This is a genomic window from Streptomyces caelestis (genome assembly GCF_001279005.1).
Taxonomy (GTDB): Bacteria; Actinomycetota; Actinomycetes; order Streptomycetales; family Streptomycetaceae; genus Streptomyces; species Streptomyces heliomycini.
On record NZ_LGCN01000198.1, the window covers coordinates 1 to 96,585 of the forward strand.

Consider the following 96,585-nt stretch of genomic DNA (forward strand, 5'->3'; position numbering starts at 1 on the left):
GACGCGGACTCCTTGAGGCGGTCCCACAGGGCCATGAGCACTCCGTACCTGGTCGGGAGGGCGCCCGGACCGGCGTGCTCCGGGCGCCCAGTTTCTTCTACAGTAGTGTAGAAGTCGCTCCTCCTCTTCCTCGCCCTCGAAGAAGTCCCCGACCTCGTCCACGGCCTCCGCCGCGACCATGCCCCCGACCACGCCGCCCGCCAGTCCGTCGGCGACAGTGGGGCCGCCCACCCCGAGGGATCCGAGCAGTCGTTTGGACACCATGACGGCGTCCGCTCCTTGAACGTGCGTGTGATCCATGGGAGGCGGGTGCCGCGCACACGGCGGTACGCGATATAACTTCTACAATCGCGTAGAAGCATAGGGGATCGATCGAGAGGGACTTTGCGTCTCCTTTACAGTTGGTGCGGAGTCAGGACATCCTGCTTCCACACATGTCGTCCCACGTGTCCGAGAAGGAGCGACGGTCCCCCGATGGGTGATCCCCCCAGTAGCAGCCGTGCCACCTCCCGCCGCCCGGGCCTCACGACCCCTGAGGGAGCGGGGGTGGCGCGGTGACCGAGATCCTGCTGCTCCTGCTCGCCCTGCTGCTGACCCTGGCGTGCGCGGTGTTCGTCGCGGCCGAGTTCTCCCTGACCACCGTCGAACGCGGTGACCTGGAGCGTGCCGCCGAGGCCGGTGAGCGCGGCGCCGAGGGCGCGCTGAACGCCGTACGGCAGCTGACGCTGCAACTGTCCGGCGCCCAGCTCGGCATCACCGTCACCTCGCTGGTGATCGGCATGCTCGCCGAGCCGTCCCTCGCGGCGCTGCTGCGCGGACCGCTGCGGGCGGCCGGCCTGGGCGGCGCGGCCCCGACGGCGGCCACCCTGCTCGGCGTCCTGGCCTCCACGGTGGTGCTGATGGTCGTCGGCGAGCTGGTGCCGAAGAACTGGGCGATCTCCCGGCCGGCCGCGGTCGCGAAGGTGGTCGCCGGCCCGCAGCGCGCCTTCACCGCCGCGTTCGGCCCGTTCATCGGCCATCTGAACGGCACCGCGAACCGTTTCGTCCGGCGTTTCGGGCTGGAGCCCGCCGAGGAGCTGGCCTCCGCCCGCACCGCCGAGGAACTGGGCGCGCTGGCCCGGCACTCGGCCGCCGAGGGCGCCCTGGAGGCGGACTCCGCCGAACTCTTCGTCCGCACCCTGCACCTGGGCGAGCTGACCGCCGAGAACGTGATGACGCCGAGGGTCGACGTCAAGGCCCTGGAGGCGCACGCCACCGCGGCCGACGCCGCCGCCCTCAGCCACGCCACCGGCCTGTCCCGCTTCCCGGTCTACCGTGACAGCCTCGACGAGGTGGTCGGCACCGTCCACATCCGCGACGTGCTCGCCCTGGACCCGGAGAAGCGCGCCGGCACGCCCGTCACCGACCTGAAGACCCCGCCCCTGCTGGTGCCCGACAGCCTCACCGCCGACCGGCTGCTGGAGCGGATGCGCGCGCACCGCACCATGGCCGTGGTCATCGACGAGTACGGCGGCACGGCGGGCGTGGCCACCGTGGAGGACATCGTCGAGGAGGTCGTCGGCGAGGTCCGTGACGAGCACGATCCCCTGGAGGCGCCCGACCTGGCGTCCGCCCCGGCGACGGCCGACGGGCGCGCGGTGTGGCAGGCCGACGGCAGCGTCCGTCTCGACCGGCTCACGGACGTGGGACTCACCGCGCCCGAGGGACCCTACGAGACCGTGGCCGGACTGATCGCCACCCGCCTGGCCCGCATCCCCGTCCCGGGGGACGTGCTGGACCTCGACGGCTGGCGGCTCGACGTGCTGGAGGTCGAGCACCACCGCGCCGACCGCATACGCCTCACCGCACCGGCCGCACCGCGGCCGGCCCGCATCGTGGAGGGAGCCCGATGACCGCCCTGCAGCTCACCGTCGGCGCTCTGACCCTGCTGACCAACGCCTTCTTCGTGGGCGCGGAGTTCGCCCTGATCTCGGTGCGCCGCAGCCAGATCGAACCGCGCGCCCGGGCCGGCGACAAGCGGGCCCGGATGACGCTGTGGGCGCTGGAGCACCTGTCCGCCATGATGGCCACCGCCCAGCTCGGCATCACCGCCTCCTCCCTGGTGCTCGGCGCGGTCGCCGAACCCGCCATCGCCCACCTGCTGGAGCCCGCCTTCGAGGCGGTGCACATGCCGCACGCCCTGGTGCACCCCGTCGCGTTCGTCATCGCCCTGGCCCTCGCCACCTATCTGCACATGCTGATCGGCGAGATGGTGCCCAAGAACATCGCGCTCGCCGCGCCCGTGCCGAGCGCCCTGCTGCTGGGCCCGCCGTTGGTGGCGCTCACCCGGGCGCTGCGGCCGTTCGTGTTCGGGATCAACGCCTTCGCCAACGTCCTGCTGAGACTGCTGCGCGTCGAGCCGAAGGACGAGGTCGGATCCGTCTTCACCGACGACCAGCTCGCCCGGATGGTCGTCGACTCCAGCGAGGCCGGGCTGCTCGGCCCCGCCGACGGGGAGCGGCTGCGCGACGCGCTGGAGCTGGGCACCCGCCCGGTCGGCGAGATCCTCGTCCCCGCGCCGCGGATGCGCACCGTCGATCACACGATCACCCCCGCCGGGCTGGAACGCCTCGCCGCCGGGGCGGGCTTCTCCCGCTTCCCGGTCACCGGTCCCGACGGCGAGGTCCTGGGCTACCTGCACATCAAGGACACCCTCGGCGCCGCCGACCGCGACCGGCCCTTCCCGCGCGACGCGCTGCACAAGGTCACCCGGGTGCGCATCGACACCCCGCTGGACGACACCCTCACCGCGCTGCGCGCCGAGGGCAGCCACCTCGCCGCCGTCGTGGGGGAGAGCGGCACGGTCCTCGGCTTCGTGACCATGGAGGACGTACTGTCCGAACTGGTCGGACCGGCGGCCCCCGTCACCTCCTGACCCGACCCGGCCGGGAACAACCCGCCGGCCGGAATCGTTGACACACCGCACACCCACAGAAGGAGCACGTCCTTGTCCGCCAGACCGACGGACCCCCCGGGGCAGCGTCCCCGACCATCCCGCCCGGCAGCACCTGAGCACGGCACACGGCGGGACGCCCCGTCGCAGTCGGCACGCCGATGAGCGCCGCGAACGCCCTCCTCGGTCTGCTGGCCGTCTTCGTCCTGACCGCCGGCACCGGATACTTCGTCGCCCAGGAGTTCGCCTACGTCTCCGCCGACCGCCTCGCCCTGGCCCGCGAGGCCGGGAGCGGCGACCGCAGGGCCGCCCGCGCCCTGAAGGTGCTGGAGCGGCTGTCCTTCATGCTGTCGGGCGCCCAGCTCGGCATCACCGTGACCGGACTGGTCGTCGGCTTCATCGCCGAGCCGTCGGTCTCCGCGCTGCTGCGGCCCGCACTGTCCGGCATCGGCCTCCCCGACGCCGCCGTGAGCGGCATCGCGGTCGTGCTGGCCTTCGTGCTGGCCACGGTCGTGCAGATGGTGCTCGGCGAGCTGGCCCCGAAGAACCTCGCCATCGCCGTGCCGGAACGGCTGGCGAAGGCGCTGGCCGGCTCCACGCTCGCCTACCTGAAGGTCGTCGGTCCCCTCGTGCACGTCTTCGACACGGCGGCGAACCGGCTGCTGCGCCGGGTCGGCATCGAACCGGTGGAGGAACTGCACCACGGCGCCACCCTGGAGGAGCTGGGCCATCTGATCGGCGAGTCCCACGAGCGGGGCGCGCTGCCCGGGGACACCGCCGCGCTGCTCGACCACGCCCTGGAGTTCTCCGACCGGACGCTGGACGAGGTGATGGTGCCCCGGGTGGACGCCGTCTTCGTCCGCGAGGACGCCACCGCCGCCGAAGCGGTCGACCTGATCGCCACGTACGGGCACTCCAACTACCCGGTGCTCGGCGACCACCCCGACGACGTCGGCGGCGTCCTCGGCGTGGCCGAGCTGATGCGCCTGCCCGCCGACCGCCTCACCGCCACCACGGCCGGCGCTCTCGCCAGGCGCCCCCTGCTGCTGCCGGACACCCTCCCGCTGCCCGACGCGGTGATCCAGATGCGGGAGCGGGACGACGAGTTCGCGGTCGTCCTGGACGAGCACGGCGGCGTGGCCGGCATCGTCACCTACGAGGACATCGCCGAGGAACTCGTCGGCGACATCGCCGACGAGACCGACACCGTCACCGCGGTCGCGGTCGCGGACGGCGACGGCTGGCTGGTGGACGCGGGCCGCCGGCTGGACGAGGTGGCGGAGGCCACCGGCGTCGCGCTGCCCGAGGAGGAGGACTACGACACCGTGGCCGGCCTGATCGTCGACCGGCTCGGCCGCTTCCCCGCCGTCGGGGACCGGCTCACGCTCGAGCTGCCCGACGGCGCCGCCGCCGTGATCGACGTACGCACCCTCGACCGGCACGTACCCGACCGCGTGCGCGTCGAGCGGACGGCCCGTGGGACGGAGGAGCAGGCATGAGTTTCCCGATGGCGCTCTTCGTCACCGTGCTGCTGCTGATCGGCAGCGGATTCTTCGTGGCCGCCGAGTTCGCGCTGGTCGCCGCCAAGCGGCACCGCATGGAGAAGGCCGCGGCCGAGGGCCGGCGCGGCGCCGGAGCGGCTCTGGCGGGCATGCGTGAGCTGTCCCTGATGCTGGCCGGGGCCCAGCTGGGCATCACCGTGTGCACCCTGGGGCTGGGCTCGGTGTCCAAGCCCGCGATCTCCCACGAACTCGACCCGCTGCTGCACGAGCTGGGTCTGCCGAGCGCGGTCAGCTACGGCGTCGCCTTCGCCGTCGCCATGATCGTGGTCGTGTTCCTGCACATGGTGGTCGGCGAGATGGCCCCCAAGTCGTGGGCCATCGCCCATCCCGAGCGGTCCGCGATGCTGCTGTCACCGCCCTTCCGGGCCGTGGTGAAGGCCGTACGGCCGCTGATCCGGCTGCTCAACGCGGTGAGCAACGCACTTGTACGGCTGTGCCGGGTCGCCCCGCGCGACGAGCTGGCCTCGGTCCACGACCGGGAGCAGCTCACCCATCTGGTGGCGGAGTCCGAGCGGCTCGGCCTGATCAGCGAGACGGACTCGGAGCTGCTGACGCGTTCGCTGACCGAGCCGCAGACCCCGGTGCGGGAGCTGCAGGTGCCGGCGGCCGAGATCGTCTCGGTGGACGGCGCCGCCGGCGTCGACGAGATCCTGCGCGTCGCCGCGGAGCGCGACCGCACCCGGCTCCTGGTCCGCGAGCACGGCGTGGTGCTCGGCTCGGTGCACGCCCGTGACGCCGTGGTGGCGCGCGCCCGGGGGCGGGCGGCCGGCGCCCGCGCCCTGGCCCGCCCGGTGCCCGAGCTGACGGACGACGCCACGGTCGCCGACGCGATCGACCTGCTGCGCCGCCGCCGGGCCTCGCTGGCCGTGGTCCGCGACGGCTCCGGACGGCTCACCGGCATGGTGAGCCTGGACGACCTGCTGGCCCGCTTCCTGCAGCCGCAGCCGCAGCCGCAGTCGGCGTGACGACGGCGGACCCCGGCGGGCCGTCGCCCGGCCCGCCGGACGTCCGGTCCGCGCGGTCCGGTCCGGCGGGCGAGCCCTCCACGCCGGGGGCCGACGGACCCGGACGCCGGCACGCGGGAGACCCCGGGCCTTTGGACGTGGTCGTCGGCACGGCCGTGTCGCCGCTGCCCCGGTCGGCCGGCGGGCGACGCCGCCGGGGCGCCTTTGCGCACCGGCCCCGGCCGGGCACGGGCGCCCCCGGCGGGCGCGGCCGGGACGGTCACCGGGGGACGAGGACGAGCGCGCCGTCGGCGCCGAGGACGATGTCCGCGTCGCTGATCCGGTCGAGCGTCTCCCGCAGCCAGGCCCGCTCGTCCTCCGCGGCGGGTTCCAGCCGCATCCGCCGCGCCCGCAGCGGCACCATGCGCAGCCCGGACGGCCGCCCGCCGTCCGGGGCGACCGACAGCAGACAGGCGAGCCGCAGGTCGTCGCGGTACTCCTCGTATCCGGTGATCCCCTCGTAGTCGTCGACGAAGTCGCCGCAGCCGTACAGGATCAGCCGGCCGCGGTACGCCTCGACCCGGCGGGGATGGTGCGAGGAGTGGCCGTGGACGACGTCGACGCCCCCGTCGACCAGCGCGTGGGCGAAGCCGACATGGCTTTGCGGGACGTGGTGCCCCCAGTTCGAGCCCCAGTGCACGGACACCACCGCGACGTCACCGGGGCGCTTCACCCGCCGCACCCGCCGGACGACCGCCTCCGCCGCGGCGGCCGAGGGCTCCGCGAGGTACGCCACCCCGGAGCGCTCCGCCGTCGCCGCCCAGCTCGGCGGGATGCCGCTCGACATCGCCCCCAGGGCGAACACCAGCACCCGGCCGCCGTCGACGGGGACCACCGCCGGCGCGTACGCCTCGTCGGCGTCCCGTCCCGCGCCCGCCGTCCTCAGGCCCGCGCCGTGGAGCACGTCCAGCGTCTCCCGGAGCCCCGGGCGTCCGAAGTCGAGCACGTGGTTGTTGGCCAGGACGCACACGTCGGGCCGCGCCACCGTCACGGCGGGCACATTGGCCGGGCTCATCCGGTAGTGGACGGCCTTCCCCGGCGCGAACGCGTCGCTCCGTGTGACGGAGGTCTCCAGATTGACGACCCGCACGTCCGGGGCGGCCTCCGCCAGCACCTGCAGCGCCCGGCCCCACGGCCACGAGAACGGGACCGGCCGGGGGACCGGGCCGCTCACGGCCTGAGCCAGCTCCACGTAGCCGCGGGCGTCCCGGACGAAGTCCTCCCGCAGCGCGGGATCGCCCGGGTGCGGGAGGATCTGGTCGACCCCGCGCCCGAGCATCACGTCCCCGCAGAGGAACAGCGTCACCGTCCCCGCGTCCATGTCTCCACCGTAGGCCTACGGCACGCCCAGTTCGAACAGGACGTACCCCGCGTACGAGCCGGAGGCCAGGGCGGCCGTGCCCAGCACCGCGGCCAGCGAGGGCCGGCTCAGCCGGCGCATCGCCACGGCGAGCGGGACGAACAGCGGGAACAGGGGGAGCAGATAGCGGGAGACGTTGCCGAAGTACTGCTGGGTGGCCATCACCATCAGGTACGACAGCACCGTGTACACGACGAGGACGGCGGGCGGGCGCAGCCGTACCAGCAGCACCGTCAGCACCGGCACCAGCAGCACCACCCCGACCCCGATCAGGTCCTCCACGGGCATCGCGAACCGGTAGTCGAAGTGCCCGACGGGCACCGAGGTCAGCACGTCGAGGCTGTGCCGGCCCCAGTCGAACTTGTGGGCCCAGGCGCCGTCCTGGAGCTTGTTGTAACCGCCCCAGTCGCCCATCCGGTACCCGACCCAGCCCAGATAGCCGGCCACGCCCAGCGGGGCGATCGCCACCGCGACCAGCGGGCGGCGGACGCCCTCCTCGCGGCGCCGCACCGCGAGCAGTCCGGCGACGGCGAGGGCGGCGACCAGGGTGACGGCGGTGGGCCGGGCGAGCCCGGCGGCGAAGGTCAGCACCCCGGCGGTGAGCCAGCGGCGGGTCATCACGGCGTAGCAGGCCCAGGCGGCCAGCGCCGTGTACACGGACTCGGAGTACACCGCCCACTCGGCGCCGGAACCGGGCCACACGGCCCACAGCCCCACGGCGACCAGGCCGGCCCGGTACCCGCCCAGCCGGGCCGTGACGGCGTGGATGCCGAGCGCCGCGACGAAGGAGGACACGACCGACACGGTCATGCCGGCGCCGTACGGGCCGAGCCCGGTGACCTCCGAGACCATCCGCATCAGCGCCGGGTACAACGGGAAGAACGCGGCCGAGTTGCCCTCGAGGGTGATCAGCCCGGTGGCGCCGGGTATGGGCTCCAGCGCCGGGTCGTAGCCGTGCAGGGCGATCTGCTGATACCACCAGCCGTCCCAGCTGCCCAGGACGTCCCAGGGGCGGGCGCCGCCGCCGAAGCGCGGATGCTTCTCGCGGAAGTCGCCGGCCGAGTCCAGCAGGAACATGAAGACGGCGAAGCCCACCAGCTTCAGCACGCCGTACAGCGCGAGGACGGGCCCGTGGTGCGCGACGGCGCGGCGCAGCCGCTCGCGCGGGTCCGGGGCGGCCGGCGGGGCGGCCTCGGACCGGGGCACGGGGGACAGGGCCGGGCCGGCCGGGGCGGTGGTCATGAGGTCGGGGATCCTGTCGTACGGCGGGAGCGACGGCCGGGGAACACCCAGGCCCGCAGGAGGAGGAAGCGCAGCAGGGTCGCGGCGAGGTTGGCGGCGACCAGCGTCACCAGCTCCACCCGGGGCCCGGCCCCGGGCGCCGTGCGGTGCAGCACGGCCAGCGAACCGCTGGTGAGGGCGAGGCCGACCAGGAACGCCGCCAGCCCCTTGAGCTGGTGGCGCAGCACCCCGGTCCGGCCCCGCACCCCGAAGGTGAGCCGCCGGTTCGCGGCGGTGTTGGCGACGGCGCTGGCCAGCAGGGCGAGCGCGTTGGCCGCCTGGGCGCCCGTGACGGGCCGGAGCAGGCTGTACAGCAGCAGGTAGAACAGGGTGCTGGCCACCCCGACGGCGGCGAAGCGGACCAACTGCGGGAACAGCGCGGGCGGCAGCCCGGCCGCCTCGTCGAGCTCCCCGGGGCGGCGCAGCGCGGCCAGCGGCAGCCGGCCGCCGGCCAGCGCGCGCCCCAGCCGGGCCATGCCGCGCAGGTCCGCCAGCGCCGTGGACAGGATGTCGACCCGGCTGTCGGGGTCGTCCACCCAGTCCACCGGCACCTCGTGGATGCGCAGCCCGGCGCGTTCGGCGATCACCAGCAACTCGGTGTCGAAGAACCACCCCCGGTCCTCGACCAGCGGCAGCAGCCGCTCGGCGACGTCCCGCCGTACCGCCTTGAAACCGCACTGGGCGTCGGAGAACCGCACGGCGAGGGTGCCGCGCAGCAGCCCGTTGTAGCAGCGGGAGATGATCTCCCGCTTCGGTCCGCGCACCACCCGGGAACCGCGGGCCAGGCGGGTGCCGATCGCGACGTCCGAGTGCCCGGAGATCAGCGGGGCCACCAGCGGCAGCAGGGCCGCGAGATCGGTGGACAGGTCCACGTCCAGGTAGGCGAGCACCGGCGCGGACGACCGGGACCAGGCGGTGTGCAGGGCCCGGCCGCGGCCCTTCTCGGCCAGTCGTATCCACTCCGTCCCCGGCAGTTCCCGGGCCAGCCGCGCGGCGATCGCCGGGGTGCGGTCCGTGCTCGCGTTGTCGGCGACGGTGATCCGGAAGGCGTAGGGGAAGGTCTCCGCGAGGTGCGCGTGGAGCCGCCGCACACAGGGCTCCAGGTCGTTCTCCTCGTTGTGCACGGGCACGACCACGTCCAGGACGGGTTCCGGATGGTGTGCCGGCAGCGGCGCCCGGCGCGGCAGCGCCACCTGCGCCGCGGACGCGGCGGATGAGCGGCGGTCGGCCGGTGCCGACCGCCTCGCGGTTCTCATGACGGGTTCACGGTCTCTCTCCGGCGCACGGCATGACATGAGGCCCTGGTGCGGGCATGCCGACGCGCCCGGGTGATGGTCGGGGACACGGCCCGGGGCGGCTCTCGCCCACGGGCGGGGACGGCGGTGCGGTCTAACCGCTGCCGGGCGGCTCCTCGTCGGCCGTGGCGGAGGGCGACCGCGCCGGCGGAGTGGACGACGAGGCGGTGGCCGGCGCGGTGGTGGCCGGCGGCGCCGCCGGCCGGTCCCGCCCGGTCGCGCCCGGTGTGGCGGACGGCGGGGGAGAGGTCGGCGTGCCGCCGTACCCGGGCGACGTGGCGTCGGCGCCCGTGGTCCCGGAGGTGCTCGTCGGCGGCCGCGACACGCTCGGGTCCGCGCTCGGTTCCGCGCTCGGGGCGGGCGTCGCCGGCGTCGTGGGCCCCGGGGGCGGCGTCGGACCGGTCGCCGGCAGCGACCGGGAGTCGGCGCCGGGCAGCAGGGCCAGCCCGACGCTCAGTCCGGCCACCGCGAGGGCCGAACCGCCGGCCCGCCACAGCATCCGGGACCGGCGACGGACCCGGATGCCCTCGTACAGCCGCTCCTGGTGCTCGGGCCGGAAGGGAGCCGGCTGCCGACTGTCACGCATCATGTGCGACAGCTCACGCTCGAAGTCGTCCATCGCTTCTCCCCTCACCCCACGGGCCTGACGGAGTCGGACAGGATCTGCCGCAGCCGCGCCACACCGCGCGACGCGTGGGAGCGCGCGGTGCCCACCGGGCAGCCGAGGGCCTGCGCCACCTGCCCCTCGGGCAGGTCCTCGCAGTAGCGCAGCACCACCGCGGCCCGCTGCCGGGGCGGCAGCAGCGCCAGCGCGGCCTCCAGCCGCGAGCGCTCCGCGACGGCCGACGACATGTCGCCCGGTCCGGCCCGGTCGGGCAGCTCGCCCACCGGACGCTCCCCCCACCAGCGCCGGCGGGCCGAACGGGCCGCCATCCGCACCAGCACCTGGCGCACATAGGCCTCCGGGGCCTGCTCGGCGACCCTCGGCCAGACGAACCACAGTTTCACCAGGGCCTCCTGGACGAGATCCTCGGCACGCTGCCGGTCGCCGCCGGTGAGCAGTCGCGCGACATGGAGCAACGCCGACCAGCGGGCAGCCACGAACTCGTCGAAGCCGTCCACCCGAAACCGCTCCATCCCCACCGCCCCGTGTCCGAACAACCCCTTACACCTGAGACAAAGACTCGGGACCCGGCGAAACGATGCACCTGAACGCTGTGATCCACCTCACTTCGAACGCGCCCGCCCCGGACATGCGAAAGGGCGGGCCGTACGCCCACGACCGCGTCACGGCGATCGACGGACGTACGACCCGCCCCGGGGCGGTGGCCGGTCCTGCCTACGTACGGTCACCCTTCGGCTTGCCCCGCTGGTCCGGGGTGCCGTGCGGCGGCGGGCTGGACGGCTGCGGCGAGGTGACGGGCGAGACGGGGGACCCGGCCCGCCCGGCGCCCTGCTCGGGGCGCAGCGCGCCGGGGTCGCCCGAGGTCGGCTCGGCACCCGCGTTCAGCTGCTCCAGCCGGGCCGCCGGCAGCCGGGCCGCCGGGATCCGGTCGGCGTGCGACCGCTCGTAGGCCGGCAGCTCCTCGACCTCGCCGGCGGACAGCGAGCGGATCCGGCTCTCCAGCCCGCCGATGGGCAGATGGTCGTCATCGGGCAGCGGCAGGGTGACGCGGGCGGGATCCGCCATGGCTCTCACTTCCCTGTGCACGACGTCGCCGGCCCTCCGTCGGCGGGCCGGCGGGGCGCGGGACGGTCAGCGGCCGCCGGGTCCGCCGCTGCCGAACGCCCCGCTGCTGTTCTCGTCCCAGCGGGGCCGCTCCTGCGAGGCGCTCGTGCGGCTCCCGGTGGTGCCGTGGCCGTTCAGCTCGTGCGGCAGCAGCCGCTCGTCGCTCCTGGGCACCTCGTCCGGCTCCCGCCGCTCCCGTGTCTCCCGGACCGGGCCGCCCTCGGGCATCCGGGGCTGCTCCTCCGGGCCGGGCCGGTGCACCTCGCTCTTCCTGACCCGGCGGCTGCCGAGGACGAACATGCCGATCAGCAGCGCCACGACCACCACACCCGCCACCACGAGCCCCGCACCGAGGGCGCCGCGGCCCGCGGCGAGGTCGGCCGTTTCCATCCACGCGGTGTTCATCATGGCTCGCGAGTACCCCCGGTCCCGTCCGCCAACCCGTTCACCTCACCGCGCCGCACGGGCGTCCGGCGCGCACCCCCAAAAACCGCGCGGAACCCTTGCGGGCGCCGGGTTTGACCGCTCCGGCGGCGGCTACCCGCGCGGTGTGACGACGACATCCCAGGAAGAGCTGTTCCGGTTCCTGGAGGACCGGTTCGCGTGCGCCCAGGCATGCACCGAGTGCGCGCGGTCCTGCGCGACGCGGGCGAGCCTCGTGGACCCGGACGGCACCGAGAACCAGGAACTCGTACGACGCAAGGGCATCATGTGCGCGGAGGTCTGCGACGCGACCTGCCGGGTGCTGTCCGAGCAGAACCAGGTGGACGAGGCGACCATCCGCGTCCAGGTGGAGTGGTGCCGCCAGGTGTGCCTGGAGAGCGCGCAGGTGTTCGACGGTCACTCCGGTGCGGAGGAGACGGCACAGGCGTGCCGCGCCTGCGCACGGGCCTGCACGGAGTTCCTCGCCACCCTGAACTGACCCGCCGGTGAGCGACGCGGGCCGGGCGTCGTGGCACCGTACGAACGAGGGTGAGTCGTCGCCGTACGGGACGAGTCGGGCGAGGGCGGGGCGGACCGCGACGGGGGCGGGCCCAGGGGATGGGGGACAGCGGGCTGATCCACGGCCGCTCCCGGTCGATCGACCGGATCGGACGCGGCGGCATGGGGGAGGTGCGGCGGGCGCGGGACGAGTCACCGGGGCGGCAGGCCGCAGTGAAGTGCCTCGAACCGGGCGGCCCGCAGCAGGACCGGTCGTCCGGACGGGTGCTGCGTGAGCGGTTCCGCCGGGAGGCCCGGGTGGCCGCCGCACCGCAGCACCGGGGAACCACCGTCGTGCACGACTTCGGGGAGTCCGAGGGCGTGCCCCACCTGGTGAGGGAGCCGCTCCGGGGCCGCGACCTCAGCCGGCCCCCGGAGGACGACGCACAGCACCCGCTGCCGGTCGAGGAGGTGGTGGAGATCGCCGAGCGGGTCGCCGAGGCCCGCATCCGCACGCTCGGCGCCGACCACGCCGGCACCCTCGCCGCCCGCGACGACGAGGCCCACCGCCCGGAGCGGCTGGGCCGCGGCGCGGAGGCGGCCGAGCCGTACCGCCGGGCGGCGGCGCCGCGGCAACGGCCGGCGGGGCCTGAGACCCCCGCCCGTGTCCGGCCGGTGCGGACCGGGGTGTGCTACGAAGAACCATGACCGTATCCGAGGGAACCCGGACGTACGACGCCGTCATCGTCGGCGGAGGCCACAACGGCCTCGTCGCCGCCGCCTACCTCGCCCGGGCCGGACGCTCCGTGCTGGTGCTGGAGCGGCTGGACCACACCGGCGGGGCGGCGGTGTCCACCCGCCCGTTCACCGGCGTCGACGCACGGCTGTCCCGGTACTCGTACCTGGTCAGCCTGCTGCCCCGGAAGATCGTCCGGGAGCTGGGGCTCGACTTCCGGCTGCGCACCCGCACCATCTCCTCGTACACCCCCGCCGAACGCGACGGACGGCCCACCGGGCTGCTCGTCGGCGGCGGCGAGCGGCGCACCCGCGAGGCGTTCGCCCGGCTCACCGGCTCCGAGAGCGAGTACCGGGCCTGGCAGCGCTTCTACGACATGACCGGCCGGGTCGCCCGCAACGTCTTCCCGACCCTCACCGAACCGCTGCCCACCCGCGAGGAGCTGCGCCGCGCGGTCGGCGACGAGGAGGCCTGGCGGACCCTCTTCGAGGAACCCGTCGGCGTCGCCGTCGAGGAGCGCTTCGCCGACGACCTGGTGCGCGGCGTGGTCCTCACCGACGCCCTCATCGGCACCTTCGCCGACGCCCACGACCCCTCGCTGAAACAGAACCGCTGCTTCCTCTACCACGTCATCGGCGGCGGCACCGGCGCCTGGGACGTACCCGTCGGCGGCATGGGCGCCCTCACCGACGCCCTGGCCGACGCCGCCCGCGCCGCAGGCGCGGTCCTCGCCACCGGCCACGAGGCGGTGCGCGTCGACACGGACGGCCGTACCGCCGAGGTCACCCACCGCACGGCCGACGGCGAGGGCGTCGCCGCCGCGCGGCACGTCCTGGTGAACGCCTCCCCGCAGGAACTCGCGAGGCTCACCGGGGACACGCCCCCGCCGCCCGCCGAGGGCGCCCAGCTCAAGGTGAACATGCTCCTCACGCGGCTGCCCAGGCTGCGCGACACCTCCGTCGACCCGCGCGAGGCGTTCGCCGGCACCTTCCACATCGCCGAGGGGTACGGGCAGCTGGCCGCCGCCTACGACCGGGCCGCCGCCGGTGAGCCGCCCGCCGTACCGCCCTCCGAGATCTACTGCCACTCGCTCACCGACCCCACGATCCTCGGCCCGGACCTGGCCGCCCGGGGCTACCAGACCCTCACCCTGTTCGGACTGCACACCCCCGCGCGGCTGTTCGAGCGGGACAACGACGCCGTACGCGAGGAACTCCTGGAGTCGACGCTCGCGCAGCTCGACGCCCATCTGGCCGAACCCCTCGCGGACTGCCTGGCCACCGACGCCGACGGCCGCCCGTGTCTGGAGGCCCGGTCCCCGCTGGACCTGGAACGCGACCTCGGACTGCCCGGCGGCAACATCTTCCACCGCGAACTGTCCTGGCCCTACGCCCAGGAGGGCACCGGCCGCTGGGGCGTGGAGACCCGGTACGCAGGCGTACTGCTGTGCGGCGCGGGCGCGGTGCGCGGCGGCGGGGTGAGCGGCGTACCGGGACACAACGCGGCGATGGCGGTGCTGGAGTCCGAGAAGGCGTGACGCGCCGGCGGAGAACTCCGGGCGCGGTACTCCGGCTGAAGTGGTGTCAGGTGGTGCCGCGGACGGAGCGGTGCCGGTGGTCGGACGGAACGAGCGGCGGCGGGCCTCCCCGGCGGCGCCACGGCCGTCGAACCGCCGGACCCGACGCCGAACCGGCTGATCGTCGAACAGCTCACCCTGCCGGATGTCTTCGGCCCGAAGGGGCGCGAGCGGCCGGTGACGGCCGCGGTCGGGCGGATCGTGGCCGCCGAGCAGCCGGAACGGGCCGTCAGCCCCGCCCCTCGCGCAGGTCCACGATCCGCCGGATCTTGCCCACCGAGCGCTCCAGCGTCTCCGGGTCGACGATCTCCGCGTCCACCGAGACGCCGATGCCGTCCTTCACGGCCGCCACGATCGACCGGGCGGCCGCGTCCCGCGTCGCGGAGTCCGCGCCGGGACGGGCCTCCGCGCGGACGGTGAGGGAGTCCATCCGGCCCTCGGTGGTGAGGCGGAGCTGGAAGTGGGGCGCCACGCCCGGCGTGCGCAGCACGATCTCCTCGATCTGCGTGGGGAAGAGGTTCACCCCGCGCAGGATCACCATGTCGTCGCTGCGGCCGGTCACCTTCTCCATCCGCCGGAACACCCGGGCGGTCCCGGGCAGCAGACGGGTCAGGTCCCGCGTCCGGTAGCGGACGACCGGCATCGCCTCCTTGGTGAGCGAGGTGAAGACCAGCTCGCCCCGCTCGCCCTCCGGCAGGACCTCACCGGTGAACGGGTCGACGACCTCCGGATAGAAGTGGTCCTCCCAGATGTGGAGGCCGTCCTTGGTCTCCACGCACTCCTGCGCGACCCCCGGGCCGATCACCTCCGACAGCCCGTATATGTCGACCGCGTCGATCGCGCACCGCTCCTCGATCTCCTGCCGCATCCGCTCCGTCCACGGTTCCGCGCCGAAGATCCCCACACGCAGCGAGGTGGAGCGCGGGTCGACGCCCTGCCGCTCGAACTCGTCGAGCAGGGTGAGCATGTAGGACGGGGTCACCATGATGATCCCGGGCTCCAGATCCCGGATCAGCGTCACCTGGCGCGACGTCATCCCGCCGGACGCGGGGATCACCGTGCAGCCGAGCCGTTCGGCGCCGTAGTGGGCGCCCAGGCCACCGGTGAACAGGCCATAGCCGTAGGCCACATGTGCCGTGTCCCCGGGGCGGCCGCCCGCCGCGCGGATGGACCGGGCCACCATGTCGGCCCACAGGGACAGGTCGCCCTCCGTGTAGCCCACGACCGTGGGACGCCCGGTGGTGCCGCTGGAGGCGTGCAGGCGGCGGATCCGGTCGCGGCCCACCGCGAACATGCCGTACGGGTAGTTCGCCCGCAGGTCCGCCTTGGTGGTGAACGGGAAGCGGGCCAGATCGGACAGCGAGCGGCAGTCGTCCGGATGGACGCCCTCCCGGTCGAAGGACTCCCGGTAGAACGGCACGTGGTCGTACGCGTGCCGCAACGAGCTCCGCAACCGCTCCAGCTGGAGCGCCCGCAGGTCCTCGAGGCCGAGCCGTTCCGCCGGGTCCAGCAGGTCCGCCGCCTCCGTCATCAAGGCCTTCTCCTCACCGGTCGAGCGACCGCGCCGATCCGGGCGACCGATCATTCGGTCGATCCGCCGGGATCAGTAAGTCAGGCCACGCCCCGCGGGGCAAGAGCGCGGCCCGCGCTTCCTCCCGTGCCGGCGTTCCTCACGGGGCCGGCGTTCCTCACGGGGCCGGCGCGACGGAGCCCGCGTTCCGGGGGCCGTACGCCGTCATGAAGCGGTCACGGAACTCGTCCATGCCCCAGCGCGGCGCGTCGGGCGCGGGCTTGAGGCCGTCGGTCCAGTTCCAGCCGGCCACCCGGTCCAGCACCTTCGGATCCTTGGCGACGATCGTGACGGGCACGTCCCTGCTGGTGCTCCCGGCGGTGACGGTGGGCACCGGCTGGTGGTCGCCGAGGAAGACCAGGACCGTGTCCTCGTCCCCGTACCGCTCGACCCACTCGGTGAGGCTGCTCAGCGAGTACTCGATGGCCCGCCGGTACTCGGTGCGCACCTTCTCCGGGTCCTTCCAGACCTCCTTCGGGTCCGTTCCCTCCTTCTTGACCTCGTGGAACACCGAGCCGTCGCCGAGGTCGTCCCAGTCGATCATGTGCGCGACGGGGGACCAGGGGTTGTGGCTGGAGGCGAGGATGATCTCCGCCATGATCGGCTCGCGGTCCTTCCTGCCGTGCTCCAGCCGCTCGAAGGCCTCCAGGCTGAACTGGTCGGGCACGGGGGTCCAGCTGAAGTACGGTCCGTGATAGCCGAGGTGCTCGGAGTCGTAGATGTGGTCCAGGCCGAAGAACTCGCCCTCCGGCCAGGCCCGCCGCACCCCGGGCACGATGCCGACGGTCCGCCAGTCGCCGGTCTCGCGGAAGTACTTGGTCAGGGTCATGCGGTCACTGGTGGTCAGACTGCGGTAGCGCTGCTGGTTCTTGATCCACAGGCCGGACAGGAAGGTGGAGTGCGCGAGCCAGCTGCCGGCGCCGGTCACCGGGGACTTCAGCCAGCCGCTGCGGGAGGCGAAACCGGCCTCCTCCAGCCTCCGGGCGCCGTCCTTCAGCGCCGCGTCGAACGGTCCCGCCATCGCCGGGTCGTCGATCGCGACCCGGCCGTAGCTCTCGATGAAGGCGAACAGGACGTCCTTGCCGCGCAGTCCGGTGAGCAGCCGGTCGGGCGGCGTCTTCGCGAAGGCGTCGAGGGCCGCCTCCTTCTCGAAGACCCGGGCGTCGCGCAGGCCCGCCCGCACCTGCTCCACCCGGTTGCCCAGCATCTCCGCGGTGCCCCTGGTGGCGACCGGCACGCCGGCGACCCGCACGCCCACCGTGACACAGGTGATCCACACGACGCCCAGGACCAGCACGGTGCGGACGGCGGCGGGGCGGTGGCGGGCCATCAGACCGGTCAGCCGCACCGTCGCCAGGGTCATCAGCACCAGCAGGGCCGCGAACAGCACGATCACCCCGGCCACGGCCAGCACCTGCCCGCCCCGGCCGAACGACTCCCGGACGAAGTCCGTCGCGTCGTCCAGCAGGATCCAGTCGAGCACCAGGTCGAAGGGCCGGGCCAGCACCTGGTAGAACCCCATGTCCACGAGCTTCAGGACGGTGAGCAGACCGAGCAGGACGCCCGAGACCGCCGCCGCGATCCGCCGCCGCCCCGACGGCAGCGCGAGCAGCAGCGCGGCGAGCAGGATGCCCTCCGCGGGCAGCCGCACGAACGCGCCGACGTCGAGGCGTTCCACCCGGTTCGGCACCAGGAGCGCGAAGAGCACCAGCGCCCCGGCGAGCACGGTCGTCCCGGCGGTGACGCCGCGCGCCGCACGCGGCCACCGGTGCCGCAGGCCGGGCCGGCCCGGCGGCGCGGCCGCCGGCGGTGCGCCCCCGACGGTCTCCTCGGGCGCGGCCGGATCCCCGTCCCGGTCCGCTCCGCCCTCGGTGGTGTCCGGCAGCCGGCGGGGGCGAATGAAGAGCGACACCCGGAGGGTCCTTCCGTGCGGTCCTGCGATGGCATGGCGAACGGGGCCCGCCGAACGGGCCCGCCCCCACCAGTACGTCGGCGCGTCGCCGCGGGTTCAAGGCGCGCCGGCCCGGTTCGGCCCACCCGCCCCCGGGTCCTCGCGGAAAGGCACTCGTCGCGGCCTGTCGGGGGAGGGGACCGATCGCTAGGCTGGCCCGCGGACGACGGTAATCGGGAGGAGCACGGACGTGGTCGAGAGCACCACCCAGCAGCGCCCGCTCACGGGCTGGGACAAGCCGGACCTGGACCTCAGCAACGCGCAGTGGCAGTCCAGCAGCCGTGGCCTGGGCGATGTCCAGATCGCCTTCGTGGAGGGCTTCATCGCCATGCGCAACAGCGGCAGTCCGCAGAGCCCTTCCCTGATCTTCACCCCCGCCGAGTGGGGCGCGTTCGTGTCGGGTGCCCGGGAGGGGGAGTTCGACCTGACGTGAGCGGCGTCGCCGCAGCGGGTGTTCCGCGCGGTTTTCCGGACACGCGGTCCGAAGCGCCTCCCCCGGCCCGCACCTGAGCCGGGCCGACCGGGGAAGGTGAAGGGCGAAGGTCGTATCCCGGAGGCGAGGAACCATGAACACCCAGCCGGTCATCGCGGCGGTCGACGGCTCGGACGACAGTCTGCGCGCCCTGGAGTGGGCCCTCGACGCCGCACGCCGGCGCGAGGCCCCGCTGCGGATCGTGCACGTGCGGCAGTACGCGCCCTGGACGCAGCCCGAGGTGCTGGCGGCCGGGCCGCCCGAGCCCGACGAGGACCCGGTCCTCGACCAGGCCCGCGACCACCTGGCACGGCGCGGCGGCGGCCCGCCCGCCGTCGAGTACGTCGCGCTGGAGGGGGCGCCGGGAGCGCTGCTGCCCGAGGCGGGCGCCACGGCCCGGCTGCTGGTGCTCGGCTCCCGGGGCCGTGGGGGCTTCGCCAGCCTGCTGCTCGGCTCCAACTCCCTGGCCGCGGCCCGTGACGCCGAGTGCCCGGTCGTCGTCGTGCCCCGGCCCGGACGCGAGGGCGGGCAGGAGGCGCCGGCCGGGCCCGACCGGCCCGTGGTGGTCGGACTGAACGCCGACGGCCCCGACGAGGCGACGCTCGCGTTCGCCTTCGCGGAGGCGGCGTCGCGCGGTGCCCGGCTGCGGGTCCTCACCGCCTATCCGTGGCCGCTGCAGACCTGGATGCTGCCCGGGGAGATGCCTTCGCCGCAGGTCGACCAGGACGCCGTCGAGCACGAGAGCCGTCTTCTCGCCGACGGCTTCCTCGCTCCGCACCGGGAGCGGCATCCCGAGGTCGACGCCGGGGTCGACGTGCTGCCCGGGGACGCGGCCGGCCATCTGGTCGACGCGTCGCGGGACGCCGAGCTGGTCGTCGTGGGCCGTCACCGCCGCCGGCTGCTGGCGCCGGCCCGCATGATGGGGTCGGTGACGCAGGCGGTGCTGCTCCATGCGGTGAGTCCGGTCGCGGTGATCCCTCCGGCGGTGCCGGAGGAGTAGCCGAGCCGAGGAGGAGAGGCCGCGCCGCTCGGCGCTCGCGAGGCCCCTCCCCCAACGGGGCGTGCCCCCAGGGCCCACCCTCCCCCACTCCCGGCTCCGCTCGAGCGGGGGAGGCACGGCTGCCCGCGGCTGAGGCGGCTGATGGACGCAGGCGGACCCGTCATGAGCGGCATGCGGGATTCGACCACAAGGGACACCTGCCTCGTCCTGGACCTCGCCCTCATCATCCGTCACGACGGCAGCGGCGAAGTCGTCGACGACCTGGCCGAGCCCGGCGGGCTCACCGGCCGGGTGCGGGCACACCCGGAGGCGCCGGCCGGTGCGGAACGCCACGTCGCCGACGCCGATGGCCTCGTCGTCGTCCGCGAGCCGCGAGCCGCGCACCGCCGTCCGCCCGGCCGAGCCCAGCCCCGCGGACGCGACCCGTCTGCTGCCCCTCCCCGAGGCGCCGCGGCGCCTGAACGACGCCGCCGCCCGCACCCCCACCGTCCCCGTCCTGGAGTGGGCCGAGGGGCACGGCCCCGTCGTACGGCGACGCCCCGTCCCGGACGGCGGGCACGACCTGGCCGCCGTGCTCGCCCGGGCCGCGATCGCCTTCCTCACCGGCCCCGACCGCGAGCGCCTGTACGCCTGCCACGCCCCCCGCTGCGTGCGCTACTTCCTGAAGGAACACCCGCGCCGGGAATGGTGCGAGCCCTGCTGCGGCGACCGCGCCCGGGTGGCCCGCCACCACGAGCGGCGCCGGCGGTCCGGGTGGCCGGGGCGGGTTCCGCCCGACCGTCCGAACCCGGGGCCGGGCACGTACCATGGCGGCATGTCGTTCCTCCGCCGCCGCAGTGCCACACCCGCCGGGCCCGACTTCGACGTACTGGCCATGGACCCGGGCGACTGGCCCGGCAACCTGGGCGCCGGGCTGCTGCCCGCCCCCGACGGAAGCTGCCAGGGCGTCTTCCTGCGCTACGACCTGTTCGGCGGCCGTGGCCCCGCGATGGTCATCGGCAATCTGCCCGAGGGCTCCCCGGCCCGGGACCTCCCGGAGGGGGAGGTCCCCTTCGAGGTCGGGCAGCTGCTGCTGGCGCTGGAGAACGACGAGGAGATCACCGTCGTCGGCACCGAGGACGTGCCGGTGATGCAGGGCGACAACCTGCTGATCGTGCGCCGCGTCAAGTTCTCCGAGGGCCGGATCTCCTGCGTGCAGTTCGACCGCAGCGACAACGTCCTGGTGACCATCGCCGCCTGGGACCGCCCGATCACCGACGACCTGTACGCCCTCCTCAAGCCGCTGCCCGCGGAGCTGTTCCAGCAGGACTGACGCGAGGGGCCGGGTTCCAGGGGAACCCGGCCCTCCCGCTGGGCCCTTTGCTCCCTCACGACGACGTCACCGTCACGTCCGCCGCCCGGACGAAGCCGACCCGGTGGCCGAACTGGATCTCGTAGTACAGGTCCTCGCCCCGCACCACCCGGTGGGACGCCTCGTCGAAGGTCACCGCGTAGTAGTACTCGCCGGGCACCTTGCCCCCGGTCACGTACTTCTGGCCCTCGAGCACCGTGTACGGCAGCGGCGACACCGCCTGGGCCGGCACGCCCTCCGGATAGGCGGCCTTCTCCGGATACGCCCTGCCGTACACCGGCACCGGTCCGAGGCCCTTCCTCGGGGTGACGACCGTGCCCTTCGCGGGCACCGCGGTGGGATGCTTCCTCGGATTCGCGAACCAGGCCTTCTGGCCGAGGTACCAGATGGCGGTCCAGTCGCCCCAGCGGTCGGCGACCGCGTACTGCTGGCCCGTGGAGACCCGCGAGGACAGGTCGTTCACCCCGGTGGTCGGGGCGGAACCGAGGCCGATGTCCCTGATCAGCGGGGAGCCCTCGTCGTGGTCGGAGTACAGGCGCACCGCGCTCGACCCGTGGGCGGCGCACGGCTCGCCCGCCCGTTCGCAGCCCGTGAAGACCGGCTGGTTGGCGGCGTGGTCCGGCCGGATCGTGACCACGCCGGAATCCCTGCCGGCCGTGGCCCTCAGGGGCTCGCCCAGCAGTTCGAAGTAGTGCCGCCAGTCCCAGTAGGGGCCGGGATCGGTGTGCATGCCGGGGATGGTGGCGGTGGTGGTCCCCGGCACCGTGTCGTGGCCGAGGATGTGCTGCCGGTCCAGCGGGATGTCGTACTTCTCGGCGAGGTACCTCACCAGCCGGGCCGAGGACCGGTACATCGCCTCCGTGTACCAGGCGTCGGGATCCGCCAGGAAACCCTCGTGCTCCAGACCGATCGACCCCGCGTTGACGTACCAGTTGCCCGCGTGCCAGGCGACGTCCTTCGCCTTCACATGCTGGGCGATGTGGCCGTCCGTGGAGCGCAGACTGTATTGCCAGGACACATAGGTGGGGTCCTGCACCATGTCGAGGACACCCTCCCAGGCGCCCTCCGTGTCATGGACGACGATGTACCGGATGCGCTGCGAGGCGGGCCGGCCCCCCAGGTCGTGGTTGCCGTAGTCGCCGTCGCCGAACTCCTCGTACGGCGCCGGGATCCACTCGCACGACACCGTCCTCGGGCACTCCGTCCCGGCGGCGGAGGCGGTGCGCAGTCCGGCGCGCTCCAGCGCCGCGGTGTCGGGTGCGAGGTCCGGGCGGGCGTCCAGCGCCACCCGCTGTCCGGCGTCCGTGACCCGTGCCGCGCCGGCGCGGATCACCTCGTACACGTCATGGGCGTACGCCGCCGCCGACGCGGTGTCGTCCGCGCCGGAGAAGAGGGCGACCGCCGCGTACCAGTCCGCGGGGTCGTCGCTCCTCGGCCCGCCCAGCCGGTGCTGGGCCTCGGCCAGCAGGGCGGCGCCGCCCGCCACGTTCGCGGCCGGGTCCTCGCGCAGGCGTTCGGGGCTGAGACCGGTCAGGCGGGCGGCTTCCGGCAGCGTGGTGAGCCGGTCCGGCAGCTTCTCGGCCCGTGCCGCTCGTGCCTCGGGGCGTTTCGGCGGGCGGGCCTCGTCGCCGCGCGGATCCTCCGTGCCGGAGGCGTGGTGGTCGGAGGCGGCGAGCGCGGCGCGGGCGTCCGTGAGGTGCATCGGTCCGTAGCCGCCGGTCACGCTCGGGGCGCCGCCGTGGGCGTCCCAGCGGGACTGGAGGTAGGAGACGCCGAGCAGCACGCTCTGCGGTACGTCGTACCGGGCGGCGGCGGTGGCGAACGCGTGGTGCAGCCGGGTGCTGTCCGGAGGGGCCGGGGTGGGCGCCGCGCCCAGCAGCGGCAGCGTCAGCGCGACCGCGGCGAGGGTGCGGAGGGCACCGCGAGCGGCGCGTCTCGGCGGCCCGGCCGCGGGGCGGGGCTCGATGGCGGGTTCTCGCAATGCAGCCTCCTGGGACGATCGGGCGCAGTGCGCCGGATGGGGCCGAGCGGTGCGTCAGTCGTACCGGTCAGCCGATAATCCGTCAATCATGCCCAGGGGGGTGTGAATTACCTTGTCAATCGGGGTGTGCGGGAATTTCGTGGCGACGGGGCCGGGGTCTGCGATGCGTCAGTGGTGTATGCCAATGACTGCTGTCGGCAGGAGGGGCAGCCTGTGTCGGCGGGTTCCCGGTATGGGTGGGGCCCGGGGTGTTCGCGCAGCCCGGCGCTTGCGAGGTGCCTCCCCCACTCTCGACTTCTCTCGAGCGGGGGACCCCCATGAGCGGGAGGCGCCCCTGCCGCCCCCGATGGGGGGGGCGGCGTGGCGGGGTCAACGGGTGCCCACTGCTGCGCGTACTGCTCGGCGGGCGAGTTGGCAGTCGTCGTGGAGGCGGCGGAGGAGCAGACGGTGTTCCTCGCCGGACGGGGCCGCGGGGGACGTGTCCTGCATCGAACGCTGCACGGCCGTCTCGTAGGTGCGGATCTCCCGGGTCAGCACCAGCATCAGGTTCACCAGGAAGGCGTCCCGCGAGGCGGGACCCGCCGACTGGGCGATCTGGCTGATCTGACGCCGTGCCACCGGCGCGTCCGCCAGCACCGACCACAGCGTCGCCAGGTCGTAGCCCGGCAGGTACCAGCCCGCGTGCTCCCAGTCCACCAGCACCGGACCGGCCGGTGAGATCAGGATGTTCGACAACAGGGCGTCGCCGTGGCAGAACTGGCCCATGCCCTGCCGCCCGGTCGCCAGCGCGATGCCGTGCAGCAGCTTCTGCAGGTCGCCCAGGTCCCGGTCGGTGAGCAGACCCAGTTCGTGGTACCGGGAGATACGCGCCGCGTAGTCCAGCGGCGCGTCGAACGTCCCGGCCGGCGGCCGCCAGGAGTTCAGCCGGCAGATCGCGCCGAGTGCCGCCCTGATGTCCGCCCGCGGCGGCGCCTCCACGGGGTGCCGCTGGAGCGCCGCCACCCGGCCGGGCAGCCGCTCGATCACCAGCGTGCCGTTGTCCGGATCCGCCGCGATCAGCCGGGGCGCCCGCACGGGCGGGCGGTGCCGGACGAACGAGCGGTATGCCGCTATTTCGTGGCGGATCCGCTCACTCCACGCGGGGGAGTGGTCCAGTAAGCACTTCGCGACCGCGGTGCTCCGGCCGGTGGTGCCGACCAGCAGGACGGACCGGCCGGTGCGGCGCAGCACCTGGACCGGCGCGAACTCCGGGCAGATGCGGTGCACCGACGCGATCGCCGTGCGCAGCTGGGCGCCCTGCGGGCCGGACAGGTCGAGCCTCCCGCTGAGCGGCTGGGTGCCCGGTCCCGCGGTACGCCGTACGTTGCCCGCGCCGAGCACGGGGTTCGCCGGGCGCGCGGGGGCGAGGTAGGGGCCGCTGTCCGACGGACGGGGGCGCAGCGGCCGGAGCGGGGCGGACACGGAGGACGATGCTGCGTACATGGGTGATACGGATCCCTTCGTGTGCCTGCGACGTCAGTGCACCACCCGGCCCGGCCGCCCGGGCGCACCCTGGGGGAATGCCCCTGTGGCGACGGGGTCGTGGTGGCGCGTTCCTACTCGACACCCGATGGCCCCTGGCACACCATCTGGCGCACCCTGGCGAACCCTGGCGAATAGTCGCCCGGCAACCCGCACCGGGCTACTGTCAACTCAGCCGAGAACCTGGGGGCTTGATGTGAGCGGACAACCCAACACCCGGCTCTCGGACCTGTTCGGCCTGGCCGGCTGGTCCAAGGGCGAACTCGCGAGGCTGGTCAACCGGCAGGCGGCGGCCATGGGCCACCCCCAGCTGGCGACCGACACCTCCCGGGTGCGGCGGTGGATCGACATGGGAGAGATCCCGCGCGATCCCGTACCGCGGGTGTTGGCGGCCCTGTTCACCGAGCGTCTCGGCCGTGTCGTGACCATCGAGGATCTCGGTCTGGTCCGGCACGGGCGCACGGGGAAACGGCCACGTCCCGGGAGTGCGGAACATCCCGACGGAGTGCCGTGGGCGCCCGAGCGGACAGCCGAGGTCCTCACCGAATTCACGGGAATGGACCTCATGCTCAACCGACGCGGCCTGGTGGGCGCGGGCGCCGCGCTCACCGCGGGCTCCGCACTCAGCAGCGCCATGCACGACTGGCTGCACACCGATCCGGCCCTGACCGCCGACGCTCCCCGACTCGACGACCCCCTGCGCGCGGAACCCGCCGGGTTCGACCGCTACGAGGCCGCCCCGATCGGCTCGCAGGAGATCGAGGAACTGGAGCGCTCCGTGGAGGTGTTCCGGGCCTGGGACGCCGCCCGGGGCGGCGGTCTCCAGCGCAAGGCGGTGGTCGGCCAGCTCAACGAGGTGGGCGGCATCCTCGCCTACCGGCACCCGCCCCATCTCCAGCGGCGTCTGTGGGGCGTCGCCGCCAACCTCGCCGTCCTCGCCGGCTGGATGTCGCACGACGTCGGCATGGAACCCACGGCCCAGAAGTACTTCGTGATCGCCGCCCACGCGGCCCGGGAGGGCGGCGACCGGCCGCGCGCCGGCGAGGCGCTCTCCCGGGCGGCCCGGCAGATGGTGCACCTGGGCCGGCCCGACGAGGCGATGGACCTGATGAAACTCGCCCAGTCAGGCTCGGGCGAGGAGGTCCTGCCGCGCACCCGCGCCATGTTCCACACCGTCGAGGCGTGGGCGCAGGCGTCCATGGGCAAGGGCCAGGCGATGCGCCGCACCCTGGGCCGGGCGGAGGACCTCTTCGTCTCCGACAAGGGGGACGTGCCCCCGCCGAACTGGATGCAGCTGTTCAACGAGGCGGACCTGTACGGCATGCAGGCCCTGGCGTACCGGACGCTCGCGGAGTTCGAGCCGGACGCGGCCGCGCACGCCCAGCACTACGCGGACAAGGCTCTGGCGCTGCGGGTCGAGGCGCAGCAGCGGTCGAAGATCTTCGACTTCCTGTCCATGGCCTCCGCGTGCTTCATCGCCGACGATCCCGAACAGGCGGACCGGTTCGCGCGCCTCGCCCTGGTGTCGATGGGGCAGAACTCCTCGCGCCGCACCTGGGACCGGCTGCGCCAGATGTACCGGCTCACCGCCGAGTACGCCTCGTACCCGAGGATCCAGGAACTCAGGGAGGAGATCGAACTGGTGCTGCCCAGGCCCCGGGGCAAGGGCGGCAGCGCCCAGGCGTGAGGGCGGTCCGGCCCGCGGGGCCCACTACGGTGCGACCCGGGCGACGAGCACACAGGCGGCGTCGGCGCGCTCCCGCTCGCCGAACTCCTCCGTGACCGCACGGACGCAGTCCTGCGCGGTGCGGGCGGCGGCGAAGCGCGGGGCCAGTTCGAGGAGACGGCGGACGGCCGTGGTTCCGGCGTGCCCGGGCACCAGCCCGTCGGTGTGCAGCAGCAGCACGTCGCCGGCCACCAGGGTCTCCTCGGCCTGTCCGTAGGAGGCGCCCGGGACGGCGCCGAGCAGTATCCCGTCCGGCGCGTCCAGCGCCCGCCCCGTCCCGCCGCGGAACAGCAGCGGGGCGGGGTGTCCGGCCTGCGCCCACAGCAGTGAGCGGGTCCCGGGCCGGTAGCGCAGGCAGACGGCACTGCCCAGGGCCGGCTGCGCGATGGTGTCCAGTAATCGGTTGAGGCAGGCCAGCAGGGGCCCCGGCGCGGTGCCGGCCATCGCCATGCCGCGCACGGCGCCGAGCAGCATCGCCCTGCCCGAGGCCGCGCCGACGCCGTGCCCGGGCAGGGCGCCGGCGCCGAGCAGGGTCGTCCCGTCGGGCAGTTCCAGGGCGTCGTACCAGTCGCCGCCGATCCGAGCGTGCGTCGACGGCAGGTGGGCGGCGGCGAGATCGAGGATTCCCGGACCGGCCTGCGGGGGCCGCAGGGGGCCGTGCCACGCCGGCAGCACGGCCTCCTCCGGCTCGGCCGCGAGCCGGTGCCCGGTCCGCGCGGCGGCGTGCCGTCGGCGGTGCGGCGAGTCACGGATCTCGCTCACCGCCCGTCGGCGGCGGCGCAGTTCGCTGACGTCGCGCAGCACCGCCCACATCGAGGCCGTGCTGCCGTCGGCGCCGAGTACCGGTTCGCCCCTCATGTGCACGGTCCGTACGCCGTCGTCCGGGCGCACGACGCGGAACTCCCCGTCGACGGGCCGGGCGTCGACGAGACAGTCCGTGACCATCGTGGTCAGCCTGGGCCGGTCCTCCTCGAACACCAGCGAGGGCAGTTCGTCGAGGGTGAGCGGCGCGGCGGCCGGGTCGCGGCCCAGGATCCGGTACAGCTCCCCGGACCAGCGCACCTCGTCCGTGAGCAGGTCCCACTCCGCGCTGCCGACCGGGCCGGCCGGTGCGTCGTGCCGCGGCGCGGACGGCGGGGCGTCCCGCAGCTGCGTCAAGTTGCTTTCCAGATCCTCCAGTTGACGCAGAGCCAGGTCGTACAGCGCGCGCCGCCGGCGTTCCCGTGGGTCCGCCGCGTCGGCCGGGACGTCACGGCGTACGGCGTCCACCTCGACCTTGAGCCGCCGGGTCTGCGAGATGAGCGCGTCGACCGGGCCGCGTCCTGGCGGCGGGACGGCCGGACGGTCCGCGGAGAGGTGGGACGGCATGACGCGCTCCGATGCGGGGACGGTACGCCTTCAGGCGGAGGGAGGGACCGTCACGACTGTGGCACAGCCCGCGACGGTCTGTGAGGGATTCGACGACACACGACAAGACGGTGCCGAAGGCATATGCCACCGTCTTCGCCGGGTTATCCGCGGGAATACGCCGGAGATGCCATCGACGTCTCAACTCCCATGGTGAGCAAGCGACATGACGCCTCGTCGGTCAGCCGCCGCCATCCACTCGCACGTTCGGCGGACACGTGTTCGCACGCGGGTGACCGGTGGGTCGCCCCGTCCTCAGTAGCGCAGCACCGCAGCCATCCCGTCCGCGTCCCCGAGCGCGCCGTCCGGGACGAAGCGGACCTCGGCACCGGTCTCCAGGCACTGCTCGACGATCTCGTCCACGATGTCCGCGCGGGCGTCCGGGTCGTCGTCCTCGGCGACGACCAGATGCTCGCCGGCGTCACGCACCGTGATCCGGTAGTTCTCCTCCACGGCCAGCAGCCGGACCCGGCCCTCCCGGGCGCTCTGCCACAGTTCGTCGACGCCGGCCGCGAACTCCTTGCGCCCCCGGGCCGACTCCAGCGACCGGGCCACGTCCTCGGCGCCCCTGCGGGTCTCGGCGTCGAGCGCCGGCTTCACGGCCTGCCACACCGCCTCGGGCGTGCTGTGCGCCAGCCCGCCGTGCGGGACGTGCACGGCGTCCTTGGTCGCACCGCCGGCCTCGCCCAGCAGGGTCAGGGCGGCGGGCTCGCCGGTGACGTACAGCGGCCGCGGGTGGTCGCGCAGCAGTCCGGCCATCGCGGTGTCCGTGTCGCGCAGGAACCGGCGGGTGTCCTCGTCCCGGAAGTTGCTCGGCTGGTCGCCGACCCGCTCCTGCCGCTCGGGGTCGAAGTTCGGCTCCTCCCGGATCAGCGGGAAGCCGCCGGTGCGCTCCTCGACGACCCGGTCCACACCGCCGCTCCACAGGGTGGCCCGGTCGGCGGAGACGGACAGCACCCAGAACGGCCGCTCCGCCGTGTGGGCGGAGACGAGGTTGCGAGTCAGGAAGGTGTCGGAGAGGACGATGCGCTCGGGCACGGTGCGGGCGAGCGACCACACCTGGTGCTCGCCCGGGGCGGCGAAGATGACCAGGCCGTCCTCGGAGTGCGTCAGATCGACCTCGGTCAGGGCCCGGTCGAGCTGCAGGGCCACGTCGGCGCGCCGGTCCCGGGTGACCGCGGGGTCGTCCTCCAGCTTCTTCTTGGCCTCGGCCACCGCGTTGCGCAGCCGGACGGCGTCCTGGGCGTTGAGGGGATCGCGCCGGTGCGTCGGCGTCAGCAGGGACACCGCGGGGTAGGGGCGCGGTCGGCGAAGCTCGGCAAGGGTCGCGGGACTCAGATCGTGCTCCATGACAGCACCATAGGGCGGATCCGCCGACAGGGCATTCGGGGCACGTTCACCTGTGCGTCCCCCGGGGTCCGGCCGGCCGCTCAGAAGCGGCCGTCGTCCTCGGACCCGCAGGAGCTGCCGCTGCGCGGCAGGGAGCCGTAGAGGAGGAAGTCGTCGACCTTGCGGTGGACGCACTCGGACGTCCCGTAGCCGGTGTGCCCCTCGGCCCGGTTGTCCAGCACCACCGCCGAAGGGCCGAGCCGCTCGGCCGTCTCCACCGTCCAGCGGTACGGCGTGGCCGGGTCGCCCCGGGTGCCGACCAGTAGCATCTTCGGCGTGTCGAGGTCCTTGACCCGCTCGCGGATGTAGTCGGTCCCCTTGGGGCGGCCGTAGCACAGCACCACCTGGGCGAGCCGGTACGGCCCGAAGACCGGCGAGGCCTCCGCGTAGGCGCCGCGCAGCCGGGCCAGGTCCCGGGTCAGCCGTTCGGCGTCCGGACGGTCGGGGTCGTCCGCGCAGTTGACCGCCATCAGCGCCGCCGGCAGGTTGTCCAGGGGCACGTCCTCCTCGTCGACGAGGGGGTGGTCGGCCCGCTGCGGCACGGGCGGCGCCATCCCTCCGGTCGCGAGGGCCTCCACCCCGCGGGTGTCCCCGTCCTCCACCAGCTGGGCGAGCGCCCGCTGCAGCAGCGGCCACCGCTCTTTGGTGTAGAGGCCCTGCCCGAGGGCCACGGCCAGGTCCTGGCCGGTGAACTCGTCGCCGAAGTCGGTCGGCACCGGGTTCTCGTCGAGCGAGTCGACCAGCTCCACGACCTGCGTGCGGGCGTCGCGCGCGTCCTGCCCGAACGGACAGGCGAGCTCCTCGGTGCACCACGTGAGGAAGTTGTCCAGCGCGGTCTGCTGTCCCCTGGCGCCGGTCAGCCCCTGCTCGGCCAGCGGTTCGGTCAGCGTGTCCACGCCGTCCAGCGCCATGCGGCCGACCTTCCCGGGGAACTCGGCGGCGTACACTGCGCCGAGCCGGGTCCCGTACGAGAATCCCAGGTAGTTGAGCTTCTCGTCGCCGAGCACCTGACGCATCACGTCCAGGTCGCGTGCGACGTCCACGGTGCCGATGTGCTCGAGTACCGGGCCCGAGTGCTCGACGCACTCGGCGACCACCTCGCGCAGCTTGCGCAGCGTGTCGCGCGGATCCGCCGTCTCCTCGCCGCCGGTGGCCTCCAGCGCCCGGCCGGTGGCGTCGGCGCCGCAGCTGACCGGCGCGGAACGGCCGACGCCCCGCGGGTCGAAGGAGACCACGTCGTAGTCCTCGGTCAGCCCCAGGAAGTCCTCGCGGCTCTGGGCGAGTCCCATCACCCCCGAACCGCCCGGGCCGCCGAAGTTCAGCAGCAGCGAGCCCCGCGGGTCGCCGGAGCCGCGGTAGCGGGCGAGGGCCAGCTCGAGGGTGCCCTCCTCGGGCTTCGCGTAGTCGAGCGGCACGGTGACCGCCCCGCACTGCATGTCCTTCGGCAGGTCCGTGCCCTCGCAGGCCGTCCACGTGATCTTCTGGTCGTAGAACCGGTCGAGGTCGGAATCCGCCCGGTCGGCGGCCGTCAGCCCCGTACCCAGCAGGGCCAGCCCGACCGCCCCGGTGGCCGCGCAGCGCCGGACCGAGGGCCGCACCGCACAGCGCCGGACCGAGGGTCGCTTGGACAGCTTGGCCAGCATCGATGCCTCCAGGGACGCCCCGACCGGCGCCCTCGCCCACCATAAGCGGGCCCCGGTGCTCCCGCCCGTCGGTCCCGCGGCGGCGCCCCGGGCGCCCCGGCCCGGTGTCCGGCCGCCACGCGTTCGACGGCCTTCGCCCGGGGTTCGAGCGGCGGGACGCCCGATGGGGTGAACCGGATGCGGCATACGGATGAGCCATGACCCGGATGCCGTGGCCGCGTTCCCTCCGGTGCGGGCGATCCGCCCGCGACCGTCTCCGGAAGGCAGGGAACCGATGAGAAGGGTCACCCGAAACGGTGTGATCGCCGTCGCCGCGGCGTCGGGCGCGATGGCCGTGGCGGTGCCGGCGTACGCCGACGCCGGGGCGGAGGGCGTCGCGGCCGGTTCGCCCGGCGTGGGCGCGGGGAACACCGTCCGGCTCCCGGTGCACGTGCCGGTGAACGTGTGCGGGAACACGGTGAACGTGGTGGGTCTGCTCAACCCCGCCGCGGGCAACGCCTGCGTCGACGAGGACACGGGCGGGCGGGACGGCGGAGCGACCAGGTCCTCCGCCGCGACCGGGACGCAGGACTCGCCGGGCGTGGTGTCCGGCAACGGGGCGCGGGCGCCGGTGCACGCGCCGGTGAACGTCAGCGGGAACAGCGTGAACGTGCTCGGCGCCGGCAACGCGTCGGCCGGCGGCACCTCCGCGAGCACCTCCGGCGAGCGGCCCGGGCGCCCGGCCGGACCCGCGCCCGCCGCGCACCCTCCCCGACCCGGCGCCGCACACGGCCCCGCCGCGCCCCGCCGCCCTCGCCGACACGGGCGCCGACCGGACGCTCCCGGTCCTCGGCGCCGGCGCCGCGCTCTTCCTGGGCGGAGTCGCCCTGTACCGTCGCGCCCGCCTGCGGACGTACGGCTGAACCACCGGGAGAAACGATCGGCCCCGCGGGTCAGCCGCGTCCGCGGTGGAACCGCAGGTGCAACTCCTTGACCTCTTCCGCCAGTCGGGGGACGGGACCGGCCACGGCCACGCCCGGGGCGATCTCGGCGACGGGCAGCGTCCGCACCGGCGGGGCGGGCACCCCCGGCTCGGTGAGCCAGGACGCCAACTGCTCGGAGGAGGCGACGTACACGATGCGTCCGAGGCCCACCCAGGCGTGGGCGGCGGCGCACATCGGGCAGTGCTCGCCGGAGGTGTACACGGTGGCCGCGGCCCGTTCGGCGGGGGTCATCCGGGCGGCCGACCAGCGGGCCGGCTCGAACTCGGGGTGCCGGGTGCGGTCCCCGGAGGCCACGCGGTTGTGGTCCTCGGCGAGCACGGTGCCGTCCCCGGCCACGAGCACCGAACCGAACGGCTCGTCACCGGACTCCAGCGCCTCGGCCGCCAGCTCCACGCAGCGCCGCAAGTACGGCAGTTCCCCGTCCCGCACGACCATGACCCGGTCTCCTCACGATGTCCGACCGACGGCAACCCTAATCCCGTTGTCCCGGGTGTCGCCCCGTGGTGGGGTCCGGCGTATGGATCACACCGCTGTACTCACCCTGTACGGCCGCGAGATGCGCCGGGGGGCGCGGCCCGACGGCCCCGGCGCGTACGTGGAGCGCGTCGGCGCCGTGGTGCGCCACACCGGCCCCGCGCACGGCTGGAACGGCGTCGTCCGGTCCGCCCTGGAGGCGGCGGACGCGGACGCGGCGATCGCGGAGCAGATCGCGCACTTCACCGGGCTCGGCCGCGAGTTCGAGTGGAAGCTGTACGGACACGACCTGCCGGTGGACCTCGGGCAGCGGCTCGTGGCGGCCGGGTTCACCCCGGGGCCGGTCGAGACGCTCATGGTCGGCGAGGTGGCCGGCCTCGCCCTGGACGCGGAGCCGCCCGCGGGTGTCCGCGTCGTGCCGGTCACCGACCGGGCGGGGATCGACCTGGTGGCCGACGTGCACGAGAGGGCGTTCGGCGCCGACGCGTCCGGTCTCCGCCGGCACCTGTGCGACCGGCTCGCCGCCGCCCCCGACACCGTCGGCGCCGTCGTGGCCCTGGCCGGTGACGAACCGGTGAGCGCGGCCCGCATGGAGCTGGCGCCGGGCGCCCCGTTCGCCGGGCTGTGGGGCGGGGGCACCGTACGGCACTGGCGCGGGCGGGGCGTCTACCGCGCGCTGGTGGCCCACCGGGCCCGGGTCGCCGCGGACCGGGGCCACCTCTACCTCCAGGTCGACGCCTCCAGCCAGAGCCGGCCCATCCTCGAACGCCTCGGCTTCACCCCGCTGACCACGACCACGCCGTACGTCCACGCGACGGCCCGCGGTGACCGCCACCCCTCGCTTGCGACTGCCGAGGGAGTCGCAGTCTCCGGCAGTTGCGAGGATCAATGAGCGATCTCTCGCGCCGCCTGTCATGGCCTCCGCCGCACTGCTCGTGCGCCCGGTCGCCGGGGCCGTCCCGCCTGGACGTGAAAAGGCCGGTCCGCGGTCGACGCGGACCGGCGCTCGGCTCCTTTCGTGGCCTTCCTACGAACGGCGGGCGCTCCTGGTGGCCGTGACCAGGCAGGCCGTGCCCAGGATCAGGGTGAGGGCGCCGATGACGACGTTGTTCCAGATGACCCCGGCGTCGGGGCCGCTGCCGACGATCCACGGCGAGACGATCATCCACAGACCCAGGGCGCACATGGCCCCGCTGAGGCCGTACATGCGCGCCGGGGCCGCGGTGAAGCCCAGGGCGAGCAGGGCGATCGCGATGCCCACGATCAGGTTGTGGGTCACGAGCGCGGGCTGGCTCGTCGTGTAGTGGAGTATCCACGGGGACACCGCGCAGTAGAGACCGAGCAGGAACACCGGTCCGTCCACGAGGGCCACATCGCGACCGCCGAGCATGCGGTCGTACCGTGCCCGCATCTCGGGGGCGTCGGGGTGGCTCGTGATGTCACCGCGCGGGTGCGAGACGTTGGCCATGAGTCGTCTCCTTTGACTAGCAGGCCTGACCGCGTCTGGTGCGGTATGCGCCATGAGTCGCGTAAGTTCATTCTGCTCTTATTTCACCTTTATGTGTAGAGGTGGCGGGGGAGTCGGGCCCGGTCGCGGTCCTCGCCGTGGTCCGCGCGACGGTGCGGGCCATGCCGCCGAACGCGACGGTGTGGAAGGAGGGGGCGGCCCACCGGTGCGGGCGCCGGGGCGGCCCGTGCGGAGGGGGCGGGGCCCGCCGGCGGCGCCGGGGGCGGCCGGCGTCGCCCGTCCCGGCGTGCGTCTTCGGCCTGGCCGGCCCCGGCGGCCGCATCCCGGCCCGCGGCGGGAGCGGGTGGTTCGGCTCGATCCCCGCCACCGGCCGGAAGTCCGGCGGGTCGCCGGCCCGCAGCCGTGCCGGATCCCGGCGCCCCCGCGGCGACGGTTCCGCACGGGGCCGCTCCCTCGCGGAGCGAGCGGGGGCGCGCGTCCGCGTCCCGGCACGGGTTCCCCGCGCCCCGGACCCCGCCCCGGTGCGGGCCGGCGCGTCCGCGCCACGACGACTGGTCTCCACCCTTGACTGGTACAGACCAAAGCGATTGAGTGTGCTCCCACACCCCCCACCACGGCCGCCCCCACCGCCGTGACCGGCCCCGCCGGCATGTGCGGGCGAGGCCCCGCTCAGGCATGTCCTCGTCCGGGAGCGGCCGCGTTCCGCGAAGGAGTCGTCCCCTTGTCGAGAAGACACATCGCCGCCGTGACCGCCGCCCTCGTCCTCGCCGGCGGCGCGCCGGTGCTGCTCCCCGCCGCCACCGCCTCCGCCGCCTCGTGCTCCGGCTACCCGAACTGGGTGGCCGGAAGGTCGTACAACGCCGGTGACATCGTGCGCTACACCGACGGCCGGGCGTACATCGCCGAGCACGCCAATCCGGGGTACGACCCGGTCATCAGCACCTGGTACTGGGAGCCGTACGCCTGCGACAACGGCCCCGGAACGCCCGTCGGCACCTTCGTCGTGACCGAGGCGCAGTTCAACCGGATGTTCCCGAACCGGAATCCCTTCTACACCTACAGCGGACTCACCGCGGCGCTGAGCGCCTACCCCGGGTTCGCCCACACCGGCAGCGACACGGTGAAGAAGCAGGAGGCCGCCGCCTTCCTCGCCAACGTCAGCCACGAGACCGGCGGTCTGGTGCACGTGGTGGAGCAGAACACCGCCAACTACCCGCACTACTGCGACTGGGGACAGCCGTACGGCTGTCCGGCCGGGCAGGCCGCGTACTACGGGCGCGGACCGATCCAGCTGAGCTGGAACTTCAACTACAAGGCCGCGGGCGACGCGCTCGGCATCGATCTCCTGGGCAACCCCTGGCTGGTGCAGAACGACGCGGCCGTGGCCTGGAAGACGGCCCTGTGGTACTGGAACACCCAGTCCGGCCCGGGCAGCATGACCCCGCACCGCGCCATGGTCGACCAGGCCGGTTTCGGCCAGACGATCCGCAGCATCAACGGCTCCCTCGAGTGCGACGGCCGCAACCCGGCGCAGGTGCAGAGCAGGGTGAGCACGTACCAGCAGTTCGTCCAGATCCTCGGAACGTCGCCCGGCGGCAACCTGTACTGCTGACGCCCGACCGCTTGCCGTGGTGTCATGCACCTGACCTACGACCCCCCCCGGGTCACGGCCCGCGCACCGCACGTGCGCGGGCCGTCCCTCGGACGAAGGGCAGCCACCATGCGCACCCCCCACGCCCTGCTCGCCACGACCGTCACGGCCGCCGCGCTGGCCGCGACGGTCGTGGCGCCCGCACCCGCCGCGGCGGCCCCGTCGCCCGGCGCCTACTACGTCCAGAGCGCGACGACCGGACTGAACGCCGCCGACGCCTCCGGGGCGGTCGAGCAGCACAGACCGCGCGGCGACGAGGACCGTCAGCGGTGGAACCTGGGCGCCGACGGCACCCTGGAGAACACCGACAGCCCCGGCGCCTGCCTCGGCCGCGCCGGTGACCAGGCCCGGACCGTGGCCTGCGCGAGCCCGGAGGCGCGCTGGGAGATCACCTCCGCGGGCCCGGACCGGTTCGCGCTCACCGTCCCCGGCACCGACCGCCGCCTCACCGTCGCCCCGGGATCCTCCGGCGCGGGCCGTCCCGCCCCGCTCGCCGTCGGCAGCGGCACGGGCGATCTCGCCGCCTGGTACCTGACCCCGGTCGACCCGGTGACCCGCCCCGTGCCGCCGCAGGACCGGCGCACCCTGGACCAGGTCACCTTCCTCACCGCCCACAACGCCTACGCCAACGGCGTCGACGGCGGATTCGCCCCGCCCTTCGTCGACCTCTTCCCCAACCAGAGGCGGGGCATCGAGCGCCAACTCGCCGACGGAGTCCGCGGGTTCATGCTGGACATCCACCAGACCCCGGACGGCGCGATCCTCTGCCACAACAGCTGCACCCTGGTCAGCAGGCCCGTCGCCCTGTGGGTGGACCTCCAGCGCATCGTCGACTTCCTGCGCGCCCACCCCGACCAGTTCGTCACCGTCTTCCTGGAGGACTACGTCGACCCGGGCGTCCTACGCGCCGAACTCGCCCGCGTCCAGGGGCTGTCGGACGTGCTCTACCGGCCCGACCGCACCGGCGTCCGGGAGAACGGCTGGCCGACCATGGGGCAGCTGACCGCCGCCGGCCACCGGCTGCTGATCTTCACCGACCACGGTCGCGCCGCCGACCAGGCCGCCGGAACGACCCGGGACGCCTTCGGCGTGATGTACCAGCGCGAATGGACCGTGGAGAACCACTGGTCCATGGGCCCGGGCGTCGGCGCCTCCGACTGGTCCTGCTACAGCCGGTGGTACGACGCGGGCGCCGGCATCCCGCTGACCCGCACCGAACCCGGTTTCCGTCCCCTGTTCGTCATGAACCACTTCCGGGACACCACGATCACCTCCACGGCCGGCACGGACAACTCCAAGCTCGCCGACCGCGCCCGCCGGTTCTGTCAGCCGGCCGCCCGCAAGAAGCCCAACTACCTCGCCGTGGACCGCTACGACCTCGGCGACCCGGCGGCCGCCGTCACCGCCCTCAACACCTACGCGTACCCGTAGCCGCCCGGCCGGTCCCGCTCCGGGGCCTCCTCGGAGCGGGACTGGCGCGCCCGGCGGTTTTACGTATAACCTCTCCGGTCGACCCCCCTTCGAGAGGCCGCGATGAGACGCATCCCCCTGGTCGCCCTCGTCGTCGACGACTACGACGAGGCGATCCGCTTCTACACCGAGGCGCTCGGTTTCCGGCTCGCCGAGGACTCGCCCCGGCCGAACGGCGGCCGCTGGGTCGTCGTCGAGCCGGACGCCGGGCACACCGGCACGGCGCTGCTGCTCGCCCGCGCCGAGGGGGAGGCCCAGCGGGCCAGGGTCGGTGACCAGACCGGCGGACGCGTGGGCTTCTTCCTGTACACCGACGACTTCGCCCGCGACCACGCGCGTATGACCGCCGCCGGCGTGACCTTCCTGGAGGAGCCGCGCCACGAGCCGTACGGCTCGGTCGCCGTCTTCCGGGACCTGTACGGAAACCGCTGGGACCTGCTCCGGCCCGCCACCCCCTGATCCGCTCCGCCTTTTTTTGCCGAACGACCCGCTGAGGAACGACCGCACATGTCATCTACGCGCATAGACGCCGAGACCCTCCGCCGCCTCCCCAAGGCGGTGCTGCACGACCACCTCGACGGCGCTCTGCGCCCCGCGACCGTCGTGGAACTGGCGGAGGCCGTCGGCCACACCCTGCCCACCACCGACCCCGACGAGCTCGCCGCCTGGTACGTCGAGGCCGCGAACTCCGGTGACCTGGTCCGCTACATAGCCACCTTCGAGCACACCCTCGCCGTCATGCAGACCCGCGAGGGCCTGCTGCGCACCGCCGAGGAGTACGTCCTCGACCTGGCCGCAGACGGCGTCGTCTACGGCGAGGTGCGCTACGCCCCCGAGCTGAACACCGGGGGCGGGCTGACGATGGGCGAGGTCGTGGAGACCGTCCAGGAGGGCCTCGCCGCCGGCATGGCCAAGGCCGCCGCCGCCGGGACGCCCGTCCGGGTCGGCACCCTGCTCTGCGGCATGCGGATGTTCGACCGCGTCCGCGAGGCCGCCGACCTGGCCGTCGCCTTCCGGGACGCCGGCGTCGTCGGCTTCGACATCGCCGGCGCCGAGGACGGCTTCCCGCCCGCCGACCACCTCGACGCCTTCGCGCACCTGCGCCGCGAGAACGTGCCCTTCACCATCCACGCCGGTGAGGCCCACGGCCTGCCCAGCATCCACCAGGCGCTCCAGGTGTGCGGCGCCCAGCGCATCGGGCACGGGGTGCGGATCACCGACGACATCGTGGACGGCAAGCTCGGCCGTCTCGCCGGCTGGGTCCGCGACCGCCGGATCGCGCTGGAGATGTGCCCCACCTCCAACCTCCAGACCGGCGCCGCGACCTCGATCGCCGAGCACCCGATCACCGCGCTGAAGGGCCTCGGCTTCCGGGTCACCCTCAACACCGACAACCGCCTGGTGTCGGGCACCACCATGACCCGCGAAATGTCCCTGCTGGTCGAGCAGGCCGGCTGGACGGCCGAGGACCTGCGCACGGTCACGGTGAACGCCGTGAAGAGCGCGTTTCTGCCCTTCGGCGAGCGCAACGCGCTCATCCGGGACGTCGTGCTGCCCGGCTACGACGCGGCGCTCTAAAGCAGCCCGCGCGCGTACGCGGCCTGTCCGACGTGCTGGAGATCGTCGGACAGGACGCTGACCAGCCGTACGCCCAGGGTGACCGGCGGATCCCAGCGCTCGTCCACGACGCGCTCCAGGTCCGCCGCGGTCAGCCCGCGCAGTGCCTCGAGCGTCTGCCCGTGCACCGCGTCGTGGTAGCCGGTCAGCAGGTCACCGGAGCCGACCCGCACCTCGGCGACCTGCGCCGAGGTGTGGCCGTACCCCGTGTCGCGGTGGGACAGGCCGAGGCCCAGGCGTTTCTCCCAGCCCTGGGAGAGCCACGCCTGGTCGAGTCCGAAGGCGTCGGCGACGTGGTCGTCCTGGACCCGGGTGAGGTGCCAGACCAGCCAGGCGACGGAGTTCGCGTCGGGGCCGGGCCGGGCGTTCAGCTCGTCGGGGCCGAGCCCCTCCACGACGGCGTGGACTTCTTCCCGGATGCGGCCGAAGCCGTCGATGAGGATGTCCTTGGCATGCATGCCCCCACCCTCGCGCATCCGCGCGTCTCACGCGCCCCCGTCGTCCAGCAGGGCCATCAGCGCCCGCGCCGCCGGGCTCGTCGCCCGCGGTGACGGCACCAGGGCGACCGTCTCGTACACGGCCTCACCCGTGCCCTTCAGGGGAAGCGCGGTGAGGGCCTCCCGCTTGTGCCGGAAGTGCCGCGGCACGACGGCGACGCCCAGGTTCTCGTCGACCAGGTCGAGCAGGCTGTGCACGTCGTTCACCTCCAGCGCCACCGTGCGCCGTGCGCCGGCGGCGGCGAAGGCGGCGTCGGTGGCGCGGCGCGGGCCCCAGTCCGGGTGGAAGTCGACGAAGACCTCGTCGGTCAGGTCGTGCGGGGTGAGCGGCGTCCCGCCCCGCGCGAGCCGGTGGTCCGGATGGCACAGCACGGTCATCGGCTCGCTGGTCAGCGGCACCGACCGCAACTGCTCCGGGTCCGCCTCCGTCCGGTAGGCGAAGGCCAGGTCCAGCCGCCCCGCCGCGACCTCCTCCGCCAGCGCGGCCGAACCCCACTGGCGCAGCCGGATCTCCACGTCCGGGTGGAGCCGCCGGAACGAGGCGAGCAGCTCCGGCACGTTCACCCCGGCGATGCACTGCTCGGCGCCCAGCGCGAGGGTGCCGCGCAGCACGCCCTGCACCGCGGCCACCGCCTCGTGCGCGGCCCGCACCTGGGCGAGGATCCGCTCGGCCTCCGCCAGCAGCGCCCGGCCGGCCTCGGTGAGCGTCACCCTGCGGGTCGTGCGGACGAACAGCGGGGTCTGCAGCTCGCGCTCCAGGGCGCGGATGGACGCGGACAGGCCCGACTGGGAGACCATCAGCCGCTCCGCCGCGCGGGTGAAGTGCCGGTCCTCGGCCACGGCGACGAAGTGCTGGAGGTGACGCAGTTCCATGATTGAGAAGCGTATCCGCTGAATCCCATCGGATTCTTCTGTTGGACCACTGCCCGCAGGTCACGACAGAGTGGACGGGCGGTTCGACGGAACCGCCGAGACGTGTGCCAACCCCTCTGGAGTCGTGTTGTACACCGCACACCCCGACCGTTACGCGGACATGCCCTACCGGCGCACCGGACGCAGCGGCCTGAAGCTCCCCGCGCTCTCGCTCGGCCTGTGGCACAACTTCGGTCCCGACCGCGCGGCCGAGACCCAGCGCGCCATCCTGCGCCGCGCCTTCGACCTGGGCGTCACCCACTTCGACCTCGCCAACAACTACGGGCCCCCGCCGGGCGCGGCCGAGTCCGCCCTCGGCGAGGCGCTCACGTCCGACTTCGGGCGGTACCGCGACGAACTGGTGATCTCCACCAAGGCCGGCTATCTGATGTGGCCCGGACCGTACGGCGAGTGGGGCTCGCGCAAGTACCTGCTGTCCTCGCTGGACCAGAGCCTGAGCCGGATGGGCCTGGACTACGTCGACATCTTCTACTCGCACCGCTTCGACCCGGAGACTCCGCTGGAGGAGACGATGGGCGCGCTGCACTCGGCGGTCCAGCAGGGCAAGGCGCTGTACGTCGGCGTGTCCAACTACTCGGCCGAGCAGACCCGCGAGGCCGCCCGCATCCTCGGCGAGCTGGGCACCCCGCTGCTGATCAACCAGCCGCGCTACTCGATGCTCGACCGCCGACCGGAGGACGAGGGGCTGATGGACGCCCTGGACGAGCTCCAGGTCGGCTCCATCGCCTACTCCCCGCTGGAGCAGGGGCTGCTGACCGCCCGCTATCTCGACGGCATCCCCGAGGACTCCCGGGCCGCGAGCGACAGCCCCTTCCTGAACACCGACGCCGTCACCGGGGAACTGGTGGGCCGGCTGCGCGCGCTCGACGAGATCGCCGGCTCGCGCGGCCAGACCCTGGCGCAGATGGCGCTGTCCTGGGTGCTGCGCGGCGGCCGCCTCACCTCCGCGCTGGTCGGCGCGAGCAGCCCGCAGCAGCTGGAGGACAGCGTCGCGGCCACCCGCAACCTCGACTTCACCGAGGACGAACTGGCCCGCATCGACGCGGTCGTGAAGCAGTAGGGGCACCGGTGCGGGGCCGGGCGCCGTGCGGCCGCCCGGCCCGCCGGCCCACGCCCCTCGGGCACCCGGTCCAGGAAGCCGTGCACGGCGCGGACGCGGTCCCCGGCGTCGAGCGTGATCACGTCGGAGCCGGCGGCGGGGCCGGGCCGTCCGCCCGGTTCACCGGCTCCTGGGAGAAGCGCGCGGTGTCGTGGTGGCCGTCGACGCTCCCCGCGAGCCGGAAGACGAAGCCGGGGAACCGCTCGTGCGTCGCCGTGATCACCGCGGTGACCGCCTCGTGGCCGACGGCGTTCCAGGCCTCGAAGCAGCGGGCGACGACGGCGTCGTGGCGGTGGGCGGCTGTGGTCACGGGGTGTCTCCCGGGGAGGGCGCGTCCGCCGGCCGGACGGCGGAACCCGGCCGTGGTGACCGGCCCCCGCCTCGCCCCGCCCCGAAGAGCGGTCGATCACCCCCGAGGTCATGTGCGGCCCGTCGGCGGCACCCGTGCCGTTTCGGCCAACGGCGGCGGTGAATATGCCAGGAGACTGGCCGGAAACACATGGTGACAGTGTTTCAGCGGTGAACATACTCGACACGAGAGCGCTTCACACCGCGCGACGGCGCCCTCACGCACAGCATGCGAGCCACGAGGCGGGCAGCCGGCCCGGCCCGGCGGGCGAGCGACGCAGCGGGGGAGGGAACGTGCACGACGAATTCCTGTGCCATGTCACCGCGTACGGGGTCTGCGACGGCCGGCGCATCGGCGTACCGCTCGGCACCTACCGGGCGCCCACCCTCGCCCTCGCCCTGTGGTGGCTGCGCGACCGCGCCCTCTGGATCGCCGAGCGCCTCGACCCGCGGCCCGACGCCGAGCACTTACCGTCGGGGGCGCTCGTCCCCGTCGCCGACGGCGTGCCGGACGTACCCGCCGTACTGCGCACCTGGTGCGGCGACGTCGCCCGGCAGGAGGAAGTGGCCGAGGCGCTCGCCGCCGGACGGATGATACGCGTCGCCACCGGCGACGACACCACCGAGTACGAACTGCTGGCCGAGTCCGTGGACGCCCTGCGCATGCAGCGCGCCGCCCGCGTCCTCGGAGTCCCGGTCGCCTGACCGCACCCGCCCCGTCCGGCCGAAGTCACCGGGGCGTCCCGGCGCCGTGACGGCGGCGCGGCGCCCGTGCCAGCAGCGCCCCCGCGAAGCCGGTGACCAGGCCCCACAGCAGGGCCAGGCCCAGCGCGCCCCACAGCCGCGGCCTCAGCAGCACCCGGCCGGAGAAGCCCTCCCCCAGATCACCGATGCCGAGCACGGACAGGCCGAACCGCGCGGAGATCCGGACCGTGAGGCAGATCATCAGCACGGTCAGCGCCAGTGCCACCGCCATGCGCACGGCGTGCTGCCAGGCCCGGACCCGGGCGGGGGAGCGGGCCGCCATCACGGTCGCGGTGGCCACCAGCAGCACCGCGACCACCACCAGCAGCCACCACCACCTCCCGCCGTCGTGCTCGGTGAGCGTGCCCAGGTTCAGGGCGGAGACGTCCGGGGTGCGCAGCACCTCGTCGAGCACCCGCGGCATGGGCAGCCCGAAGGGCCCCTCCACCCTGCCGTCCCAGGTGGCGCCGAGCCCGATCGTCAGCGCCAGCCAGGCCACGTTGGGCAGCCCCAGCAGGATCACGGCGAACGTCTCGGCCGGATGCCCCCGGGTGGCGGCGACGACCAGCGCGACGACGAGGCCGATGACGACGGCGGCCAGCAGCAGCCGCACCATCGCCCGCGCCGCGGGGCGCACCGAGGCCTGGAAGCGCAGCAGCCCGGCCGGCAACGGGGCGCCACGCGCCACCGACAGCGCCACCACCAGCACCCCCGCCAGCCAGAGCAGGCCGACGAGGACGGTCGCCGGCACGTCGGTGGAGAAACCCACCACCGGCCTGATCCCGAACAGGTCGCCGAGGTCGCCGAGCGGGCCGTCCCCGAGGGAGAGCTCGTACGTGTGCCGCGCGGCGAGCGCGAGACCGAGGACCGCGAGCAGCCACAGCGCGGCGATCCGCGCGGCCCACCCGGCCAGCTCGGGCGCCCCGGCGACCGCGCGGCGCCGCAGCGGGCGCAGGAAACCCCGGCCGACGACCAGCGCCCCGGTGAGGGTGACGGACAGCGGCATGACCGTCAGACCGCCCTGCGTGCCGGCCAGGTCGCCGGCGTCACCGGAGAGCTCCACCGTCCCGCCGACGGCCGTGACCACGGCCGCCGCGACCACCTGGGGGAAGGAACCGCCCGGCAGACCGGTGGCGCCGGCCGCCCACAGGCCCGGCGCGGCCACCACGCCCATGGCGATCAGCGCGCCGAGCACCGTGGCGAGGGCCTGCGCCCAGCCGTGCCGGGCGGCCGGAGGGCCGGAAGGGGTGCGTGCACTCACGTCTGCACGCTAAGCAGCCCCGCCCGCCCCCGCCCGCCGGGAGGTCCGTCCGCGCGGCACACCCTCCCCGCGGTGCCCGTGGCCCGTCCGGACCACCAGGGCGTGGTCGCCGAGGCCCAGCAGGCGGTCGGCCGGCAGCTCGCCGAGGGTCGTCAGGACCGCCTCAATGCGGGCGGTGACCGGATCGAAGGCCGCGTCGAGCACGGTGCCGCGCGCCTCGCCGCACTCGGTGAGCACCCTGCTCCCCACCAGGTCGCGGTGGGGTGGAACCCCGGCCGGACGGACGGACGCGCGATCAGCAGCTCCGGGCCGACCGCGCCCAGGTCGGCCCGGGCCACCACGGCCTCCCTGCGCAGCCGCCCGCGCCCTGTCCGGACGTGCGTGACCTTCCCGCACGCCCCGTCGACCGTCAGCGCGCGCACCGCCCCGACCCGGTCCGCGTCGCCCGGGGTGAGGACCGGCAGCCCGCGCACCCGTGAGAACAGCGTCATCGGGCCGTCCCCCTCCCGCGGTCGCGGTGGCGGCGAAGGACGGCAGGCCGTCGGTGACGTACGTCGTCGCGTGCGCCGGGATCACCACCGTCCGGCCGGAGACGCTCAGGGCCTCACCCCGCGGCACGTACACCTGGTGCCGGCGGTCCCGGGAGCCGTGCACCGGCTCCCGGTGCGCGGCGAGCCGGAACGCGACGAGCCGGCCGCCGGCGCCGCCCTCGACCAGCACGTCGAGCACCGTGCCCACCAGGTCGCCGTCGTCGGCCAGCACGTGCGCCCCGAGCAGCCGCCCGCGCAGGGCGTCACGGCGCGCCACCGACCGGGGCAGGTCGCACAGCGCCCCCTCGTCGTGGACCATCACCGCGTGACGGCCCAGGCAGTGCACCGCGGGCCAGGGCAGGTCCCGCGGCAGCGGGCCCGACAACCCCGACAACCCCGACAACAGGGTCCGGCCGGTGAGGGTGAAACCCGCGATCCGCTCGGCCGCCGGGTCGAAGACCGTGTCCTTGACGTGCGCCACGGCGTCGCCGCCCGGCGTCACCACGGGCAGTGTCGTCAGGCTCCGCACCGCCGTCAGTCCGTTCATGGCGCCCCTTCCGCCGAAGCCCGGCGGGACCCGGGTTCCCCGCCCCACGGGAGCGCACACGGATCAGGTGGACTGTGCCGGGAGAACCGGGGTACCAGGACCGGTGCGGATCAGTCCGGCCGGCCCGGCTGCGCGGAAAGACACCAGCATGACCTCTCACCTGGACGGGGCAGTGATACCGACTCGTTTCGACGTGCCCGTGGAACCGCTGCGGCGGTCGGCACACTTCACCGGCGAGCCGGGATGCATCGCCGAGGCGCGGAGGTTCGCCGCGCACTTCCTCCAGCAGCTCAGGACCGAGTGGTGCGCCACGGTCGACGAGCGGGCCGACGACGCGGTGCTGCTGGTGGTGAGCGAACTGGTGACCAACGCGGACCGGTACAGCGACGGACCGTACATCCTGGAGCTGGAGGGCACGGACAGCTCGCTCACGGTGGCGGTCTACGACAGCAGCCCCAGCCTGCCCAGGGTCTTCCCGCGCAACCCCGAGCGCGTCGGCCGGCACGGTCTGGAGATCGTCCGCGCGCTGGCGCGGGACGTCCGGGTGGAACGCGTGCCGGTCGGCAAACGCGTGCGCGCGGTGCTGGACCTCGGCGCCGGCTGACCGACCACGGCGTTCCGCCCGGTCAGGCGCAGCCGAGCTCGCCGAGCATGCCCTCGCGCAGCCGGCCGATGATCCGCTTGATCAGGCGGGACACGTGCATCTGCGAGCAGCCGAGACGCTCACCGATCTCCGCCTGGGTGGCCTCCTCCACGAACCGCATGTGGATGATCTCCCGGTCGCGCTCGCTGAGCTCGGCCATGAGCGGAGCGAGGGAGTGGAAGTCCTCGACGAGGCGCAGCCCCTCCTCCTCGACGCCGATGAAGTCGGCCAGGACGGCCTCGCCGTTCTCCGGGCCGTCACCGGTGAGGGCGGCGTCCAGCGACGACGAGTTGTACCCGTTCGCGGCGATCTGCCCCTCGACGACCTGCCGCTCGGTGATGTTCATCAGCGTGGCGAGCTCGGCGACCGTGGGTTCCCGGTCCAGCCGGCTGGCGAGTTCCTCGCGGGCCTTCGCCAGCTCGACCCGCAGCTCCTGGAGCCGGCGCGGCACGTGCACGGCCCACGTGGTGTCCCGGAAGAAACGCTTGATCTCGCCGACGATGTACGGCAGCGCGAAGGAGGTGAACTCGACCTCGCGGGACAGCTCGAACCGGTCGATGGCCTTGATCAGGCCGATCATGCCGGTCTGCACGATGTCGTCCATGTCGTCGCCGCAGCCGCGGAACCGCCCGGCCGCGAACCGGACGAGGGACATGTTCATCTCGATGAGGGTGTTGCGCGCGTACTGGTACTCGTGCGTGCCCTCCTCCAGCTCCGCCAGGCGGCGGAAGAACTGGCGGGACAGCTCCCTGGCGTCGCGCGGGGCGACGGCGCGCGGATCCGCCACCTCCCGCAGACCTCCGTCACCCGTCCCGGCCCCGGTGTGCTGCTCCGCTGCCTGCGCCTGCGACCGGATCACGGCGGTCCCCATTGCCTCTCCCCACGAACGTCACGGCTGACACATGCCCGAGCCCTACGGGTACCCAGGTCGTGCGAACCCATGCCCACCGTGTTCGAGAGGCTCGACACCACGGTGCGCACCGGTCGTCACTCGTATGTCCGATGGTACGGGGGAGCGGTCCGCGCGGCAGCCCGGGCCGCTCCTTCACTCAGGGCGGAACTCCGGCGCCTTCCTTCCGGGACCGGAGTTCCTAGGCTGTGGGGGTGACCAGTCGAGAGGTGACCGGCCAGGCGCCGGACCGTGTCCGCGTCATCCCCCTGCGCCCCGGCCCGCCGCGGCCGGAGCCGGCCCCCGCGCCCAGGGAACCGCTGCTGCGCGACCTCGTCGGGGACGTGCTGCGCAGCGAGCGGCTCGCCCAGGAACGGACGCTGAAGGACGTCGCCGACGCGGCCCGGATCTCCATGCCCTACCTCTCGGAGGTGGAGCGGGGCCGCAAGGAGGCCTCATCGGAGGTCCTCGCGGCCGCCGCCCGGGCGCTCGGTCTCGGCCTCGGCGACCTCCTGGCCCGGGCCCACGGAGAGCTGGTCCGCGTCACCGGCCGGCGGGCCGCCGCCATGCCCCGGGGCGGCTCCGGCTCCGCGCGCGACGGACTCTGCCTGGCCGCGTGAGCGGCGCCCGGCGCCTCACATCCCCACCACCGGGCGCCGGGTCAGCACCTCGTCGGCCAGGCCGTACGCCACGGCCTCCTCGGCGGTGAACACCTTGTCGCGGTCCATGTCCGCCCGCAGGGCCGCCACGTCGTGGTGCGTGTGCCGGGCCAGCACCTCCTCCACCTGCGAGCGGATCCGCACCATCTCCTTGGCCCGCAGCGCCAGGTCGGACGCCGTGCCGCGCGTCCCGCCGGCGGCCGGCTGCCCGAGCAGCACCCGCGCGTGCTCCAGCACGTACCGCCGCCCCGGGTTCCCGCCGGCCAGCAGCACGGCCGCCGTGGACGCCGCCTGCCCGACGCAGAGCGTCGAGACCGGCGCCCGGACGAACGTCATCGTGTCGTAGATCGCCATCAGCGAGGTGAACGAGCCCCCGGGGGAGTTGATGTAGACCGCGATCTCGCTCTCCGGGGCCGCCGCCTCCAGGTGGAGGAGCTGCGCGATCACCACGTTGGCGACCCCGTCGTCGATCTCCGTCCCCAGGAAGACGATCCGCTCGGCCAGCAGCCGGCTGAACACGTCGTAGGACCGCTCACCCCGCGGGGTGCGCTCGACGACGTTCGGAATCGTGTACGTCCCCGTCATCGCAGCCCCATCCTGGGCCGGGCGGCGGCCGGGCGGACGTCGTCGAACGACTCCACCACCCGGTCGACCATCCCGTACGCCCTGGCCTGCTCGGCCGTGAACCAGCGGTCCCGGTCGCCGTCCCGTGAGACGGTCTCCGGGCTCTGGCCGGTGTGCTCGGCGGTGATCCGCTCGATGGTCCGTTTGGTGAACTCCAGGTTCTCCGCCTGGATCTCGATGTCGGCGGTGGTGCCCCCGATGCCGCCCGACGGCTGGTGCATCATGACGCGCGCGTTCGGCAGGGCGTAGCGCTTGCCGGGCGCGCCGACACAGAGCAGGAACTGGCCCATGCTCGCCGCGAAGCCCATCGCCAGGGTGGAGACGTCGTTGGGGATCAGCCGCATCGTGTCGTAGACGGCCAGGCCCGCGTGGACCGAGCCGCCGGGGCTGTTGATGTACAGACCGATGTCGGTGCGCGGGTCCTCGGCGGACAGGACCAGCAACTGCGCGCACACGCGGTTGGCGGACACCTCGTCGACCTGGGTGCCGAGCAGCACGATGCGCTGCGCGAGCAACTGGGCGGCGAGGTGGTCGTCGAACCGGGTCGGCGGGGTGTCGCCCTCCTCGGCCCGGGGCGGCGGGGCCGGCCACGGGCCGGCGGTGAACGGAGACATCGGCGCTCCTGAAGGTCGCTGGAACGCGGCCGGGACGACCGCGTGCCGCCACTCTCGACCGGCCCGCCGGGTCGGCGGGGAAATCTCTGCCCAGGGCAGATTCGCCGCGGGCGGAGCGCCCACGCGTGCCGCCGTCCGGATCGGTGCGGTGGCCGCGCCGATGAGTTCCGGGGCCGGGCCGGGTCAACCCTCATGACCGTGTCCCACACCCCGGAGGTATCCATGAGCACCGACGGATTCACCACCTGTCTCTGGTACGACGGCCAGGCCGAGGAGGCCGCGAACTTCTACGTCTCGGTCTTCAAGGACTCGAGCCTCGGCGACGTCGTCCGCAACACCCCGGCCACGCCCGGCGCCGAGGGCTCCGTGCTCACCGTCGAGTTCACGGCCAACGGCCAGAAGTTCGTCGCGCTGAACGCCGGACCCGAGTTCACGTTCAACGAGGCGATCTCCTTCCAGCTCGACTGCGCGGACCAGGCGGAGATCGACCACTACTGGGAGAAGCTCGTCGAGGGCGGCGGCGAGCACGGCCCCTGCGGCTGGCTCAAGGACCGGTTCGGCGTCTCCTGGCAGGTCAACGCGGTGCGGCTGACCGAGATGATCGGCGACCCGGACCGGCGGAAGGCGGACCGGGCCCTGAAGGCCATGATGACGATGGGCAAGCTCGACATCGCCGCCCTGGAGAAGGCGTACGCGGGCGAGTGAGACCACGACCGACGGCGGGGCCGCCACGGGGCCCGCCGTCGGATCCGTGCGCGCACGGCGGCTCCCGCCGAGGGCCGCTCGGCGCGCGGCCGGGGACGGTGGTGGCCGGCGTGGAGTGAGCGGGCCCGGCCCGCCCGTCCGGGCATGGCATGATCGGGCGCATGCGTGAACGAGTTGTGGCCGCGTGCGACGGGGCTTCGAAGGGAAACCCGGGGCCCGCCGGCTGGGCCTGGGTGGTCGCCGACGACGCCGAGAGGCCGGCCCGCTGGGAGGCGGGCGCGCTCGGCCGGGCCACCAACAACATCGCCGAACTCACCGCGCTGGAGCGGCTGCTGGCGGCGACCGACCCCGCCGTGCCGCTCGAGGTCCGGATGGACTCGCAGTACGCCATGAAGGCCGTCACCACCTGGCTCCCCGGCTGGAAGCGCAACGGCTGGCGCACCGCGGCCGGCAAGCCGGTCGCCAACCAGGAACTCGTCGTCCGCATCGACGCGCTCCTCCAGGACCGCTCGGTCGAGTTCCGCTACGTCCCCGCCCACCAGGTCGACGGCGACCGGCTCAACGACTTCGCCGACCGCGCGGCCAGCCGGGCGGCCACCGCCCAGGAGGACGCCGGCAGCGAACTGGGCTCGCCCGAGCCGCCGCCCGCCCCGGACCGTCCGGCGGGCGGCGCGGCCAGGAAGCGCGGGTCCGGCGCGGTGAAGACGCCCCGGCAGCGCGGCGGCTCGTCGTCCCGCACGATCAAGGCCAAGTTCCCCGGCCGCTGCCCGTGCGGGCGGTCCTACGCGGCCGGCGAGCCGATCGCCAAGAACGACAAGGGCTGGGGCCACCCCGAGTGCCGGACGGCGGCCACCGGCGTCTGAGCGGGCGCACGACGGCGGAGCCGCCCGCCGGCCGGGCGGCACGGATGACAGACTGACCCCATGGAAGAGCGCACATTCGACAGGTCGGGACAGCACGCCTCCGTGATCGGTCTCGGCACATGGCAACTCGGGGCGGACTGGGGCGACGTCGACGACAAGGAAGCCCTCGCGGTGCTGGAGGCCGCCGCCGAGTCGGGCGTCACCTTCTTCGACACCGCCGACGTGTACGGCGACGGACGCAGTGAGCAGACCATCGCGTCGTTCCTCAGCGGGCGGCCCGATCTGCACGTGCTGGTCGCCACCAAGATGGGCCGCCGGGTCGACCAGATCCCCCAGAACTACGTCCTGGACAACTTCCGCGCCTGGAACGACCGTTCGCGGCGCAACCTGGGCGTCGACCGCATCGACCTGGTGCAGCTGCACTGCCCGCCGACCCCCGTCTACTCCACCGACGAGGTGTTCGACGCCCTCGACACGCTGGTGGCGGAGGAGCGCGTCGCCGCCTACGGCGTCAGCGTGGAGACCTGCGCGGAGGCGCTCACCGCGATCGCCCGGCCGAACGTGGCGAGCGTGCAGATCATCCTCAACCCGTTCCGCATGAAGCCGCTGCGCGAGGTGCTCCCGGCGGCCCGCGAGGCGGGCGTCGGCGTCATCGCCCGGGTCCCGCTCGCCTCCGGACTGCTGTCCGGCAAGTACACCGGGGACACCGTCTTCGCCGAGAACGACCACCGCGCCTTCAACCGGCACGGCGAGGCCTTCGACCAGGGCGAGACCTTCTCCGGCGTCGACTACGCGACCGGCGTCGAGGCCGCCGCCGAGTTCGCCGCGCTCGCCCCCGAGGGATACACCCCGGCCCAGCTGGCCCTGCGCTGGATCGCCGGGCAGCCCGGCGTCACCACCGTCATCCCCGGCGCCCGCTCACCCGAGCAGGCGCGCGCCAACGCGGCCGCCGCCCGGCTCCCGGAGCTGTCCGGGGAGACGCTCGCGGCGATCCGGGACCTCTACGACCGGCGGATCAAGGACCAGGTCGAAGCCCGCTGGTAGCGGCGGCGCACGTCACGGCTCCAGGAGCAGCTGCCGTTCCTGCTCCTGGTCGCCGGCGACGGTGCCCTCGTCGCGTGCCGTGAAGGACCGCGTGAGGGTGTCGCCCGCCCGGCGCACCGCCTCCGGGGTGCCCTGCACGGTGACGGTCACCGGCGCCGACAGCGGCCCCGCGTCCGCGGCCCCGGCCGCCGTACCCCGTTCCTCCCCGGTGAACGTCGCCACGCGGACCGTCGCGTGCTCCTCGGAAGGACGCTGGTCCGCCGCCCCGAACGTGCCCTCCAGGACCCGGACGACCGCCCGGGCGTCGTCGACGTCCCCGCCGCTGAGCGTCACGGTGAGCTGGGTGTCCGACATGCGTCCCACGACCTCCTGGCCTCGGTGTCATCGGCCGTCCGGGTAACCGTGCCCCGCGCCCCCAAACCGGCGACCGGCCCGGGGAGGACGGCGGCTTTCGGGGCATCCGGAGAGGGAGGCCACGGAAGGAGGCACCGTGTCGGACACGGAGCGGGGCGAGGTCAGGCGCCGGGGGCGGAACGAGACGGAGGAGGAGCGGGCGGACCGGATGTGGACGGAGCTCATCCAGGAGGTCCGTGTCGCCCAGATGGGGGTGCAGATCCTGTTCGGCTTCCTGCTGACCGTCGTGTTCACCCCGACCTACGCCAAGCTGTCCGACACCGACCAGACGATCTACCTCGTCACGGTGGTGCTGGGCGCCTGCGCCACCGGCGCCCTCATCGGCCCGGTGTCCCTGCACCGGCTCGTCTCCGGGCGGCGCATCAAGGCGCACGCCGTGCGGTGGGCCTCCCGGCTCACCCTGCTCGGCCTCCTGCTGCTGCTGGCCACCACCAGCTGCTCCCTGCTGCTCATCCTGCGCGTGGCCACCCACGACGGCTTCGTCCCGTACCTGGTGACCGGAGTGGTGGGCTGGTACCTGCTGTGCTGGTTCGGCCTGCCGATGTGGGCCCGGCACCGCCACACCACGCGCTGATCAGTTCCCGGTGAGGACGTCCGCGAGGAAGTCGTCCACGCGGACCTCCTCGCACCCCGGCGGGACCGTCAGCCGGGTCTCGTGCAGGAACGCGCCGACGGTCTCCGCCCAGGCGAACACCACCGCGTGGTGCCGGCCGCCGTCGGCGTGGGCCTCGCCGAGGAACTCCATCCGCAGCTCCCGACCCACACCCCGGGACTCCGGCCGCAGCCGTACGTCCCCGATGCCCACCGGGCGGACGAGTCCCTCGGCGACCATCTCCCGGTCCAGCTGCCAGCGGGCGAGGACCCTGCCGTCGTGGCTGAAGACGACGGTGACGGCGAACGGGTCGGACGGCTCGTAGCTCAGGTGGGCGAGCACGGGGAAGCGGTCCGCGGCGCCCGCCTGGAGCTCCACCACCAGGGTCTTGTGCACGATCGAGTTCACGAGAGGGCCTCCGGGAAGTACCGACGTAAAGCCCTCTAGTACCCCGCATCCGCGCGAGATGCTCGGCCCCCCGGGTGAATCACCGCACGCGGGGACCGCCGGGACGTCAGCCGAGTGCGTCCCGCAGCGCCGGCAACAGCGTCTTCTCCGACCAGTCCAGGTACGCCGGCTGCGACTCCCCGCCGATCTGCACCAGGGCGACCTCGGTGAAACCCGCCTCGGCGTAGGGGCGGACGGCCTCGACGAAGTCCGCCGGGTCGCTCCCGCACGGAATCGACGCGGCGACGTCCTCGGGCCGGACGAACTGCGTCGCCGGCGCGAAGGAGTCCGGGTGCGGCAGCTCGGAGTTGACCTTCCAGCCGTTGCCGAACCAGCGGAACTGGTCGTGGGCGCGTTCGACGGCCGCCTCCCGGTCGGGGTCGTAGCACACCGGCAGCTGCCCCACCCGGGGCTTGCCCCGCCCCCCGTGCCGGTCGAAGTCGTCCAGCAGCTCCGCCTTCGGTTCGGTGGCGATCACCAGGTCGGCGAGCCGGCCCGCGAGGGCGCAGGACCGCTTCCCGGAGACCGCGACGCCGATCGGCGGCGGCTGGTCCGGCAGGTCCCACAGCTTGGCCGACTCGACGTCGAAGTGGGTGCCCCGGTGGTTGACGTGCCCGCCCTCGAACAGGGCACGGATGATCTCCACCGCCTCCTCGAGCATCTCGTGCCGTACGTTCACGGACGGCCAGCCGTCGCCCACCACGTGCTCGTTGAGGTTCTCGCCGGAGCCGAGCCCCAGCCGGAACCGGCCCTCGGACAGCAGCTGCACCGTCGCCGCCTTCTGCGCCACCACCGCCGGGTGGTAGCGGAACGTCGGGCACGTCACGTACGTCATCAGCGGGATGCGCGAGGTGGCCTGCGCGGCGGCGCCCAGCACGCTCCAGGCGTACGGCGCGTGCCCCTGCGACGCCAGCCAGGGGAAGTAGTGGTCCGAGGTCACCGAGAAGTCGAAGCCGGCCGCCTCGGCCCGCACCACGTGGTCGACCAGCTCACGGGGGCCGGCCTGCTCGGTCATCATCGTGTATCCGATTCGCACCATGCCGGCCGGGTCCCCCGGCCCGGGGCGGGAAAACGGTGGATCACCCCCCGGTGCGCCGGGCAGGATGCCTGCCATGACAGCCCACCCGCTCCCCACCGCCGAGCCCGCTGCCCAGGGCGTCGACGCCTTGGGCGTCCACGCCCTCCTCGACGCCCTCGAAGCGGTCCCGGAGATCGAGCCGCACAGCCTGATGATCCTGCGCCACGGACACCTCGTGGCCGCCGGCTGGTGGGCGCCGTACACCGCGCGGCGCCCGCACCTGCTGTACTCGCTCAGCAAGAGCTTCACCGCGACCGCCGCCGCCCTCGCCGAGGCCGAGGGACTGCTCGACTTCGACGCCCCGGTGCTGTCGTACTTCCCGGAGTTCGAGGCCGACATCACCGACCCGCGCAGCCGGGCGATGCTGGTCCGGCACGTGGCGTCCATGGCCAGCGGCCACGAGGACGAGACCGTCGACGCGGCGTTCGGCGCCGACCCCGCCGAGCCGGTGCGCGGATTCCTGCTCCAGCCGCCGCAGCGCGACCCGGGCACCGTCTTCGCCTACAACCAGCCGTGCACCTACACCCTCGGCGCGATCGTGCAGCGGGTCACCGGGCAGACGCTCACCGAGTACCTGCGGCCCCGGCTGTTCGACCCGCTGGGCATCGACGAGGCGCTGTGGCAGCGGGACCGCACCGGCCGCGAGATCGGCTTCAGCGGACTGCACGCCGCCACCGACGCCGTCGCGCGGCTCGGCCAGCTCTACCTGGACGACGGGGTCCGGCAGGGCGAACGGCTGCTGCCCGAGGGATGGGCCGCCCGCGCCTCGCACCCGCACATACCGACCGGCGGAGTCACGGGGGTGGAGGACCGGCCGGACTCGAACCGCGGCTACGGGTACCAGTTCTGGATCTCCCGGCACGGATTCCGGGGCGACGGGGCCTACGGGCAGTTCTGCCTCGTGCTGCCCGAGCACGACGCGGTGATCGCCGTGACGACGGCGACCGAGCGGACGCAGGACTACCTCGACCTGATCTGGCGGCACCTCCTGCCGGCCTTCCGTCCCGAACCGCTGACCGGCCGCCAGGCCGCGGACACCGCCCTGCGCGAGCGCCTCGAACGACTCGCCCTGTCCCCGGCCGGGGGCGGCCCCGTACCGCCGGAGCGGGCCGGGGACTGGTCCGGCGCCGCGTTCACCCCGGAGGGCGGGATCTGCGCCGACCGGCCGAAGCTGACCGCGGCCGAGGTCACGGCGGACGCCGGTGGCGGCTGGACCCTGGGCCTCACCGACGCCGGGGAACGGTTCGACGCACGGTTCTCCGGCGGGCAGGGCTGGACGACCGCCGAGAAGCCCGTCCCCACCGCCGTGAGCGGCGGCTGGGCCGACGGCGACACCCTCGCCGTGGACCTGGTGTTCCTGGAGACGCCGCACCGCCTGCGGGTCACCTGCTCCCTCACCGCCCGGACCTTCACCGCCCGCTGGCTCACCCGCCCGCTGGACGAGCGGCCCCTGCGCAGACTGGGCGCCCCGCGCGGTTCAGTCCGCGGCGGGCCGAAACGTCCGTAGGAAGGTCCGCAGGGCCTCCCGGCTCGCGGGTTCCTCCCGGTCGGCGGCCGGGGTCGTCCAGCGCAGCGAGAAGCCCCGCCCGCCGCCCAGGAGGAAGCCGCGGCCGAAGGTGCGCACCCGCGTGCCGTCGACGGTGGCGTACCACTCCATGTCGGCGGCCTCGCGCCCCTGGTACGTCGTCGCCCGGATCCCGCCGACCCGCTCGTAGCCGTCTTCGGACCGCTCCAGGCGCGGCTCCACGTCGTCGCGCCACACGGCCACCGCGTCCGACCCCACACGCGTGCCGTAGGTGACGGCGAGCGTGCGCGGGTCCCCGTCGGCGCCGAAGGTGACGCGGTAGCCCCGGTCGGCGCCGCGCGAGGTGTCCAGCCGCTCCCAGCCCTCGGGCAGCGCGACGGAGAAGCCCTCCGGGGCGTGGTGGGTCCGGTAGCCGGGCGGGAGACCGTCCGCGCCGTCCGACGGAGACGGAGAGGAGGACGGGGCGGGGACGGCGGGGCGGGCGTGTCCCGGTCACCGGGCCCGTCCGGCGCGCCGGAACCGGCCGGCCCGGACGCGGAGGCCGGTGGCGCGTCGGCGGCGGATCCGTCGCCGACGCCCGGCAGTCCCTGCGTCGCGGCGAGCACGGCGGCCGTCACCGTGGCGACGGCCAGCGCGGTGCCGAAGAGCGTCGTCCGCCCGCCCCGCCCCCGGCCCGCGTGCCGCACGGCGCCGGCGGCCCCGCCGTGCGGCCGGGGGCCCGGCGCCGCCGAGGGGACGGCGCCCGGGTCCTCCCGCAGCACACGGGTGAGCGCCTCGCGCACCACCTGGCGGGTCAGCCGCTCCCGCGGGTCCTTGCGCAGCAGCCCCTGGACGACCTGCGTGAGCGGGCCCGCCCGTACCGGTGTGCGCGGCGGCAGCCGCTCCACGCCCTTCAGCGTGGCCTCGGGCCGCCCGCGGTCCCGGAACGGCGGACGCCCCTCCAGCATCGTGGAGAGGACCGCGCCCAGCGCCCACAGGTCCGCGGCGGGCCCGATCCACTCGCCCCGGGCCTGTTCCGGGGAGGCGTACGACGGTGCCGTGAGCCGGGACGCCGACACCGCGCCGGCCAGGCCGTACCCGGTGACGACGGCCGGACCGCCCTCGCGCAGGAACACCTGGCCGGGGCTGAGCTCCCCGTGCGTGACGCCCCGGGCGTGCGCGGCGTCCAGCACGTCGAGCAGCTCCAGCGCGACGCGCGCGGCCCGCACGTGGCCGAACGCGCCCTCCTCGGCGAGGACCTCGTCGAGCGGGGCGCCGTCGATCCACGCGGTGACGGTCCACAGGGAGCCAAACGCCTCGACGGCGTCGACGACGGCGGCGATCCGGCCGGGGCACAGCCGGTCCATGCGCTCGGCGGCCCGCAGGACCCGGGAGGGCGCGCGTCCGGCGGTGTCGCCCGCGTCCTGCGGGAGGCCGATCCGCGTGACCAGGCAGGGGCGGCCGGTCCGCAGGTCGTCGGCGTACCAGCGGACACGGTTGGTCTCACGGTGCGTGATCTCGACCAGCCGGTACCGTCCGGCGACCGTCCGGTCCGCGGAGACGTGCGCCCTGCCCATGGCCATCCCTCGTCGAACCGCTGGATCCCGCTTCCCCGGGTGATACGGAGAGCGGGCGGGATCCGTTCAACGGGAGGTTCGGCGAAGCCCAAAGTGCTCCGTCCAGGCGATCATGTCGCCGGTGGTGGCGTTGCCGCCGCACACCACGAGACCGAGCCGGGCCCCCTCGCCGACCCGCTCCAGCACCCGCCGCGCGGCCGGCAGCAGACAGCCGGCGGCCGGTTCGGCCCACACCTTGGCGTGGTCCGCGAGCTCCAGCGAGCCCCGCACCGCCTCCCGGTCCGGCACCACCAGCACCTCGGCGACCAGCTCCGACACATGCTCGTACGTCAGCGGGGACACGGCCGGGGCGCTGAGCGTGGAGACGATCGACGTCAGCCGCACCGGCACCGGGCCGCCCGCCGCCAGCGCCTCGGACATCGCCTGCGCGCCCTCGGTCTCCACGCCCCAGACCCGCACCCCGGGCCGCCGCGCCCGCAGCGCCGCCGCGACCCCGGCGATCAGTCCGCCGCCCCCGATGCTCACCAGGACGTCCGTGAGGTCCTCGGCGTCCTCGGCGAACTCCAGGCCCACCGTGCCCTGCCCGGCGATCACCACCGGGTCGTCGAACGGATGGACCAGGGTCAGCCCCTCCTGCTGGAGCCGCGTCATGAGCGCGAACGCGCCGTCCATGTCGTCGGTCACCCGCACCGAGGCGCCCGCGGACTCCGCGATCTCCACCGCCCGCACGGGCGCCGAACGCGGCATCACCACCGTGGCCTTCACGTCGAGGGCCGCGGCCGTCACCGCGAGGGCGATCCCGTGGTTGCCGCCGCTCACCGCCACGACCCCGGCGGCCCGCTCGGCCTCGCCCAGCGACAGCAGCTTCGCCGCCGCGCCCCGCACCTTGAACGAACCGGTGCGCTGCAGCAGCTCCAGCTTCGCCGTGACCGGGACGCCCAGCAGCGCCGACAGCCCGGGGCTCGGCACGGTCGGGGTCCGCACCACGTGTCCGGCGATCCGCCCGGCCGCGGTCTCGATGTCGGCGATCCCGATCACGACTGTCACCTCTCCGGCCCGGGGGTGGTGATCCGCGCCGTGGCCCACCCTGACCCGCGCGGCGGCCGGGGTCAACAACGCTCAGTGCCGCCGTGCCTTCCGCAAGGTCGCCTCTTCGGGCCGGACGACGACGTACCCCTCACCCCGCGGCGTCAGCCGCACGGCCTCGCCGGCCCCGCGCAGATCCGGCACGACGCCGACCGTGGCGCCGTCCGAGGTCCCGGGCCACGGCGCGGGAGACGTCCGGATCGTCGTCCACGGCCGTGATCGCGGTCCGCGCCGCTTCGGCGGCCCGCGCCCCACGTCCCCCCGTGGTGCGGTCGGGTCCCCGGCGCGCAGGTCCCGGTCCGGTCGGGGCCACCGCACCGGTCCCGTCCCCCGTGTGCCCGAGCGCGGCGGACCGCTCGGGGAGGAGTGAGATCCCCGCGCGGCGCGACCGCGTGCGGCCGGGGCGGCGGCGTAGGGAAGACTGGACCGCGCGAATTCGGATACGACACGGGAGGGAACCGCATGACGCGCCCGATCACGGCAGGGATCGACGGAACCGAGGAGAGCCTCGCCGCGCTGGCCTGGGCGGCGCGGGAGGCGGTCCGCCGGGGGCTGCCGCTCAGGGTGGTGCACGCCTGGCGGTTCGAGGCGCACGACGCGGTGGACACGGGCGACCGGGCGACGCAGGAGCAGTGGGTCCGCGCGTCGGTGGAGGAGGCGGTCCGCGCCGTCGGCGAACACCACCCCGGCCTCACCGTGACGACGGACGTCCTGGAGGGCGACGCCGTGCGGACGCTGAGCGGTGTCGCCGCGGACGCGGAGATGCTGGTGCTCGGCTCGCGCGGCCACGGGCGGATCGTGGGCTTCCTGGTCGGCTCGGTCGGCCAGCAGGTGATCGTCGACGCCGAGCGGCCGGTGGTGTTCGTACGGGCCGGGGACCAGGCGTCGAACGAGGTCGCCGGGCACGAGATCGTGGTCGGCCAGCAGGGCGACCCGCAGGACAGCGCCGCCGCGCTCGGTCTCGCCTTCGAGACCGCGGCCCGGCGCGGGGCCACGGTGCGCGCCGTACGGGCCTGGACCCTGCCGCCGGTGTTCGCCTACAGTCCCGCCTCGCTCCAGCTCCTCGACGAGGCCGGCGGTCTGGAGCCGTACGAGCGGAAGGCGCTGGCGGCGGCCCTCGCGCCGTGGCGGGAGCGCTACCCCGACGTGCACGTGGTCGAGCACGTCGAGATGGGCAGCGCCGGACAGGTGCTGCTGTCGGTGGCGGGCGCCGCCCAGCTGATGGTGGTCGGCCGCCGCGCCCACCGAACGGCCGTGGGCGCCCGGATCGGCTCGGTGGCCTACGGCGTCCTGCACCACGCGGACTGCCCGGTGGCGGTGGTGCCGCCGGCCTGACGCGGCGGGGCCGCCCGGGTCAGTCGGCCGTCGGCTGGAGCGTCTCCCGCGCCTTCGGCAGGATGTTCCTGATGTAGTCCTCGACGGCCGTGTCGAGGCCGATGTCGTGCTGCGCCCGCTCGGACAGGTACCAGCGGTGCTCCAGGAGTTCGTGGTAGATCTCCGCGGCGTCCATCGGGCCGCGCAGCTCCGGCGGCACGGACCGCACGGTGGGCCGGAAGACCTCGCGCACCCAGCGGTGGGCGAGGACCTCCGGGCGGGCGCCGAGGGGGTCGCCGGGGGCGTAGTCGTCCTGGGTGGCCATCCAGCTCTCCAGGTCGTTCAGCAGCCGCCTGGCCTGGTTCTCCTCGGCGTCCAGGCCGGTCAGGCGCAGCAGCTGCCGCTGGTGGTGGCCGGCGTCGACGACCTTGGGCACGAAGGTGACCGTGTCGCCGTTGGAGGCGTGCTCGATCTGCATCTCGGCCACGTCGAAACCGAGGTCGTTCAGCCGGCGGATGCGGCGCTCGATGTAGTGGTGCTTTCCCGCCGGGTAGACGGAGGTGCGGGTCAGCTCCTGCCACAGGCCCTGGTAACGGGCGCAGATCTCGGTGCCGAACTCGATCGGGTCGACGGAGGGGTGCAGCGCCCCGGACGCCTCCAGGTCGAGCAGCTCGCCGCTGATGTTGACCCGCGCGAGATCGAGGTCGTACTCGCGCTGGCCGACGCTCAGTTCCGGGTGCAGGTCCCCGGTCTCGGCGTCCACCAGGTAGGCGGCGTAGGCGCCCGCGTCGCGCCGGAACAGCGTGTTGGACAGAGAGCAGTCGCCCCACGCGAACCCGGCCAGGTGCAGCCGCACCAGGAGCACGGCGAGCGCGTCCATCAGCCGGTGCATGGTCGCCGGGCGCAGCGTCGTCTCGAACATCGACCGGTACGGCATGGAGCCGCCGAGGTGACGGGTGATCAGGACGCTCTCCAGCGGTTCCCCGGCGGGGTCGGTGCGGCCGGTGACCACGGCGAGCGGGTCCACCGCCGGGATGCCGATCCGGTCCAGGTCGCGCAGCAGTTCGTACTCGCGCAGCGCGGGCCGCCGGGCGAGCTCCTTCACCGCGATCACCTCGTCGCCGGCGCGCGCGTAGCGCACCACGTGCCGGGAGATGCCGCGCGGCAGCGGCACCAGGTACTCCTTCGGCCACTCCTCCAGCGGCAGGTGCCACGGCAGTTCCAACAGGAGCGCGGGATGCTCCGGGTTGGTGGCGTTGATCTGCAGTGCCATGGCGGGGGTGTCCTCGTCTCGTGGGCGGTCGTCACCTCACCCTATTGCGCGCGTTCCCGCGCCAGCCGGGCGGCGTCCCGTACGGGCCCCTCGTGCAGCGGGCCGTGCCCGGGCAGCAGCAGGCCGCCGTCCAGTTCGGCCAGGACGTCCAGCGAGGCGACGGCGGTGGCCCGCTCGTGGTGGAACATGTCCGTCAGCATCTGCGGTCCCCGGGTCCGCGAGGTGGGATGGCCGCTCACCAGGGCGTCGCCCGACACCACCACCCCGGTGTGCGGGAAGTGGAACGCGCAGTGCCCGGCGGTGTGGCCGGGCGTGTGCACGGGCACGGGCCGGCCCGGCAGGTCGAGCGGACCGGGACCGGACTGCGGGAACGCCTCGGGCGCGGTGACCGCCACGTCCGCCGTCCCGCCGGAGCGCAGGGCGTGCGCCGCCCAGGGCAGCACGCCCGGCCGCCAGCCGTTGCGCAACACCTGCCCGATGGTCACCTGGTGCAGGAAGTCCCGCCGGGCGTGCGGGACTTCGGCCTCATGGGTGTAGACGGGGGTGCCGTACGCGGCGCTCAGGTACTGGGCGGATCCCAGGTGATCGCTGTGGGCGTGCGTGATCAGCACGGCCGTCACCGACTCCGGCGGACTCCCCACCTCGGCCAGGGAGGCGAGCAGCCCCTCGCGGTCGCCGGGGTAGCCGGTGTCGATCAGCGTGACGGCGTCCCCCTCGGTCAGGATCACCCAGTTGGTGTTCGTCCCGTGCACCAGGTAGGTGCCCTCCGCGACGTGCCGGACGGTTGCTCGCATGGTCGTTCCGCGTTCCAGTCGTTCGGGCCGTTCCTGCCGGACGGGAGAAGGAAAGCAGATCACGGCGCGGACGCGGGCGGCGGGCCCGGCCGTGGCGGCGTGTCCACGACGAGCGCGCCCGGACGCATCCCGAACAGGAACCGGGTCACCGCCCACCTGCGCACCCCGTACTCGTACAGCGCGAGGACCGCCGTCAGCGAGGCGGCCACGATCACCGCGTACGTGACGGCCATGGGCGCGGACCGTCCGACCACGCCGTAGGCGCAGGCGACCACGACCGGCTGGTGCAGCACGTACAGCGGCAGGGCGGCGGGGGAGAGGTAGGCCAGGACCCCGCTCCGGCCGGCGCCCGCGCGCGGGCGCCCCGGCCGGTCCAGCAGGCCGAGGACCGCGACCGTCCAGCACCAGCCGGCCGCCCCGAACAGCGCCCGGGTCGCCAGCGCGGACGGGGTCCACGCGGTGAACGGTTCGTCCCCGGCGACGAAACCGGGCGCGGTCCCGGCGAACAGCACCACACCCAGCACGCCCACGGGGACCGCCGCGCGGCGCATGGGCTCGCGGACCCGCTCGTCGTCCGCGAGGGCGAAGCCGTACCCGAAGAAGAGCAGGTAGGCCCAGCGGTTCCAGCCCGCGTAACCCTCCTCCATGCCCAGCAGCGCGTTGACGGCGGCGAGCGGCAGGGCGGGCAGCAGGAGCAGCGCCGGCCGCCGTCGCAGCGCCGGCGCCACGCGGTCGGCCCCGGCCGCCAGCCGGGCGGCGACCGGGGCGAGCAGCAGGCAGAAGGCGAGCAGCAGGACGACGAACCACAGGTGCCCGGTCTCGAAGTGATCGCCCTCCAGGACGAAGGGGAAGTCGGCGGGGTCCGGCCGCACGGACAGGAAGCGCGCCCAGAACCGCCCGTACGGCTCGTCGTACCCGGGGTCGGCGGCGCGCAGCCGCAGCCACTGGGGGAGGGGGCACAGCACGACCGTCGCGAAGACCAGCGGGACGCCCAGGCGCAGCAGCCGTTCCCGGGCGAACCCGCCGGGCCCCCGGCGGCGGATCGAGTGCCGGGCGCCGAGACCGGCGACGAGGAACAGCACGGGCATGGCCCACACCACGCCGAACCCGGCGAGGACGGTGACGGCGTCCGTCGTCTCCGCGTTCTTGACGTAGAAGTCGTCGTCCGGGGAGAAGACGAGGGCGGCGTGGAAGAAGACCAGCCCGACGACGACCAGGGCGCGCAGCACGTCCAGTTCGCCGCGCCGGCCGGCCCGCTCCACTCGCCCCGTGTCCGCGCCCATCGGCCCCTCCCCGTCCGGGTGCGGCCCAGTGTGGGGGAGCGGGGGCGGGGAGGACAGGCTTCCGGCGCGTCGGACCCGGCGGGACCGTGGCGCGAACTCCGCCGCTCCCGGGCCTTCCGATACACCGGTGCATCGGATACGTTCCCGTATCGAATCGAACGGAGGGGCGGCCATGACGGCGGGCGGCAGGGCGGGGCGCGTCACCGGGCGCCGTCTGCGCACGCGCGCGAACCTGCTCGAAGCCGCGTTCTCCGTCTTCGCCGCCAAGGGCTTCGGACACGTCTCGATCGAGGAGGTCTGCGAGGCAGCCGGGTACACCAGGGGCGCCTTCTACTCCAACTTCGCCGGCCTGGACGAACTGTTCTTCGCCCTGTACACGCGGCGCGCCGAACTGATCGCCGAGCAGGTCGCCGGGGCCCTCGCCCAGGACGGACCCGACCTCGACGTGCCCGCCGCAGTGGACCGCGTCACCGAGGTCCTGCTCCTCGACCGCGACTGGCTGCTGGTGAAGACCGACTTCCTGGTGCACGCCGCCCGCGACCCGGAGGTGGCGCGCGCCCTGCTGGAGCACCGGACGCGGTTGCGCAGGGCCGTCGCGGACCGGCTCGCCCGGGCCCGCGGCCACACCGGGCTGCCCGCCGTGCTCGGCGACGCCGAGGGCGCCGCGCACGCCGTGATCGCCGCCTACGACGGCGTCACCACCCGCCTGCTGCTGGACCGGGACGTCGCGGGCGCCCGGGCCTGGCTGAAGCAACTGCTGACCGCGCTGCTCACCGGATAACAGGAAGGGACGGTCGCCATGGATGCCGACGTCATCGTCGTCGGAGCGGGACTCGCGGGCCTCGTCGCGGCCCACGAGCTGACCGCCAGGGGCCGCAGGGTCGCCCTGGTCGACCAGGAGAACGCCGCCAACCTCGGCGGCCAGGCCTTCTGGTCCTTCGGCGGGCTGTTCCTCGTCGGCTCGCCGGAGCAGCGGCGCCTGGGCGTCAAGGACACCTTCGACCTCGCCTGGAACGACTGGCGGGGCAGCGCGGGCTTCGACCGGCTCGACGACGAGGACAGCTGGGCGGTGCGCTGGGCGAGGGCCTACGTCGAGTGGGCGGCGGGGGAGAAGCGGTCCTGGCTGGACGGCCACGGCATCACCTTCCTGCCCACGGTCGGCTGGGCCGAGCGCGGCGACCTCCGCGCGGACGGTCACGGCAACACCGTGCCCCGCTTCCACATCGCCTGGGGCACCGGGACCGGCGTCGTCGCCCCCTTCGTCCGGTACGCCCGGCGGGCCGTGGGCGACGGACTGCTCACCTTCCACCACCGCCACCGGGTCGACGAACTCGTCGTCGAGGACGGCACCGCGCGCGGGGTGCGCGGCACCGTGCTGGCCGAGGACGACGCACCGCGCGGGGTCGCCTCCAGCCGCGAGAGGATCGGCGAGTTCGAACTCACCGCCCAGGCCGTGATCGTCACCAGCGGCGGCATCGGCGCCGACCACGACATGGTCCGGCGCCACTGGCCCGAGCGGCTGGGCACCCCGCCCCGCGCGATGGTCACCGGAGTGCCGGCCTACGTCGACGGGCGGATGCTCGACATCAGCGCCCGCGCGGGCGTGCGCCTGGTCAACCGGGACCGCATGTGGCACTACACCGAGGGACTGCGGAACTGGGACCCGGTCTGGCCCGGACACGGCATCCGCATCCTGCCCGGGCCGTCCTCGATGTGGTTCGACGCCCTCGGCCGCCGTCTGCCCGACCCCTGTCTGCCCGGCTACGACACCCTCGGCACGCTGAAGCACCTGCGCACCACCGGCGACATCGCCCGCCACGACCACTCCTGGTTCGTCCTCACCCAGAAGATCATCGAGAAGGAGTTCGCCCTCTCGGGCTCCGAGCAGAACCCCGACATCACCGCCAAGGACCGGGCCGGCTTCCTGCGCACCCGCCTGCTCGGCAAGGGCGCCCCCGGGCCGGTGGACGCGTTCCTGCGCAAGGGCGCCGACTTCGTGACCGCCCCGACCGTCGAGCAGCTCGTCGAGAAGATGAACGCCCTCACCGACGAACCCCTGCTCGACGCGGCCGCCGTACGCCGTCAGATCGAGGCCCGCGACCTGCAGATGGACAACGCGTACAGCAAGGACGCCCAGGTGCAGGGCATCCGCAACGCCCGCCGCTACATCGGCGACCGCCTCGGCCGCGTCGCCACCCCGCACCGCATCCTCGACCCCGCGGCCGGCCCGCTGATCGGCGTCAAGCTGCACGTCCTCACCCGCAAGACCCTCGGCGGGATCCAGACCGACCTGGACTCCCGCGCGCTGGGCGCCGACGGCCGGCCGGTCGAGGGGCTGTACGCGGCCGGCGAGGTGGCGGGCTTCGGCGGCGGCGGTCTCCACGGCTACAACGCCCTGGAGGGCACCTTCCTCGGCGGCTGCCTCTTCTCCGGCCGGGCGGCCGGACGGGCGGCGGCCGCACAGACGGCGTAGGGCACGCGGCCCGCCCCTCAGTCCTCCAGGAGGCGGGCCAGCACCGCCGCGTGACCGGTCCCAGGGCTCCTGGCGGCGGTCAGCAGGGTGACCGGGCCGCTCCCGGCGAGCTCACGGACGTGGTCCAGGAGTCCGGCGGCCTCCGGAGCGGAGAGTTCCGCCTCGTAGCGCTCGCGGAACTCCTCGTACGGCCGGTCGGCGGCGTGGTACCAGCGGCGCAGTTCCGCGGAGGGGGTCAGCCCCTTGGGCCACTCGTCCACCCGCGCCGCGTCCTTCGCCAGACCGCGCGGCCACAGCCGGTCGACCAGGACCCGGACGCCGTCGTCCGGCTCGGGCGGTTCGTAGACACGGCGCACACGCACGCTCATGGTTCGGTCCCTTCCGGTGACGTGGACCACCGCGCCGCACCGGCCGCCGAACGCCCCGCGCGGGGCTCCGGCGACCCGGCCGGACGCTCCCGCGGCTAGCCGGAGGAGCGCCGGGCGGCGATGCGGCGCTTCAGGGCGCGGCGTTCCGTCTCGCTCGTACCGCCCCACACCCCGAGGGACTGCCCCGTGTCCAGCGCCCACTGAAGGCACTGCTCCTGCACGGGGCAGCGTCGGCACACGGCCTTGGCCTGTTCCGTCTGCATCAGGGCGGGGCCGGTGGTGCCGATCGGGAAGAAGAGGTCGGGGTCCTCGGTCCTGCAGGCCGCACGGCTGCGCCAGTTGTCCATCGAGAGTCACCTGCGATCGGTCTGGGTACGGACAGACGCCCTTATGGGCGCCTTGCTCCTTTCGGGTGACCTGTCGACGGGCGGTGAAACAACGTGACGCCGTGCGAGCGGTCATTGTTCGCGCAGCCCCCAGGGCGAGCCGTACGCGGTCAGCAGCTCCAGGAACGGTCCCGCGGGGAACGCCTCCGGACCGAGCACGCCCGTGCCCGACCAGGCGCCGGTGGCCAGCAGTTCGAGGGCGACGACGGGATTGACGGCGGTCTGCCACACCACGGCCTGGCAGCCGTACTCGGCCATGGACCACTGGTTGTCGACCACGTGGTACAGGTACACCTCGCGCGGCGCCCCGTCCTTCACGCCCCGCACCCAGGTGCCGGCGCAGGTCTTGCCGTGCATCCGCCCGCCCAGCGTCGCCGGGTCGGGCAGACAGGCGGCCACCACGTCCCTGGGGGAGACCCGCACCGGGCCCTGCGGGCCGGGCACGGTCACCGGCTCGGTGCGGTCCAGTCCCAGCAGGCGCAGCGTCCTGAGCGTGTCGATGAACTCGCGGCCCAGGCCGTACTTGAAGGTCACCCGGCGGGCGTCGACCCAGCGCGGGACGAGCAGCACCTCCTCGTGCTCGACGTTCACGCACTCCACCGGGCCGATGCCCTCGGGGAAGTCGAACACCTCCGGTTCGCTGAAGGGTTCGGTGGTGAACCAGCCGCGGTCCCTCTCGTAGACCACGGGCGGGTTGAGGCACTCCTCGATGGTGGTCCAGATGCTGAAGGACGGCGCGAAGTCGTAGCCGTCCACCGTGAGGTTCGCGCCGTCGCGGACGCCGATCTCCTCGATCACGTCGAAGAGCTCGTCGGCGGCGTACCGGGCGAACACGTCCGAGAGCCCCGGCTCCACCCCCATGCCGACCAGGGCCAGCGCACCGGACCGCGCCCACTCCCCGGACCGCGCGAACTGCTCGTCGCCGAGCTTGACCCCGCACTCCTCGTACGGCCGCTCGGCGTGCGGCCGGGACAGCGACATCGCCATGTCGACATAGGTGGCGCCGGCGCGGCGCGCGGCGCGGAACAGCGGCATCACGAACCGCGGGTCGGTGGCGTTGAGCAGGACGTCGCAACCGTGCCGTGCGAGCAGCGCGGTCACCCCGTCCTCGTCGCCGGCGTCCACCCGCTCGGCGTGGAACCGGGCGCCCTCCGCACCGAGCGCGGCGACCGCCGCCTCGGCCCGGGCGGGGTCGTGGTCGGCGACGACCATCCGGTCGAAGAACGGCCGCCGGGCCGCGATCCGGGTGACGGCGGTCCCCACGCCGCCGGCTCCCACGAGCAGTACACGCATGATGGAGCACTCCCTTTCTGCCTCGTGGATCCTCCTGGATCCGGGGTGTGTGCACGGGGCCCCGGGCGGAGATACAACGCCTCACGACGACATAAGGTCAATGGCGTTGGCATAAGAACGCGAGGAGACGGTGATGCCGAAACGCGTGGTCCCCGAGGAGCGGCGACGGCGCCGCAGGCCGACGAAGAGCGGCCGGGTGCTGTCCGAGACGCTGATCGTCGAGACGGCGCTCCGCCTGCTGCGCGAGCACGGCGGCGCGGGCCTGACCGCCCGCCGGCTCGGCCTCGCCCTGGACTGCGATCCGAGCACCCTCTACCGCTACTTCCGCGGCATGGACGAGCTGACCCTCGCCATCGGGGACGCGCTGATCGGCCGGGCGCTGCACGGCTGGCGCCCCACGGGACGGTGGCGCGCCGACCTGCGGGCCGTCGGGCTGCGCATCCACGCCGCCTATGTGTCGCACCCGCAGGCCGCCGTCCTCACGGCGAGCCGGGTCTCCGGCCGGGCGAACGAACTGGCGGCCGACGAGGCGGTGCTGGACGTGCTGCGCACCGCGGGCTTCCCGCTGCCGGAGACGGTCCGCGTCTACCACGCCTTCATCGACACCACACTGGCCTTCGCCGCCCTCGACGCCGCTTCCCTGGCGCTGCCCGGCGCCGCGCGCCGCGCCGACGAGGAGATGTGGCGCTCCACCTACGCCCGCCTGCCCGCCGCCACCCACCCCCGCATCGCCGAGGCCGCGCCCCTGCTGGCCACCCGCATGGTCACCAGCGCCTACCCGACGGCCCTGGACATGCTCCTGGAGAGCGCCGGGAACGTCCTGGCCCAGGGGGTGTCGTCCGGATCGGGCCGACTCCGGTGAGCGGCGCCCCGCAGCCCCGGCAACCGGCGACGACGCGGCGGTGGGGCCCCTCCCGCGCAGGGGCCCCCGCTCGAGCGAAGCCGGGAGTGGGGGAGGAGCCGGGCGTGGGGGAGCGGTGCCGGGGCCCGCGACCCCGGCGGGACCCGAACGGCGCTCCCTAGCGCCGCAGGGCCCGCGCCGCCGCTTCCGTGACCGCGCCGGCCACCGCCGCCAGCGCGGGGGAGTCCAGCTTCCACTGCTGCCAGTACAGGGAGACGTCGACCTCCCGGTCCGGGGCGAACACCGTGAGGCGGCCGGTCCGGAGCAGGGGGTCGGCCTGGGCCTCGGGGACCATGCCCCAGCCCAGGCCCGCGGCGACGGCCTCGACGAAGCCCTCCGAGGTCGGCACGTAGTGGCGCAGCGCGCTCGCCTCGGCGTGCCCGCGCGTGAGCCGGCGCACGAAGCCGTCCTGGAAGTCGTCCTTCCGGTCGAACACCACCACGGGCGCCCCGGGCAGCGCCTCCCGCAGCGGTCCCGCGAGATGCCGTACGGCGAACTCCGGGTCCGCCACCGGGAGGTAGCGCATCCGCCCCAGATGCCGCACGGAGCAGCCCGGCACCGCGTCCGGCGACGAGGTCACCGCGGCCATCACCGTCCCCTCCCGCAGCAGCGCCGCCGTATGGGCCTCGTCCTCCCGGCGCAGCTCGAAACGGAGCCGCGAATCGGCCGGCAGGCGGGTGAGGGCCCCCAGGAACCAGGTCGCCAGCGAGTCCGCGTTCACCGCCACCGACACCCGGGTCGGCTCCCCGGCCCCGCTCAGCCCCAGCTCGGCGTACGCGTCCCGTTCCAGCCTGCCCACCTGCCGGGCGAGCCTGACCAGCACCTCGCCCGACTCGGTCGGCCGCACCGGTTTGGTGCGCAGCAGCAGCACCCGCCCCGTGCGCTGCTCCAGCGCCTTCACCCGCTGGCTCACCGCCGAGGGCGTGACGTGCAGCGCGGCCGCCGCCGCGTCGAACGTCCCCTCGTCCACCACGGCGAGCAGGGTCCGTACCTGGTCCAGCGGAAGATCCGTCATCACGGCAGCTAAGGGTACGTAAGAATCCTTAGCTGTACTGCAGGGCCCTCCCGCCCGTAGCGTCCTTCGCATGACCAGCGCCCTCACCACCGCCGCCGCCGGATTCGGCACCGGCCTCTCCCTCATCGTCGCCATCGGCGCCCAGAACGCCTTCGTCCTGCGCCAGGGCGTCCGCCGTGACGCGGTACTCGCCGTCGTCGGCATCTGCGCCCTGTCCGACGCGGCGCTCATCGCCCTCGGGGTCGGCGGGGTCGGCGCGGTGGTCGTGGCCTGGCCCGGCGCGCTGACGGCGGTCGGCTGGATCGGCGGCGCGTTCCTGCTCGGCTACGGCGCCCTGGCCGCCCGCCGGGTGCTGCGCCCGGCCGCCGCCGGACTGGAGACGGAGGGCGAGGCGGCGACCTCACGGCGCCGCGCCGTGCTCACCTGCCTCGCGATGACCTGGCTCAACCCGCACGTCTACCTCGACACGGTGTTCCTGCTGGGCTCGGTCGCCGCCGATCACGGCCCGCTGCGCTGGACCTTCGGTCTGGGCGCGGTACTGGCCAGCGTCTGCTGGTTCGCGGCGCTCGGCTTCGGCGCCCGCCTGCTGAGCCGCTTCCTGTCCCGGCCCACCGCCTGGCGTGTCCTGGACGGCCTGGTCGCCGCCACCATGATCGTCCTCGGTCTCACGCTGATCGCCGGAGCCTGACGCCGCCGCCCGGTGCGCCGCGGCGCCCGCGCCGCTGCGCACCGGGCGCGGGGCCGCTCTACAGCGCCCCGCTGCGCCGGTGCATCGTGTACTGCTCCATCAACTGGCCGCGCGTCGTCTCCAGCCGGTGGGCGAGCACCTCGGCGACACTGCGCACCAGGGCCATCCCGAGCGGCGGGTCCTCCTCGCAGAGCCGGAGCACGGCCGCCGCGTCGAACTCGTAGGCGCGCACCGGGCTGAAGGCCACGGCGCCGAAGTCCCACCGGTGGGGCGGGAACAGCCAGGACCAGCCCAGCAGATCACCCGTGCCGAGGCCGGCGACGGTCACCCGGCGCAGGTCGTTCACCCGCTGGTCCAGCGAGACCGCGCCGGAGCGGATCACCCAGAACCGGTCGGCGACGCCCCCCGACTCGAAGATCCGGGTGTCCTCGGGGAAGGACACCTCCCGCGCCAGTGCCATCAGGCGCTCGCGCTGCGGCGGGGGAAGGGCGGTCAGGAGTTTGATCGCTTTGGTCATGGCGCGGGGCTCCTCGCCGGGCATTCGGTTCCGGTGCTTTCCCTACGTTCATTTCAGCCGCTGCGGCCGTTCGGGGCACCTCGGCGGACACGAGAAGTCCGGTTCCTGTGCGCCGGCCCCGGCCGGGCAGGAAAAAGCCCTGGCTGGACGGGGGAAGCCAGCCAGGGCCGCAAGCGGTGGTGTCCGGAGGACGGGGGGCGACTCCGCCACCACGTATGAATGAACGATAAACCATTCCGACGGCGCTCAAGCAATCGGGGCGGGTGACCTGTTTCACTGGTCTCAGCCGGCGCGCTCGTCCACCACCCGGACCGTGTCCAGCCCGGGATCCGACGGGTCCGGCAGGTGCATGCCCGCGGCCGGCCCCGGCCGTGACCGACCGTCATGCGCCCCGGGTGCCCGGGGCCGGCCGACGCCAACCCGCTGGGCCCGCCCTCCGGTTCAGCCCTCCGCCGCGTGCCTGCCCGGCGTCAGGATCTCGTCCAGCACCCGCAGCACCACCCCGTAGGCCACCCCGCGCACCTCGGCGTCGCGCGCCGCTCCGGGATCGCCGGTGCCCGCCCGCCCCAGTTCCTCGCCCCGGGCCCGCCAGGCCCGCTCCTCCTGCGCCGCGCAGGCCCGTGCCCGCTGGATGCGCCGCATCAGTTCGTCCGAATCCACCACGTCGGTCATACCGTCCGCGTACCCCCGTGCGCCGATCGGACGACAGGCAGGGCGACAGGTGTGCGGAGAACGAACGGGAGGTTTGCCGGTACCGGGACAGGTGAGCCGAAAAGGGAGGTCCGAGGCGCTATCCGCCCATTCCGTCACCGATCAGGAGTCGCGCGATGTATGAGGAGCACACGACCGAACCCCTCGAAGCGCCCGGCGTGCGCCGGGCCGCATCCCCCTGCCCGTGCCGTCCGGCCGAGGTCCGCGAGGCCGTCGTGCGAGCGGTGTCCGAACGCTGCCGGGTCACTCATACCCCCTGCGACGCCGAAGCCCTGGAGGACGCCCTGCTGGTCGCCTCCGAACTCACCACCAACGCCATGCTGCACGGCGGCGGGATCACCGACTTCCAGGTCGACGTGAGCGGTCCCGGAGTGCGTCTGTCGGTGAGCGACCGCAGCGACGAGCTCCCCGTCGTCGTGCCGCCGGCCGACCGGCAGGGACGCCGCCGTCCGGGCGGTCACGGCTGGCCCATCGTGTGCCGGCTCTCCCGCGACGTCCGGGTGTCCGACCTGCCCGCCGGCGGCAAGTGCATCACCGCCGTGGTGCCCCTGCCCTGACCGGCCGCGACGGGCCCCGGCACATCGTGCGAAGAAGCGGAGTTTGTTCCACCGGTGAGGGGGCAATCGGAGGTTCGTGCTTCGGACCGGAGGCGCGCCAGCGGGAGTGGCACGACTGCTGTGGACCCTCCGGGCGTCCCGGCGGCGGCCCTCCCGCGGTAGATCCCTGAAACCACCGTTCGGGAGCGAACCGCATGCTCATTGACACGACCGCCCATCGTCCCGGCCCCTCCGACACGACGACCGCCGCACCCCGCAGGCGGCACGACGACGCCCCCGACACCACCGCCCTCTTCACCCGGCTGGCCTCCCTGGAGGACGGCCCCGAGCGGGACGCCGTCCGTGACGAACTCGTCACCGCGTGGCTGCCCATGGCCCACCGCATCGCCGGCCGCTTCCGCGACCGCGGCGAGTCCGTCGAGGACCTGCGCCAGGTGGCCGCCCTGGGCCTGGTGAAGGCCATCGACCGCTTCGACCCGAGCCGTGGGGCCTTCGAGAGCTACGCCGTCCCCACCATCACCGGCGAGGTCAAGCGGCACTTCCGCGACCGGATGTGGGCCCTGCGCGTGCCCCGCCGGGTGCAGGAACTGCGCAACAAGGTGCGGGTGGCCCGGCGTGAGCTCACCCAGAACCCCGGCAGCCCCGAGCCGTCCGTGACGGACATCGCCGCCCACACCGGGCTGACCGAGGAGGAGGTCGGCGCCGGGATGGAGGCCCTGGAGAGCTTCAGCACCCTCTCCCTGGACGCGGAACTGTCGTCCGACGACGACGGCTACAGCCTCGCCGACACCCTCGGCGCCGCGGACGCCTCCTACGACGTCGTCGTCGACCGCGAGTCCGCCAAGGAGGGCCTGCGCAAGCTGCCGGAGCGCGAGCGCGCCATCCTCTACATGCGTTTCTTCGAGGACATGACCCAGAGCCGCATCGCCGACCGGCTGGGCATCTCCCAGATGCACGTCTCCCGTCTCATCAGCCGCAGCTGCGCCCGGGTGCGCGCCGACGTGATGGGACAGCGCGCCGGCCGCCGCGGCGCCGGCGGACACTCGGCGACGGCGTGAGCGGCGCCCGCCCCACCAGGAAGCGAGACACATGCTGAAGCCCCACCCCACCGTGCTGCGCCGGCTCGTCGAGGAGTACGAGACCCTGACGGCGGCCGGAAGCGGACCGGCCGGCCCGAACCCGCGGATCGGCGACCTGGCCTACACCCTGTGCGTGTCGACCGGCACCCGCGACATACGCCACGCGCTCACCACCGCGCGCGGCTGGCTGGCCACGGCCGGACAGGACGCGCGCGAGGCCGCCACCCCGGCCTCCGTATGACCCGCGGCGTGCGGGGAACCCGAAGCGGATGAGCGAATCCGAGATTCCCCCGGAAGGCAGGGCCGTGGACGTCTATCTCGACCTCCTGCGGGTCCGGATGGACACCGAGGACTACCGGCTTCTGCTCCATGTGGTGGAGCCGGTCCTCCAGGCGATCGAGGAACACCGGCTGTCCGGCATGGACCTCGCGCTGGACGGCGGGGACGAGGAACTGCCCCAGGAGGTCCGCGACGAGGCCGCCCTCGTCATCGCCACCGCCGTCACCGGCCGCCTGGACAACGAGGTGGTCGAGCTGGAGGTCGACGACACCGGACCGGTCCGGGTGGTCACCGACGCGGCGACCGCCGCCGACCCCTCCCGCCTGGACGAGATCGCCGGCTACATCAGGGACCGCCACCGCCAGAACGAGGAGCTGCGGGGCATCGCTGAGGCCAGCGGCCTCCCGACCGACTTCTGAACCCCGCCCGCGTCCCGCCCGCGCGTACGGCCCCGGCACCGACCGGGGCCGTACGCATGGGCGAGGCCCGACCGGTGTACGTGCGGGCGGTCCGGAGCAGGCCGGGGTCGGCGGTTCGCCGGTCGGGCGGACCCGGACGTGCGGTTCTGGTCGGGCCGGGGGCGCGGGGGCGCGGGCCGACGGCCCGCCGGTCGGTTCGTGAAGGCGCCGGTGACGGCGTCCGGACGCCGGGCGAGGGCGCACGCGTGGGGCCGGCGTGGGTGACCGCCCGGCCGCCGGAGGGAGGTGTCCGGGCGTACCGGGGGACCGCGGCTCAGCGGTCGGGGGCCGTCACCGGGACGCCCAGGGGGCGGGCGAGGCCCACCACGGCCTCGTCCAGGCGCTCCAGGTGGCGCAGCACCCGGTCGGTGACGCGGCCGTAGCGGGTGGTGCCGTCGCCGCCCAGGAGGGACGCGATGCTGGGCCCGGTCCCGACCGGCGCGGTGACGTCCTCGTCGGCGACACGGTCCGCGATCGTCACGATGTTGCGCACCGTGCGCCCCGCCGCCCCGCGCAGCCGGGGGTCCGCCGCGATCGACGGGTGGGTCGGCAGCAACTCCGCCGTGGCGGCCAGCGAACGCGCGTGGTACGCGCACGTCTCGAGGAGCGCCACCACATAGCGCGCGTTGGTGCGCCGGGCCCGCAGCGGGGTGACCGGATGCGTCAGCGGCTGGGTGGCGGAGCGCAGGTCGCCCAGCGCCTGGTCCAACCGCCGCGCCTTGTCCAGCAGGTCGCCCGCGGGCCCGCCGCTGAGCTGACCGACGGCGGCCTCGGTCACCTCCGCGAGCCGCTCCAGCACGGTGACCAGCAGCTCGTCGGTGCGCCGGTCGGTGCGCACCGGCAGGACCAGCGCCGCCGCGACCACCCCGCAGGCCGCGCCCAGCGCCGTCTCCTCCACCCGCAGCACCAGCACCTCCCAGCTGTAGGTGTGCAGCAGGGTGTAGAGCAGCCCCAGCATCGCCGTCACGAAGAACGACATCAGCGTGTAGGACAGCGGCGCCGTGTAGAACATCGTGAAGATCAGCACCAGCACCAGGGCGAAGGCCGTCCAGGTGTGGGGGCCCACCAGGCCGGCCAGCACGATGCCGGCGACGACGCCGAACACCGTGCCCAGCAGCCGCCGGTAGCCCTTGACCAGGATCTCGCCGGTCGAGGCCGTGTTGATGAACACGATCCAGCAGGTGAGCACCGCCCAGTACCAGCGGTCCGTGGACAGCAGCTCGCCGCCGGCGATGGCCAGCGTCGAGCCCACGGCGACCTGCGCGGCGGCCCGCGTGGTGGGCCGTTGCAGCCCTTTCCGCCGCTCGGCCGGCTCCTCCTCCTCACCGGCGTCGATGGCGGCGTCCTCGGCGTCCAGTTCCTCCCGCGAGCGGGCCGTCGCCGGGCTGTCGTCCGACTCGTCCTGCGGACCCTCCAGGGCGACGCGCAGCCCCATGACGGCGCGGGCGGTCTCGCCGACGGCCCGGAACACGTCCCGCACGGCCGGGGTGGCGGCCGGCAGGTTCTCCTCGTCCCGGTAGCCGAGCAGCCGGTTGCGCAGCTGGGCCACGCCCGTTCCGCCGGGCCCGGCGCGCACCACCAGGGCCCGCAGCGCGAGCAGGTCCCGCCGCAGTACGGCCGTGGACTCGTCCGGGCCGGGCAGTCGGCCCACCTCCGGGGCGGGCGCGCCCGGCAGGTGCAGGGTGAGGGTGTCCGCCCGCTCGGCGCTGCGCGCCGACAGCAGGAGCAGACCGAGCCGCTCGGCGGCGATCTCCGCGTCCGCGATCCGGCGCTGCACCAGCCGCGCCGACGACTCGTCGGGCGTGCCCTCCTCCAGCCGGCTCTGGATCATCAGGGCCGTCTCGTGCAGCCGGGCGTTGCCCTCCCGCACGTCCTCCAGCGCCTTGTCCACCTCGTCCGGCCCGGCGTCCAGCAGCGCCAGGTACGCGGAGACCAGCCGGCCCAGCCGGGCCCGGAAGGCCTGGCGCAGCCGCGCGAGCGTCCCCGTGGGCGTCACGGGGACGACGGCGAACCGCACCAGCGCGCTGCACGCGAACGCGACGGTCAGGGCGGCCCACAGCTCCGGCAGCCCGGAGGCGGAGGCGCCGACGAACAGGGACAGGAAGTAGACCTGGAAGCCGATCAGCCCGAGCGCGGTCCCGCGGTCGCCGAACCGGCGGCCGTAGACCGCGCAGAAGATGAGGACGACGAAGAAGACGTCCCCGACGACGACCCGGGCGCTGAGCACCGCGCCCAGCGACACGGACACCAGCGCGACCGGCAGGCCGACGGCCAGCGTGACCGCCTGGGCGTCGCGCCGCCGCTCCCGGATGGAGAAGGTGGCGACCATCGCCGCCATCGCGCCCGCCACCAGATGGGTGATGTCCGACCCCGCCGAGGCGAGCACGGCCAGCGTCAGCGCGACCGCCCCCACCGTCCGCAGCCCGGCCGTCAGCCGCAGCAGACCGGGGTCGGACGCCGCCAGACGGTCCCGCAGTCGTGTCCGCACCGAGCGTCCCGCCGCCTTCACTCCGCCGCACTCTCTCCCGTCGCGCACGCACACCCGGATCCCGGCGACCCCGGGCGCGAACCGTCTCCCGCCCCTTGGATCACCGCGCCGCCCGGCCCGCCTCCGTGACGTGCTGCCGCACCTGCTCCGGCGTCAGGTAGGCGTCCAGGTACTCGAAGTCCCGCAGGCTGCCCGGCCTGTGCGCCTGGAACCCGGTGCGCACGAAGTCGTCCCCGGCGACCGCGTTCAGCAGCCAGTTGGTCATGACCCGCGTCTTGGCGACACCGGTGCGCAGCGCCGACCAGTGGTAGCCGCGGGCCACCGCCTGGGCGGGCAGGCCGTGCAGTTCGAGACCGAACGGCTTGGAGACCGCGTCGGTGCCGCCGAGGTCCACCACCAGCCCGAGGTCCTTGTGGACGTACGGCCGCGTCGGCTGTCCCCGCAGCGCCGCGATGACGTTCTCGGCGACGTGCCTGCCCTGCCGCAGGGCGTGCTGCGCGGTCGGCGGGCACACGGCGTCGTCGCCCTTGGCCACGTCGGGCACCGCGGCCGAGTCGCCGAGCGCGAACACCCCGTCGTGGCCCGGCAGGCACATGTCCGCGTTGACCGCGAGCCGCCCCCGGACGGTCTCCGCGTCGAGCGTGGCGATGAGCGGGCTGGCGACGACACCGGCGGTCCAGATCAGGGTGCGGGTGGGCACCGTCCGGCCGTCGGTGAAGGTGACCTCCTCGGCGCCCGCCTTCGCGATGGAGACGCCCAGCGAGATCTCGATGCCGCGCCGGGTCAGGATCTCCTGCGCGCTGCGCCCGAGCTTCTCGCCCAGTTCGGGCATCAGCTTCGGCGCGATGTCGATGAGATGCCACTTGATCAGGCCCGGGTCCAGCCGCGGGTAGCGCTTGACGGCGGCGTGCGTCAGCCGCTGGAGGCAGGCCGCGGTCTCGGTGCCCGCGTAACCGCCGCCGACGACCACGAACTGCAGCCGCGAGGCCCGCTCGGCCGGATCGTGGCTCGCGTCGGCCAGGTCGAGCTGGGAGATGACGTGGTCGCGGAGGTAGGCGGCCTCGGCGAGCGACTTGAGTCCGAAGGCGTGGTCCGTCAGCCCCGGGATGTCGAAGGTGCGGGTGACGCTGCCGGGGGCCAGCACGATGTAGTCGTACGGCTCGTTGACGATCTCGCCGTTGACGCTGCGGACGACGCAGACCTTGGACTTCAGGTCCACGCCGATGGCCCCGCCCGGGATGATCCGGGTGCGGTACTTCTCGCTGCGGCGCAGGGAGAGCGCGACCGACTGCGGGGTCAGCACACCGGAGGCCACCTGGGGGAGCAGCGGCAGATAGAGCTGATAGGAGAACGGCGTCACCAGCGTGAGGTCGGCCTCGTTCGGGGCGAGCCTGCGCTCCAGCCGGCGCACGCACTCCACGCCGGCGAAACCTGCGCCCACCACCAGGATCCTGGGTCGTGTCACGGTGTCCATCCCTTCCTGCGGCTCCAGGCGGTCTGCCTCGAACATCGACAACTGACGCGTGCCCCTGTTCAGCACCACGATGCCCGCACCTTCGCGCGAACGCACCGGGAGGAGAGCCGGGGCCGGTTCAGCCGCGCAGGTGGCAGAGCAGCAGGCAGACGTCGTCGTCGCGCTCGGAATCGCTCAGCAGCGGAGGCAGGAGCCGGTCCGCCGAGCCCTCCAGATCCGCGTCCAGCTCCGCGGAACCGAACGAACCCAGGGCCGTCGCGAGCCGTTCGATGCCCGGGTCGATGCCCTGGGCGCGCCGCTCCACCAGCCCGTCCGTGTAGAGCGCGAGCGTCGAACCGGGCGCCAGCCGCTCGGTGTGGTCGGCGATGTCCTGCCGCAGTGGGATGCCGAGCATCGCGCCGGGCTTGGCGTCCAGGGTGCGCACCCGCCCGTCGGGCAGCCGCAGCACCGGCGGCGGATGACCGGCGGCGGCCCACGTCAGCGTGTGCCCGTCCGGATGGAACCGGGCGATGACCGCGGTGGCGAACAGATCGGGCTGGAGGTGGCGCAGGTACTCGTGCAGCCGGGTCAGCAGCCGGCCGGGGCTGTCGCCGTCGACGGCGTAGGCGCGCAGCGCGGTGCGCAGCTGGCTCATCATCACCGCCGCGTGCAGCCCGTGCCCGGTCACGTCCCCGATCACGGTGATCAGACCGCCGTCGCGCTGCCGGAAGGCGTCGTACCAGTCGCCGCCGATGTTCAGCCCGTGCGTGGCCGGCAGATAGCGCGCGGCCAGGCTCAGGCCCGGCGTCGTCGGCAGCTCGGTGAGCAGGGCGCGCTGCAGCGTCTCGGCGATGTCGCGGTTGTGCTCGAAGCGGCGGGCGTTGTCGATGGCCGTGCCGGCCCGCCGGGCGAGTTCGAGCAGCATCACGGCGTCGTCCGGGTCCCAGCGCTCACCGGGTGGCGACAGCGTCAGCACGCCCAGCGGCTCCCGGTGCGTCAGCAGCGGGATGCACAGCAGCGGCCGGTCGGGGTCCAGGGCCGACGCGGGCTGGTCGTCCACCCCGGGCAGGCCGCCGGGGTGGGCGGCGGCGTACTGCGGGCGTCCGGTGCGGGCGGCGCGGGTCGCCGCCCGTGGATGGGACGTGGGCGGATGCCGGTCGTCCTCCTGGTCGAACAGCCATACGTCGACGTGGCGGGCGTACCGCGGCACCAGCAGTTCCGGCAGCCGGCGCACGATCTCGTCGTGGTTGAGCGAGGCGTTCAGCACGGCGCTCGCGTCCGCCAGGAACATCAGCCTGCGGCGCGCGTTCTCCGCCTCGTTGCGGGCCCGGCGCTCGGCGGCGAACGCCTCCCGCTGCGCGCGTCCCGCCGCGTCCAGTTCGGCGTGCAGCGCCAGGACGCCCTGGTTGGTCTGGTGCAGTTCCTCCCGGTGGAAGGCGACCAGTTCCTCCTGCTCGGCGAGCTTGTCCAGTACCGCGGCCGTGTCCTCGTCGGCGCCCAGCAGCGCCTCGGACAGGACGGCCGGGTCCTCCGTCACCGTGCCGACGTCGGACACCCGGCCCGGCTCGGGGCACGGTACGGCCATGGTCCACGGGGTGCGTCCGGCGGCGCCCGCGTCCGGCGCCGGCACCACCGCGGCGTGCAGCGTTCCGTCCCCGGCGGACGGGCCGTCCAGGGTGAGCACCCAGACACCGCCCTTGGTGAGGCACTGCCGCAGCCGGCCGCTGAGCTCCGCGGTCAGCCGGGCGCGTTCGACGGTGGTCACCCCGTGCGCCGCGGCCAGCCGCGCCACGGCGATACGGGCGCGGGCCGCGTCCGTGACGGTCCGGATCCGCCAGGTGCGCGTCATGGGCGCTCCGGCGGTGCGGGGGCCAGCACGGCCACGGCGGTGTCGTCCCGCACCGGGCGCGCAAGACTGCCGGCGTCACGGACGGCGACGGCGGCCGTCACGGCCGGGTCGGCCGTCGGCGGCCCCGTGTCCGGGGCCGGGGTCCAGCGGCTGGGCAGACCGTCGGTGTGCAGGATCAACAGACTCTCCGGGGTCCAGTCGACTTCGTCCTCACGCACGGTCAGCGGCCGGTGCACCCCGACGATGCCGGGCCGGGACAGCAGGGACCGCCAGCGGTCGCCCTCCCGCAGCCGGGCCGTCACATTGCCGATCCCCGCGAAGCGCAGCCGGCCGGCCCAGGTGTCGAGCTGTGCCACGGCGACGGCCGCGCCCCGGGTGCCGGCCAGCGCCGTGTGGAGCTTGGACAGACACTCGGCGGGCGGGAGCGGGGCCCAGCGGCGCAGCTCCTCGACGGCCGCGGTCGAGGCGCGTGCCGCCTCGCTCCCGTGGCCCAGCCCGTCGGCCAGCATCAGGGTCAGCCGGTCACCGGACCCGACCCAGGCCCAGGCGTCCCCCGAGAAGTCCGCCCCGGCGAACGGCACGTTCACGCCGCCGGCGCGCGCACCGGGGGCTCCGGCGGAGCCCTCGCCGACGGCGGAGCCGAGGCGCGCCACCGCCACGGTGCCCCGGCCGAGCGCGCTGTGCAGGCCGAAGTCGTCGGCCAGACGACGACAGGTGCCGAGGCCCGCGCCGAGCGAGCGGGTGGTGGAGAACCCGTCCCGCAGCGCACCGTCCACATCGGCGATGCCCGGCCCGTGGTCGAGCGCGGTGATCTGCACGACCCGTCCCGGCCGGCCCTCGTCCGGCACCGGTGGGTCCACTACGTCGACGATCATCTCTCCCGCCTGTGCGTGTTTGAGGAGATTGGTGGCGAGCTCGGTCGCCACCAGAGCCGCGTCGGCGGTGCGCCGCTCGTCGAGCCCGGCCTCCGCCGCGGCCTCCTCCGCCGCGACCCGGACGTCGCGCACCCGGGTCGGGTCCTGCACCGGCACGTACCGGACGCGGGGCATCAGACGGCCCCACGCTGACGCGGCGGCCGGGTCGCCCACGACGTCACCCGCACCGTGGTCCCCGACCCCGGGGTGCTCTCCACCTCGAAGTCGTGCACCAGGCGCCGGGAGCCGCCCAGCCCCATCCCCAGCCCGCCGCCGGAGGTGTAGCCGTCGCTGAGCGCCCGCTCGAGGTCGGGGATGCCGGGGCCCGAGTCGCTGAAGGACAGCCGCAGCCCCTCGGCCCCGCCGGCCCTGACGTGCGTCGCCTCCATCAGACCGCCCCCGCCGTGCACCAGGGTGTTGCGGGCCAGCTCGCTGGCGGCGGTCACCAGTTTCGTCTGGTCCACCAGGCCGAAGCCGAGCTGGGCGGCCGCCTGCCGCACATGCTGACGCACCCACACCAGGTCCATGTCCGACCGGATGGGCAGACGGGCCTCGACGCCCGCGGCGGTGTGCATCACGGACCCCCCTCGCGCCCGCCGCCGGAACGCGGCGGCACGACGGGCCGCGCGAGGAGTTCCATCGCCGCCTCGGTGGTGAGCGCGGTCCGCAGCCCCGGCAGCGTCAGCCCCAGTTCCACCAGGGTGACGGCGACCGCGGGCCGCATGCCGGCCACCACGGTGCGCGCGGCCAGCAGTTCGGCCTGTGCCGCGATCTCGGCCAGCACCCGCCCGAGGAAGGAGTCGACGATCTCCACACCGGAGATGTCGATGACCACGCCCGTGACCCGGCTGCGGGCGATCGCTTCGGCGAGGTCCTGCTGCAGCCGGTGCGCCGTGCTGTCGTACAGGTCCCCCTGGAGGGTGACCAGCAGAACGTCACCGAGCCCGAGGACCGGCACATGTCCCGCTGCCGGGCGGGAGAGCCCCTCGCTCACCGTCGGCCCGCGCCGTCGGGCGCCGCGTTCACGATGTTCGTCCCCAGCTCGTGCAGACAGTGTCCGAGCGCGTCGGCGAGGCTCGCCCGCGTCTTCACCGTGCCGAGGTCCAGACCCAGGTGGACCATGGTCTGCGCGATGGCCGGACGGATGCCGGACACCACGCACTCCGCGCCCATCAGCCGGGCCGCGGCGACCGTCTTCATCAGGTGCTGCGCCACCAGGGAGTCGACCGTCGGCACACCGGTGATGTCGAGGATCGCGAACCGGGCGTGCTGGTCGACGACCGCGTTCAGCAGGGTCTCCATCACCACCTGGCTACGGGCGCTGTCCAGCGTCCCGATCAGCGGAACCGCCACGATGCCGTCCCAGAGCTTGATCACCGGCGTCGCCACCTCCAGCAGCTGCAGCCGCTGCCGGTCGATGAGGGACTGCGTCTCGCTCAGCGCCGTCTGCATGGCCACCAGACGCAGCGTGCCCAGGAGCACGCTGAGCGTGGTCGACCACGCCCGCAGTTCCTCCGGCGAGGCCTGGTCCGACTCGGCGACCAGGAGGTTCTCCGCCGGCGGCCACAGCGCCGCCAGCTCGCTCGACACCTGCGTGTTGGACAGTCCCGCGCGGGAGCGGGCCGCCCCCATCCGGGCCAGCTGCTCACGCACCGCCGAGAAGCCCGCGGCGTCCGGGTCCTCGACCTGCTGCGCGTCGGCGACCCGGGCCAGCGCGTCGACGACCGCCTTCCCCGCCTCCACCGCCTCGTCGCGCGAGGCGGTGAACACCGTACGGAACAGGGGCTCGTCCGCCCACCGCTGGGCGATCTGCTCGCGCCGGCGCCGCAGGAAGTCCCTGACCTCGTGCGCCGGTGTTGCGAGTGATCCGCCCGCTTCGTGCTCCGGCACCTGCTTCTTCTCCTCGTCGTCGTCGCGTCGCACCGCGCCCCAACGCCGGGACCGCGAGGCGACCTTGGCCGGATGGCCACTCTAACCAGGCTCCGGCGCCGTCCGCGCCGGACCCTGCGGACCGTGCTCAGGCCTCCGGTTCGGCCGGGGTCTCCGGCAGCGCGTCCACGCGCTCCAGCGCCTCGTCGACGCTCTCCGAGACGGGCACGGTGATGCTCACGCCCGTCAGATCCAGGATGCGGCGCACCGCGGGGGCGGGGGAGATGATGTGCACGCTCCCCGGCAGCTCGCGGGCCTCCTGATAGACCCGCAGGATGATGTTCATGCCGGACGAGTCCATGAAGGGGACGGCCGTCAGGTCGAGCAGGAAGTGCCGACGGCCGTGATGGAGCTGGTTCGCCAGGTGGTGCTGGAACTCGGTCGCCGTGTCGACGTCCAAGTACCCCTCCACCGTGAGCAGCGCCACGTCCTCCCGCGGCAGGGTCACCTCGACGGACAACGGGTCCTGGGCAATGGGCACGAGTACCTCCAGCAGAGTGATCAAGCCATTCGTCGCGCAGCCGCGCGTACCCCCGAATCGCCCGGTCATGCCTCGGCCCGCCCACTCGGCCGAGGCACCCTCCTCAGCCGACCCGGAGGCCCACGATGCAGGTGTCGTCGTCCGTGTCCGACCTGCTGTACGTGAGCAGCCGGTCCAGCCGCTGGTCGAGCGTGTCCGGGGCGGAGGCGGCGGCGGTGAGCAGATGGGTCAGGGACTCCTCCACGCTGCGGTCCCGGCGCTCGATCAGACCGTCCGTGTACATCAGCAGGTTGTCCTCGGCGGCCAGCTGCACCTCCGACTCCTCGTACACCGCCTCCGGTACGGCGCCGAGCAGCAGTCCCCGTACCAGCGGCAGCGGGGCGGCCTCGGAGCCGCGCACCAGCACCGGCGGCAGATGGCCCGCCCGGGCCCACCGCAGCGTGCGGGACTCCGGGTCGTACAGGCCGCACACCGCGGTGGCGGTGACGCCGCCCGTCAGATGGTGCGTCACGATGTTCAGCCAGGACAGCAGCTGTCCGGGGCCCGCCCCGGTGACCGCGAGGCCGCGCAGCGCGTTGCGCAGGACGACCATGCTGGTCGCCGCCTCTATGCCGTGGCCGGCGACGTCGCCCACGCACAGCAGCACCAGCCGGGACGGCAGCACCACGGCGTCGTACCAGTCGCCGCCCACCAGCTGCTCGGCCTCCGCGGGCCGGTAGCGGACGGCCACGTCGAGGTCGGGCACCTGCAGCGGCGCCTGGGTGGGCGGCATGATGGCGCGCTGCAACTGCAGCGCCAGCCGGTCGCGCTCGCTGGCGTGCTGCTCGGTGTGCGCCAGCTGGTCGCGGGTGGCCGCCAGCGCCACCTCCGTCCAGTGCTGGGCGGAGATGTCCTGGTAGGCGCCGCGGGTGGTGAGCAGCCGGCCGTCGGTGTCCAGGACCGGCTCGGCGACGACCCGGATGTGCCGGGTCACCCCGTCCGGCCGTTGCAGCCGGAAGGCGGCCGACGCCGGGCGCCGGTGGTGCAGCAGCGTGCGCAGGAAGCGGCCGATGGTGACGGCGTCGTCCGGGTGGGCGTGCGCCGGCAGCTCCTGCAGCGGCACCGGCGGGCTGGACTCGGGACGCCCGTACAGGTCGAAGAGCTGTCCGTTCCAGGTGATCTCCCCGGTCAGCAGGTTCTCCTCGAAACCGCCGATCCGGCCGAGCCGCTGGGCGTGCTGGAGCAGGCTCGCCAGGCGGGCCGTCTCGTCCTCGATCCGCCAGATGAACAGGATGCCGGAGCCGTGCCGGCTGACACTGATGTCGGCGACCGACGACAGCGGCACCTGGTCGACGAGGGCGGTCAGGTTCATGCGCCGGGCGCGGAACGGCTCCCCGGTGGCGTACACCCGTTCGATCCGCTGGAACAGTTCGCTGTTCCCGGCGGCCATCGGGTAGGCCTCCAGGAGCAGCGAGCCGCTGACCATGGCGCGCGGCCGGCCCGCCGGATCCAGGAAACGGCTGTTGACGTGCTGGATGCGGAAGTCCAGCAGGTTGCCCTGGTCGTCCAGGTGCGGCACGAGGACGAGAGCCGGGTCGTACAGCCCGTCGGCCAGGTCCATCAGCTCCGCGGCGTCCGGCAGCACCCGGGGCTGCGGGGCCGGGCCGTCGGGCGCCGTGTACGTCTCCAGGGTGTGCGCGCACAGCTCCGCCAGGGCCTCCACCTGGCGCACGATCTGCGGCGGCTGCTCGGGCAGCGGGTCCGGCCAGACGATCTCCAGCACGCCGTACACACGGCCCCCCGTGCCGGCGGGCACGGCCGCCCGGCCGCCGTCCGGGTGGTGGTGCCGGCCGACACTGGGCAGACCCCGGTCGGCCAGCGACGTGATCCACAGGCCGTCGCGCTCCGCGAGGCCGCACCGGGCGACCGTCGCCACGTCCGGCGGCACGTAGTACCAGCGCGCCGCCTCCGCGGGGGAGAACCCGGCGCTGCCCGCCAGGGTGAGCGACCCGTCGGCGCCGGCCGCCCAGATCGCCACGGCCACCGCCCCCAGCGGACGCAGCGCCTGCGCGAGCAGCGACTCGGCCACGGCCTGGGTGTCGTCCGCGGCCAGCGCCCCGCTCTCGGCCGCGCGCAGCCGTACGGCGGCGGGGTCCCGCCCCGCCTCCTCGGCGGCCCGGGTGGCGGCCAGGAAGGCGTTCGTCACCTCGGACATCCGGTCCCGGGCGGCCTGGTTGATGACCTCGACCGCGAACTCCAGCTGGGTCGTCCCGGCCTGCTCGGTCAGCTCGGCGAGCTGGCGGGCGGCCTGCGAGGGACCGCATCCCAGCCGTTCGACGAGGATGCCCTTGGCGAGTTCGATCAGGGCCCGGCCCTCGGCCTCGGCCTGCGCGGCCCGCACCTCCCGGCTGAGCCGGTCCACGGTGGCCGCCAGCCTGCCCACGGGTGAGTTTGCGGACAGCCCGGCGGGTCCGGCCGGCGGCCGCTCGAGCCGGGACCCGCCGCTCTGCGGCTCGCCCTGATGCTCCCTGATGCTCACTGTGCGCACGCTCCTCGGAGGCGGGGTCCCGCGGCGGGGCTCATGCCGGCAGCCAGCGACGGACGCAGGCGATCAGGTCCTGGGTGTCGACCGGTTTGGTGACATAGTCGCTGGCCCCCGAGGCGAGGCTCTTCTCCCGGTCCCCGGGCATCGCCTTCGCGGTGACGGCGATGATGGGCAGCTCGGCGTACTGCGGCATGGTGCGGATCTCGGCCGTGGCGGCGTAGCCGTCCAGCTCGGGCATCATCACGTCCATCAGCACGAGCGCCACGTCTGGGTTGTCCACCAGTCTCTCGATGCCCTTGCGGCCGTTCTCCGCGTGCAGCACCCGGAAGCCGTGCAGCTCCAGGATCCCGCTGAGCGCGAAGAGATTGCGCGCGTCGTCGTCGACGACGAGGATGGTGCGGCCGGAGAACGAGTCGTCCACCACGGTCTGCGGCGCCGGCCGCTGCGGCTCGTCGTGCCGCACCAGCGACAGCACGTCGCCGGGCTCCTCCGCGGAGAGGTGCAGGGCGATGCGTTCGCGCAGCTCGTCGAGGCTGGACAGGAACTCCAGCGCGGTGCCCTCGGCACGGGACCGCAGCTCCTCCTCCACCGCCGCGTCCACCCGGTGGCCGCTGTGCACCAGCACCGGCACGCTCGCCAGGGCGGAGTCGCCCCGCAGCGCCTCCAGGAACCGGGTGACCTCCTCCTGGGCCGTGCCGAGCTCCAGCACCACGCAGTGGCACGGATCGGCGGCCAGCGCACCGGCCGCCTCCTGGGCGCCGACGGCGGTGAGGATGTCGACCGAGGGCCGGGAGGCCCCGTCGCCGTGCGCGACGTCCTGGACCACGCTCTCCGCGACCAGGGTCAGCAGGCCCCGGGGCCGCTCCTCCACGACGAGCAGCCGCCGCGGACGCCGGCCGGACGACGCCCCCGTCTCGATCGCCGCCGGCTGCCGGGCCGGCATCTCCGGCAGGGCCTCGCCCAGCTCCCCGTCCGGGAGCGGCGAGGGCCGCAGCAGCTCCTCGAAGTCCGGCCGGGCCACGGGCAGGAACAGGGTGAACGTGCTGCCCTGGCCCGCGACGCTGTTCACCGTCACCGCGCCGCCCAGCAGGTGCGCGATCTCCCGGGTGATGGACAGACCGAGTCCGGTGCCGCCGTACTTGCGGCTCGTCGTGCCGTCGGCCTGCTGGAAGGCGCCGAAGATCGCCTCCAGGTGCTGCTCGGGAATGCCCACACCGGTGTCCTGCACCCGGAAGGCCACCACGGGCCCGCCCCGCAGCACACCGCTCGGCACCTCGTCGTCCGGCGCGGGCTCGATCCGCAGCTCCACGCCGCCCCGCTCGGTGAACTTGACCGCGTTGGACAGCAGGTTGCGCAGCACCTGCCGCAGCCGTGAGTCGTCGGTGAGCAGGTCGGCCGGCGCGCCCGGCGCCGTCGTCACGGTGAAGTCCAGGCTCTTCTGCATCGTCATCGGCCGGAAGGTGGCCTCGACGTACTCGATGAGCCTGCGCAGCTCCACCCGCTCGGGGCTGACGTCCATCTTCCCGGCCTCGACCTTGGACAGGTCGAGGATGTCGTTGATCAGCTGCAGCAGGTCCGAGCCGGCCGAGTGGATGATCTGCGCGTACTCGACCTGCTTCGGGCTGAGGTTGCGCGAGGGGTTCTGGGCGAGCAACTGGGCCAGGATCAGCAGGCTGTTGAGCGGGGTGCGCAGTTCGTGGCTCATGTTCGCCAGGAACTCCGACTTGTACTTCGAGGCCAGCGACAGCTGCTGGGCGCGTGCCTCCAGCTCCTGCCGGGCCTGCTCGATCTGGAGGTTCTTCGCCTCGATGTCCCGGTTCTGCGCGGCCAGCAGCGCGGCCTTGTCCTCCAGCTCGGCGTTGGAGTGCTGGAGTTCCTCCTGCTGGGTCTGCAACTCCGCCGAGCGCTCCTGCAGTTCGGCGGTGAGCCGCTGCGACTCGACGAGCAGCTCGTCGGTGCGGGCGTTGGCCACGATGGTGTTGACGTTGACCCCGATGGTCTCCATCAGCTGGGCCAGGAAGTCCTGGTGGATCTGGGTGAACGGGGTCACCGACGCCAGCTCGATCACGCCGAGGACCTGGCCCTCGACCACGATGGGCAGCAGCACCAGCATGGTCGGCACCACCTGCCCCAGCCCGGAGGAGATGGTGACGTAGTCCGGCGGCAGCTCGTCCACCGTGATGGTGCGGCGGCTGCGCGCGGCCTGGCCCACCAGGGTGCGGCCGAAGGCGATCCGGGTGGGCCGGCCGTCGTCGTCGGGGTAGCCGTAGGAGCCGACGAGCCGCAGCTCGGGGCCGTCGTCGCCGTCCTCCGCGAGGTAGAAGGCGCCGTACTGGGCCGACACCAGCGGCACCAGCTCGTCCATGATCAGCTCGGCGACCACGGGCAGGTCGCGGTGGCCCTGCATCAGGCCCGAGACCCGGGCGAGGTTGGTCTTGAGCCAGTCCTGCTCCTGGTTGGCCCGGGTGGTCTCGCGCAGGGACTCCACCATCGAGTTGATGTTGTCCTTGAGCTCGGCGACCTCGCCGGAGGCCTCCACGTTGACGGAGCGGGTCAGGTCGCCCTCGGCCACCGCGCTCGTGACCTCGGCGATCGCCCGGACCTGCCGGGTGAGGTTGCCCGCCAGCTCGTTGACGTTCTCCGTGAGCCGCTTCCAGGTGCCGGAGACGCCCTCGACCTCCGCCTGGCCGCCCAGGCGGCCCTCGGTGCCGACCTCGCGGGCGACGCGGGTGACCTCCTGGGCGAAGGCGGAGAGCTGGTCGACCATCGTGTTGATGGTCGTCTTCAGCTCGAGGATCTCGCCGCGCGCGTCGACGTCGATCTTCTTCGACAGGTCGCCCCGGGCCACGGCGGTCGTCACCAGCGCGATGTTGCGCACCTGGCCGGTGAGGTTGTTGGCCATGGAGTTGACGTTGTCGGTGAGGTCCTTCCAGGTGCCCGCGACATGGGGCACGTGCGCCTGGCCGCCGAGGCGGCCCTCGGTGCCGACCTCGCGGGCGACGCGGGTGACCTCGTCGGCGAAGGCCGACAGCGTGTCGACCATGGTGTTGATGACGTCGGCCAGCGCCCCGACCTCCCCGGCCGCCTCGACCCTGATCCGCTGCGACAGGTCGCCCCGGCCCACCGCGGAGGCGACCTGGGCGATGGAGCGGACCTGACCGGTCAGGTTGGACGCCATCACGTTGACGTTGTCGGTGAGGTCCTTCCAGGTGCCGGAGACGCCGCGCATTTGCGCCTGGCCGCCGAGGCGGCCCTCGGTGCCGACCTCGCGGGCGACGCGGGTGACCTCGTCGGCGAAGGCGGAGAGCTGGTCGACCATCGTGTTGATGGTGTCGACCATCGTGTTGATGGTGTTCTTGAGCTCGAGGATCTCGCCGCGGGCGTCCACGGTGATCTTCTGCGACAGGTCGCCCTTGGCGACCGCCGTCGTCACCTGGGCGATGTTGCGCACCTGCGCGGTGAGGTTGCCCGCCATCGCGTTCACCGAGTCCGTCAGGTCGGCCCAGGTGCCCGAGACCCCCGGCACCTGAGCCTGGCCGCCCAGCGCCCCCTCGGTGCCGACCTCGCGGGCGACGCGGGTGACCTCGGAGGTGAACACCGACAGCTGGTCCACCATCCCGTTGAAGACCTTGGCGATGTCCCCCATGAGACCGTCCGCGTCGTCCGGCAGCCGGGTGCCGAAGTCCCCGTCCCGTACGGCCGTCAGCCCCGCCAGGAGCCGCCTCAGCTCCTGGTCACCCGGCGCCACCTCGGTCCCCTCGGTGCTCTTGCTGGTCATGCGCACCCTCGTTCCGGCCAGAATCAGAGCGCGTTTCCGCAGTTCACGGATGTGCGCGATGAGAAAATACGCCGAAGGCTAACCCAGATCGCGGGTGCGGAACAAAGCGCGGCACCGCCGGGGGAGCCGGCCCGGAAAAGTTCGGGGACGCGTGCATGCACCGGCCCAGGGCGGGTACTTGACCGGATTTCGCGGGGGCGCGGGGTCCTGGGCCGTCGGCGCGCGGTTTTGGTCCATGCCTTTCGAATGCGCGCGCTCCTGACGGGTATTTGCTGCTGTGGAGCTGGGCGGACGCCCAGGGGATCCGCCGTCATCGGGGAGGCAGGGAGCAGTGCCCATCGACAGCATCTGGTCGTACGCGCCAGGCCTGGACCAGGTCCAGGAGCAGGACCTCACGGACTACACCGTCGTCGCGAGCGACGGCACCATCGGCCATGTGGACCGGCAGGCCGACCACCACGGCATGCGGCACCTCGTCGTCGACACCGGGGTGTGGGTGTTCGGCCGCAGCCTCCTGGTGCCGGTCGGCGTCGTCACGGACGTCCACACCGGGGAGCGCCAGGTGACGTTGGGCTGCACCAGGGCCGAGGTGAAGGAGGCGCCCCGGTTCCGGACCGACAGCGAGACCATGGACCCCGCCTACCTCACCGCGGTCGGAGATTATTACCACCGGCTGCCGCCGCGCGAGAGTCCCACCGGGTGAGCACCGCGCGACAGACGCGTCCGGCCGACGGCACGGGGGTGCGCAGCGCCGCCGGCGCGCGGGCGCACGCCGAGGCGACGGTGCGGGCGCGCTGGGACTCGGAGGGCCGCGCCCCGCACCGACAGGACATGATCGACCTCTCGCTCGTCGTGTCGGAGCTGGTCACCAACGCCATCCGGCACGGCGCCGGACTGGCCGGCTTCGACGTGCGGACGACCCGGGAGGGCGTGCGGATCGACGTCCACGACCACAGCGACGTCATCCCCGAGGCCGCCGGCGGAACCGGCGCCCTGCCGGACGTGCACCGCGGCAGCGGTTACGGATGGCCCCTGGTGATCCGGCTGGCGCGGGACATCGACGTCCGCAGGCGTCCCGGCGGCGGCAAGACCGTCAGCGTGTTCGTCCCCCTGCGCGACGCGCCGGCCTAGCCTCACCAGGGCAGGAAGACGTGGATGTCCTTGCCCTGGTCGTCGCTGACGACGCTGACCTGATCGCACAGCGTGTGGATCAGGTGCCAGCCGATGCCCCCGCCGCCGCTGTGGGGGTGGAAGGGCCGCGGGGCCGGTTCGGTGGTGCTGGTGTCGTGCATCACCACGTGCACCCCGTCGAACGTCCTGCGCAGCCGCAGCTGGAACGGGCCCGGCGCGTACTGCACCGCGTTGGCGGCCAACTCCGTGACCACCAGGAGGATGTCGTCCCAGTGCTCCGGGGCCGACGGCGCCGCCACACGGGCCAGGTCGAAGAGGAAGTCCTCCGCGACCAGGCGTGCGTCCGTCACATCGTGCAGCTTCCCCGGGAAGCTGACGCTGCGGCTCGTGATGTCCTCGGCAGCCAGTGTCCTGTCCCTACGCGGCTCGCGTGCCATCTCGCCTTCCAGGCCCCGTCGTCGCGGGGCAGTCGTTCCGGTCTCTGCGCCCTCTCGAACTGTGGGTTCCCGCGCGGGCGGAGCCTACGCGCCCGCATGCCCGTGCCAGGCCGGTGACAAACCCGTCACCGGCCGGCGGCGGAGCCCCGCCCTCCCCGGGCGGTCAGCGGAAGACGTTGTCCGAGTCGTCCCAGCCGGACGGCTCGGACACGGCCGGCGTCCGCCCCGGACGCGTCCGCGACTGGTACATCGCGTCGATCTCCAGCGCGTAGCGCCGCACGATCGCGTCCCGGCGCAGCTTCATCGACGGCGTCAGCAGCCCGTTGGCGACGTCGAACGGCTCGGGCAGCACCCGGAACACCCGGATCGACTCCGAGGGCGACACACTGCTGTTGGCCGCGGCGACCGCCCGCGCGATCTCCTCCCGCAGCGCGTTCTCCTCCCGGGCCTCCCGGGCCGGCGCGTCGCCCGGCAGGGACAGCGCCGCCCGCCAGCCGCTGAGGAACTCCGGGTCCAGCGTGATCAGGGCGCCCACACACGGCCGGTCGTCGCCCACGACGACGGCCTGGTGGACCAGCGGGTGCATCCGCAGCCGCTGCTCCAGGGCCGTCGGCGCCACGCTCTTGCCGCTGCTCGTGATGATGACGTCCTTCTTGCGGCCGGTGATCGTGAGGTAGCCCTCGTCGTCCAGCCGCCCCAGATCGCCCGTGGCCAGCCAGCCGTCGCGCAGCACGGCCCGGGTGGCGGCCTCGTCACCGACGTACCCCTGGAACACCGACGGCCCGCGCACCAGGATCTCCCCGTCGTCGGCCACCTGGATCTCGGTGCCCGGCAGCGCCTGCCCGACGGTGCCGGACTTCTCCCGCCCGAACGGCTGCATCGTCACCCCGCCGCTGGTCTCGGTGAGCCCGTAGCCGTCGTGGACGTAGACGCCGATCCCCTCGTAGAAGAGGGACAGGTCGCGGTTGAGCGTCGAACCCCCCGAGGTGGCCCGCAGCACCCGGCCGCCCAGTGCGGCCCGCAGCCTGCGGTAGACCGTGCGCTCGTACAGGGCGTGCTGGAGCCGCAGGTCCAGGCCGGGCCCCGCACCGCGGCCCAGCCGCTGCCGCTCCAACGCGGCGGCGAAGTCCCGCGCCGTGCCGGCCGCCCGCTCGAACAGGGCGCCGCGGCCCGACAGCTGTGCCGCGCGCAGGAAGTTCTTGTAGATCTTCTCCAGCAGCGACGGGACGGCGTACAGATAGGTGGGCCGGAAGGTGCGCAGGGCCGAGGACAGGGACTCCCCGCCGATGTCGGGTTCGTGTCCCATCAGCAGCCCGCCGCGCACGCACAGCACCTGGATCATCAGACCGTAGACGTGGGAGAAGGGCAGGAAGGCGAGGACGGCGGCCTGCTCGCCGGGGGGCGCCGCGACGTGGCCCCAGCCCGCCAGCAGGGTGTCGCTCATGAAGGCCAGGCCGCGGTGGCTCAGCGCGCAGCCCATGGCGCGGCCGGACGTGCCGGAGGTGTAGGCGACGACGGCCGTGGAGCCCGGCAGGACGATGCGGCGCATCGAGTCGACCGTGGCCGCCGGGATGAACTCGCCGCGCGCCGCCAGCCGGTCCAGCGCGCCCGCGTCCAGTTGCCAGACGTGCCGCAGCCCCGGCAGCGCGGCGCACACGGACCCGACGGTCATCACGCCCTGTTCGTCCTCCACCAGCACGGCCACACAGCCGGAGTCCCGCAGGATCCACTCCACCTGTTCACGCGAGGAGGTCGGGTGGACGGGGACGATCTCCGCGCCCACCGTCCACAGGGCGTGGCCCAGGAGGGTCCACTCGTAGCGGGTGCGCGCCATGATCGCCACCCGCGCGCCGGGCGAGATCCCGGACGCCACCAGACCCTTGGCCAGGGCGACCACCTCGTCGCGGAACTCCAGGGCGGTGATCCGCTCCCAGGTGGCGGAGGCCGGATGGGCGCGGTGGGCGAGCATCGGCAGGCCGGGGCTCCCGGCCGCCGTCTCGAAGAGGCTGTCGGCGAGGCCGCCGGTCAGGGGCGAGGCGGACGGGGGAGCGAGAGCGAGGTCGCGCATGCGCTGCTCCTGACATGTACGGGGTGTGACTCGGCCGGTGAGCACCGTCATCGGCGGTGCCCGAATGTAGCCGAGCCGGAGCGCCCGCGCGCCGGGATCGCGACAAGTGTGTCCGCACTGATGATCTCGGCGCTTCGGGGGACCCGGACGTCATGAGCTACGTCAATCCAGATCCCGAACCGGAACGCAGCACCGGCCTCGAACCGGGAGGCGGCGTGCCCCCGGGAGAGACCCCGCCCGCGGAGAGCAGCATGCCCGAGGCGGGCCCCCGGGAGACGCACAACCCGGCCAAGGGCTGGGCCAAGGGCCCGCTGACCGCGATCCTCGTCCTCGTGGTGCTGATCGCGGCGTTCTTCCTGGCCTACGCCCTCATCCTCATCCTGTGACGCCCCCTACCCGCGAGGAGCGACCTCCGTACGCCCCGTCCCCTGGGTGTGCCGTACGCACTCCGTGACGACGTCCCGCAGACTCCCCGTGCGTTCCAGCAGGGCGCGCTGCACCTGCGCCCCGTTGCCGTCGCGCAGCAGACGCGCGCAGCCCTCACGGGCGCGCTCCAGGTCGCCGGTGGCCTCCAGGGCCTCGGCGACGTGGTCGAGGAGGCTGCGGACGACCGTCTCGGCCGGCATGCGGCGCATGGTCCGCGGGTGGAGCAGTTCGCCCGTCAGCCCCGACCGGGCCGCCTGCCAGGCGGCCAGCCGGAGCAGGCTGACGCCCGGGTCCACCGGCTCCCGGCCGGCCCGCCACTCGCGGGCCGCGGTCTCCACCAGTCCGCGGGCGAGGGTGGCGATCAGCGCCGCCGTCTCCGCGTGCAGACAGACGTCGGAGACGCGGATCTCCACCGTCGGGTACTGCTGGGACAGCCGGGCGTCGAAGTAGGCCATCTTCTCGTCGAGGATGACGCCGGTGGCCACCATGTCGGCGACCCGCCGGTGGTAGCGCTCGGCCGAACCGAACGGCTCGGTCGGACCGGCCGACGGCCAGCGCTGCCAGACCCGGCTGCGGTAGCTGCTGTACCCCGTCTCCTTGCCCTGCCAGAACGGCGAGTTCGCGCTCAGCGCCGCCAGCACCGACAGCCAGGGCCGCAGCCGGTCCACGACCCCGACGCCCTCCTCGTCGGACTCGACGGACACGTGGACGTGGCAGCCCATGACGAGCTGTTCCCGGGTGGCGATGCCGTACTGCTCCTCCATCCACTGGTAACGCCGGTTGACGCCGATGGCCGGGCTCACCGGCAGCGGCGAGGTGGCGAGGGCGGCGACGGCGCAGCCGATCTTCCCCGCGTGCCCGGCGGCCTCCTCGCGGCAGCGGACGATCTCCGCGTGCAGGCTTTCCATCGAGGACTGCGGATGCGTGGCGAACTCCAGCATCTGCTCGTGCAGTTCCTTCTCGAAGACGTCCTGCTCCGCGCCGTCCCGGGCGGCGCGGGCGAGGACCGCCGCGGACATCGCCCGCGGTTCCCCGCTCTCCGGATCGACCAGGAGGAGCTCCTCCTCCACTCCGACGGTGCGCACCTGATGCTGCCCTTCTGTGAACTGCCGCGACGACGCCGAGAAGCCCTCGGTCGTACGACCCCGAATGCCCCGGCCGGGGCATCGGACACCTGACGGCGTCGCCGGACTCTCACGGGGCGATCGGGGCCAGCCACATCGTCGCGAGCGGCGGCAGCGTGAGCCGGATGGTGCCGTCCTCGGGCTTGACCGGGTCCGGGCCGGTGACGTCCCCGCCGCCGTAGCGCGCGGCGTCGGTGTTGAGGACCTCCTGCCAGGCGACCACGTCGTCGCCGACGGCGAGCGGGTAGTCGTGCCGGACCACGGGGGAGAAGTTCGACACCGCGAGCAGCGGGGAGCCGTCGCCGTCGTACCGCAGGAACGCGAAGACGTTGTCGTCGGCCGCGTCCACCGACACCCACCGGAAGCCGGACGGGTCGGTGTCGCGCTGCCACAGCGCCGGGGTCGCCCGGTAGCGGGCGTTGAGGTCGCGCACCAGGTCCCGCACCCCGCGGTGGTCGCCCGCGGAGTGGTACCCGTCGTCGAGCAGCCACCACTCCGGGCCCTGCTGCTCGGACCACTCGGCGCCCTGGGCGAACTCCTGCCCCATGAACAGCAGCTGCTTGCCGGGGTGGGCCCACATGAAACCGAGGTAGGCGCGCAGGTTGGCGCGCCGCTGCCACCAGTCGCCCGGCATCTTCGACACCAGCGCCTGCTTGCCGTGCACCACCTCGTCGTGCGAGATGGGCAGCACGTAGTTCTCGCTGTAGGCGTACACCATCGCGAACGTCATCTCGTGGTGGTGGTACGTGCGGTGCACCGGCTCGTGGGAGACGTACTCCAGCGAGTCGTGCATCCAGCCCATGTTCCACTTCAGCCCGAACCCGAGCCCGCCGGTGTCGGTGGGCCGGGTCACCCCGCCCCACGCCGTGGACTCCTCCGCGATGGTCACCACCCCGGGGCAGCGCCGGTACACGGTCGCGTTCATCTCCTGCAGGAACGCCATCGCCGCCAGATCCTCCCGGCCGCCGTACGCGTTCGGCTCCCAGCCGCCGTCCTCGCGCGAGTAGTCCAGGTAGAGCATGGAGGCGACCGCGTCCACCCGCAGTCCGTCGATGTGGAACTCCTGGCACCAGTACACGGCGTTCGCGACCAGGAAGTTGCGCACCTCGGTGCGGGCGTAGTCGAAGGTGTACGTCCCCCAGTCGGGGTGCTCCGCGCGCCGGGAGTCCCCGGGCTCGTACAGCGGTTCCCCGTCGAACCGGGCCAGCGCCCAGTCGTCCTTCGGGAAGTGCGCCGGCACCCAGTCCATGATCACGCCGATGCCGGCCCGGTGCAGGGCGTCGACCAGGTACCGGAAGTCGTCCGGTGTGCCCAGTCGCGCGGTGGGCGCGTAGAACCCGGTGACCTGGTAGCCCCAGGACGGTCCGAAGGGGTGCTCGGCGACCGGCATCAGTTCGACGTGGGTGAAGCCGAGGTCCTTGACGTACGCGGGCAGCTCCTCGGCGAGTTCGCGGTAGCCCAGCCCCGGCCGCCAGGACGGCAGGTGCACCTCGTACACCGAGAACGGGGCCTCGTGCACGGGCGTCGCCGCCCGCCGCGCGAACCAGTCGGCGTCGCCCCACTCGTAGTGCGAGGCCGTCACCACGGACGCCGTGTTCGGCGGCGCCTCCGTGCGCCGCGCCATCGGGTCGGCCTTGAGGAACCGGTGGCCGTGGCGGGAGTGGATCTCGAACTTGTAGCGGGTGCCCTCGCCGACGCCGGGCAGGAACAGCTCCCACACCCCGGACGAGCCCAGTGAGCGCATCGGGAACGCCGTGCCGTCCCAGTGGGTGAAGTCGGCGGCGACCCGCACCCCCTGCGCGTTCGGCGCCCACACCGTGAAGCGGGTGCCGGTGACGCCCTGGTGGGTCATCGGGTGCGCGCCGAGCGCCGTCCACAGCTCCTCGTGCCGGCCCTCGCCGATCAGGTGCAGGTCGAGCTCGCCGAGCGCGGGCAGGAACCGGTACGGGTCGTGCGTCGGCACGGCCTCGTCGTCGCCGTAGGCCACCGTCAGCGTGTACGCGGGGATCGCGTCCAGCGGCAGCACGCCGGAGAACAGGCCGTCGCCCTCCGAGACGAGCGGGGTGCGCACGCCGTCGACGACGACGCCCACCTCCCGGGCGAAGGGGCGCAGGGCGCGGAAGGCGATCCCGCCGGGCACCGGATGGGCGCCGAGCAGCGCGTGCGGATCGTGGTGGGCGCCCGCCAGCAGGCGCCCCCGGTCGGTCGGGTCGAGGGCGGGTGCGGCGCCGGGGGGCGCGGCGGCGGACGGGACGGGCCCGGCCGACTCGGGAAGCGGGGTGTCACGCAGGGCCACGGCTTCAGTCTCCTCTCACGGCGAGGCGCTCGATCGCCGCCATGGGTACGGGCAGCCAGTCGGGTCGGTGCCGGGCCTCGTACAGCACCTCGTACACGGCGCGGTCCGTCTCGTAGGCGCGGAGCAGACCGTGCTTCTTGCGCGGGTCCCAGCCGGCACGGGCGGCGTAGCCCGCGCAGTAGGCCTCACGGCAGCGGCGCGCCCACTCCGGGCGCCAGGGGCGGCGCTGGCGGGCGGCGTAGTCGAAGGAGCGCAGCATCCCGGCGATGTCCCGCACGGGGGAGTGGGCGCTGCGCCGTTCGGAGAGCGGCCGGGACGGCTCGCCCTCGAAGTCGATGACGAACCACTCACGCCCCGCCCGCAGCACCTGACCCAGGTGCAGGTCGCCGTGGATGCGCTGGGCGGGCGGCCCGGCGTCGCAGGTGGCGAGGGCGGCGAAGGCCGCCCGCAGCCCCGGCACGAACGGCTGGAGCGCGGGGACGGCGTGCGCCGCGGCGGTCAGCCGCTCGGTCATCGCCACCGCCGTCCGCCCGTTCTCGCCCGGCGCGCCGACGGGGAAAGCCGAGGACAGCGCCAGGTGGACGTCCGCCGTGGCCCGGCCCAGCGCGTGCGACTGCGCGGTGAAGTCGTCACCGGCGGCGAGCGCCTCCAGGGCCAGCGTCCAGCCGTCGGAGGCGTTGCGCAGATACGGCTGGAGCACGCCGAGCGTCGCCCTGAACGGATGCGTGGTGCGGAACCAGGCCACCGGGGCGGGCACCCGGTGGCAGCCCTGCCGGGCCAGCGCCCCGGGCACCTCCAGATCCGGGTTGACACCGGGCTGGATGCGCCGGAACACCTTCAGGATGTACTCGTCGCCGTACACCAGCGAGGAGTTGGACTGCTCGGCGGTCATCAGGCGCGGCACCAGCCCGGCGGGCACCTGCTGGGACCCGTCGCACTCGAAGCGCAGCGGGCCCGCCGCGCCGGGGTGGCGCAGCCGTTCCAGGAACAGCTGGGCGGCGCGCGGGTCGTGCAGGGCGTCGTAGACCGTCAGCCCGGCCAGCCGGCCGTCCAGCACCCTGCCGATGAGCGCCTTGCCGAGCCGCGGCGAGGGGTGTTCCCGTACACCGAGGAGGAGCTGGTAGCAGTCACCGGCCGGGGACGCGCCGCCGGGAGCGGGCACGCCTCCGTGACCGGCGTGCACCAGTACGTGCAGACAGCCCGGGAACAGCTCCGTCATCGACAGCACACCGAGGTCGGTGACGGGCCGGTCCTTGCCGGCGAACCAGCGCTGCAGCGGCAGCCACTCGCGCAGCAGCCCGGCGAGCGACTCCATGGGCTCGGCGGGCGCGGTCCGCGGCCGCAGGAACGCGGTCTTCGTCATGGTGACGCCTCCTCTCCCCGGCACACGCTCACAGGCGTCGGCCGATGCGGGATGCGACTCGGGTGAGCCGGAACCAGTAGAAGCCGTGGCCCCCGAGGGTCAGCAGGTAGGGCAGGTCGCCGACGGCCGGGAAGCGCACCCCGCCGAACAGCTCGACCGGGTGCCGT

The 96,585-nt window shown here is 74.0% G+C and carries 89 protein-coding genes and 4 pseudogenes; 39 read left to right on the forward strand and 54 right to left on the reverse strand.

The window, feature by feature from the left end; translation table 11 throughout:
* Nucleotides 1–554: 554 nt before the first annotated feature.
* From ADK41_RS19570 to ADK41_RS19585, 4 genes are all read left to right on the forward strand, one after another.
* On the forward strand, nucleotides 555–1,892 hold the full coding sequence (locus tag ADK41_RS19570; RefSeq protein WP_030831972.1) for a hemolysin family protein: 1,338 nt from the start codon (nucleotides 555–557) through the stop codon (nucleotides 1,890–1,892).
* Nucleotides 1,889–2,914: a hemolysin family protein gene (locus tag ADK41_RS19575; RefSeq protein WP_030831976.1), complete on the forward strand. Its 1,026-nt coding sequence runs from the start codon at nucleotides 1,889–1,891 to the stop codon at nucleotides 2,912–2,914. The genes ADK41_RS19570 and ADK41_RS19575 overlap by 4 nt, the downstream gene beginning before the upstream one ends.
* A gap of 179 nt (nucleotides 2,915–3,093) precedes the next feature.
* Nucleotides 3,094–4,431 carry a hemolysin family protein gene (locus ADK41_RS19580; protein WP_030831979.1) on the forward strand — a complete coding sequence of 446 codons (1,338 nt, stop codon included), beginning with the start codon at nucleotides 3,094–3,096 and terminating at the stop codon, nucleotides 4,429–4,431.
* Nucleotides 4,428–5,459 (forward strand): hemolysin family protein, encoded by a 1,032-nt coding sequence (locus ADK41_RS19585; RefSeq protein WP_030831982.1) that lies wholly within the window; start codon nucleotides 4,428–4,430, stop codon nucleotides 5,457–5,459. The genes ADK41_RS19580 and ADK41_RS19585 overlap by 4 nt, the downstream gene beginning before the upstream one ends.
* Before the next feature lie 259 nt (nucleotides 5,460–5,718).
* Here the strand turns inward: ADK41_RS19585 and ADK41_RS19590 are convergent, their stop codons facing one another.
* The 7 genes from ADK41_RS19590 to ADK41_RS19620 all read right to left on the reverse strand — a co-directional run bounded on the left by ADK41_RS19590 (nucleotide 5,719) and on the right by ADK41_RS19620 (nucleotide 11,568).
* Nucleotides 5,719–6,819: a CapA family protein gene (locus ADK41_RS19590; RefSeq protein ID WP_030831984.1), complete on the reverse strand. Its 1,101-nt coding sequence runs from the start codon at nucleotides 6,817–6,819 to the stop codon at nucleotides 5,719–5,721.
* Nucleotides 6,820–6,834: 15 nt separating this feature from the next.
* Nucleotides 6,835–8,100, reverse strand: coding sequence for a membrane protein (locus ADK41_RS19595; RefSeq protein ID WP_030831987.1), 1,266 nt, complete (start codon nucleotides 8,098–8,100; stop codon nucleotides 6,835–6,837).
* Nucleotides 8,097–9,395: a glycosyltransferase gene (locus tag ADK41_RS19600; protein WP_078662089.1), complete on the reverse strand. Its 1,299-nt coding sequence runs from the start codon at nucleotides 9,393–9,395 to the stop codon at nucleotides 8,097–8,099. The genes ADK41_RS19595 and ADK41_RS19600 overlap by 4 nt, the downstream gene beginning before the upstream one ends.
* A gap of 133 nt (nucleotides 9,396–9,528) precedes the next feature.
* On the reverse strand, nucleotides 9,529–10,053 hold the full coding sequence (locus ADK41_RS19605) for a hypothetical protein (protein WP_051843430.1): 525 nt from the start codon (nucleotides 10,051–10,053) through the stop codon (nucleotides 9,529–9,531).
* An 11-nt stretch (nucleotides 10,054–10,064) separates the two neighbouring features.
* Entirely contained in the window at nucleotides 10,065–10,571 is a 507-nt protein-coding gene (locus tag ADK41_RS19610) for a SigE family RNA polymerase sigma factor (RefSeq protein WP_030831995.1), read from the reverse strand.
* 202 nt (nucleotides 10,572–10,773) lie between these two features.
* Nucleotides 10,774–11,124, reverse strand: a complete 351-nt coding sequence (locus ADK41_RS19615) for a hypothetical protein (RefSeq protein WP_030831998.1) — start codon at nucleotides 11,122–11,124, stop codon at nucleotides 10,774–10,776.
* Nucleotides 11,125–11,190: 66 nt separating this feature from the next.
* Nucleotides 11,191–11,568 (reverse strand): DUF6479 family protein, encoded by a 378-nt coding sequence (locus ADK41_RS19620; RefSeq protein ID WP_030832000.1) that lies wholly within the window; start codon nucleotides 11,566–11,568, stop codon nucleotides 11,191–11,193.
* A gap of 145 nt (nucleotides 11,569–11,713) precedes the next feature.
* On the opposite strand from ADK41_RS19620, the gene ADK41_RS19625 reads away from it, so the two are divergent.
* From ADK41_RS19625 to ADK41_RS19635, 3 genes and pseudogenes are all read left to right on the forward strand, one after another.
* Nucleotides 11,714–12,085 carry a ferredoxin gene (locus ADK41_RS19625; protein WP_030832002.1) on the forward strand — a complete coding sequence of 124 codons (372 nt, stop codon included), beginning with the start codon at nucleotides 11,714–11,716 and terminating at the stop codon, nucleotides 12,083–12,085.
* Between the two features lie 119 nt (nucleotides 12,086–12,204).
* A pseudogene (locus ADK41_RS19630) lies at nucleotides 12,205–12,606 on the forward strand (serine/threonine protein kinase); the annotation flags it as partial.
* A gap of 182 nt (nucleotides 12,607–12,788) precedes the next feature.
* Nucleotides 12,789–14,357 (forward strand): phytoene desaturase family protein, encoded by a 1,569-nt coding sequence (locus ADK41_RS19635; protein ID WP_030832007.1) that lies wholly within the window; start codon nucleotides 12,789–12,791, stop codon nucleotides 14,355–14,357.
* A 268-nt stretch (nucleotides 14,358–14,625) separates the two neighbouring features.
* Here ADK41_RS19635 and paaK read toward each other — a convergent pair whose 3' ends face one another.
* Entirely contained in the window at nucleotides 14,626–15,927 is a 1,302-nt protein-coding gene (paaK, locus tag ADK41_RS19640; protein ID WP_030832009.1) for a phenylacetate--CoA ligase PaaK, read from the reverse strand.
* Between the two features lie 157 nt (nucleotides 15,928–16,084).
* Entirely contained in the window at nucleotides 16,085–17,878 is a 1,794-nt protein-coding gene (locus ADK41_RS19645; protein WP_030832012.1) for a sulfatase, read from the reverse strand.
* 229 nt (nucleotides 17,879–18,107) lie between these two features.
* Here ADK41_RS19645 and ADK41_RS19650 point away from each other — a divergent pair, with 229 nt between their 5' ends.
* From ADK41_RS19650 to ADK41_RS19660, 4 genes and pseudogenes are all read left to right on the forward strand, one after another.
* Nucleotides 18,108–18,350, forward strand: a complete 243-nt coding sequence (locus tag ADK41_RS19650) for a DUF397 domain-containing protein (protein WP_030832015.1) — start codon at nucleotides 18,108–18,110, stop codon at nucleotides 18,348–18,350.
* A 133-nt stretch (nucleotides 18,351–18,483) separates the two neighbouring features.
* Nucleotides 18,484–19,389 (forward strand): universal stress protein, encoded by a 906-nt coding sequence (locus tag ADK41_RS19655; protein WP_030832018.1) that lies wholly within the window; start codon nucleotides 18,484–18,486, stop codon nucleotides 19,387–19,389.
* 346 nt (nucleotides 19,390–19,735) lie between these two features.
* A pseudogene (locus ADK41_RS44080) lies at nucleotides 19,736–20,074 on the forward strand (ABATE domain-containing protein); the annotation flags it as partial.
* 129 nt (nucleotides 20,075–20,203) lie between these two features.
* Nucleotides 20,204–20,701 carry a hypothetical protein gene (locus ADK41_RS19660; protein ID WP_030832021.1) on the forward strand — a complete coding sequence of 166 codons (498 nt, stop codon included), beginning with the start codon at nucleotides 20,204–20,206 and terminating at the stop codon, nucleotides 20,699–20,701.
* 55 nt (nucleotides 20,702–20,756) lie between these two features.
* On the opposite strand, the gene ADK41_RS19665 is transcribed toward ADK41_RS19660, so the two are convergent.
* Together ADK41_RS19665 and ADK41_RS19670 are read right to left on the reverse strand one after the other, a co-directional pair.
* Nucleotides 20,757–22,721 carry an N-acetylmuramoyl-L-alanine amidase gene (locus ADK41_RS19665; RefSeq protein ID WP_030832024.1) on the reverse strand — a complete coding sequence of 655 codons (1,965 nt, stop codon included), beginning with the start codon at nucleotides 22,719–22,721 and terminating at the stop codon, nucleotides 20,757–20,759.
* A gap of 369 nt (nucleotides 22,722–23,090) precedes the next feature.
* The gene (locus ADK41_RS19670; protein ID WP_030832027.1) at nucleotides 23,091–24,203 is read right to left on the reverse strand and encodes an aminoglycoside phosphotransferase family protein; all 1,113 of its coding nucleotides are present in this window, start codon (nucleotides 24,201–24,203) and stop codon (nucleotides 23,091–23,093) included.
* A 235-nt stretch (nucleotides 24,204–24,438) separates the two neighbouring features.
* On the opposite strand from ADK41_RS19670, the gene ADK41_RS19675 reads away from it, so the two are divergent.
* Nucleotides 24,439–25,929, forward strand: coding sequence for a DNA-binding protein NsdB (locus tag ADK41_RS19675; RefSeq protein WP_030832030.1), 1,491 nt, complete (start codon nucleotides 24,439–24,441; stop codon nucleotides 25,927–25,929).
* Between the two features lie 24 nt (nucleotides 25,930–25,953).
* Here the strand turns inward: ADK41_RS19675 and ADK41_RS19680 are convergent, their stop codons facing one another.
* The 3 genes from ADK41_RS19680 to ADK41_RS19690 form a co-directional block, all read right to left on the reverse strand.
* Nucleotides 25,954–27,336, reverse strand: coding sequence for a PP2C family protein-serine/threonine phosphatase (locus ADK41_RS19680; protein ID WP_030832034.1), 1,383 nt, complete (start codon nucleotides 27,334–27,336; stop codon nucleotides 25,954–25,956).
* A gap of 294 nt (nucleotides 27,337–27,630) precedes the next feature.
* Entirely contained in the window at nucleotides 27,631–28,725 is a 1,095-nt protein-coding gene (locus tag ADK41_RS19685) for a hypothetical protein (protein ID WP_030832037.1), read from the reverse strand.
* 80 nt (nucleotides 28,726–28,805) lie between these two features.
* Nucleotides 28,806–30,407 carry an alpha/beta hydrolase gene (locus ADK41_RS19690; protein ID WP_030832041.1) on the reverse strand — a complete coding sequence of 534 codons (1,602 nt, stop codon included), beginning with the start codon at nucleotides 30,405–30,407 and terminating at the stop codon, nucleotides 28,806–28,808.
* Between the two features lie 328 nt (nucleotides 30,408–30,735).
* Here ADK41_RS19690 and ADK41_RS39525 point away from each other — a divergent pair, with 328 nt between their 5' ends.
* Entirely contained in the window at nucleotides 30,736–31,380 is a 645-nt protein-coding gene (locus ADK41_RS39525) for a chaplin (RefSeq protein ID WP_324604907.1), read from the forward strand.
* Here ADK41_RS39525 and ADK41_RS19695 read toward each other — a convergent pair.
* Nucleotides 31,340–31,825: a nucleoside deaminase gene (locus ADK41_RS19695; protein ID WP_030832043.1), complete on the reverse strand. Its 486-nt coding sequence runs from the start codon at nucleotides 31,823–31,825 to the stop codon at nucleotides 31,340–31,342. The two genes, ADK41_RS39525 and ADK41_RS19695, sit on opposite strands and share 41 nt — an antisense overlap.
* Before the next feature lie 82 nt (nucleotides 31,826–31,907).
* Here ADK41_RS19695 and ADK41_RS19700 point away from each other — a divergent pair, with 82 nt between their 5' ends.
* A complete protein-coding gene (locus tag ADK41_RS19700; RefSeq protein ID WP_234318969.1) occupies nucleotides 31,908–32,756 on the forward strand; it encodes a GNAT family N-acetyltransferase in 849 nt (282 codons plus the stop codon).
* A gap of 135 nt (nucleotides 32,757–32,891) precedes the next feature.
* Here ADK41_RS19700 and ADK41_RS19705 read toward each other — a convergent pair whose 3' ends face one another.
* Nucleotides 32,892–33,332 (reverse strand): SPW repeat protein, encoded by a 441-nt coding sequence (locus ADK41_RS19705; protein ID WP_030832049.1) that lies wholly within the window; start codon nucleotides 33,330–33,332, stop codon nucleotides 32,892–32,894.
* A gap of 721 nt (nucleotides 33,333–34,053) precedes the next feature.
* Between ADK41_RS19705 and ADK41_RS19710 the strand changes: the two genes are divergently transcribed.
* From ADK41_RS19710 to ADK41_RS19725, 4 genes are all read left to right on the forward strand, one after another.
* Nucleotides 34,054–34,944: a glycoside hydrolase family 19 protein gene (locus ADK41_RS19710; protein ID WP_030832052.1), complete on the forward strand. Its 891-nt coding sequence runs from the start codon at nucleotides 34,054–34,056 to the stop codon at nucleotides 34,942–34,944.
* Between the two features lie 108 nt (nucleotides 34,945–35,052).
* Nucleotides 35,053–36,414 (forward strand): PI-PLC domain-containing protein, encoded by a 1,362-nt coding sequence (locus ADK41_RS19715; protein WP_030832055.1) that lies wholly within the window; start codon nucleotides 35,053–35,055, stop codon nucleotides 36,412–36,414.
* A gap of 102 nt (nucleotides 36,415–36,516) precedes the next feature.
* Nucleotides 36,517–36,912: a VOC family protein gene (locus ADK41_RS19720; protein ID WP_030832058.1), complete on the forward strand. Its 396-nt coding sequence runs from the start codon at nucleotides 36,517–36,519 to the stop codon at nucleotides 36,910–36,912.
* 48 nt (nucleotides 36,913–36,960) lie between these two features.
* Entirely contained in the window at nucleotides 36,961–38,031 is a 1,071-nt protein-coding gene (locus tag ADK41_RS19725) for an adenosine deaminase (RefSeq protein ID WP_030832061.1), read from the forward strand.
* Here ADK41_RS19725 and ADK41_RS19730 read toward each other — a convergent pair.
* Entirely contained in the window at nucleotides 38,028–38,528 is a 501-nt protein-coding gene (locus ADK41_RS19730; protein ID WP_030832064.1) for a mycothiol transferase, read from the reverse strand. The genes ADK41_RS19725 and ADK41_RS19730 overlap by 4 nt on opposite strands.
* 27 nt (nucleotides 38,529–38,555) lie before the next feature.
* On the reverse strand, nucleotides 38,556–39,440 hold the full coding sequence (locus tag ADK41_RS19735) for a LysR family transcriptional regulator (RefSeq protein ID WP_030832067.1): 885 nt from the start codon (nucleotides 39,438–39,440) through the stop codon (nucleotides 38,556–38,558).
* Between the two features lie 127 nt (nucleotides 39,441–39,567).
* Between ADK41_RS19735 and mgrA the strand changes: the two genes are divergently transcribed.
* Nucleotides 39,568–40,560 carry an L-glyceraldehyde 3-phosphate reductase gene (gene mgrA / locus ADK41_RS19740; RefSeq protein WP_030832070.1) on the forward strand — a complete coding sequence of 331 codons (993 nt, stop codon included), beginning with the start codon at nucleotides 39,568–39,570 and terminating at the stop codon, nucleotides 40,558–40,560.
* 53 nt (nucleotides 40,561–40,613) lie between these two features.
* Here the strand turns inward: mgrA and ADK41_RS19745 are convergent.
* Nucleotides 40,614–40,909: pseudogene (locus tag ADK41_RS19745) on the reverse strand (nuclear transport factor 2 family protein); the annotation flags it as partial.
* A 332-nt stretch (nucleotides 40,910–41,241) separates the two neighbouring features.
* Here ADK41_RS19745 and ADK41_RS19750 point away from each other — a divergent pair.
* Complete coding sequence (locus ADK41_RS19750) at nucleotides 41,242–41,652, forward strand: hypothetical protein (protein WP_030832073.1); 411 nt, start codon at nucleotides 41,242–41,244, stop codon at nucleotides 41,650–41,652.
* Nucleotides 41,653–41,677: 25 nt separating this feature from the next.
* On the opposite strand, the gene ADK41_RS19755 is transcribed toward ADK41_RS19750, so the two are convergent.
* Together ADK41_RS19755 and ADK41_RS44085 are read right to left on the reverse strand one after the other, a co-directional pair.
* Entirely contained in the window at nucleotides 41,678–42,952 is a 1,275-nt protein-coding gene (locus ADK41_RS19755; protein WP_030832076.1) for a streptophobe family protein, read from the reverse strand.
* Between the two features lie 9 nt (nucleotides 42,953–42,961).
* A complete protein-coding gene (locus tag ADK41_RS44085) occupies nucleotides 42,962–44,029 on the reverse strand; it encodes a hypothetical protein (RefSeq protein ID WP_324604906.1) in 1,068 nt (355 codons plus the stop codon).
* A gap of 148 nt (nucleotides 44,030–44,177) precedes the next feature.
* Here ADK41_RS44085 and ADK41_RS19765 point away from each other — a divergent pair, with 148 nt between their 5' ends.
* A complete protein-coding gene (locus tag ADK41_RS19765; RefSeq protein WP_030832083.1) occupies nucleotides 44,178–44,633 on the forward strand; it encodes an ATP-binding protein in 456 nt (151 codons plus the stop codon).
* Between the two features lie 22 nt (nucleotides 44,634–44,655).
* Here the strand turns inward: ADK41_RS19765 and ADK41_RS19770 are convergent, their stop codons facing one another.
* Nucleotides 44,656–45,543: a SigB/SigF/SigG family RNA polymerase sigma factor gene (locus ADK41_RS19770; protein ID WP_030832086.1), complete on the reverse strand. Its 888-nt coding sequence runs from the start codon at nucleotides 45,541–45,543 to the stop codon at nucleotides 44,656–44,658.
* Nucleotides 45,544–45,791: 248 nt separating this feature from the next.
* On the opposite strand from ADK41_RS19770, the gene ADK41_RS19775 reads away from it, so the two are divergent.
* Nucleotides 45,792–46,181 carry a helix-turn-helix domain-containing protein gene (locus ADK41_RS19775; protein WP_030832089.1) on the forward strand — a complete coding sequence of 130 codons (390 nt, stop codon included), beginning with the start codon at nucleotides 45,792–45,794 and terminating at the stop codon, nucleotides 46,179–46,181.
* 15 nt (nucleotides 46,182–46,196) lie between these two features.
* Here ADK41_RS19775 and ADK41_RS19780 read toward each other — a convergent pair whose 3' ends face one another.
* Together ADK41_RS19780 and ADK41_RS19785 are read right to left on the reverse strand one after the other, a co-directional pair.
* Nucleotides 46,197–46,805 carry a ClpP family protease gene (locus tag ADK41_RS19780; protein ID WP_030832092.1) on the reverse strand — a complete coding sequence of 203 codons (609 nt, stop codon included), beginning with the start codon at nucleotides 46,803–46,805 and terminating at the stop codon, nucleotides 46,197–46,199.
* On the reverse strand, nucleotides 46,802–47,458 hold the full coding sequence (locus ADK41_RS19785) for an ATP-dependent Clp protease proteolytic subunit (protein ID WP_030832095.1): 657 nt from the start codon (nucleotides 47,456–47,458) through the stop codon (nucleotides 46,802–46,804). Before ADK41_RS19785 ends, ADK41_RS19780 begins: the two co-directional genes overlap by 4 nt.
* 222 nt (nucleotides 47,459–47,680) lie before the next feature.
* On the opposite strand from ADK41_RS19785, the gene ADK41_RS19790 reads away from it, so the two are divergent.
* The 3 genes from ADK41_RS19790 to ADK41_RS19800 all read left to right on the forward strand — a co-directional run bounded on the left by ADK41_RS19790 (nucleotide 47,681) and on the right by ADK41_RS19800 (nucleotide 50,070).
* Nucleotides 47,681–48,163 (forward strand): VOC family protein, encoded by a 483-nt coding sequence (locus tag ADK41_RS19790; protein WP_030832098.1) that lies wholly within the window; start codon nucleotides 47,681–47,683, stop codon nucleotides 48,161–48,163.
* A 149-nt stretch (nucleotides 48,164–48,312) separates the two neighbouring features.
* Nucleotides 48,313–49,026, forward strand: a complete 714-nt coding sequence (locus ADK41_RS19795) for a ribonuclease H family protein (protein WP_030832101.1) — start codon at nucleotides 48,313–48,315, stop codon at nucleotides 49,024–49,026.
* 60 nt (nucleotides 49,027–49,086) lie between these two features.
* Entirely contained in the window at nucleotides 49,087–50,070 is a 984-nt protein-coding gene (locus ADK41_RS19800) for an aldo/keto reductase (protein ID WP_030832113.1), read from the forward strand.
* Between the two features lie 12 nt (nucleotides 50,071–50,082).
* Here the strand turns inward: ADK41_RS19800 and ADK41_RS19805 are convergent, their stop codons facing one another.
* Nucleotides 50,083–50,424 carry a hypothetical protein gene (locus ADK41_RS19805; protein WP_030832116.1) on the reverse strand — a complete coding sequence of 114 codons (342 nt, stop codon included), beginning with the start codon at nucleotides 50,422–50,424 and terminating at the stop codon, nucleotides 50,083–50,085.
* A gap of 136 nt (nucleotides 50,425–50,560) precedes the next feature.
* Between ADK41_RS19805 and ADK41_RS19810 the strand changes: the two genes are divergently transcribed.
* Nucleotides 50,561–51,058, forward strand: a complete 498-nt coding sequence (locus tag ADK41_RS19810) for a DUF6328 family protein (protein ID WP_030832119.1) — start codon at nucleotides 50,561–50,563, stop codon at nucleotides 51,056–51,058.
* On the opposite strand, the gene ADK41_RS19815 is transcribed toward ADK41_RS19810, so the two are convergent.
* Both ADK41_RS19815 and ADK41_RS19820 read right to left on the reverse strand, forming a co-directional pair.
* Nucleotides 51,059–51,484 carry an SsgA family sporulation/cell division regulator gene (locus ADK41_RS19815; protein ID WP_030832122.1) on the reverse strand — a complete coding sequence of 142 codons (426 nt, stop codon included), beginning with the start codon at nucleotides 51,482–51,484 and terminating at the stop codon, nucleotides 51,059–51,061.
* A gap of 106 nt (nucleotides 51,485–51,590) precedes the next feature.
* Nucleotides 51,591–52,562, reverse strand: a complete 972-nt coding sequence (locus ADK41_RS19820) for an LLM class F420-dependent oxidoreductase (RefSeq protein WP_030832125.1) — start codon at nucleotides 52,560–52,562, stop codon at nucleotides 51,591–51,593.
* Between the two features lie 73 nt (nucleotides 52,563–52,635).
* On the opposite strand from ADK41_RS19820, the gene ADK41_RS19825 reads away from it, so the two are divergent.
* The gene (locus tag ADK41_RS19825; protein WP_030832127.1) at nucleotides 52,636–54,108 is read left to right on the forward strand and encodes a serine hydrolase domain-containing protein; all 1,473 of its coding nucleotides are present in this window, start codon (nucleotides 52,636–52,638) and stop codon (nucleotides 54,106–54,108) included.
* On the opposite strand, the pseudogene ADK41_RS39540 reads toward ADK41_RS19825, so the two are convergent.
* A pseudogene (locus ADK41_RS39540) lies at nucleotides 54,079–55,682 on the reverse strand (serine/threonine-protein kinase). The gene ADK41_RS19825 and the pseudogene ADK41_RS39540 overlap by 30 nt on opposite strands.
* 66 nt (nucleotides 55,683–55,748) lie before the next feature.
* Nucleotides 55,749–56,720: a threonine/serine dehydratase gene (locus ADK41_RS19840; protein ID WP_030832130.1), complete on the reverse strand. Its 972-nt coding sequence runs from the start codon at nucleotides 56,718–56,720 to the stop codon at nucleotides 55,749–55,751.
* A 510-nt stretch (nucleotides 56,721–57,230) separates the two neighbouring features.
* Here ADK41_RS19840 and ADK41_RS19845 point away from each other — a divergent pair.
* Nucleotides 57,231–58,103: a universal stress protein gene (locus ADK41_RS19845; protein ID WP_030832133.1), complete on the forward strand. Its 873-nt coding sequence runs from the start codon at nucleotides 57,231–57,233 to the stop codon at nucleotides 58,101–58,103.
* 19 nt (nucleotides 58,104–58,122) lie between these two features.
* Here ADK41_RS19845 and ADK41_RS19850 read toward each other — a convergent pair whose 3' ends face one another.
* The 3 genes from ADK41_RS19850 to ADK41_RS19860 are packed head-to-tail and all read right to left on the reverse strand — an operon-like array spanning nucleotide 58,123 to nucleotide 61,432.
* A complete protein-coding gene (locus ADK41_RS19850) occupies nucleotides 58,123–59,355 on the reverse strand; it encodes a DUF4032 domain-containing protein (RefSeq protein WP_030832136.1) in 1,233 nt (410 codons plus the stop codon).
* A 41-nt stretch (nucleotides 59,356–59,396) separates the two neighbouring features.
* On the reverse strand, nucleotides 59,397–60,149 hold the full coding sequence (locus ADK41_RS19855; RefSeq protein ID WP_030832138.1) for an MBL fold metallo-hydrolase: 753 nt from the start codon (nucleotides 60,147–60,149) through the stop codon (nucleotides 59,397–59,399).
* Nucleotides 60,150–60,208: 59 nt separating this feature from the next.
* Complete coding sequence (locus ADK41_RS19860; protein WP_030832139.1) at nucleotides 60,209–61,432, reverse strand: acyltransferase family protein; 1,224 nt, start codon at nucleotides 61,430–61,432, stop codon at nucleotides 60,209–60,211.
* 172 nt (nucleotides 61,433–61,604) lie between these two features.
* On the opposite strand from ADK41_RS19860, the gene ADK41_RS19865 reads away from it, so the two are divergent.
* Together ADK41_RS19865 and ADK41_RS19870 are read left to right on the forward strand one after the other, a co-directional pair.
* Entirely contained in the window at nucleotides 61,605–62,213 is a 609-nt protein-coding gene (locus ADK41_RS19865) for a TetR/AcrR family transcriptional regulator (RefSeq protein WP_030832140.1), read from the forward strand.
* Between the two features lie 18 nt (nucleotides 62,214–62,231).
* Nucleotides 62,232–63,905, forward strand: coding sequence for an FAD-binding dehydrogenase (locus tag ADK41_RS19870; protein WP_030832142.1), 1,674 nt, complete (start codon nucleotides 62,232–62,234; stop codon nucleotides 63,903–63,905).
* Nucleotides 63,906–63,922: 17 nt separating this feature from the next.
* Here the strand turns inward: ADK41_RS19870 and ADK41_RS19875 are convergent, their stop codons facing one another.
* The 3 genes from ADK41_RS19875 to ADK41_RS19885 form a co-directional block, all read right to left on the reverse strand.
* Nucleotides 63,923–64,273, reverse strand: coding sequence for a DUF488 domain-containing protein (locus ADK41_RS19875; RefSeq protein ID WP_030832145.1), 351 nt, complete (start codon nucleotides 64,271–64,273; stop codon nucleotides 63,923–63,925).
* Between the two features lie 95 nt (nucleotides 64,274–64,368).
* Nucleotides 64,369–64,620, reverse strand: coding sequence for a WhiB family transcriptional regulator (locus tag ADK41_RS19880; protein WP_030832148.1), 252 nt, complete (start codon nucleotides 64,618–64,620; stop codon nucleotides 64,369–64,371).
* 111 nt (nucleotides 64,621–64,731) lie between these two features.
* A complete protein-coding gene (locus ADK41_RS19885) occupies nucleotides 64,732–65,952 on the reverse strand; it encodes a saccharopine dehydrogenase family protein (protein ID WP_030832151.1) in 1,221 nt (406 codons plus the stop codon).
* A 133-nt stretch (nucleotides 65,953–66,085) separates the two neighbouring features.
* Between ADK41_RS19885 and ADK41_RS19890 the strand changes: the two genes are divergently transcribed.
* Nucleotides 66,086–66,814, forward strand: coding sequence for a TetR/AcrR family transcriptional regulator (locus tag ADK41_RS19890; RefSeq protein ID WP_030832155.1), 729 nt, complete (start codon nucleotides 66,086–66,088; stop codon nucleotides 66,812–66,814).
* A 157-nt stretch (nucleotides 66,815–66,971) separates the two neighbouring features.
* Here the strand turns inward: ADK41_RS19890 and ADK41_RS19895 are convergent, their stop codons facing one another.
* Nucleotides 66,972–67,868 carry a LysR family transcriptional regulator ArgP gene (locus ADK41_RS19895; protein ID WP_030832158.1) on the reverse strand — a complete coding sequence of 299 codons (897 nt, stop codon included), beginning with the start codon at nucleotides 67,866–67,868 and terminating at the stop codon, nucleotides 66,972–66,974.
* Between the two features lie 70 nt (nucleotides 67,869–67,938).
* Here ADK41_RS19895 and ADK41_RS19900 point away from each other — a divergent pair, with 70 nt between their 5' ends.
* A complete protein-coding gene (locus tag ADK41_RS19900) occupies nucleotides 67,939–68,556 on the forward strand; it encodes a LysE/ArgO family amino acid transporter (RefSeq protein ID WP_030832161.1) in 618 nt (205 codons plus the stop codon).
* A 58-nt stretch (nucleotides 68,557–68,614) separates the two neighbouring features.
* On the opposite strand, the gene ADK41_RS19905 is transcribed toward ADK41_RS19900, so the two are convergent.
* Both ADK41_RS19905 and ADK41_RS19910 read right to left on the reverse strand, forming a co-directional pair.
* Nucleotides 68,615–69,073, reverse strand: coding sequence for a cyclic nucleotide-binding domain-containing protein (locus ADK41_RS19905; protein ID WP_030832164.1), 459 nt, complete (start codon nucleotides 69,071–69,073; stop codon nucleotides 68,615–68,617).
* A gap of 441 nt (nucleotides 69,074–69,514) precedes the next feature.
* Nucleotides 69,515–69,745 carry a hypothetical protein gene (locus ADK41_RS19910; RefSeq protein ID WP_030832166.1) on the reverse strand — a complete coding sequence of 77 codons (231 nt, stop codon included), beginning with the start codon at nucleotides 69,743–69,745 and terminating at the stop codon, nucleotides 69,515–69,517.
* 155 nt (nucleotides 69,746–69,900) lie between these two features.
* On the opposite strand from ADK41_RS19910, the gene ADK41_RS19915 reads away from it, so the two are divergent.
* The 4 genes from ADK41_RS19915 (at nucleotide 69,901) to ADK41_RS19930 (ending at nucleotide 72,118) form a co-directional block, all read left to right on the forward strand.
* A complete protein-coding gene (locus ADK41_RS19915; RefSeq protein WP_030832176.1) occupies nucleotides 69,901–70,341 on the forward strand; it encodes an ATP-binding protein in 441 nt (146 codons plus the stop codon).
* A gap of 194 nt (nucleotides 70,342–70,535) precedes the next feature.
* The gene (locus tag ADK41_RS19920; protein WP_030832179.1) at nucleotides 70,536–71,399 is read left to right on the forward strand and encodes a SigB/SigF/SigG family RNA polymerase sigma factor; all 864 of its coding nucleotides are present in this window, start codon (nucleotides 70,536–70,538) and stop codon (nucleotides 71,397–71,399) included.
* A 31-nt stretch (nucleotides 71,400–71,430) separates the two neighbouring features.
* Nucleotides 71,431–71,661 (forward strand): DUF5133 domain-containing protein, encoded by a 231-nt coding sequence (locus ADK41_RS19925; RefSeq protein ID WP_030832182.1) that lies wholly within the window; start codon nucleotides 71,431–71,433, stop codon nucleotides 71,659–71,661.
* Between the two features lie 28 nt (nucleotides 71,662–71,689).
* Nucleotides 71,690–72,118: a hypothetical protein gene (locus ADK41_RS19930; RefSeq protein ID WP_030832185.1), complete on the forward strand. Its 429-nt coding sequence runs from the start codon at nucleotides 71,690–71,692 to the stop codon at nucleotides 72,116–72,118.
* A gap of 313 nt (nucleotides 72,119–72,431) precedes the next feature.
* Here ADK41_RS19930 and ADK41_RS19935 read toward each other — a convergent pair whose 3' ends face one another.
* The 10 genes from ADK41_RS19935 to ADK41_RS19980 form a co-directional block, all read right to left on the reverse strand.
* Complete coding sequence (locus ADK41_RS19935; protein WP_030832187.1) at nucleotides 72,432–74,666, reverse strand: FUSC family protein; 2,235 nt, start codon at nucleotides 74,664–74,666, stop codon at nucleotides 72,432–72,434.
* A 79-nt stretch (nucleotides 74,667–74,745) separates the two neighbouring features.
* The gene (locus tag ADK41_RS19940) at nucleotides 74,746–76,119 is read right to left on the reverse strand and encodes an NAD(P)/FAD-dependent oxidoreductase (protein WP_030832189.1); all 1,374 of its coding nucleotides are present in this window, start codon (nucleotides 76,117–76,119) and stop codon (nucleotides 74,746–74,748) included.
* A gap of 118 nt (nucleotides 76,120–76,237) precedes the next feature.
* The gene (locus ADK41_RS19945) at nucleotides 76,238–77,947 is read right to left on the reverse strand and encodes a PP2C family protein-serine/threonine phosphatase (RefSeq protein ID WP_030832191.1); all 1,710 of its coding nucleotides are present in this window, start codon (nucleotides 77,945–77,947) and stop codon (nucleotides 76,238–76,240) included.
* A complete protein-coding gene (locus ADK41_RS19950) occupies nucleotides 77,944–78,996 on the reverse strand; it encodes an ATP-binding SpoIIE family protein phosphatase (protein WP_030832193.1) in 1,053 nt (350 codons plus the stop codon). Before ADK41_RS19950 ends, ADK41_RS19945 begins: the two co-directional genes overlap by 4 nt.
* Nucleotides 78,996–79,436, reverse strand: coding sequence for an anti-sigma regulatory factor (locus ADK41_RS19955; protein ID WP_030832196.1), 441 nt, complete (start codon nucleotides 79,434–79,436; stop codon nucleotides 78,996–78,998). The genes ADK41_RS19950 and ADK41_RS19955 overlap by 1 nt, the downstream gene beginning before the upstream one ends.
* Nucleotides 79,436–79,855, reverse strand: a complete 420-nt coding sequence (locus ADK41_RS19960; RefSeq protein ID WP_030832198.1) for an STAS domain-containing protein — start codon at nucleotides 79,853–79,855, stop codon at nucleotides 79,436–79,438. Before ADK41_RS19960 ends, ADK41_RS19955 begins: the two co-directional genes overlap by 1 nt.
* Nucleotides 79,852–80,751 (reverse strand): STAS domain-containing protein, encoded by a 900-nt coding sequence (locus ADK41_RS19965; protein ID WP_030832200.1) that lies wholly within the window; start codon nucleotides 80,749–80,751, stop codon nucleotides 79,852–79,854. Before ADK41_RS19965 ends, ADK41_RS19960 begins: the two co-directional genes overlap by 4 nt.
* Nucleotides 80,752–80,878: 127 nt before the next feature.
* Nucleotides 80,879–81,271 carry an STAS domain-containing protein gene (locus ADK41_RS19970; RefSeq protein ID WP_030832202.1) on the reverse strand — a complete coding sequence of 131 codons (393 nt, stop codon included), beginning with the start codon at nucleotides 81,269–81,271 and terminating at the stop codon, nucleotides 80,879–80,881.
* A 103-nt stretch (nucleotides 81,272–81,374) separates the two neighbouring features.
* Complete coding sequence (locus tag ADK41_RS19975) at nucleotides 81,375–83,789, reverse strand: SpoIIE family protein phosphatase (protein WP_030832204.1); 2,415 nt, start codon at nucleotides 83,787–83,789, stop codon at nucleotides 81,375–81,377.
* 40 nt (nucleotides 83,790–83,829) lie between these two features.
* Nucleotides 83,830–87,573, reverse strand: coding sequence for a HAMP domain-containing protein (locus ADK41_RS19980; protein WP_053670279.1), 3,744 nt, complete (start codon nucleotides 87,571–87,573; stop codon nucleotides 83,830–83,832).
* A gap of 331 nt (nucleotides 87,574–87,904) precedes the next feature.
* Here ADK41_RS19980 and ADK41_RS19985 point away from each other — a divergent pair, with 331 nt between their 5' ends.
* Together ADK41_RS19985 and ADK41_RS19990 are read left to right on the forward strand one after the other, a co-directional pair.
* A complete protein-coding gene (locus tag ADK41_RS19985; RefSeq protein ID WP_030832206.1) occupies nucleotides 87,905–88,276 on the forward strand; it encodes a hypothetical protein in 372 nt (123 codons plus the stop codon).
* Nucleotides 88,273–88,704: an ATP-binding protein gene (locus ADK41_RS19990; RefSeq protein ID WP_030832209.1), complete on the forward strand. Its 432-nt coding sequence runs from the start codon at nucleotides 88,273–88,275 to the stop codon at nucleotides 88,702–88,704. Before ADK41_RS19985 ends, ADK41_RS19990 begins: the two co-directional genes overlap by 4 nt.
* 2 nt (nucleotides 88,705–88,706) lie before the next feature.
* On the opposite strand, the gene ADK41_RS19995 is transcribed toward ADK41_RS19990, so the two are convergent.
* Both ADK41_RS19995 and ADK41_RS20000 read right to left on the reverse strand, forming a co-directional pair.
* Nucleotides 88,707–89,141, reverse strand: a complete 435-nt coding sequence (locus ADK41_RS19995; RefSeq protein ID WP_030832212.1) for an ATP-binding protein — start codon at nucleotides 89,139–89,141, stop codon at nucleotides 88,707–88,709.
* A 163-nt stretch (nucleotides 89,142–89,304) separates the two neighbouring features.
* Nucleotides 89,305–91,209, reverse strand: a complete 1,905-nt coding sequence (locus ADK41_RS20000; protein WP_030832214.1) for an AMP-dependent synthetase/ligase — start codon at nucleotides 91,207–91,209, stop codon at nucleotides 89,305–89,307.
* Between the two features lie 152 nt (nucleotides 91,210–91,361).
* Here ADK41_RS20000 and ADK41_RS20005 point away from each other — a divergent pair, with 152 nt between their 5' ends.
* Nucleotides 91,362–91,595, forward strand: coding sequence for a DUF6480 family protein (locus tag ADK41_RS20005; protein ID WP_030832216.1), 234 nt, complete (start codon nucleotides 91,362–91,364; stop codon nucleotides 91,593–91,595).
* Nucleotides 91,596–91,601: 6 nt separating this feature from the next.
* On the opposite strand, the gene ADK41_RS20010 is transcribed toward ADK41_RS20005, so the two are convergent.
* The 4 genes from ADK41_RS20010 to ADK41_RS39545 all read right to left on the reverse strand — a co-directional run.
* Complete coding sequence (locus ADK41_RS20010) at nucleotides 91,602–92,720, reverse strand: glutamate--cysteine ligase 2 (protein ID WP_030832217.1); 1,119 nt, start codon at nucleotides 92,718–92,720, stop codon at nucleotides 91,602–91,604.
* A 109-nt stretch (nucleotides 92,721–92,829) separates the two neighbouring features.
* Nucleotides 92,830–95,055, reverse strand: coding sequence for a 1,4-alpha-glucan branching enzyme (gene glgB / locus ADK41_RS20015; protein ID WP_030832219.1), 2,226 nt, complete (start codon nucleotides 95,053–95,055; stop codon nucleotides 92,830–92,832).
* Nucleotides 95,056–95,059: 4 nt separating this feature from the next.
* Entirely contained in the window at nucleotides 95,060–96,418 is a 1,359-nt protein-coding gene (locus tag ADK41_RS20020) for a maltokinase N-terminal cap-like domain-containing protein (protein ID WP_030832221.1), read from the reverse strand.
* Between the two features lie 28 nt (nucleotides 96,419–96,446).
* The coding region (locus ADK41_RS39545; protein WP_209438653.1) for an alpha-glucosidase C-terminal domain-containing protein at nucleotides 96,447–96,585 on the reverse strand (139 nt) is incomplete at its 5' end.

What these genes read in the sequence shown, in the direction of transcription:
- ADK41_RS19575 (WP_030831976.1), top strand. Translation starts at nt 1,889, where the DNA reads ATGACCGCCCTGCAGCTCACCGTCGGCGCTCTGACCCTGCTGACCAAC.
- ADK41_RS19580 (WP_030831979.1), top strand. Translation starts at nt 3,094, where the DNA reads ATGAGCGCCGCGAACGCCCTCCTCGGTCTGCTGGCCGTCTTCGTCCTG.
- ADK41_RS19585 (WP_030831982.1), top strand. Translation starts at nt 4,428, where the DNA reads ATGAGTTTCCCGATGGCGCTCTTCGTCACCGTGCTGCTGCTGATCGGC.
- ADK41_RS19590 (WP_030831984.1), bottom strand. Translation starts at nt 6,819, where the DNA reads ATGGACGCGGGGACGGTGACGCTGTTCCTCTGCGGGGACGTGATGCTC.
- ADK41_RS19595 (WP_030831987.1), bottom strand. Translation starts at nt 8,100, where the DNA reads ATGACCACCGCCCCGGCCGGCCCGGCCCTGTCCCCCGTGCCCCGGTCC.
- ADK41_RS19600 (WP_078662089.1), bottom strand. Translation starts at nt 9,395, where the DNA reads ATGAGAACCGCGAGGCGGTCGGCACCGGCCGACCGCCGCTCATCCGCC.
- ADK41_RS19605 (WP_051843430.1), bottom strand. Translation starts at nt 10,053, where the DNA reads ATGGACGACTTCGAGCGTGAGCTGTCGCACATGATGCGTGACAGTCGG.
- ADK41_RS19610 (WP_030831995.1), bottom strand. Translation starts at nt 10,571, where the DNA reads ATGGAGCGGTTTCGGGTGGACGGCTTCGACGAGTTCGTGGCTGCCCGC.
- ADK41_RS19615 (WP_030831998.1), bottom strand. Translation starts at nt 11,124, where the DNA reads ATGGCGGATCCCGCCCGCGTCACCCTGCCGCTGCCCGATGACGACCAT.
- ADK41_RS19620 (WP_030832000.1), bottom strand. Translation starts at nt 11,568, where the DNA reads ATGAACACCGCGTGGATGGAAACGGCCGACCTCGCCGCGGGCCGCGGC.
- ADK41_RS19635 (WP_030832007.1), top strand. Translation starts at nt 12,789, where the DNA reads ATGACCGTATCCGAGGGAACCCGGACGTACGACGCCGTCATCGTCGGC.
- paaK (WP_030832009.1), bottom strand. Translation starts at nt 15,927, where the DNA reads ATGACGGAGGCGGCGGACCTGCTGGACCCGGCGGAACGGCTCGGCCTC.
- ADK41_RS19655 (WP_030832018.1), top strand. Translation starts at nt 18,484, where the DNA reads ATGAACACCCAGCCGGTCATCGCGGCGGTCGACGGCTCGGACGACAGT.
- ADK41_RS19660 (WP_030832021.1), top strand. Translation starts at nt 20,204, where the DNA reads ATGTCGTTCCTCCGCCGCCGCAGTGCCACACCCGCCGGGCCCGACTTC.
- ADK41_RS19670 (WP_030832027.1), bottom strand. Translation starts at nt 24,203, where the DNA reads ATGTACGCAGCATCGTCCTCCGTGTCCGCCCCGCTCCGGCCGCTGCGC.
- ADK41_RS19680 (WP_030832034.1), bottom strand. Translation starts at nt 27,336, where the DNA reads ATGCCGTCCCACCTCTCCGCGGACCGTCCGGCCGTCCCGCCGCCAGGA.
- ADK41_RS19685 (WP_030832037.1), bottom strand. Translation starts at nt 28,725, where the DNA reads ATGGAGCACGATCTGAGTCCCGCGACCCTTGCCGAGCTTCGCCGACCG.
- ADK41_RS19690 (WP_030832041.1), bottom strand. Translation starts at nt 30,407, where the DNA reads ATGCTGGCCAAGCTGTCCAAGCGACCCTCGGTCCGGCGCTGTGCGGTG.
- ADK41_RS39525 (WP_324604907.1), top strand. Translation starts at nt 30,736, where the DNA reads ATGGCCGTGGCGGTGCCGGCGTACGCCGACGCCGGGGCGGAGGGCGTC.
- ADK41_RS19695 (WP_030832043.1), bottom strand. Translation starts at nt 31,825, where the DNA reads ATGGTCGTGCGGGACGGGGAACTGCCGTACTTGCGGCGCTGCGTGGAG.
- ADK41_RS19700 (WP_234318969.1), top strand. Translation starts at nt 31,908, where the DNA reads ATGGATCACACCGCTGTACTCACCCTGTACGGCCGCGAGATGCGCCGG.
- ADK41_RS19705 (WP_030832049.1), bottom strand. Translation starts at nt 33,332, where the DNA reads ATGGCCAACGTCTCGCACCCGCGCGGTGACATCACGAGCCACCCCGAC.
- ADK41_RS19715 (WP_030832055.1), top strand. Translation starts at nt 35,053, where the DNA reads ATGCGCACCCCCCACGCCCTGCTCGCCACGACCGTCACGGCCGCCGCG.
- ADK41_RS19720 (WP_030832058.1), top strand. Translation starts at nt 36,517, where the DNA reads ATGAGACGCATCCCCCTGGTCGCCCTCGTCGTCGACGACTACGACGAG.
- ADK41_RS19725 (WP_030832061.1), top strand. Translation starts at nt 36,961, where the DNA reads ATGTCATCTACGCGCATAGACGCCGAGACCCTCCGCCGCCTCCCCAAG.
- ADK41_RS19730 (WP_030832064.1), bottom strand. Translation starts at nt 38,528, where the DNA reads ATGCATGCCAAGGACATCCTCATCGACGGCTTCGGCCGCATCCGGGAA.
- ADK41_RS19735 (WP_030832067.1), bottom strand. Translation starts at nt 39,440, where the DNA reads ATGGAACTGCGTCACCTCCAGCACTTCGTCGCCGTGGCCGAGGACCGG.
- ADK41_RS44085 (WP_324604906.1), bottom strand. Translation starts at nt 44,029, where the DNA reads ATGAACGGACTGACGGCGGTGCGGAGCCTGACGACACTGCCCGTGGTG.
- ADK41_RS19765 (WP_030832083.1), top strand. Translation starts at nt 44,178, where the DNA reads ATGACCTCTCACCTGGACGGGGCAGTGATACCGACTCGTTTCGACGTG.
- ADK41_RS19770 (WP_030832086.1), bottom strand. Translation starts at nt 45,543, where the DNA reads ATGGGGACCGCCGTGATCCGGTCGCAGGCGCAGGCAGCGGAGCAGCAC.
- ADK41_RS19780 (WP_030832092.1), bottom strand. Translation starts at nt 46,805, where the DNA reads ATGACGGGGACGTACACGATTCCGAACGTCGTCGAGCGCACCCCGCGG.
- ADK41_RS19785 (WP_030832095.1), bottom strand. Translation starts at nt 47,458, where the DNA reads ATGTCTCCGTTCACCGCCGGCCCGTGGCCGGCCCCGCCGCCCCGGGCC.
- ADK41_RS19790 (WP_030832098.1), top strand. Translation starts at nt 47,681, where the DNA reads ATGAGCACCGACGGATTCACCACCTGTCTCTGGTACGACGGCCAGGCC.
- ADK41_RS19795 (WP_030832101.1), top strand. Translation starts at nt 48,313, where the DNA reads ATGATCGGGCGCATGCGTGAACGAGTTGTGGCCGCGTGCGACGGGGCT.
- ADK41_RS19800 (WP_030832113.1), top strand. Translation starts at nt 49,087, where the DNA reads ATGGAAGAGCGCACATTCGACAGGTCGGGACAGCACGCCTCCGTGATC.
- ADK41_RS19805 (WP_030832116.1), bottom strand. Translation starts at nt 50,424, where the DNA reads ATGTCGGACACCCAGCTCACCGTGACGCTCAGCGGCGGGGACGTCGAC.
- ADK41_RS19820 (WP_030832125.1), bottom strand. Translation starts at nt 52,562, where the DNA reads ATGGTGCGAATCGGATACACGATGATGACCGAGCAGGCCGGCCCCCGT.
- ADK41_RS19825 (WP_030832127.1), top strand. Translation starts at nt 52,636, where the DNA reads ATGACAGCCCACCCGCTCCCCACCGCCGAGCCCGCTGCCCAGGGCGTC.
- ADK41_RS19845 (WP_030832133.1), top strand. Translation starts at nt 57,231, where the DNA reads ATGACGCGCCCGATCACGGCAGGGATCGACGGAACCGAGGAGAGCCTC.
- ADK41_RS19850 (WP_030832136.1), bottom strand. Translation starts at nt 59,355, where the DNA reads ATGGCACTGCAGATCAACGCCACCAACCCGGAGCATCCCGCGCTCCTG.
- ADK41_RS19855 (WP_030832138.1), bottom strand. Translation starts at nt 60,149, where the DNA reads ATGCGAGCAACCGTCCGGCACGTCGCGGAGGGCACCTACCTGGTGCAC.
- ADK41_RS19860 (WP_030832139.1), bottom strand. Translation starts at nt 61,432, where the DNA reads ATGGGCGCGGACACGGGGCGAGTGGAGCGGGCCGGCCGGCGCGGCGAA.
- ADK41_RS19865 (WP_030832140.1), top strand. Translation starts at nt 61,605, where the DNA reads ATGACGGCGGGCGGCAGGGCGGGGCGCGTCACCGGGCGCCGTCTGCGC.
- ADK41_RS19870 (WP_030832142.1), top strand. Translation starts at nt 62,232, where the DNA reads ATGGATGCCGACGTCATCGTCGTCGGAGCGGGACTCGCGGGCCTCGTC.
- ADK41_RS19875 (WP_030832145.1), bottom strand. Translation starts at nt 64,273, where the DNA reads ATGAGCGTGCGTGTGCGCCGTGTCTACGAACCGCCCGAGCCGGACGAC.
- ADK41_RS19880 (WP_030832148.1), bottom strand. Translation starts at nt 64,620, where the DNA reads ATGGACAACTGGCGCAGCCGTGCGGCCTGCAGGACCGAGGACCCCGAC.
- ADK41_RS19885 (WP_030832151.1), bottom strand. Translation starts at nt 65,952, where the DNA reads ATGCGTGTACTGCTCGTGGGAGCCGGCGGCGTGGGGACCGCCGTCACC.
- ADK41_RS19890 (WP_030832155.1), top strand. Translation starts at nt 66,086, where the DNA reads ATGCCGAAACGCGTGGTCCCCGAGGAGCGGCGACGGCGCCGCAGGCCG.
- ADK41_RS19895 (WP_030832158.1), bottom strand. Translation starts at nt 67,868, where the DNA reads ATGACGGATCTTCCGCTGGACCAGGTACGGACCCTGCTCGCCGTGGTG.
- ADK41_RS19900 (WP_030832161.1), top strand. Translation starts at nt 67,939, where the DNA reads ATGACCAGCGCCCTCACCACCGCCGCCGCCGGATTCGGCACCGGCCTC.
- ADK41_RS19905 (WP_030832164.1), bottom strand. Translation starts at nt 69,073, where the DNA reads ATGACCAAAGCGATCAAACTCCTGACCGCCCTTCCCCCGCCGCAGCGC.
- ADK41_RS19910 (WP_030832166.1), bottom strand. Translation starts at nt 69,745, where the DNA reads ATGACCGACGTGGTGGATTCGGACGAACTGATGCGGCGCATCCAGCGG.
- ADK41_RS19915 (WP_030832176.1), top strand. Translation starts at nt 69,901, where the DNA reads ATGTATGAGGAGCACACGACCGAACCCCTCGAAGCGCCCGGCGTGCGC.
- ADK41_RS19920 (WP_030832179.1), top strand. Translation starts at nt 70,536, where the DNA reads ATGCTCATTGACACGACCGCCCATCGTCCCGGCCCCTCCGACACGACG.
- ADK41_RS19925 (WP_030832182.1), top strand. Translation starts at nt 71,431, where the DNA reads ATGCTGAAGCCCCACCCCACCGTGCTGCGCCGGCTCGTCGAGGAGTAC.
- ADK41_RS19930 (WP_030832185.1), top strand. Translation starts at nt 71,690, where the DNA reads ATGAGCGAATCCGAGATTCCCCCGGAAGGCAGGGCCGTGGACGTCTAT.
- ADK41_RS19940 (WP_030832189.1), bottom strand. Translation starts at nt 76,119, where the DNA reads ATGGACACCGTGACACGACCCAGGATCCTGGTGGTGGGCGCAGGTTTC.
- ADK41_RS19945 (WP_030832191.1), bottom strand. Translation starts at nt 77,947, where the DNA reads ATGACGCGCACCTGGCGGATCCGGACCGTCACGGACGCGGCCCGCGCC.
- ADK41_RS19950 (WP_030832193.1), bottom strand. Translation starts at nt 78,996, where the DNA reads ATGCCCCGCGTCCGGTACGTGCCGGTGCAGGACCCGACCCGGGTGCGC.
- ADK41_RS19955 (WP_030832196.1), bottom strand. Translation starts at nt 79,436, where the DNA reads ATGCACACCGCCGCGGGCGTCGAGGCCCGTCTGCCCATCCGGTCGGAC.
- ADK41_RS19980 (WP_053670279.1), bottom strand. Translation starts at nt 87,573, where the DNA reads ATGACCAGCAAGAGCACCGAGGGGACCGAGGTGGCGCCGGGTGACCAG.
- ADK41_RS19995 (WP_030832212.1), bottom strand. Translation starts at nt 89,141, where the DNA reads ATGGCACGCGAGCCGCGTAGGGACAGGACACTGGCTGCCGAGGACATC.
- ADK41_RS20000 (WP_030832214.1), bottom strand. Translation starts at nt 91,209, where the DNA reads ATGCGCGACCTCGCTCTCGCTCCCCCGTCCGCCTCGCCCCTGACCGGC.
- ADK41_RS20005 (WP_030832216.1), top strand. Translation starts at nt 91,362, where the DNA reads ATGAGCTACGTCAATCCAGATCCCGAACCGGAACGCAGCACCGGCCTC.
- ADK41_RS20020 (WP_030832221.1), bottom strand. Translation starts at nt 96,418, where the DNA reads ATGACGAAGACCGCGTTCCTGCGGCCGCGGACCGCGCCCGCCGAGCCC.